Annotated in this window: 83 protein-coding genes and 1 tRNA gene (1 of these 84 only partly in view); 42 read left to right on the top strand and 42 right to left on the bottom strand. The window is 38.0% G+C overall.

What is annotated here, in order from left to right:
• The 4 genes from coaBC to gyrB form a co-directional block, all read right to left on the bottom strand.
• Positions 1–1,295: the 5' portion of a bifunctional phosphopantothenoylcysteine decarboxylase/phosphopantothenate--cysteine ligase CoaBC gene (gene coaBC, locus ACFIJL_RS00560; protein ID WP_375622028.1), read on the bottom strand. The gene continues 127 nt to the left of window position 1, outside the view; the window shows 1,295 of its 1,422 coding nt (coding positions 1–1,295); its start codon is at positions 1,293–1,295; its stop codon lies off the left edge, out of view.
• A 69-nt stretch (positions 1,296–1,364) separates the two neighbouring features.
• Entirely contained in the window at positions 1,365–2,951 is a 1,587-nt protein-coding gene (gene ubiB, locus ACFIJL_RS00555) for a 2-polyprenylphenol 6-hydroxylase (protein ID WP_375622027.1), read from the bottom strand.
• A 2-nt stretch (positions 2,952–2,953) separates the two neighbouring features.
• A complete protein-coding gene (ubiE, locus tag ACFIJL_RS00550) occupies positions 2,954–3,736 on the bottom strand; it encodes a bifunctional demethylmenaquinone methyltransferase/2-methoxy-6-polyprenyl-1,4-benzoquinol methylase UbiE (protein WP_375622026.1) in 783 nt (260 codons plus the stop codon).
• Between the two features lie 118 nt (positions 3,737–3,854).
• Positions 3,855–6,287 carry a DNA topoisomerase (ATP-hydrolyzing) subunit B gene (gyrB, locus tag ACFIJL_RS00545; protein ID WP_375622025.1) on the bottom strand — a complete coding sequence of 811 codons (2,433 nt, stop codon included), beginning with the start codon at positions 6,285–6,287 and terminating at the stop codon, positions 3,855–3,857.
• Positions 6,288–7,185: 898 nt separating this feature from the next.
• Between gyrB and ACFIJL_RS00540 the strand changes: the two genes are divergently transcribed.
• Positions 7,186–8,103, top strand: coding sequence for a transporter substrate-binding domain-containing protein (locus tag ACFIJL_RS00540; protein WP_375622024.1), 918 nt, complete (start codon positions 7,186–7,188; stop codon positions 8,101–8,103).
• Between the two features lie 11 nt (positions 8,104–8,114).
• Here ACFIJL_RS00540 and ACFIJL_RS00535 read toward each other — a convergent pair whose 3' ends face one another.
• Entirely contained in the window at positions 8,115–9,647 is a 1,533-nt protein-coding gene (locus ACFIJL_RS00535; protein WP_375622023.1) for a YifB family Mg chelatase-like AAA ATPase, read from the bottom strand.
• A gap of 408 nt (positions 9,648–10,055) precedes the next feature.
• Here ACFIJL_RS00535 and ACFIJL_RS00530 point away from each other — a divergent pair, with 408 nt between their 5' ends.
• Both ACFIJL_RS00530 and ACFIJL_RS00525 read left to right on the top strand, forming a co-directional pair.
• Entirely contained in the window at positions 10,056–12,020 is a 1,965-nt protein-coding gene (locus ACFIJL_RS00530) for an autotransporter assembly complex family protein (protein ID WP_375622022.1), read from the top strand.
• Complete coding sequence (locus ACFIJL_RS00525) at positions 12,020–16,678, top strand: translocation/assembly module TamB domain-containing protein (RefSeq protein WP_375622021.1); 4,659 nt, start codon at positions 12,020–12,022, stop codon at positions 16,676–16,678. Before ACFIJL_RS00530 ends, ACFIJL_RS00525 begins: the two co-directional genes overlap by 1 nt.
• A gap of 1,325 nt (positions 16,679–18,003) precedes the next feature.
• Here the strand turns inward: ACFIJL_RS00525 and ACFIJL_RS00520 are convergent.
• Together ACFIJL_RS00520 and infC are read right to left on the bottom strand one after the other, a co-directional pair.
• On the bottom strand, positions 18,004–19,770 hold the full coding sequence (locus ACFIJL_RS00520; RefSeq protein WP_375622020.1) for an ABC transporter ATP-binding protein: 1,767 nt from the start codon (positions 19,768–19,770) through the stop codon (positions 18,004–18,006).
• A 592-nt stretch (positions 19,771–20,362) separates the two neighbouring features.
• On the bottom strand, positions 20,363–20,881 hold the full coding sequence (gene infC, locus ACFIJL_RS00515; protein WP_026500140.1) for a translation initiation factor IF-3: 519 nt from the start codon (positions 20,879–20,881) through the stop codon (positions 20,363–20,365).
• Positions 20,882–21,077: 196 nt separating this feature from the next.
• Between infC and ACFIJL_RS00510 the strand changes: the two genes are divergently transcribed.
• The 3 genes from ACFIJL_RS00510 to dapE all read left to right on the top strand — a co-directional run bounded on the left by ACFIJL_RS00510 (position 21,078) and on the right by dapE (position 24,031).
• Positions 21,078–21,857 (top strand): alpha/beta hydrolase, encoded by a 780-nt coding sequence (locus tag ACFIJL_RS00510; RefSeq protein ID WP_375622019.1) that lies wholly within the window; start codon positions 21,078–21,080, stop codon positions 21,855–21,857.
• Positions 21,858–21,888: 31 nt separating this feature from the next.
• A complete protein-coding gene (locus tag ACFIJL_RS00505) occupies positions 21,889–22,635 on the top strand; it encodes a M48 family metallopeptidase (protein ID WP_375622018.1) in 747 nt (248 codons plus the stop codon).
• Between the two features lie 223 nt (positions 22,636–22,858).
• Positions 22,859–24,031 (top strand): succinyl-diaminopimelate desuccinylase, encoded by a 1,173-nt coding sequence (dapE, locus tag ACFIJL_RS00500; protein ID WP_375622017.1) that lies wholly within the window; start codon positions 22,859–22,861, stop codon positions 24,029–24,031.
• Between the two features lie 1,604 nt (positions 24,032–25,635).
• Here dapE and hemW read toward each other — a convergent pair.
• On the bottom strand, positions 25,636–26,835 hold the full coding sequence (gene hemW / locus ACFIJL_RS00495; RefSeq protein WP_375622016.1) for a radical SAM family heme chaperone HemW: 1,200 nt from the start codon (positions 26,833–26,835) through the stop codon (positions 25,636–25,638).
• Positions 26,832–27,479, bottom strand: coding sequence for an RdgB/HAM1 family non-canonical purine NTP pyrophosphatase (rdgB, locus tag ACFIJL_RS00490; RefSeq protein ID WP_375622015.1), 648 nt, complete (start codon positions 27,477–27,479; stop codon positions 26,832–26,834). The genes hemW and rdgB overlap by 4 nt, the downstream gene beginning before the upstream one ends.
• A 507-nt stretch (positions 27,480–27,986) precedes the next feature.
• Between rdgB and hrcA the strand changes: the two genes are divergently transcribed.
• The gene (hrcA, locus tag ACFIJL_RS00485; RefSeq protein ID WP_375622014.1) at positions 27,987–29,057 is read left to right on the top strand and encodes a heat-inducible transcriptional repressor HrcA; all 1,071 of its coding nucleotides are present in this window, start codon (positions 27,987–27,989) and stop codon (positions 29,055–29,057) included.
• Positions 29,058–29,181: 124 nt separating this feature from the next.
• Positions 29,182–29,844, top strand: a complete 663-nt coding sequence (gene grpE / locus ACFIJL_RS00480; RefSeq protein ID WP_375622013.1) for a nucleotide exchange factor GrpE — start codon at positions 29,182–29,184, stop codon at positions 29,842–29,844.
• Between the two features lie 106 nt (positions 29,845–29,950).
• Here the strand turns inward: grpE and thpR are convergent, their stop codons facing one another.
• The 6 genes from thpR to ACFIJL_RS00450 form a co-directional block, all read right to left on the bottom strand.
• The gene (thpR, locus tag ACFIJL_RS00475; RefSeq protein ID WP_375622012.1) at positions 29,951–30,490 is read right to left on the bottom strand and encodes an RNA 2',3'-cyclic phosphodiesterase; all 540 of its coding nucleotides are present in this window, start codon (positions 30,488–30,490) and stop codon (positions 29,951–29,953) included.
• A gap of 625 nt (positions 30,491–31,115) precedes the next feature.
• Positions 31,116–31,409 carry an HPr family phosphocarrier protein gene (locus tag ACFIJL_RS00470; protein WP_375622011.1) on the bottom strand — a complete coding sequence of 98 codons (294 nt, stop codon included), beginning with the start codon at positions 31,407–31,409 and terminating at the stop codon, positions 31,116–31,118.
• A gap of 17 nt (positions 31,410–31,426) precedes the next feature.
• Positions 31,427–31,825 carry a PTS sugar transporter subunit IIA gene (locus tag ACFIJL_RS00465; RefSeq protein ID WP_273722416.1) on the bottom strand — a complete coding sequence of 133 codons (399 nt, stop codon included), beginning with the start codon at positions 31,823–31,825 and terminating at the stop codon, positions 31,427–31,429.
• 136 nt (positions 31,826–31,961) lie between these two features.
• On the bottom strand, positions 31,962–32,426 hold the full coding sequence (locus ACFIJL_RS00460; RefSeq protein WP_273722417.1) for an HPr kinase/phosphatase C-terminal domain-containing protein: 465 nt from the start codon (positions 32,424–32,426) through the stop codon (positions 31,962–31,964).
• 23 nt (positions 32,427–32,449) lie between these two features.
• Positions 32,450–34,234 carry a stimulus-sensing domain-containing protein gene (locus tag ACFIJL_RS00455; RefSeq protein ID WP_375622010.1) on the bottom strand — a complete coding sequence of 595 codons (1,785 nt, stop codon included), beginning with the start codon at positions 34,232–34,234 and terminating at the stop codon, positions 32,450–32,452.
• Positions 34,235–34,273: 39 nt separating this feature from the next.
• Positions 34,274–34,996 carry a response regulator transcription factor gene (locus ACFIJL_RS00450; RefSeq protein ID WP_375622009.1) on the bottom strand — a complete coding sequence of 241 codons (723 nt, stop codon included), beginning with the start codon at positions 34,994–34,996 and terminating at the stop codon, positions 34,274–34,276.
• A 386-nt stretch (positions 34,997–35,382) separates the two neighbouring features.
• Between ACFIJL_RS00450 and lysM the strand changes: the two genes are divergently transcribed.
• Positions 35,383–35,838: a peptidoglycan-binding protein LysM gene (gene lysM / locus ACFIJL_RS00445; protein ID WP_375622008.1), complete on the top strand. Its 456-nt coding sequence runs from the start codon at positions 35,383–35,385 to the stop codon at positions 35,836–35,838.
• A gap of 105 nt (positions 35,839–35,943) precedes the next feature.
• Here the strand turns inward: lysM and ACFIJL_RS00440 are convergent, their stop codons facing one another.
• On the bottom strand, positions 35,944–36,498 hold the full coding sequence (locus ACFIJL_RS00440; protein ID WP_375622134.1) for a copper chaperone PCu(A)C: 555 nt from the start codon (positions 36,496–36,498) through the stop codon (positions 35,944–35,946).
• Positions 36,499–37,467: 969 nt separating this feature from the next.
• Here ACFIJL_RS00440 and dnaK point away from each other — a divergent pair.
• The 5 genes from dnaK to lepA all read left to right on the top strand — a co-directional run bounded on the left by dnaK (position 37,468) and on the right by lepA (position 47,430).
• Positions 37,468–39,360 (top strand): molecular chaperone DnaK, encoded by a 1,893-nt coding sequence (dnaK, locus tag ACFIJL_RS00435; RefSeq protein ID WP_375622007.1) that lies wholly within the window; start codon positions 37,468–37,470, stop codon positions 39,358–39,360.
• A 158-nt stretch (positions 39,361–39,518) separates the two neighbouring features.
• Positions 39,519–40,661 (top strand): molecular chaperone DnaJ, encoded by a 1,143-nt coding sequence (gene dnaJ / locus ACFIJL_RS00430; protein WP_375622006.1) that lies wholly within the window; start codon positions 39,519–39,521, stop codon positions 40,659–40,661.
• Between the two features lie 1,661 nt (positions 40,662–42,322).
• A complete protein-coding gene (argB, locus tag ACFIJL_RS00425; protein WP_375622005.1) occupies positions 42,323–43,228 on the top strand; it encodes an acetylglutamate kinase in 906 nt (301 codons plus the stop codon).
• A 32-nt stretch (positions 43,229–43,260) separates the two neighbouring features.
• On the top strand, positions 43,261–44,175 hold the full coding sequence (locus ACFIJL_RS00420; protein WP_375622004.1) for a DMT family transporter: 915 nt from the start codon (positions 43,261–43,263) through the stop codon (positions 44,173–44,175).
• Between the two features lie 1,449 nt (positions 44,176–45,624).
• Positions 45,625–47,430, top strand: a complete 1,806-nt coding sequence (gene lepA, locus ACFIJL_RS00415; protein ID WP_375622003.1) for a translation elongation factor 4 — start codon at positions 45,625–45,627, stop codon at positions 47,428–47,430.
• A 578-nt stretch (positions 47,431–48,008) separates the two neighbouring features.
• Here lepA and dapD read toward each other — a convergent pair.
• Positions 48,009–48,857, bottom strand: a complete 849-nt coding sequence (gene dapD, locus ACFIJL_RS00410; protein WP_375614320.1) for a 2,3,4,5-tetrahydropyridine-2,6-dicarboxylate N-succinyltransferase — start codon at positions 48,855–48,857, stop codon at positions 48,009–48,011.
• A gap of 106 nt (positions 48,858–48,963) precedes the next feature.
• Here dapD and ACFIJL_RS00405 point away from each other — a divergent pair, with 106 nt between their 5' ends.
• Positions 48,964–49,827 (top strand): LOG family protein, encoded by an 864-nt coding sequence (locus ACFIJL_RS00405; protein ID WP_375622002.1) that lies wholly within the window; start codon positions 48,964–48,966, stop codon positions 49,825–49,827.
• Positions 49,828–49,858: 31 nt separating this feature from the next.
• Here ACFIJL_RS00405 and truA read toward each other — a convergent pair whose 3' ends face one another.
• The 3 genes from truA to def are packed head-to-tail and all read right to left on the bottom strand — an operon-like array spanning position 49,859 to position 52,069.
• Positions 49,859–50,602 (bottom strand): tRNA pseudouridine(38-40) synthase TruA, encoded by a 744-nt coding sequence (gene truA / locus ACFIJL_RS00400; protein ID WP_375622001.1) that lies wholly within the window; start codon positions 50,600–50,602, stop codon positions 49,859–49,861.
• Between the two features lies 1 nt (position 50,603).
• Positions 50,604–51,533, bottom strand: coding sequence for a methionyl-tRNA formyltransferase (gene fmt / locus ACFIJL_RS00395; RefSeq protein ID WP_375622000.1), 930 nt, complete (start codon positions 51,531–51,533; stop codon positions 50,604–50,606).
• On the bottom strand, positions 51,533–52,069 hold the full coding sequence (def, locus tag ACFIJL_RS00390) for a peptide deformylase (RefSeq protein ID WP_375621999.1): 537 nt from the start codon (positions 52,067–52,069) through the stop codon (positions 51,533–51,535). Before def ends, fmt begins: the two co-directional genes overlap by 1 nt.
• A gap of 90 nt (positions 52,070–52,159) precedes the next feature.
• On the opposite strand from def, the gene ACFIJL_RS00385 reads away from it, so the two are divergent.
• Positions 52,160–53,341, top strand: a complete 1,182-nt coding sequence (locus ACFIJL_RS00385; protein WP_375621998.1) for a DNA recombination protein RmuC — start codon at positions 52,160–52,162, stop codon at positions 53,339–53,341.
• Positions 53,342–53,453: 112 nt separating this feature from the next.
• Entirely contained in the window at positions 53,454–54,041 is a 588-nt protein-coding gene (locus ACFIJL_RS00380) for a hypothetical protein (RefSeq protein ID WP_375621997.1), read from the top strand.
• Between the two features lie 1,587 nt (positions 54,042–55,628).
• Here ACFIJL_RS00380 and ACFIJL_RS00375 read toward each other — a convergent pair.
• A tRNA-Ala gene (locus ACFIJL_RS00375) sits at positions 55,629–55,704 on the bottom strand.
• 116 nt (positions 55,705–55,820) lie between these two features.
• Positions 55,821–56,201, bottom strand: a complete 381-nt coding sequence (locus ACFIJL_RS00370) for a TIGR02300 family protein (protein ID WP_375621996.1) — start codon at positions 56,199–56,201, stop codon at positions 55,821–55,823.
• Between the two features lie 187 nt (positions 56,202–56,388).
• Here ACFIJL_RS00370 and aroA point away from each other — a divergent pair, with 187 nt between their 5' ends.
• The 5 genes from aroA to pncB all read left to right on the top strand — a co-directional run bounded on the left by aroA (position 56,389) and on the right by pncB (position 70,428).
• Positions 56,389–57,717 carry a 3-phosphoshikimate 1-carboxyvinyltransferase gene (aroA, locus tag ACFIJL_RS00365; protein ID WP_375621995.1) on the top strand — a complete coding sequence of 443 codons (1,329 nt, stop codon included), beginning with the start codon at positions 56,389–56,391 and terminating at the stop codon, positions 57,715–57,717.
• Positions 57,714–58,361, top strand: coding sequence for a (d)CMP kinase (cmk, locus tag ACFIJL_RS00360; RefSeq protein ID WP_375621994.1), 648 nt, complete (start codon positions 57,714–57,716; stop codon positions 58,359–58,361). The genes aroA and cmk overlap by 4 nt, the downstream gene beginning before the upstream one ends.
• 131 nt (positions 58,362–58,492) lie before the next feature.
• Positions 58,493–60,193 (top strand): 30S ribosomal protein S1, encoded by a 1,701-nt coding sequence (rpsA, locus tag ACFIJL_RS00355; protein WP_026500132.1) that lies wholly within the window; start codon positions 58,493–58,495, stop codon positions 60,191–60,193.
• Positions 60,194–60,419: 226 nt separating this feature from the next.
• Positions 60,420–68,990, top strand: coding sequence for a GH36-type glycosyl hydrolase domain-containing protein (locus tag ACFIJL_RS00350; protein ID WP_375621993.1), 8,571 nt, complete (start codon positions 60,420–60,422; stop codon positions 68,988–68,990).
• A gap of 133 nt (positions 68,991–69,123) precedes the next feature.
• A complete protein-coding gene (gene pncB, locus ACFIJL_RS00345) occupies positions 69,124–70,428 on the top strand; it encodes a nicotinate phosphoribosyltransferase (protein WP_375621992.1) in 1,305 nt (434 codons plus the stop codon).
• A 437-nt stretch (positions 70,429–70,865) separates the two neighbouring features.
• Here pncB and ACFIJL_RS00340 read toward each other — a convergent pair whose 3' ends face one another.
• From ACFIJL_RS00340 to nth, 10 genes are all read right to left on the bottom strand, one after another.
• On the bottom strand, positions 70,866–71,252 hold the full coding sequence (locus ACFIJL_RS00340) for a YbaN family protein (protein WP_375621991.1): 387 nt from the start codon (positions 71,250–71,252) through the stop codon (positions 70,866–70,868).
• 410 nt (positions 71,253–71,662) lie between these two features.
• A complete protein-coding gene (locus ACFIJL_RS00335; RefSeq protein ID WP_375621990.1) occupies positions 71,663–72,568 on the bottom strand; it encodes a metal ABC transporter permease in 906 nt (301 codons plus the stop codon).
• Positions 72,565–73,431, bottom strand: coding sequence for a metal ABC transporter permease (locus tag ACFIJL_RS00330; RefSeq protein WP_375621989.1), 867 nt, complete (start codon positions 73,429–73,431; stop codon positions 72,565–72,567). The genes ACFIJL_RS00335 and ACFIJL_RS00330 overlap by 4 nt, the downstream gene beginning before the upstream one ends.
• Positions 73,428–74,258: a manganese/iron ABC transporter ATP-binding protein gene (locus ACFIJL_RS00325; RefSeq protein WP_375621988.1), complete on the bottom strand. Its 831-nt coding sequence runs from the start codon at positions 74,256–74,258 to the stop codon at positions 73,428–73,430. The genes ACFIJL_RS00330 and ACFIJL_RS00325 overlap by 4 nt, the downstream gene beginning before the upstream one ends.
• Positions 74,255–75,163, bottom strand: a complete 909-nt coding sequence (locus ACFIJL_RS00320; protein ID WP_375621987.1) for a metal ABC transporter substrate-binding protein — start codon at positions 75,161–75,163, stop codon at positions 74,255–74,257. Before ACFIJL_RS00320 ends, ACFIJL_RS00325 begins: the two co-directional genes overlap by 4 nt.
• A 290-nt stretch (positions 75,164–75,453) precedes the next feature.
• On the bottom strand, positions 75,454–77,868 hold the full coding sequence (pheT, locus tag ACFIJL_RS00315; RefSeq protein ID WP_375621986.1) for a phenylalanine--tRNA ligase subunit beta: 2,415 nt from the start codon (positions 77,866–77,868) through the stop codon (positions 75,454–75,456).
• A gap of 32 nt (positions 77,869–77,900) precedes the next feature.
• Entirely contained in the window at positions 77,901–78,983 is a 1,083-nt protein-coding gene (gene pheS, locus ACFIJL_RS00310) for a phenylalanine--tRNA ligase subunit alpha (RefSeq protein ID WP_375621985.1), read from the bottom strand.
• A gap of 94 nt (positions 78,984–79,077) precedes the next feature.
• Positions 79,078–79,479 carry a 50S ribosomal protein L20 gene (gene rplT, locus ACFIJL_RS00305; RefSeq protein WP_012754515.1) on the bottom strand — a complete coding sequence of 134 codons (402 nt, stop codon included), beginning with the start codon at positions 79,477–79,479 and terminating at the stop codon, positions 79,078–79,080.
• A 33-nt stretch (positions 79,480–79,512) separates the two neighbouring features.
• Entirely contained in the window at positions 79,513–79,716 is a 204-nt protein-coding gene (gene rpmI / locus ACFIJL_RS00300; protein ID WP_375621984.1) for a 50S ribosomal protein L35, read from the bottom strand.
• Between the two features lie 154 nt (positions 79,717–79,870).
• Positions 79,871–80,611, bottom strand: a complete 741-nt coding sequence (nth, locus tag ACFIJL_RS00295) for an endonuclease III (RefSeq protein WP_375621983.1) — start codon at positions 80,609–80,611, stop codon at positions 79,871–79,873.
• A gap of 123 nt (positions 80,612–80,734) precedes the next feature.
• On the opposite strand from nth, the gene ACFIJL_RS00290 reads away from it, so the two are divergent.
• From ACFIJL_RS00290 to ilvD, 4 genes are all read left to right on the top strand, one after another.
• Positions 80,735–81,166 carry an Hsp20 family protein gene (locus ACFIJL_RS00290; protein ID WP_375621982.1) on the top strand — a complete coding sequence of 144 codons (432 nt, stop codon included), beginning with the start codon at positions 80,735–80,737 and terminating at the stop codon, positions 81,164–81,166.
• A 26-nt stretch (positions 81,167–81,192) separates the two neighbouring features.
• Positions 81,193–81,444, top strand: a complete 252-nt coding sequence (locus ACFIJL_RS00285) for a DUF1150 family protein (RefSeq protein WP_375606172.1) — start codon at positions 81,193–81,195, stop codon at positions 81,442–81,444.
• A gap of 486 nt (positions 81,445–81,930) precedes the next feature.
• Positions 81,931–82,182 carry a hypothetical protein gene (locus tag ACFIJL_RS00280; protein WP_375621981.1) on the top strand — a complete coding sequence of 84 codons (252 nt, stop codon included), beginning with the start codon at positions 81,931–81,933 and terminating at the stop codon, positions 82,180–82,182.
• Between the two features lie 257 nt (positions 82,183–82,439).
• Positions 82,440–84,278 (top strand): dihydroxy-acid dehydratase, encoded by a 1,839-nt coding sequence (gene ilvD / locus ACFIJL_RS00275; protein WP_375621980.1) that lies wholly within the window; start codon positions 82,440–82,442, stop codon positions 84,276–84,278.
• A 1,025-nt stretch (positions 84,279–85,303) separates the two neighbouring features.
• Here the strand turns inward: ilvD and mutS are convergent.
• The gene (gene mutS / locus ACFIJL_RS00270) at positions 85,304–88,048 is read right to left on the bottom strand and encodes a DNA mismatch repair protein MutS (RefSeq protein WP_375621979.1); all 2,745 of its coding nucleotides are present in this window, start codon (positions 88,046–88,048) and stop codon (positions 85,304–85,306) included.
• A 191-nt stretch (positions 88,049–88,239) separates the two neighbouring features.
• Between mutS and ACFIJL_RS00265 the strand changes: the two genes are divergently transcribed.
• Positions 88,240–90,540 carry an NADP-dependent malic enzyme gene (locus ACFIJL_RS00265; RefSeq protein WP_375621978.1) on the top strand — a complete coding sequence of 767 codons (2,301 nt, stop codon included), beginning with the start codon at positions 88,240–88,242 and terminating at the stop codon, positions 90,538–90,540.
• A gap of 67 nt (positions 90,541–90,607) precedes the next feature.
• On the opposite strand, the gene secB is transcribed toward ACFIJL_RS00265, so the two are convergent.
• Together secB and ACFIJL_RS00255 are read right to left on the bottom strand one after the other, a co-directional pair.
• Positions 90,608–91,084 carry a protein-export chaperone SecB gene (gene secB / locus ACFIJL_RS00260; protein ID WP_375621977.1) on the bottom strand — a complete coding sequence of 159 codons (477 nt, stop codon included), beginning with the start codon at positions 91,082–91,084 and terminating at the stop codon, positions 90,608–90,610.
• A 142-nt stretch (positions 91,085–91,226) separates the two neighbouring features.
• A complete protein-coding gene (locus tag ACFIJL_RS00255; RefSeq protein WP_375621976.1) occupies positions 91,227–91,721 on the bottom strand; it encodes an FxsA family protein in 495 nt (164 codons plus the stop codon).
• Between the two features lie 167 nt (positions 91,722–91,888).
• On the opposite strand from ACFIJL_RS00255, the gene ACFIJL_RS00250 reads away from it, so the two are divergent.
• Positions 91,889–92,581, top strand: coding sequence for a Tim44/TimA family putative adaptor protein (locus ACFIJL_RS00250; RefSeq protein ID WP_375621975.1), 693 nt, complete (start codon positions 91,889–91,891; stop codon positions 92,579–92,581).
• A gap of 52 nt (positions 92,582–92,633) precedes the next feature.
• Positions 92,634–93,224 carry a Smr/MutS family protein gene (locus ACFIJL_RS00245; protein WP_375621974.1) on the top strand — a complete coding sequence of 197 codons (591 nt, stop codon included), beginning with the start codon at positions 92,634–92,636 and terminating at the stop codon, positions 93,222–93,224.
• Positions 93,225–93,440: 216 nt separating this feature from the next.
• Here ACFIJL_RS00245 and ACFIJL_RS00240 read toward each other — a convergent pair whose 3' ends face one another.
• Positions 93,441–93,590: a hypothetical protein gene (locus ACFIJL_RS00240; protein WP_375621973.1), complete on the bottom strand. Its 150-nt coding sequence runs from the start codon at positions 93,588–93,590 to the stop codon at positions 93,441–93,443.
• 542 nt (positions 93,591–94,132) lie between these two features.
• Positions 94,133–94,669, bottom strand: a complete 537-nt coding sequence (locus ACFIJL_RS00235; RefSeq protein ID WP_375621972.1) for a GcrA family cell cycle regulator — start codon at positions 94,667–94,669, stop codon at positions 94,133–94,135.
• A gap of 484 nt (positions 94,670–95,153) precedes the next feature.
• On the opposite strand from ACFIJL_RS00235, the gene ACFIJL_RS00230 reads away from it, so the two are divergent.
• The 3 genes from ACFIJL_RS00230 to ACFIJL_RS00220 are packed head-to-tail and all read left to right on the top strand — an operon-like array spanning position 95,154 to position 98,317.
• Positions 95,154–96,368: an aspartate aminotransferase family protein gene (locus ACFIJL_RS00230; protein WP_375621971.1), complete on the top strand. Its 1,215-nt coding sequence runs from the start codon at positions 95,154–95,156 to the stop codon at positions 96,366–96,368.
• Complete coding sequence (argF, locus tag ACFIJL_RS00225; protein ID WP_375621970.1) at positions 96,365–97,300, top strand: ornithine carbamoyltransferase; 936 nt, start codon at positions 96,365–96,367, stop codon at positions 97,298–97,300. Before ACFIJL_RS00230 ends, argF begins: the two co-directional genes overlap by 4 nt.
• Before the next feature lie 36 nt (positions 97,301–97,336).
• Entirely contained in the window at positions 97,337–98,317 is a 981-nt protein-coding gene (locus tag ACFIJL_RS00220; RefSeq protein ID WP_375621969.1) for an Hsp33 family molecular chaperone, read from the top strand.
• Between the two features lie 230 nt (positions 98,318–98,547).
• Here the strand turns inward: ACFIJL_RS00220 and ACFIJL_RS00215 are convergent, their stop codons facing one another.
• Genes ACFIJL_RS00215 through ccmA form a run of 5 tightly spaced genes read right to left on the bottom strand, consistent with a single transcriptional unit; the run spans position 98,548 to position 101,469 of the window.
• Positions 98,548–99,141, bottom strand: a complete 594-nt coding sequence (locus tag ACFIJL_RS00215; protein WP_375621968.1) for a DsbE family thiol:disulfide interchange protein — start codon at positions 99,139–99,141, stop codon at positions 98,548–98,550.
• Between the two features lies 1 nt (position 99,142).
• The gene (locus tag ACFIJL_RS00210; RefSeq protein WP_375621967.1) at positions 99,143–99,367 is read right to left on the bottom strand and encodes a hypothetical protein; all 225 of its coding nucleotides are present in this window, start codon (positions 99,365–99,367) and stop codon (positions 99,143–99,145) included.
• The gene (locus ACFIJL_RS00205; protein WP_375621966.1) at positions 99,355–100,134 is read right to left on the bottom strand and encodes a heme ABC transporter permease; all 780 of its coding nucleotides are present in this window, start codon (positions 100,132–100,134) and stop codon (positions 99,355–99,357) included. Before ACFIJL_RS00205 ends, ACFIJL_RS00210 begins: the two co-directional genes overlap by 13 nt.
• Before the next feature lie 46 nt (positions 100,135–100,180).
• Positions 100,181–100,846: a heme exporter protein CcmB gene (gene ccmB / locus ACFIJL_RS00200; RefSeq protein WP_375621965.1), complete on the bottom strand. Its 666-nt coding sequence runs from the start codon at positions 100,844–100,846 to the stop codon at positions 100,181–100,183.
• Positions 100,847–100,857: 11 nt separating this feature from the next.
• A complete protein-coding gene (gene ccmA, locus ACFIJL_RS00195) occupies positions 100,858–101,469 on the bottom strand; it encodes a heme ABC exporter ATP-binding protein CcmA (RefSeq protein WP_375621964.1) in 612 nt (203 codons plus the stop codon).
• Between the two features lie 297 nt (positions 101,470–101,766).
• Here ccmA and acnA point away from each other — a divergent pair, with 297 nt between their 5' ends.
• The 10 genes from acnA to cyoD all read left to right on the top strand — a co-directional run bounded on the left by acnA (position 101,767) and on the right by cyoD (position 114,965).
• Positions 101,767–104,454, top strand: coding sequence for an aconitate hydratase AcnA (gene acnA / locus ACFIJL_RS00190; protein WP_375621963.1), 2,688 nt, complete (start codon positions 101,767–101,769; stop codon positions 104,452–104,454).
• 236 nt (positions 104,455–104,690) lie between these two features.
• Positions 104,691–104,957: a 30S ribosomal protein S20 gene (gene rpsT, locus ACFIJL_RS00185; RefSeq protein WP_273790272.1), complete on the top strand. Its 267-nt coding sequence runs from the start codon at positions 104,691–104,693 to the stop codon at positions 104,955–104,957.
• A gap of 701 nt (positions 104,958–105,658) precedes the next feature.
• On the top strand, positions 105,659–107,230 hold the full coding sequence (gene dnaA / locus ACFIJL_RS00180; protein ID WP_375621962.1) for a chromosomal replication initiator protein DnaA: 1,572 nt from the start codon (positions 105,659–105,661) through the stop codon (positions 107,228–107,230).
• Between the two features lie 187 nt (positions 107,231–107,417).
• Positions 107,418–108,539 carry a DNA polymerase III subunit beta gene (gene dnaN / locus ACFIJL_RS00175; RefSeq protein ID WP_375621961.1) on the top strand — a complete coding sequence of 374 codons (1,122 nt, stop codon included), beginning with the start codon at positions 107,418–107,420 and terminating at the stop codon, positions 108,537–108,539.
• 20 nt (positions 108,540–108,559) lie between these two features.
• Complete coding sequence (gene recF, locus ACFIJL_RS00170; RefSeq protein ID WP_375621960.1) at positions 108,560–109,690, top strand: DNA replication/repair protein RecF; 1,131 nt, start codon at positions 108,560–108,562, stop codon at positions 109,688–109,690.
• A gap of 53 nt (positions 109,691–109,743) precedes the next feature.
• Complete coding sequence (gene aroQ / locus ACFIJL_RS00165) at positions 109,744–110,196, top strand: type II 3-dehydroquinate dehydratase (RefSeq protein ID WP_375621959.1); 453 nt, start codon at positions 109,744–109,746, stop codon at positions 110,194–110,196.
• Positions 110,197–110,326: 130 nt separating this feature from the next.
• Positions 110,327–111,298 carry a ubiquinol oxidase subunit II gene (gene cyoA, locus ACFIJL_RS00160; protein WP_273790277.1) on the top strand — a complete coding sequence of 324 codons (972 nt, stop codon included), beginning with the start codon at positions 110,327–110,329 and terminating at the stop codon, positions 111,296–111,298.
• Between the two features lie 75 nt (positions 111,299–111,373).
• Positions 111,374–113,392 (top strand): cytochrome o ubiquinol oxidase subunit I, encoded by a 2,019-nt coding sequence (gene cyoB / locus ACFIJL_RS00155; protein ID WP_375621958.1) that lies wholly within the window; start codon positions 111,374–111,376, stop codon positions 113,390–113,392.
• Positions 113,389–114,057 (top strand): cytochrome (ubi)quinol oxidase subunit III, encoded by a 669-nt coding sequence (locus tag ACFIJL_RS00150; protein WP_375621957.1) that lies wholly within the window; start codon positions 113,389–113,391, stop codon positions 114,055–114,057. Before cyoB ends, ACFIJL_RS00150 begins: the two co-directional genes overlap by 4 nt.
• Entirely contained in the window at positions 114,057–114,965 is a 909-nt protein-coding gene (gene cyoD / locus ACFIJL_RS00145) for a cytochrome o ubiquinol oxidase subunit IV (RefSeq protein ID WP_375621956.1), read from the top strand. The genes ACFIJL_RS00150 and cyoD overlap by 1 nt, the downstream gene beginning before the upstream one ends.
• Positions 114,966–115,343 lie beyond the last annotated feature (378 nt).

The raw sequence follows: 115,343 nt of genomic DNA, 5'->3' as shown, positions 1-115,343 counted from the left end.
TCTCTACTCACGAGATAAACTTGATTTGTATCAGAACCCATGACACTTGTACCATCTAGTTGAAGAGAAATATCATTAGCAAGAATGAAATCAGCTCCTTTTTCAACACATTTCTTTTGCGCATTAGCAATGATATCACATGTTTCAGCAGCAAAACCAATGACCAATGAAGGACGGTTTGGAGCGTGTCCAATCGTTGCTAAAATGTCAGGATTTTCAACCATATGAAGGGATGGTGGTGTTTTATGAGCATCCTTTTTAATTTTGTGTAAAGACTGCGTTTGACTGCGCCAGTCACAAACAGCGGCAACAAAAATGGCACCATCAGCAGGCAATGCGGTTTGAACGGCTTTTAACATCTGTTGTGCTGTTTCAACATGAATGGTTTTTACTTCTTGTGGGTCTGCAAGATTAACAGGTCCACAAATAAGTGTTACTTTTGCACCCAAATGTGCAAGAGCGGTTGCGATGGCATGACCTTGTTTACCTGAAGACCGATTAGCAATATAACGCACTGGATCAATAGGTTCATGGGTAGGGCCAGAGGTAACGATGAAATGGCGGTCAGAGAGAGGTTTTTCATGCCCATTCAAAAGATTCTCTATGGCAGCGACAATGGTTAAAGGTTCGCTCATACGTCCATATCCTATCTCGTCACGTTCAGCCATATTTCCGATTTCTGGTCCAATGATATGAACGCCATCTGCATGCAATTGTGCAACATTACGAATAGTTGCTGGATGCACCCACATGGCTGGATTCATGGCGGGTGCAATCAAGAGTGGGCAGCGTGCTGCTAAAAGAATGCAATCAGCCAGATCATCTCCTATGCCATTGGCTATTTTTGCAATACGGTTGGCTGTAGCAGGAGCTAAAATAATCAGGTCAGCATCACGTGCTAATCGGATATGTCCGATATCGTGTTCTTCTTCGCGTGAAAATAAATCAGTATATACAGTACCACCGCTTAAAGCTTCAGCGGCTAAAGGCGTAATAAATTTTTGCGCTGCTTTTGTCATCACGACTTTTAAGTGTGCTCCACGTTCTTGTAAGCGGCGAATCAAATCAAGTGCTTTATAGGATGCAATACTTCCACCAATAATAAGAAGAAGTGATTTTGATTTCAATGATTGCGATTCAACAGCGCTAGCATAAAGGGGTTGTATGGTGAGAGGAGTGGGGTTGCTTAAAAGGCGTCGGACTTCTTCTTCCATAGAAATACCATTTTGCGCGGCGCGTACGCGTAAAGCTTCTTTGGTCTCAGGAGACAGGTTACGAATGGTAATACTGGCCATAAAATACCTCCAAGAAATAAAAATGATTGCAATGATTTCATTGTTGATATTTTTAACATATCAAGGAGATTAGAAAAGATGAAAAAAGTAAAAAGTAAGAAAAGCGCAACAAAGTGCAATGATGAAAAGACTATAACGACCATAACGGTTTCTACGACTTTGTTCCACAGCAAGTTGTTTTAGGGTAGCAGGAGAAAGATTAAAACCTGTTTTTCTCATTTGATTGAAATCTTCTTCTATCCGTTGGAAATTTTGAACCAATTGTGGTGTTTTGCGTGCCAGAGAAAGGAGAGCTTGTGCTCCTTCACTAAAGTCTTTTGCAACGCCTACGGGTCCTAAATTTTTACTAATCCATTCTTTGACAACGGGTTCAGAAGCTTTCCACATATTAAAAGTGGGGTCTAATGTGCGGGCAACACCTTCCACGACAACCATCGTTTTTTGCAGCAATAAAAGTTCAGGTCGCGTTTGCATGTCAAACAATTCAGTGACTTCAAACAATAAAGTGAGCAATTTAGCCATGGAAATGCTTTGCGCTGATTGTCCGTGAATTGGTTCGCCAATAGCGCGGTTGGCTTGTGCAAAGCTTTCAATATTATGGTGTGAAGGAACATAACCTGCCTCAAAATGGGCACGTGCAACCCGATGGTAATCGCGGGTAATAAAGCCGTAAAGAATTTCAGCAAGGAAATGCTTTTCTTTTTTGCCAAGCCTTCCTGTAATGCCTAGATCAACAGCAACAATACATCCTTTTTCATCTACAAATAAATTACCAGGATGCATATCGGCGTGAAAAAAACCATCGCGCAGTGTATGGCGAAGAAAAGATTGAATAAGCGTAATAGCGAGCGCTTTCAAATCAAATCCAGCTTCTTTAAGTTTGGAAATTTCGGATATTCTTATACCATCAATCCATTCCATTGTAAGGACATTACGTCCTGTCCGTTCCCAGTCAATACGTGGAACCCGAAAGCCTGTATCATGTTGAATATTTTCAGCCATTTCAGATATAGCTGCTGCTTCTAGGCGTAAATCCATTTCAAGCCGTGTTGTTTGTGCTAAGGTATCCACCACACAAACAGGACGAAGCCTTCGAGAGGCAGGGATATAGCGCTCTTGTAAATGAGCAATGAGATAGAATCCTCTAAGATCTTTAGAAAAACGTGCTCTGATATTGGGACGAATAACTTTTACAGCACATTTTTTCTTATGGCCAGTTTCATCACTGTATTCAGCTGGATGAACTTGAGCAATAGAAGCGGCGGCAATAGGGGGATAAAAGTTTATGAATAAATCATCAATAGAACGACCAAGAGAACTTTCAATTTGAGCAATAGCGGCGGTGCAAGAAAATGTTTGGACGCGATCTTGTAGTTGTGATAAATCTTCCGCAATATCACGGCCGACAATATCAGGCCTTGTTGCAAGAAATTGACCAAGTTTTATGTAAGAGGGTCCAAGCTTATTAATGGCATACGAAATATTTTCAGATCGCTGTTTCTTTTTTGTTTTGCGTCGTGCTAATGCACTCGCTATACGATGACATAGCGCTGGAAATCCTTGAAGATCATCATGAGGAAGAGCACTTAAAACACCTTCACGCGTTAAAACCCATCCTGCACGCATCAATTGAAAGTAAGGGGAAATTTGCACCATTTTTAAATTTTCCAACCTGAATGCAGCGCTGCAATCGCACCGGTGAGATTGCGGTATGATATCCGCGAAAACCCCGCATGCTTGATCATATGGGCAAAATCATCTTGCTTAGGAAATTTGCGGATAGATTCAACCAAATAACGATAAGCATCGCCATCATTTGCAATAAATTGACCAAGCTTAGGGATAGCATGGAAAGACCAAAGATCATAAATTTTATCCAACAGAGGCATTTCGACATTTGAAAATTCTAAACATAAGAAACGTCCACCGGGCTTTAAAACACGAAAAGCTTCTCTAAGAGCTTGATCAATATGAGGAACATTGCGAATTCCAAAAGCAATCGTGTAAGCATCAAAGCTTTGATCTTCAAAGGGGAGATTTTCTGCATTGGCTTCAACAAAATCAATCAGAGGGGCAAGACCATTTTTTTGTGCGCGTTTTTTGCCAACGCTGAGCATTGAGCCATTAATATCAAGCACTGTAGCATGGGCTTTTTGGCGTGAAGCATTAAGAATACGAAAAGCAATATCACCTGTACCGCCAGCGACATCAAGAACTTTCCAATGAGAAAGTGCTGGTGGGGAAAGCCAAGCAATCATGGAGTTTTTCCACACACGGTGTAGCCCTAAGGATAAGATATCATTCATCTTGTCATAATTTTCAGCGACAGAATGAAACACACCATCCACCATGGATTGTTTTTGTGTTTCATCTACTCTTGTAAAACCAAAAGAGTGCTCCATACCACCCTTAGTTCCTACACGTTCTGTTTCAATTGCCATGTATATGATCTTCCTTATTTTTCTTTTATCGTAAATGAAATAGAGAGGGAATGTTCAACTACGAAAAAACAACGTATAAAACTACGACATTTACACAGCCAAAAACAGAAGAGTACCTTTAGATATCAAGATTGGCAACGCTTAAGGCATTGTCTTGAATAAAAATACGTCTAGGTTCAACTTCATCACCCATGAGACGAGAAAAGAGTGAATCTGCATCGGTTGCATCATTAATTTTTACTTGTAAAAGAGAACGTGCATTGGGATCAAGCGTTGTTTCCCAAAGTTGTTCAGCATTCATTTCCCCAAGACCTTTATAACGTTGAAGAGTAACACCTTTTTTACCGTTTGTAAAAATGCTCTCTAAAAGGCTCATAGGACCAAAAATATGCTCTGTTTTATCTTTGCGACGTAAAAGAACAGGAGGATGATATATGTCGAGAAAATTTTGGGAAATGCGATCAATTTGACGTGCGTCAGTTGAATTTATAAGTCCCACATCAAGCGTAACAACATCTTTAACACCACGCAAAATACGCTCAAAACATAAACTTCCATCTTCTGTATATCGTCCACTCCAACCTTGTTCCATATCATCAGCAATCAGATTAAGGCGGTGTGCTACAGTATCTGCTATTTTTTGCGCTTTTTCTTGTGTTGCAAAGACTTCAAGATTAAAAGCACCAACAATTGCTGCTTGCTCAACAATATTGCGGTCATAACGGGTATGAAGACCATTTAAAAGCTGACGTAATATACGAGCATCTTTCGCGAGTTGATACAAATCAGCCCCTGCACGAACTTCTCCCGTTGAAAGCTCAAGCGCTGTTTCTTCTAATCCAGTATCGATCAAGAATTCTTCAAACGCTGCTTCATTTTTAATATATTGGGAAGATTTTCCACGCGATACTTTATAAAGAGGAGGCTGAGCAATATAAAGATGTCCACGTTCAATCAATTCAGGCATTTGTCTAAAAAAGAAAGTGAGTAGAAGAGTACGAATATGGGCTCCATCAACGTCCGCATCTGTCATGATAATAATCTTATGATAACGTAATTTATCCGGTGAAAATTCATCTTTACCGATAGACGTTCCAAGAGCTGTAATAAGTGTTCCGATCATATCAGATGAGAGCATGCGGTCGAAACGTGCTCGTTCTACATTGAGGATTTTACCACGGAGGGGTAAAATTGCTTGATTTTGACGAGAACGCCCACTTTTTGCTGACCCCCCAGCTGAATCCCCCTCAACAATAAAGATTTCTGATTTTGCAGGATCACGTTCTTGGCAATCGGCAAGCTTTCCTGGTAGAGAAGTGATATCAAGCGCTCCTTTTCGCCTTGTGAGTTCACGTGCTTTGCGTGCTGCTTCACGTGCTGTTGCAGCTTCCACCACTTTACTAATGAGAAGCTTTGCTTCATTAGGATGTTCTTCCAGCCATATCGAAAGCCCTTCATTGACCAAATTTTCAACAATAGGGCGCACTTCAGAAGAAACCAATTTGTCCTTTGTTTGTGAAGAAAATTTCGGATCAGGAACTTTGACAGAAAGAATAGCTGTTAATCCTTCACGGCAGTCATCACCGGTTAAGTTCACTTTTTCTTTTTTGGCAATACCTGAAGATTCAGCATAGCCATTAATTTGGCGTGTAAGAGCACTTCTAAAACCTATCAAATGAGTTCCACCATCACGCTGAGGAATATTATTGGTAAAACACAAAACCTTTTCATGATAGGAATCGTTCCACCATAGGGCAACATCAACGCTCATACCATCCTTTTCACTTGCAATATAAATGGGATTATCAAGGAGAGCTTTTTTTGATTGGTCAATATATTTGACAAACTCCGTTAATCCACCTTCATAATGCAATTCAACTGATTGAATATCAGCATGACGCTCGTCAACAAGAAGAATATGAACCCCAGAATTTAGAAAGGCCAATTCCCGTAAACGGCGCTCCAAAGTTTCGAAATCAAATTCAACCATAGTAAAGGTTTCAGAGCTTGGTAAAAATCTGATTTCTGTTCCACTTTCTTGATCGCAATCGCCAACAACTTTTAATGGAGCATCAGCCACCCCGTGGGTAAATGATATTGCATGAACTTTACCATTGCGTTTGATTTGCAATTTAAGCCAAACGGATAATGCATTCACAACAGAAACACCAACACCGTGCAATCCACCTGAAACTTTATAAGAGTTTTGATCAAATTTTCCGCCGGCATGAAGCTGTGTCATAATAACTTCAGCGGCAGAAATACCTTCTGTTGGATGAATATCTGTCGGAATTCCACGTCCATTATCACGAACAGAACAAGAACCATCAGCATGGAGTGTGACGTTTACAAGAGTAGCATGACCTGCTAAAGCTTCATCGATAGCATTGTCTACAACTTCATAGACCATATGGTGTAAACCCGATCCATCATCAGTATCACCGATATACATACCAGGACGTTTGCGTACAGCATCAAGACCTTTGAGAACTTTGATAGACGCGGCATCATAGTCATTGCTTTGTGCTGGTGAGGTTATTTCATCACTCATAAGTTAGTCCATTCCTGTGTTCAATTTACAATATTTTATCCGCTTTTTTTAAAGCTCAATGTTCTGATCAGTTATTTATGGAATAACCACATTAAACATTTACCGTATATCAGATCTAGATTCAATATCTGTCGATATATAATGGAAAGAATGATGAAATGATATAACACCATTATACAGTAAAATATCGTCATTTAGGGTGATAATATAAGACAATTAAGCAACTGTTTGATATATTTAAGTATTTTTACAGTGCGTGGTAAATATTCAGGGCAGGGCTTGAAAGCCTTTAGTTAAGTGAATTACAATGGGAAGACTAAAGAAATTAAAAGCGTAATTTATCGAGAGAAGCTGACTGTTTACAGAACAACGTTGGTACGAATCCTTTTCCTTTAAAATTTCAGGATGAGGTCAATTACGCTTTACGTAAACTTTAAACGTAAATTTTAAAATTATGTGAAGAGTGATATTATTGTTTATTTTTGCATATGCATAATATTTCAAAATTAGTTGTGCATCTTTATGTTACACTAACGAAGCTTTTACTTTCTTACTTATAAATCAATCTTCAATCTTAATGAAGTTAATATTACGCGTTCTCTAAGTTTTTTAACTTTTTGTATGTTAAATTGAGGTGAGAATATTGTGTATATTTGTTTGCATTATTCCTGTCCATGGAGGTTACATTTCTTATTCAAAATAAAACACCATTGTGCGGCTTATTCACGCACTTTTTTAAGAAGCATTTTCAATGTATTTTAAAAAAATATATGAAAATTTTTAACAGTTTTAGAAAAGTGCAAGAATTTTATTGATTAAGCGCCAGATATTTTGGTGAAGTGCATTAGATAATAACTGAGAAGAGTTACATCTTAGCTTTGAAAATGGGGGAGAGATTTTGAAAATAAGAAAACCTATATATGTAAAACAACTTCTTCAATTGCGTTTACGGTACTTTTTACTCAATAATTTATACAATATTTTTATTCGTATTTTATTTGTAGCAGGGGGTTTTCTATTTTTCTCTTATGCAGAAGCTAAAATAGTTGGAAACTTACCTTCTTTTTTTGATTCGCATGAACATTTGGTACAACCTGATACAACGGATATTGTTCGTTTGCGTTTTGTAACAACTTTTGATTTTCCTCCTTTTAATTTTCTTGATCAAACGGGGCATCTTGCAGGTTATAATATCGATTTATTGCGTGCTATTTGCTCAAAATTAAAATTAGAGAAACTTTGTGAGGTAGAAGTTGTTCCTTGGAAAGAGCTCGTGGAGCATGTGAAAAATGGTGGTGCAGAAGTTATTATTGCGGGTTTAAAAGAAACAAATGAAACTCAGCAAGATCTTGTTTTTACAAAGTCATATTTGCGCTTTCCAGCGCGATTTGTTGCTTCTCGACTTTTAAATCTTGATGAGCCAATAAGCGATCAATTAATACATTTAACCAGTGGTGTTTTGTCAAAAAGTGTTCACGAACAGCTCTTTCATTATTATTTTCCTGAAGCCAAATGGCAAGGATTTAAAAAGAGAGAAGAGCTTTATAAAGCATTACAAGAGCGTAAAATTGACCTTATTTTTGATGATGGATTTGCTTTATCGTTATGGTTCAAAAAACAAAAATCTGTTGATTGTTGCCATTTTGTTGGGGGGGCATATATGGCACCACAGTTATTGGGACAAGGAATGCAGCTTGCTGTTGCAAAAAAAAATGAAAAATTGGTTGATATACTCAATTATGCGCTGAAATCACTAGAAGAAGATGGTAAACTTACAGAACTTTATTTGCGTTATTTTCCAATAAGTTTTTATTGATGAATAGTTTTTTAATTAAGGGCTGTTAATCTTTCTGCGCCTAGTCGATAGGAAATAGCTTCTGCGAGATGATAGCGTGAAAGAGTATCTGATCCGTCAAGGTCAGCAATTGTGCGTGCAACTTTGAGAATGCGATGATAAGCGCGTGCAGAGAGGTGCATTTTTTCACTCACATCTCGTAAGAGTATGGTCGCACTTTTATCAGGAATGGCAATCTGTTCTATAATTTTGGCAGGGCAATCGCCATTGGTACGAATATGATCAAACCCCATTGTTGAAAAACGTTTAGCTTGAATGGTACGGCACCGTGCGACGCGTTTGGCAACATCGCAGCTTTTTTCTGATTTTTCTGGTTGCATAAGGTCCATAGCCGTCAAAGCAGGGACATCAATCCGTAAATCAATTCGGTCAAGCAGAGGACCAGAAATACGGGACTGATAATCGATTTGACAGCGTATTCCTTTAGCGCAAACATGGTCTTTTTCGCCTGCCATACCACAACGGCAAGGATTCATTGCGGCAATGAGTTGGAAGCGGGCAGGATAGCTAATATGGTGATTAGCGCGGGCGATAACTGACTCCCCACTTTCTAAAGGTTGACGAAGAGAATCAAGAACCTGTGGAGAAAATTCAGGCAATTCATCAAGGAATAACACACCATTATGAGCAAGGGAGACCTCTCCTGGTCGTCCTTTAAGTCCTCCACCAATCATTGCGGCCATGGAAGCAGAATGATGTGGGGAACGAAAGGGGCAATGAAGTGAAATGGTATTATGAACCGTTTCTCCTGTAATAGAAGCAATCAGAGAGACATCTAAAAGCTCACGGCTATCAAGAGGTGGCAAAATGGAAGGTAAGCGTTGCGCTAGCATAGATTTTCCAGCACCAGGGGGACCTACAAACAAAAGGTTATGGCGTCCAGCAGCACAAACTTCTAAGGCACGTTTAGCTGTTTTTTGTCCTTTGATTTCGCAAAGATCTGGAAGTTCAGTTTCGATAGTATATTGGCGCGGTTGTGGACGTTTTTGAATTTGGGTTCCTTTGAAATGGTTGACTATAGTGAGCAGAGTCTCTGGGGCAAGAATATTTATTTCTGCATTTGCCCAAGCAGCTTCAGGTCCACATTGGAAGGGACAAATCAGTCCTTTATCGAGTGATAAAGCTGTCATGGCAGCTGGTAAAACACCATTAACAGCGGCAAGTGAACCATCCAGCGATAATTCCCCTAAAATGATATAGTCTTGTGCTACTTCGGGAGGGAGAATTCCCATAGCAAGCATTAAGCCTACGGCGATTGGCAAATCGTAATGCGATCCCTCTTTAGGCAAATCAGCTGGTGCAAGATTAATCGTAATTCGTTTAGTAGGCATAGAAAGTCCACAAGCGTGGAGGGCTGCTTGTACACGTTCACGGCTTTCTGCGACTGCCTTATCGGCTAATCCAACAATAGCCATTCCTATTTTACCAGACGAAATCATAACCTGTACATCGACAGGAATGGCTTCTAGACCGCGAAAAGCAACAGTTGTAATACGTGCGATCATTTATTTATTTTCCCCCTTTAGACTTGGTAGAGACAATCATATCTATTTATAAAAATCAAGAAGCATCTCTATAGCTTTTTTTATAGAGAGAACTATATACGTGGGCAGTTTTTTAGCATTCCCATAGAAAGTCATTTGTACAAATTTAACCATGATGATATGGAACGCAATAAAACATTTATAATAAGCTAAATAAATATGTTAAGAAAAAAAGAATGAGGCTGTTCGTGTTATACAACAGTACAGAATTTTATGAAAATATAAGGGGAGGATAACGTTATGTATCGCAGAGTGTTATTTGATGTGATAAAACGTGTAAAATGTGCAAAGTAATTATATTTACCTTTCTTATTTTTATATTATTTAAAGCGTAGTAGATGCAAAGTGTATTATAAGGTATCTGATTTTATGGTATACCAGACAAGAATTTTGTTAAAATCAGGGACTGTGCGCTGTGTATTTATAGGTTTGTGTTTTACTTTTACTTTTCCACAGCCACTTGCTGCATTTGATTTTTTCGGCATCCCTCTTTTTGGTCAAAAGAAAACAAATTCTTCTTCACATTATGCCAAAAGTACAGAGAAATTTTATAAAGTTGATGTTGTTGCACCGCCAGGTGCACCATTAGAAGGTATAAAAATAGTTAAATCTGTTTCTTCTCTTGTTGCTGATAAAGAGAAAGCATCTGCCAGTTCTTCTGGTTTGCTAGCGAAGGCGCGTTCAGATTATCGAGCAATTCTTTCAGCTCTTTATGCTGATGGACGCTATGGTGGTGTTATTAGTATTAAAATTAATGGCTTAGAAGTCGCTGATTTAAGTCCGGTAACTCAACTTCCAGCACAATCCAATATTGTTATTACAATTAATGCTGGTCCACAATATGTTTTTAGTATTGCCAATATTGATAAAGTAGCTCCGTTTGAAAAACGTAAAGCGCATAAAATGCCCACAATTGAAGAATTGGGCTATAAAGTTGGGGCTATTGCTAAATCTGAAACCATTTTGAAAGCAGAAAAATGGGCGATAGAAGGATGGCGTCAACAAGGTTATGCTAAAGCTGAAATTATGAAGAGTGAAGTCGTGGCTGACCATGCTGCGTTGCGTGTTGAAGGACGGATTGTTGTTAGTCCTGGACAAAAGGCTTATTATGGTCCTTTAAGCGTGCGTAATATAAGTAAGAAACCACGTGTAGATTCAGCTTATATCGCGTGGATGACCGGATTAAAACCAGGACAGATATACGATTCCGATGCATTAGCTAAGGCAAATGAACGTCTTGCGCGCCTTGGTGTTTTTCGTGCTATCAATATACGTGAGGCTGATACTATTAATCTAGATGGACGTTTACCGCTTACGCTTGTTGTACAAGAACGTAAACCGCGTCGTTTTGGTGTAGGCGGTAGCTATTCAACTTTAGACGGTGCTGGTTTTGAGACTTATTGGATGCATAACAATCTTTTTGGTCATGCAGAGACTCTTAAAATTGAAACAAAAATAAGTGGTGTTGGTAGCAATAAAAAGCAATCATATAATTTTAAAAATTTTGATTATCTTTTCGGTGGCACATTTGTAAAGCCCGGTGTACTCACGCCAGATACGGATCTCAGGTCAGAATTAAAAATACAACAAGATGTTTTAGAAAATTATACGACAAAAGCCATCAAAGGAAAATTAGGTATTACGCATATTTTCAATGGTAATCTATCGGGACAGGCTGCTGTAGAAGTTTCAAATGGTTATTCACGTGATATCTATTTTGGGAGCCGTAATTTTACAACAATAGGTTTCCCTAGCGGTTTGATTTACGATAGTCGTAATAGTAAGTTTAATGCAACAAAAGGTTTATATGGTGAAGTTTTCATTGAGCCTTTTTATGAGATGCGTTTTAGCAACTTTGTTGCAAAAGTAACAGCAGAAGGTCGTTCTTATTGGGCGTTGGATGAAGGGGGTCGTTTTGTTGTTGCTGCACGGGCGAAGCTTGGTACAATTCTTGGGAATGATACAGCACAAGTTCCCGCAAGTACGCTTTTTTTTGCTGGTGGTGGGGGCTCTGTTCGTGGTTATGCTTACCGTAATATTGGTATCAAAACAGAAGATGATGCGGTTGTTGGTGGACGGTCGCTTATTGAGGGGGCAGCAGAATTGCGTGTTTCTTTAAATGATAAAATAGGGTTTGTCGGTTTTCTTGATGGAGGTTTAGTAGGGGAAAAGGCGAATTTTGATTTTTCTCAAAAAATTAAATGGGGAGCCGGTATAGGAGGTCGTTATATGACGGGTCTTGGTCCTTTACGCGTTGATTTAGCCTTTCCTTTAAAGAGAGAGAAGGGTGACCCTCGCATTGGTTTTTATGTGGGTATAGGGCAAGCATTTTAATGAAAAAAGGTGTACGTTTATCAGCTTTCTTCTTTGTATTTTTGTTTTTTGGGGTGGGTGGTTTTGTTTTTGCGCAAAGAGGAGACATTCTTCCCTCTAGCGAAATGAAAACAGATGATCGCTCATGGTTTGTTTCTTTAATTGAACGAAAGCTTTCAGCGCCTAATCGTCAAGTTCGTTTACACAATATGCAAGGGATACTGTCTTCTCAAACATCAATTGATACTATTACTGTCAGTGATAAAAAAGGGGTTTGGCTTAAAATTACCAATGCTAAAATGGATTGGAATCGTCTAGCGTTGCTGAGAGGGCGGATGGATATTAACCAGCTTTCGGCAGAACAGGTTACATTTTTACGCAAACCGCAAGGCAATTCTTCTTTTGTTTCTTCCCTTGAGACGGGTAAGTTCTCTTTACCAAAATTGCCACTTGCTCTTTCTATCAATACACTTACAGCTCAACATGTGACATTTGAACAGAATCTTTTTGGTTTTTCTGCTGATATGTCCTTAAAAGGCAAATTCACTTTGGCTAGTGGTAATTTTGATATCGATATAGCGGCGCATCGTTTAGATACACTGGGTTCTTTTTCTGTTCTCACCAAGATATCTGATAGTAATCGTACAGCTAAAATTGATATTTCTGCTAACGAACCACAAAATGGTATTTTGGCGAATATTTTTAACATTGAACAACGTCCAGCATTAAGTCTCGTCGTGAAAGGTGATGGTACTTTTGATGATTTGGTTATCAAACTTTCTTTAGAATCCGATCATCATTCTATTTTAGATGGTAATGTTATTCTTGCAAGCGTTCCAGAAGGACAGAGTTTTTCTACGAAATTAGAGGGAACACTGAGCCCTTTAATACCTGTTCAATATCGTAGTCTCTTCGAATCTGATATAACATTAAAAGCAAAGGCAAGAAGAACAAAAGAAGGTGTGACACACCTTGATCAGATGGTTATTCAGAACAAAGCAATGAATGTTATAGCCAATGCTGAAATAGCCGCCGATGGATTCTTGCGACGGCTTTTTGTTGATGGCAAAATGGCTCTTGATAACGAAAAGGAGTCTATTCATTTACCTATATCAGAAGTGCCAAAACCTGCGAATACTCTTGCTTTGAACATTGACTATGGTCGCGAAGGGCAACAATCTTGGAATGGGCGGTTGGTTGTAGGTCATTTAAGCAATAAAAATATTTATATTCGTGATGCAATTTTTGATATGGGAGGAGTAAGCGAAAATCTTGATAATGCAGCTTCTCGTCATGTTGGTGTTCAGGTTAAAGGGACGCTTCAAGGGGTTAAAAAGATTAAGGGAGCGTTAGTAGAAAATTTAAGCCAAGCGGTTCATGTGCATTTAGATACGGATATTGTTTCGAACAAACCAATTTTGATTCATGATCTGAGTGTTACGGCTCAGGGTTTTTCTTCTTGGTTAAAAGGGACAATGGAGAATTTTGTTTTTAAAGGCGATCTCGGTTTAAAAGCTCAAACATTAACTCCTTTGGAAGTGTTCAGTAAACAATCACTTTCTGGTAGTGCAGATATTAAAGCCAAAGGAACGATCAGTTTATTGAGTGGCATTTTTGATCTCCAATTATCAGGAATGGCTGACGATATGAAAATAGGCATGCAGTTTTTTGATCGTTTATTCAAAGGAAATACTACTCTTTCAGGTGGAGCTGCTCGAAATACAAAGGGCTTCACTTTACGTCATTGGAATTTGAAAAATCAATATACAAACATAAAGGCTAATGGTTATTTTTCAGATGAAAGCGCTAAAATGGAATTATCTGCTCAAATATCTGATTTGTCCAAATTAGATCCGAAGATAAGTGGTGCACTTACAATTCAAAGTACGGCGAGAGGGCGCAATCGCCATATAAGACTCAATACACGTGCTAATGTGGCTGAAGCGTTTTTCATGGGGAAGAAACTTCAAAACACAACATTTAACATAGATGCATTTGTAGATAATACGGCATCAGTTACTTCTTTAACGGGGGTGGTAAAGGGTGAAGGGATTTTTGCTAAGAAACCTTTGCATTTATCGGCCTCTTTTGAAGATTCTCATAAAATTCGAAAACTTGAAAATATCGATATTAGGGGGGGAAGTGCAAAAATAACGGGTGATCTTTCTCAACAACTTGGCGGTTTTTTGAAAGGAGCGCTGCATATTGATGCCGATGATATTTCCGTACTTTCAGCGTTATTTTTGCAGGATGGTAGTGGAAAAGTAAAAGGAGATTTTATTTTTGATGAACAAAATGGCAGACAAAAAACCAATGTGAAGGCGCATGTTAACCATTTGAATTTTTCCAAGAATAAAATAAAAAAATTGGCAATAGATGCTGACATATTCGATCCTTTTGGCATGACTCAGTTTGAAGGAGTTATCAATGCAGAACATATTCAAACACCTTTGGTAATGGTCAATCGTTTAAATGCTCACGCTGATAGGAATAATGGACAAACGGTTTTTACTGTCCAGGCGATGTTGCATGATACTCTCAATGCACGGCTTTCTGGTCGTTTAATGGTTGAGGAACTTCCAGAAAGTATAAAACGAGAAGTGCAAATTGAAGCTGTGGACTTAAAACAACATACTTTTCATGCAACATTGCCGAAGCCATCTATAATCTCTTTTGATAAAGATGGAATGACAATCAATGAATTAGGAATTGCAATAAATGGGGGCAACATCATCTTAGCAGGAAATATTCAAGATACCCTGAATTTACAACTTACAATGAATGCCCTTCCTGCTACTTTAGTCAATTTGTGGAAATCCGATCTTGGTGCAGCAGGGAGTGTAACAGGGCAGGTTATGATTCGTGGTCATTTAAAAAAACCTGATATAACTTACGATATAAAAGGTGAGGGACTGACAACCGTTGCTTTTCAAGATAAAAAAATTATGCCTTTTTCTCTTTCTGCTACGGGAAACACTGTAGATCAAAATCTTACTTTGAATGCAAATTTAACAGGAGAAGGAGTACAAGCACAAGCTCAGGGGCGTGTATCTCTAGAGAAAAATGCGCTTGATCTTCATATTAATTTGCAAAATTTATCTGCACGTTTGGCGAATGGTTTTATTGCAGGACAAGCGCTTGATGGGACAGTGATAGGTAAAGTTGATATTGGCGGAACAATGAAGGATCCATCTGCTCATTTTGAGCTTTCTAGTCAAAATTTAACCGCTATGACGCATAAAGGACCGATGTCAATCAATATAAATGCTCGTGGTTCTTATAAAAAATCGACATTTCATATTGAAAATATGATAGCTACTGGAGATAAAGGATTAGATCTTTCCATCCATGGGCCTGTATCTCTTAATGGTTCAGAGGCAAAATTAAACGTTAAAGGGATAATGCCTCTTGATTTTGTTAATCTCTTATTAGCTAAGCGTGGTGCACATATAACGGGTACAGCAAGAATTGATACAGCTCTTAATGGGTCATTATCAAAGCCACAATTGATAGGAAATATTTCTATAGGCGACGGTAGCTTTTTTGATTCACAAACAAATGTAGGATTAAATAATATAACAATTGAAGGCAAATTGAAAGGTGATCATATCCTTATAGAAAAAGCTTCAGCTTCTTCGTTTGAGGGGGGAGGAATTTCTGCTTCAGGTCGTATCTCTAATGGTCTAGAGACAGATTTGCTATTTCATCTTGATAATGCCAATTATAATGATGGTTCTATGATTCTGGCAACATTATCAGGTGAGATGACAATGACAGGCCATTTTTTAAATAGTCTTGTTCTTGGTGGTGATATCATCGTTGAAAAAGCTGAAGTTTTTGTTCCTGATCATTTTAAAAGTGCAAAATTTCTTGATGTTAGAAATAAGAATTTAACTAAATCGATTCAAACAACACTTGAACGTGCTGATGTTAAGAACACGAACAAAAGCAAAAGCCGTATAGTTACACAAGAATCTTCATCTGTCGTGCTATCAAATATGCGTATTACAGCACGCAATCAATTTTTTGTACGCGGAAAAGGCTTAGATGCAGAACTGGGAGGACGCATTAATCTAGCAGGTCCATTGAATGATGTGCATCCAGTTGGTGAATTTAGAATGATTCGTGGACGTTTTGATATCCTGTCGCAACGTCTTAATTTTGATCAAGGACAAGCGAGTTTTAGTGGTAATCTTAATCCTACGGTTTATTTTGTAACCAACAATAACAGTGGTGATATTCGCGTCACTGTAACTGTAAGTGGGACGGTTGATAATCTTGATATTAATTTTTCATCACAACCAAATTTGCCTCAGGATGAGATTTTGGCGCGTTTGATTTTTAAACGCTCTCTTAATGAATTATCACCATTTCAGATTGCTCAACTTGCAGCAGCAGCGGCTGATCTTGCAGGTAGTTCTAGTACATCTTTGTTGAATACTTTACGAACTAAAATTGGACTTGATGATCTTGATGTTATCGTTAATGAGAAGGGGAATACAGGCTTACGTATTGGACGCTACATACACAATAATATTTATTTGGGCTTTGAAGCAGGGTCTGATGGAACGACGAAAGGGACAATTAATTTAGATATTTCGCGTCATCTCAAAGCTAAAGGTGCCATAGGAAATGAACAAAATTCTAGTATAGGTCTCTTTTATGAAAGAGATTATTAAAGATTGAATTTTAAAAAAACAATTTCTTCGTTTTTTGTCTCTCATTTCTAAATCTGAGGAAGGAGGCATAGACTAGAAATCCTGTAAAAGAAGAAGCTTTTTGTTGAGGCGTGAAGAGAACTATCTGAAATATTCGATTTTTTGTTTATGCGATTCTCTAAAGGGACAAAATCTTCACGAAAGATAGTATGTTATTTTGCTGCTATATATTTATTTTAGAGAAATACCTCATTCTCAATTCCATTTCATGCTGTTGTCTGAAGAGTATAATGTAGAATTCATAGGGTATAGATTTTATTTTCAAAAGCAGTTGAAGCAATATTTTTATAATAATGAAAATGACCTATTATTTCACATTTTTGTTTATTGTATTCTTGAATGAGATCACTTTTCTTATGACGAAAGCCCTCAAAGCAGAACACCATTGTGTTGCAAATTCACGCGCTTATTTTAAAGAAATATTTCTCATTGCTTCCAAGCTCATTTCACGCTGTCGCTCGTGAATGGTATAACGCTAACTCCATTTGCTCCCTCCATCTTTACGCTTATGGTGGCACATCGTTATATTTTCCAACTCGTTGGTAGTTGCTATAGCCTCTGCATTAAGATGATACATTAGAGGCATTTTTAGTCCTTTCTTGTACAGTTTTTATCCATACATTCATCCTGCTTGTTATGTGCAAGCAAGTGGTTTTGATTGATTCAATATAAACAGGTTGGGAATAAGAGGATCTTACGTTATTCTAGACTCTCATTCAACATGCAAAAATGAATTATTTTTATAAATCAATATATTGCCATTGAAAGCGCGAGGTGAATATTTAGAATAGGGTTTGTTCGTTGAGCCTTGTATAAGTAAATCACATAAGTCGTTATCAGGTAGAACAAATTCGATAAGAATTTGGGCTGTTTACAGATCAGATGGGATAAGAAACTTTGTCCTTTAAGATGTGTGGAGAAAAAATTATCAATACAGAAAAAAGTGATATCGATCCAGATTCATTATCATAATCCACAGCAATTTTTTTTAAACTTGATGCTATCCTTCTTTTAGGATTCACAATATTTACGAATATTTTATAATTTGTGTAAGTAAAGGATAAAGGTTTTTGTTCTCAAGTTTCATTATTAAAATCAATGGCATTCATAAAATAAGCGGGTGAAGTTTTCATCTAAATTCAAAAAGTTTATATCTTAATAAGCCGTAAATTTTTTGCCAATCCTTGATTGAAGTAACACTTTTCCTTGGTAACATTTCTGTTCCACAAATGGGGTGTTACCTTCTATCCATTTTTTATTTCAAATCTTATTTAAGGATCTAGAAATTAGGGGGTATGTTTTTTGAACTGGATATTATGAAGTTTTTTATAAAACCCATGTTCTTTTGCGAGCAATTCTTTTTGAGTACCTTGTTCAATCAGTTGTCCATTTTGTATGACCACAATTTTATGAGCACGAGCAATCGTTGAAAGGCGATGAGCAATAATGATCGTTGTGCGTCCTTTAGTAAGGTGGTGAATGGCTTCATTAATTTGTGCTTCGGTGTGTGAATCAAGCGCACTTGTTGCTTCATCAAGAATCAGAATTTCACTATCGTGAATCATTGCTCTAGCGATAGCGAGTCGTTGTTTTTGCCCCCCTGAAAGATTACAGCCATTATCACCTATCTGTGTATCATAACCATTTGGCAAACGCATAATAAAGTCATGAGCATTTGCTGCTTTTGCTGCTTCGATAATTTCGTCATCACTAGCCCCTTCTTTTCCAAGCCCGATATTATATTTAACAGTTCCTTGAAAGAGAAAAGTATCCTGTCCTACATAGGCCATCAGGTTTCTCAGAGAGCGAAATGTTGTGTAGCGGATGTCTTGATCATTAATTAATATGCGTCCTTTTGTGGGATCATAGAGTCGCATAATAAGGTTAATAAAGGTAGACTTTCCCGAACCTGATGGTCCCACCAATGCTGTCATTTTTCCAGCTTCTATTTCTAGGTTGATGTCTTTCAATACCATTTTGTTCTCAGTGTATGCAAAAGAAACGTGTTCGAAGCGAATAGCTCCTTGCGTTTTATTCAGATCTTTAGCTTCTTTATGTTCTATAACTGTAAGAGGATGGTCGAGTATTTCAAACATCGTGCGGATATTGACCAATCCAGATTCAATTTTTACACGTACATTTGCTAGTCTTTTTGCGGGCTCATAAGCTAAAAGTAAGGCAACAATAAAAGACATAAATTCACCTTGAACACCTGCGCGTTGGGTTGCAAGGTAACCGGAAAAACAGATAATACCAGCAATGGCAACACCTGTGAGTGTTTCCATAATCGGATTTGTAATAGCTTCGAGTGTTGCAATATTATTTGTTTGTTTTTCAACATCACAAATAGCTTTATCCATTCTTTTCTTCATGACTTCTTCTAGTGAAAAAGCCTTAATGACTCGAATGCCAACAGCAGTTTCCTGTACGATTTTTATAATTTCACCAAGTGAAAGGAGCTCTTTTTCCATAAGGCGGCGAACGCGTTTTAAAGCCATTCGAACGCCTAAAAAAGCTAGTGGTCCTATGATTAAAGTAATGGAAACTAATATAAAGTTTTGAATAAACATGACAAGCAACAAACCACTAACGGAAAGCAAATCACGTACAAAAGTTGTGATAATAGTATCAATGATATTACGTACAGCTGTAGCATTGTGGGTTACGCGAACAAGAAGATCAGATGAAGTGTTATTATGATAAAAAGAGACTCCTTGTTCCATAAGTCGGGCAAAAATTTTGCGTTGTTGTTCAGCAATGATACTATTTCCGGCTTTGTTTAGAAAATAAGTTTGGGAAAAAGTTGCAACTCCTTTGAGAATAAAGATAAAAGCAATGATGCTAGAAATTAAAACGATCATAGGAAAATTTTGCGCATCAATAATCTGATTAACAACATCACGCATCATCCATGCACTCGTTGCAGTTGTACCAGAAATGATGATCATTGAGAAAATAGCCGCACTGTACCAACGCGCATGTTTATGAAAATTTTCTCGCAAAAGACGGATAATAAGATGTTTATCAAAAGAGGAAATTTGTTTTTTGTCCATAAAGTGCTTCTATATTTTCTTGTTGTTTTATGCAAGATTGATGCACTCTTAATTAAAAAAATCCATTAATCTTTTGTACAAAAATAGCCTTTTCTTTCAAGGTTCATCCATCAATTTCACGACGGCGAGCGTAAAGAAATACAGTGCAAAATCTCTGTGAAAGGTAGAACGAAAAGGTGTTGTTTATCACTATCTTTAGTTAAATAAAAAGTACGGGCGAGTCCCATCATTATTATTTACTAATTTCCATATTGTAATAGCCTTTGGCACTTGAAATGGTTCACAAAAGGCATTTCTGCTTTTTTTAATAATTTTATGTATGCATTATCTCTGTTTGTGATGTGCAAACAGAATTATTTTGTTGGATTCATATAGAAAGAGCTTGAAACGAGAAGATCTTAAGATGTTTGGGTTCTCTCATTTAATATATAAAATAACGAATTCTCCTTATAAATCGAGAAAGCACTATTAAAAGGATTTATACACGCTTATAAAACCCCTAAAAGCACCACAACAAATTCCATGTGGTGCTTCTAAATTTAGCTATACGCTCATTTGATGAATTGCATGCGAATATTATTCCAATGCAAAACTATTTAGGTGCTATCACCATCATCATTTGCCGGCCTTCAAGCTTTGGCTCCAATTCGATTTTGGCAATTTCACTTGTATCTTCTTTCACACGTTGAAGAAGCTTTAATCCAAGATCTTGGTGAGCCATCTCACGACCACGAAAACGCAAAGTAATCTTTACTTTATCACCATGATCAATAAAGCGATGAACAGCCTTGAGTTTGACTCCATAATCATGGACATCAACATTTGGGCGCATCTTAATCTCTTTGATTTCGATGACTTTTTGCTTCTTACGTGTTTCAGCAGCTTTTTTTTGGGTTTGATATTTTAATTTTCCCAAATCGATGATTTTACATACAGGTGGCTCCGCATTTGGTACAATTTCAACCAAATCAAGTCCCGCATCTGCAGCCATAGCAAGAGCTTCTTGTATCGCAACAACCCCCTGATGTTGTCCCTCATCATTGATAAGCTGAACATGAGGTACCCGAATATCCTGATTTGAACGTGGTCCGTCTTTTTGGGTAGGTGTCATTTTAAACGGTTTACGAATGGTTTATGCTCCTTAAATTTTGATTCAACTACAGTTAATTTAATATACAATTATGCACCTAAAAACAACTATAATTCGTGTTATTTTCATTATTTGATTTATTACTTTTTGGAATGATTTAGATTATAAAAGTTTTTCTCTTAATTTACAGAAATTGTTTTATGGAGGATAAAGAATCATGGATCAAAATATTCCTTGTCAGTTTTTTTCGTTTGAGAACACCGCACTTGCAGTACGCTATCGCAAGGGGCGCCAATCTCCAGGTTTGGTTTGGCTTACTGGCTATCAATCCGATATGTTAGGAAGTAAGGCAACGTTGGTTGATCAGTTTGCTCAGAAGAATGATTTGTCTTGTTTACGTTTTGATTATTCTGGACATGGAGAATCTGAAGGTGATTTTTTTCAAGGAACAATTTCGCGTTGGGTTAAGGAAAGTTTAGCGACTTTTGAAACCTATTGTGAGGGTCCACAAATTTTGATTGGTTCCTCTATGGGGGGGTGGATTGCGCTAAGGCTTGCTATGATGCTAGCACAGAAAAATAAGAAGCTTGCTGGCATGATATTGATTGCTCCAGCGCCTGATTTTACACAAACATTGGTGGAACCAAAATTAGGACCAGAAGAATGGAAGATTTTGGAGGAAAAAGGCTATATTGAACGACCTGCAGTTGATGATACAGAGCCAATGCCCTTTACAAAAACATTAATTGAAGATGGGCGCGAAAATTGTGTTATGAAAGGATGCATTGATGTTGGGTGTCCAGTCCATATTCTACAAGGGATGGAAGATGAAGATATTCCCTATCAGCATACATTGACTTTACTTGATCATTTACCTCTCCATGATGTAACATTGACACTTGTTCGTGATGCAGATCATCGCTTTTCTCGTCCACAAGATTTAGATTGCCTTGAAACAGTATTGAGATCTTTGATTAATCAGATTAATGCAAAATAAGGGGTACATTTATTGATGAAGATAAAAATATATGAGCATTTCTAAACAGCATTTTATTTTTTCTGATCGCTCTGTACCTGTACGGGTGCGGGAAAATAAGTATGCGCGCCGTCTTACCTTACGTATTGATGCCAGAAGTCAGGAGATTTGTGTAACAACACCACCAGCAATAAATCTCTATGCGGTTGAAAATTTTATTGAAAAACATCGGTCTTGGATTGAGGCACGTCTTGCTCATGTACAAATCTCTCATAAAAATGCTTATCTCAAAGTGGGGGCGACAATTCCCTTATTGGGTGTTTCTCATACCATCAAGCATAGAGAGGGACGTGGGGTAACAGAAATTGTTACAGCAGATGCGGAGCAAGGGCCTGAAATTATTGTTTATGGTCAATTAGAATACCTCCCAAGACGCATTGCTGACGTTTTGAAAAAACAAGCAGCACTTATTATAACGCCTTTGGTGGCACATTATGCTCATCAGGTAGAGCGTAAAGTCAAATCCATTTGTTATAAAGATACGAGAAGTCGTTGGGGCTCTTGTTCAATCGATAAGCGTCTTTCTTTTTCTTGGCGCCTTATTATGGCACCAAAAGAAGTTGTTGAGTATGTTGTTGCCCATGAAGTTGCTCATCTTGTCGAAATGAATCACGGACCAAGATTTTGGGATCTTTGTGAAGAGCTATGTCCTGATAGTAAAACATATCGTGCTTGGTTGAAAGAAAATGCTCCTAGACTGCATGCCATTAATTTTGATTCATATAATTTAGAGGCGTAAAAAACTTTCAAATGAAGGCAATATTTAACGGAACTTTTTGTTGAGTGTTTTGTTGAGTGTGTGCTTGCTCAATGCATAATGAGGAAGCCATTGAAGCTCTCAGCACGATTGTTTTCCCCTGCTTGGTTTGCTGAGTGTCTTCAATGTTTTGCTTTATCTTTTTTGTAATTCAGCGTAATAACCCTAAGTTCCGATGACTTATAAAAAATGGGAAGGTTTTTTTATGTCTGTTCTTACAGATCCACTTCAGCTATTACAGGCACTTATTCGTTGTCCTTCTGTTACACCTCATGAAGCAGGGGCTTTATCAACTTTGGAACAATTTTTGAAAAAAATGGGATTTCACGTCGAGCGCCCTATTTTTACGGATAAAAATACAGATAATGTTGAAAATCTTTATGCAAAAATGGGAAATGAAGGACCCCATCTTATGTTTGCGGGTCATACGGATGTTGTACCGCCAGGCGCATTGGAAGATTGGACTTATCCACCTTTTGAAGCTGTCATAGATCAGGGAAAATTATATGGGCGGGGTGCTGTTGATATGAAGGGTGGAATCGCTTGTTTTATTGCGGCTCTAGCGCGAGTTCTTGAGAAACGACCCATTAAAGGAAGGGTAAGCCTTTTAATTACTGGTGATGAAGAGGGGCCTGCTGTTAATGGTACGGTAAAACTTCTCAAATGGGCAGAAAAAAAAGGCGAAAAATGGACTGCGGCTCTTGTGGGAGAACCAACAAGCGTAAAGACTGTTGGTGATATTATCAAAATTGGTCGCCGCGGATCGATTTCTGGTGTCATTACCGTGAAGGGTCGCCAAGGTCATGTTGCTTTTCCAGAGCGGGCTGCCAATCCCTTACCTTTGGCAAGTAAGCTTATTCAAGCATTGACACAAACTGCTTTAGATAAAGGGACAGAGAATTTTCAACCCAGTAATTTAGAGCTCACAACCATCGATACTGGTAATTTGGCAGTCAATATTATTCCAGCGCAGACAACAGTTCGTTTTAATATACGTTACAATGATCTTTGGACAAAAGAAACACTGATGAAGGAAATTGAAAAGCGTCTTGCTTTGGTGCAATCAAAAAACAAGAGCGATCAATATCCCTCTTATCAGCTTGAATGGATTCCAAGTTTAGGAGATGTTTTTTTGACTAAAAATGATAAACTCATTCAAATTTTATCTAATGCTATTAAAAGTGTAACAGGGAGTGTACCAGAATGTTCCACTTCTGGTGGTACTTCAGATGCGCGATTTATTAAGGATTATTGCCCAGTGGTCGAATTTGGCTTACCAGGGCAAACGATGCATATGGTAGATGAGTGTGTTGCCCTTGATGCAGTGGAAACTCTTACTACTATTTATGAGCGTTTTATTATTGAATTTTTTGCATAAAGAAAAGGTTGCTGGTTCAAAAATACCTTTATCTTGTTGTGCTATAAGATATTGCCATTTAAGGTGTGGTGATACGAGACTCGTAAAACTTAATATATTAAGTAGTCTTAGAGTAAGTGATGAATATTCTTAAGTTGGGATTCTTGCCTGTAGAGTCTTTAGTTAAGTGAATTACATAATTGAAAAGGCAAAAGAGACCTGCTTGAAGAAGCAGAATTGTTTAGACCATATTGGATTGAAAATATTCGTTCTTTAAAGTGTAGAAAGGAAGTCACACGCAATCATATATGGAAAACAATGAATATTATATCATCATTGTGTGGTGACAGGTTGAAGCTATAAAGACGCACAAAAACATGCTACTATTGTAAAAAGTTCGTACAACATAAATGCACTCATTCACAGCTCATGTTTTAATATGGTTTCTGCGCTCTCACAAAAGGTACCTCTTATTTCAATTAGATTCTCTTAGAATAAAGACTATAGGAAAAGCGCTTTAAGTTTGTTTTATTTCATATATTTACCTTGCTTTTTTTGTCCCCAAGAACTTCCGTTGCAAAATCATTACGAGATAGAAGGTGAGCTTATTTAATCAGCTTTAATCTTGGCTATGATAAAGATACACAGAGTTTTTTGTAGCAGCACGTTGATTTCTTTAATCAAAGACTGTCCTAGTATTATTCTCAATTTTTTAATAAAACAACCTTAAAGGACGCGTATAGACACTCATAAGCATGTACGCATACAAGTAAGATCATATGGGATTAATGACGTTTCGCTCGCTAACAAAGCAATCTCGATTCATATCTGGTATATTTGCCATTTGAGTGCATTATTTGTTTAATAAAACTCATGATTTTACTGTGGCCTATAAACCAATACCGATCATACAGCCGCGTATCTCAAATAAATATTGGTTCAGTATTTTTTGCGATAACAGCTTTTATATAACAGAATAGGATAAAAGCATTGTGTATATCTATTTTTGTAATCTCTGAAACAGACATACAACCACAACCTGATTGAGGGAAAATATAAAGGTATAAAGGTGAAAATCAGCGTGCTTTTTTACTTTCTTTTTTATTCAGCTTTACGGTTTTCAAAATTATCTAGAGTAATATCTTTTTAAATAATCAGAAATTGATGCATGGTTTCATGCTTATTTCTCTGGTTCTTTAAATGGTGCCACGATTTCATAAAAAACAATACATTGTCGTATTATGCATTCACGTACTTGTTTTAGAGAAATTTTCTCAAGGTTTGTCACATTTGTGCTACTACGGTGCTTATGAATGTTGTAATATAAAATCTATAATGCCTCCCCATCTTTATGTTTATGAAAAATAAAGTTAGAGCACCATACACTTTCTAGCTCAAAATATTGCAATAGCTTTTAGCACTTAAGGGTGTTCATAAGAGGCCTTTTTACTCCTTTTTTATAGTTTTTATCCACATGCTTCTCTATTTTTAAGGTGTAAGCAAATGATTGTAATTAATTGCCTATAAACAGATTTAAAATAAGGGAATCTTACGATATTTCAGTCTCGCTTTTGCTATAAAAAATGATAATTATGGCATAAAATCAATATGTTGTTATGGAAAATTTAGTTTGCGAGTTGGCTAATGATGTGATCAAGAACAATACGTCCTTTGGCTGTTGCTTTTAAGCGTTGGTTATCGACCATTTCTATCAATTCTTGGTGTTGTAACTCGATCAGTTTTTCCATAGGGATGCGTTTGGGACTTAAGGTTTCATAGCGTATAAGTTCTAAGCCTTCGCATAGGCGTAACCCCATAAGGAGCATTTCATTTGCCTGTTGCTCAGGGGTTAATTGTTCTGTTTCAATACAGCCATGTCCTGTTGTTTCTACCAAATTAAGCCACTGTTCGGGATGCTTTTCATTTATTGTGACATAACGTTCACGGTTTTTAAGGTGTGATAATGATGTTTTTGAACAGGCAGAGGAATGATTTGGTGCGTTCTCAATGAAACGTCCATGTGCTCCTGGACCAAAGCCTGCATATTGGTGATAACGCCAATAAAGAAGATTATGTGCTGATTCAGCACCGGGCATGGCATGATTTGAAATTTCATAGGCAGGAAGTCCACGCAGTGCTGTTATTTCCTGGGTAAGATGATATAGATCTGCGGCTAGCTCTGATGGGGGAAGGATAAGTCTTCCTGCATCATGAAGCCGTTTAAAGGCGGTTCCTTCTTCGATCGTCAATTGATAAAGAGAAAGATGGTCCGCTGCTAAATCAATTGCTTGTACAAGTTCAGATTTCCATTGTTCAAGGGTTTGTTCGGGGCGGGCATAAATGAGATCAAAGGATAAACGTGGAAAAATTTGCCGTGCTAAAGCAATGGCACAAAGAGCTTGTTCCACATTATGGAGTCGGCCAAGTTTGCGCAATGCTTTATCATTGAGCGCTTGTATCCCTAGAGATAAGCGATTAACGCCTGCCGCACGGTATCCACGAAAGCGCTCTGCTTCCACACTGGATGGATTAGCTTCTAATGTAATTTCAACTTTATCATCGACTACCCATTTTTTTGCAAGTGCTTGCAATAGGGCATCGACAGTTTGCGGCTCCATAAGGGAAGGGGTTCCTCCACCAATAAAAATACTTGTAATATGGCGTGGGCCTATTTTGTGGTATTGCGTTTCTATTTCGCGCTTAAAGGCGGTGACAAAACGTGGTTGATCAACACCATGGATGCGAACATGCGAATTAAAGTCACAATAAGGACATTTAGCTGCACAAAAGGGCCAATGAATGTAAATGCCAAAAGGTTCATTCATGAGAATGCTAAAAGGTTTTCTGCCAAAAGTTTGAAAGCACGTGCGCGATGTGAAAGAGGGGGAATATCATTACGTTTCCAGTTGTGTTTTTGCTCTGTTGACATTTCTCCAAAGGTATTTTCACATCCATCGGGTAAAAAAATAGGATCAAAACCAAAGCCTTTATCTCCCCGTGGAGGCCAAATGAACGTTCCTTCAACGCATCCGCGGAAGTAATCTGCATGAGCATCAGGCCATGCAATGCAAATGACGGATATAAAACGGCATTTTCGTTGGCTTTTTTCTCGTGCTCCGACTTTTTGGAGTTCATTTTCTATTTTTTTCATAGCTTTTGGAAAATTACGTGTACCATCGGCTTGAATTGCCCAATCAGCGGTATAAACGCCTGGCGCACCCTCCAATGCATCTACTTCTAAGCCTGAATCATCAGAGAGGGCAGGAAGTCCTGTTTTTTTTGCTGCTGAAAAAGCTTTAATATAAGCATTTTCTTCAAATGTTTTTCCCGTTTCTTTTGGTTCTGGCAAGCCCAGTTCTTTTGCCGATTGTATTATTAAACCGAAAGGTGTAATTAAAGTAGTGATTTCATGCAATTTTCCGGTGTTATGTGTAGCAATGACAAGTTTTGTATCTGCTATGCTTCTCATATAGATTTCTCCAAAAATGAAAGGGGAATTATTTTTGTGCTAAAAACCGACTTAAATGCTCATATACACATTCTGCTTGATTTTACATGATATGATTATTTTACACGTTTTATGATATTTTATTCCAATAAAATTTTTATCTTGTATGAAGATAACCTTGCAAAGATATGAAAGACACCTCTTTATTTATAATAGCATTTTATGATAAATTTCCAATTTTCTGCTTGCTCTAAAGGGTGAATTTTCTATTCACAGCGGTTTTTAATCAATCGAGATTCTCTTGACAAGTCCCTACAGCAGACCACTTTACAGATCAACTCTTATCTTATATTTCTCACACACTCTAACAAAAAATATCCCTGCGTAATTTATCAAGCATCACTTTGAAAGGTAGCATTTTACAGCTCAATAGGATAATATGTTTTTATACTACTTTAGACTATTTGACCAAACCTTGGCAAAACTTATATAAGAGATGAGGATTTTAAAAGTAGTGAAACAATTGTGATGAAGCACAAAACTATTGATAATGAACTAAAATATCTTGATGAACGTTCGCGTGATATTTTTCGCCATATTGTTGAAGCTTATCTTAATGATGGTGAACCTGTAGGGTCACGTAATCTTTCGCGGCTTTTACAACAGACATTATCGCCTGCGACGATTCGCAATGTGATGAGTGATCTTGAACATCTCGGTTTGATTTATGCACCACATGTTTCTGCGGGTCGAATGCCAACACAATCAGGTTTACGCTTTTTTGTTGATGCATTTATGGAAGCGGGTGATTTGCCAAACGAAGAGCGAGAAAATATTGAAATGCAAGTCAAAGAGTCTGGTCATGCACAATCGGTTGAACATTTTCTTGTTCAAGCAAGTCGAGTTCTTTCAGATCTTTCACGTGGGGCAGGGCTTGTTTTAGCAACAAAACAAGAAGGAACATTGAAACATATTGAATTTGTGCGCCTTGATAGGGAGCACGCTCTTGCCGTTTTGGTGACTCAACAAGGTGAAGTTGAAAATCGTATTGTTCATTTGCCAGAAGGGGTTACCCATGCACAATTGACGGAAGCAACGAATTTTCTCAATGCCCATATCCAAGGGCGCACATTGAATGAAGCTAAAGAGGAAATTACCCGCTTGTGCGCAGAAACACGGGCTGCGCTTGATGATTTATCGCATCATCTTGTTGAAACGGGATTAGCTCTCTGGGGAGGAGAAGGTGCTGATCATAAAATACACCTCATTGTTCGTGGGCGTAGCAATTTACTTGAAGATGTGAAAGCAGAAGAAGATTTAGAACGATTACGCCATTTGTTTGATGATCTTGAAACGCGTGAGAGTATGGCACAGCTTCTCGATTTAACGGATGAAGGTTCTGGGGTTAGAATTTTTATTGGTTCAGAAAATAAGTTATTTTCTCTTTCTGGTTCTTCTTTAGTTGTAGCACCTTATCGAGATTCACAACAAAGAGTCATTGGTGCTTTAGGTGTTATTGGTCCTACACGGCTTAATTATGCAAGGATTGTGCCCATGGTTGATTATACAGCTCAACTTGTGTCACAGTTATTGCGTTAAAACGATGCAAGTAAGTATTTGTACTATAAAAGCTCATTGTATTATATACATCGCTACCCCTTGATTTTTGTCTGTAGAATTTCGATATCGAGAATAACGAATCTTATGAAGGAATAAAATTTTTATGTCTGATGAAAAAAACAAATTTACTGACGCTTCATTTGAAAATTGTAATTTAAAAAATCCAGCTGATCGTAATACACTTAAACAGGCAGCCGATGAATTTTTAAAAACGCATAAAACAGAGGAACACGAAGCCGTTGAAACAGAAAACAATGAGATCAGTGATCCTTTAGCATCTTTGCAGGATGAAAATAAAGAACTGAAAGATCAGCTTTTACGTCTTGCTGCAGATATGGAAAATCTTCGACGTCGTACTGCGCGAGATGTGGCGGATGCAAGAGCTTATTCCATTGCTAATTTTGCACGGGATATGTTATCGGTTTCTGACAATCTCAATCGTGCTTTGGAAGCGATTCCAGAAGGTGCACGGGAGAGTGATGCTGGTTTGAAATCATTGGCAGAAGGCGTTGAAATGACTGAACGTGCCATGATGGCAGCATTGGAACGTCATGGGGTGCAAAAAATTCATCCAGAGGGGCAAAAATTTGATCCTCACTTTCATCAAGCGATGTTTGAAATTCCCAATGCTGATGTTCCAGATAATACTGTTCAACAAGTGGTTCAGGCAGGTTATATTATCGGGGAAAGGGTGCTACGTCCAGCTATAGTGGGTGTAGCTAAAGGAGGAGCAAAAGAAGCTTCTGTTGAAGCTGATTCGGCTTAAAATACTTCAATAATAAATCTCCAACATAAAATGCAGCATTCCCTGCAATTACACATATATGAAGTCTTTTCTTAAAGGGTTTTTAAAGGGTGTTATAAACACCCTTTTATCTTTGAAGCGCCCAACTTCCTTTTACAATATAGGGAGTCTTATTTAAGGGAGAGGCCGATAACAATAAAACAAAATGATCAACTTCAAAAGGAGGGAGCGAAAAATCATCTCGAGAAGATAGATAAGAAGAAAGATCTTTAAGATTAATATCAAATATTCGTGCAAGAGTGATATGCGGAATAAATAGTCTTTCATCAGGCTTTAACTCTAATTTATTCCGGATATATTGCATCTTTTCATGTAAAAGAGTAAGCTTTTCACAAGGTTCAATGCGAACCACAAGAGAATGGGGAGCATTTTCTGAACTAAAAACTTCAAAGCCCTTTATCTGTAGCGTAAAAGAAGGAAGTTCTATAGTGTTAAAGGTATGCATAATTTCATCTTCTAGGGAGCTTTCAACTTCGCCAAAAAAAGATAAGGTTACATGAAAATTTTGCGGGTTGATCCATTGTGCTTTTGGTAAGCCATTTTGCAATGATACGAGGGCTTTTGTTGTTTGTTGAGGAATCTGAAGAGCACTAAATAGACGACCCATGATATTATCTCCTTATAATGAAAGATGCTATCCCAAGCGCAATATAGATAATAAGGGCGGGGCACGTACCACAGAAAACAAGGCAATAGTATAGAAAAAGAATGTCTAAAAAATGCTTACTATAATTATGAGCGTACAAAGCTTATACGTTTTAAGAAAATGGTTATGACATTGATAAGAATTGCGTTTTCATGATCTATATCACAATGATGTGCAATGGAAGATTACTTGTGTATTATAAAGGCTACAAAGTGAGCAGAAAATAAGAAAAATTGATAGATTTTTGATGTGCGAAATTATTTTGACATTTATCTTTAGCCTAAAATAAAGCATATTCTCATACAAAGGTGAAGAGTTCTCTTTTTTGTAAATGTTTAATGATATGATTAAGTTGGGGAATAGCCATAATACGCAAAACTATTCAAATGGGCCAAATAATGTTAGGAAAAGAAAAAAATTCTTGCATAACAAAATTACTATAAGCTTTTACATTTATGATAATTATGTCAATCTATAATGGATATGAATATTGGTATAAAAGCGGGAAGAGAAATTAAAATTCAAAATAATGATAGAAAGTTCCTATTTTCTAAGAATCATCATCCTTGTTTATGATGAAAAAGCACTAGTTGTCCTCTCCAAAGTTGTTATTGATGAGCTTTTCAAGAGCATTAAGAGCATCTGTTGCTTCTGGTCCTGAAACACGAATGGTGAGGTTGCAACCGGATGAAGCCGCTAGCATCATAAGTCCCATAATTGATGATCCGCCAACAATTTTTCCATCCTTTTCAACTTCAACAGTAACATTAAAATTGTCAACAGTTTGTACAAATTTTGCAGAAGCACGTGCATGCAACCCACGTTTATTACAGATATTGAAATGACGACTTATACATGGGAGGGTATCTTTGGAAAACATTGGTATTTTATTATCCGCTATAAAGTCATACTTGGTACATTAATATATTTACGCCCTGCTTCTTGTGCTATTCTTAACGCGTCTGATAATGAAATATCAGGACATTTGCGAATAGAAATCAGTTTAATAAGCATGGGCAAATTAACACCGGCAATCATTTCAACGCGTCCTTTTTCAATAGCAGGAATGGCTATATTTGATGGTGTTCCACCGAACACATCTGTTAATATGATGACGCCATGATCCGTATCTGTATCGGTTACTGCGGCTATAATATCACCTCGGCGCTGATCTATATCGTCATCGGGATAAACGCATATTGTTGCGAACTTTTCTTGTACTCCAACAACATGTTCCACGGCATGTAAAAATTCGACAGCCAGCTCACCGTGCGTTACAAGCACGAGTCCAATCATTTACGCAAACTCCTGTTAACTAATAAGACCCAACCATAGTTGGTGGGAAAGACATTGTACAAGGCTTTATCTTGCTGCCAAGAAAAATTTGCAAAAAAAAGGCAAAAATTGTGATTTTTTTATCTTTAGAAAAAAATTAGACAGATTTTTGCCATATTTTTCTAAACAAAAATGCTTCAATAGCTTGACAAATAGCTGTACAATCGGCTTCACGAAGAGAGGGAAGTTTTAAAAGAGGAATGTGCAAATTTTCAAATTGAAAAGTTTTATTTGTGGAAAAACGTTCATATTCCGGACCGAGAAAAATAACGCAATCGATAGTTGTGTGCTTTTCAAATTCTATCATATAGAGACCAACGCCACGAATCTCGATGCCGCCCTCTAAATTATCAGGAGTGTATCCGTGAAGCTTTCCATTTTCCGCACGCAACATTGTATAATCATCACTGATAAGCTTCGCTTCACGTTTTGACCACTCAGCGCGGTCAAGCAAAGAAAGGGTGAGGGTTGATTTTCCTGATCCCGATGGACCTATAATTAATAGCCCCTTGCCGCCTAGTTGAAGGCAATTTGCGTGGAGTATTTCACATTTTGTTTTCATGTCTTTTACTTTGGATAAAAGATTTATTTAGCAAGCGGAAGCATAATAGTAAAACGTGCACCAGTTTTACACTTCCCAAGTGTAGGATCAATAATATTTTCGGCTGTAATTGTCCCATTATGAGCTTCGATGATTTGCCGACTAATAGAAAGGCCAAGTCCAGAGTTTTGCCCAAAAGCATCTTCATTTGGTCGATCTGTGTAAAAACGTTCAAAAATGCGTTCAATATTTTCTGAACGAATACCTGGGCCATTATCTTCAATGGTTAAAATAAGGGTTGAAGCATGACTTTTCATAGTAATGCAAATTTTGCCACGATTCCAAGGAATAAAAGAGCGCGCATTTTCAAGAAGATTTGAAATCACTTGCCCTAAACGGAGTTCATGTCCCAATACAAGATAGGCTTTTCCATGAGGACGTGGGACAATATTAAGGCTTATATCAATGGTTTGCGTATTACGATACACTTCCTGAACAGCATGAACAAGACTTTCCAAAAGCGGTGTCATATCAACAATCTCTGCGGTTTCTCGTGCAAGCTCTGCATCGAGCCGCGATGCATCAGAAATATCTGTAATCAACCGATCAAGGCGGCGCACATCATGTTGAATGATTTCCAGCAATTTCTCTTGTGCTTCTTCATTTTTAGCCAGAGGGAGCGTTTCAACAGCACTGCGTAGAGAGGTGAGAGGATTTTTTAATTCGTGGCTTACATCCGCAGCAAAGCGTTCAATGGCTTCAATACGCATATAAAGGGCATTAGTCATATCACGAATAGAAGTTGAAAGGTGACCAATTTCATCTTCACGCATTGAAAAATCAGGAATTTCTACACGCTGATTATTGCCATTACGCACTCGATTAGCCGAGGCAGATAATTTACTTAATGGATGGGCAATCGTATGGGCCAAAAAGAGAGAAAGAACCAAAAGTACGCTACCTACAACGGCAAAAACTTTAAAGATAACCAGTCTTTCTCCCTTTACAATGTTATCAATATCGGAACCCGTGGTTGAAAGAAGAAGAGCTCCAACCACTGCGCGATAGCGTTGAACAGGAACGGCAACAGAAACAATTAATTGCCCTTGTCTGTTGCGTCTTTTAGCCGTAGCAAGAGATCCGTTTAATGCGCGGTACACTTCTGGATAAGCAATACCACTGGTTTTTGTTTGTTCTCTGTCAAGAGCAATACCTTTGCCATAAAATGCGCTTGAATACCATGAAGTAAGGCGATCCCACATGTTTTGTTCTGTTTTAAGAGGGGGTAAATCATAACTAAAAACTTCTCCACTAGAATAAAGAACGCGCGAATCAAGAAGGAGAGTAGCATCACGATCATAGATACGTGCTCTTGTTGTTTTAGGTGTAATAAGACGCCGTAAAAGAGGGGCAACTTGCTCAGGGTTAATAGGAAAATCCCAAGAATCGGTTGATTGAGGGGCGGGTGTAACGCTTTCACCAGTCTGTAACTCTAAGAGTTTTTGGGGGTCAATGAGGATAGAATTTGTATCTACTGTTGCAGAAGCAGCAATAGCCCCAGCAATAATTTTTCCTTGGGTACATAAACTTTTAATTTTTGCTTCAATTAAACCATCGCGAAATTGGTTAAGGTATAAAATTCCTGTAACTAAAACGGCAAGAGCAGCAATGTTTAATATAACAATGCGACGTGTAAGGCTGGAAAAAAGCAATTGTCTAAAGAGACGTTGTGTTCGAAGATGCAAACGAGCAAACATAAGAAATGGCGTTGAGGATGTACCATTAACGGTTGTTTTTTGTAAAGTTTCCAGTTGAGAATTGTCTGTCATCGATTTGATTGCCGTTCAAATTTTTGCGACAAAATAGTTTTATACCTCGTGGAAACGATAACCTACACCATAAAGTGTTTCAATCATTGCAAAATCATCATCCACTTGTTTAAACTTTTTACGCAGACGTTTAATGTGACTATCAATGGTGCGATCATCTACGTAGACTTGATCACTATAAGCAGCATCCATTAAAGCATCACGACTTTTTACAACTCCTGGTCTTTGTGCTAAGGTTTGCAGAATCAAAAATTCCGTAACGGTTAAAATAACAGGTTTATCTTTCCATGTACAGGTGTGGCGTTCTTGATCCATCACAAGATCTCCACGTTTGAGAGAAGAGGTGGAAGAAGTTCCTGTAGCAAGCGGTTGGTTACGTGCATTAGAACGGCGTAAAATAGCTTTCACGCGTTCAATAAGAAGACGTTGGGAGAAAGGTTTCGTAATAAAATCATCAGCTCCCATTTTGAGACCAAATAATTCATCAATTTCATCATCTTTAGAGGTAAGAAAAATAACTGGAAGATCAGATTTTTGACGCAAACGACGCAAGAGTTCCATCCCATCCATTCGGGGCATTTTAATATCAAAAATAGCTAAGTGTGGAGGGTGAAGTGTGAGACCCTTGAGTGCAGATGCTCCATCTGTATAGCTTTCAACCCGATATCCTTCTGTCTCAAGCGCAAAAGACAAAGATGTCAAAATATTGCGATCATCATCAACAAGTACAATCGTTTGCGTGATTGTTGGTGTATCTTTCATGGTTTCTTAGACCTTTCTATTGCTGTGGTAGCAAATTACCCACACTTATTTATATGGGAGTTCATATTTTTTTTGCAAAACAAATATGATACAAATTGTAGCAAAGTAAAAAACCTTTTGTCATTACTGTAAAATCTTGTTTTGCTTTCATAATTTATAATGTTTCTACGTCGATTAAGATCCCTTCATTTGAGAGAAAATTTTCATAAAGGCTTTTTTTATCAAGGTTTATTACAAAGTTTATTATTGTCCTTGTTCCATAATTGAACAGGTATAGTTTTGATTGTTGAAGTTTAGAAAATCTGCCTATGTGTTTTAAGAGCAAAGAAAAGAATGTGGCAATATATGCACAAAAATTTGTTTCTGCTACACGAAAGGAGGTCGTAATGGGATTTTTTAATTTTATTAAAACTGTAGGGGAAAAGTTAGGTATTGGGGACCATGAACCAAAAGAAAAGGATTTTAAAAGAGCATTTGATCATTTTCAACTCGGTACAGAAAAAGTAAATATTCAAGTTGAAGACGGTAAAGCTATTTTAAGCGGTGAAGTTCCAGACAGGGAAACACTTGAAAAAGCACTGCTGGTTGTTGGCAATACACAAGGTATCTCTTCTGTAGATGTTGATCAATTAAAGGTCATAGATACAACGCCTAGAAAAACTTCTCGCTTTTATGAGGTTAAATCGGGTGATAATCTTTGGAAGATTGCTGAAGAGGTTTATGGAAAAGGGCAAGGTAATAAAAACACATTTATTTTTGAAGCCAATAAGCCAATGCTAAAATCTCCCGATAAAATTTATCCTGGACAAGTTTTACGTATTCCTGAAATTGACCATAGTTAATTCATCAAAGGGGATAATTTTTTACTGATGGCATTAAACAAAAAATAAAGAAGCGTAAAAAAAATTCACGCTTCTTATAAAGTGTGTATTTATAATAAAAGGAGCTTAGTGAACAAGAGAGGATTTAGAAGGTGATGGTGCTTTCATAGCGTTTACAGAGAAATCAACATCAATGGTTCCTGCTTTCTCAAATGTCAATTTTGCGCTAATTTTATCACCTAACTTGAATGGTTTTGAAATCCCCATAAACATAATATGATCACCGCCAGGCTTAAGCGTGATTTCTCCATTTCCAGGAATTTCAATGCCATTGTGCATTTTTTCCATTTTCATAATATCATTAACGACAGCCATAGAGTGTATCTCTGTTGTTTTTACTCCGTTTGTGGAAATAGCAACCAAACGGTCTGGGGTATTACTGTGATTAATAATGTAGAGATAACCGCTACCAACTCTTATACCTCTAGGTGTTTCGCGTGTCCAAGGATTGAGAATTTCTATGTCGCCAAGTTTATATTGCTGAGCACTTGCAGGCAGGGTTATACCAGCAAAGAGAAGAGCACACACGATATTTATGATAACCTTATTGTATGGATATTGTGTATGTATTATATTCTTAAAGATGAGATTTGTTATTTTCTTAATAATAGATATCATCATTGATTTACCCTCCTTCATAAGATTCACACTTTGAATATTTTTTATTTTAGCAGAGCTTTTGTTTAAAATAAAAGAAAGAAATGCTAAAATGAAATTGATTTGAATATGAGAATAAAAATCATAGAATTCTTGGATTTTAAAAGAAGACAGTAAGGTTTACAATGACAACACACCTCTCAATGCTTCCGTGTTCATCTCATAAATAGTATTTGTAAATGGTATAAAATCTATGATGCATCACTATTTTACTTAATGAAGATATAATACAAAACAATCATCAACCACTTTACCAATTTTAATATTATGACAGCTTTTGGCGTTTTAAAGCGTTTATACAGAGGCGTTTTTATATATTTTTAAAGTTCAAAATTATACAGTTAAGAAAAAACGCTTTAGGTGAGTTTAAAGCACAGCTTTCAAATAGCCGCAAACAATGAGACCGTTAGAAAGAGAATTTTTGAAAGGAGATCGATAGATAATGCCTTTACGGATGTGAGCATTAGATATGATGACTATGTTAGTCCAAGGAAAATTTATAATATTCGTGATATAAATTATTCGCCTTTTAAAAAGCTTTTATGGAAGTATGATTTTATCAATGATGAGAAGATCAAGAGCGAGAGTGCAATCACTCTTTTTATTTTTTTAATTTTTATAGAAAAATATATTTGTTGAGAATTGCAAGAAAAATATATTATGATCTCAAGTCTCTCATAAATATGGTATTTATGGGTCATTAGAGTGCCTATTTTAAAATAAATTTTTTATTTTGGAGATGTTTCTCTCATTATTCTCTTGTAGCAATAAAAGCCTGTTCTTATATACGAGGCAGCAAGGCTTGTTGCGACTTGCAGTTTATTATTTATTTATGTTGCTTGAAGCAATATACGGGCTTTAGGTGTTATGAGGAGCTATCTTAAAAAGATGCTTTATGAAGGTTGAGGTAGCTTGCTGAATGGAGATTATAATATGGCAAAAGTAATTGGTATTGATTTGGGGACAACGAACTCTTGTGTGGCTGTTATGGATGGCAAAAACGCAAAAGTTATTGAAAACTCAGAAGGAGCGCGAACAACACCTTCGGTTGTTGCCTTTACTGATGGGGGGGAGCGGCTTGTTGGGCAGCCTGCTAAACGGCAGGCGGTGACAAATCCTGAAGGGACAGTTTTTGCAGTTAAACGTTTGATAGGGCGCCGTTTTGATGACCCTATGGTTGAAAAAGATAAAGCACTTGTTCCTTATAAAATTGTTAAAGGTGACAATGGTGATGCATGGGTTGAAGAAGCGGGTAAGAAATATTCTCCATCACAAATTTCAGCTATGATTTTGCAAAAGATGAAGGAAACAGCAGAATCTTATCTTGGTGAAAAAGTTGAACAAGCGGTTATTACGGTTCCTGCTTATTTTAATGATGCACAACGTCAAGCTACGAAAGACGCGGGTAAAATTGCTGGACTTGAAGTTTTAAGGATTATTAATGAGCCAACTGCTGCTGCTTTAGCTTATGGTTTGGACAAAAAAGACGGAAAGACAATAGCTGTTTACGACCTTGGGGGTGGTACATTTGATATTTCAGTCCTTGAAATTGGAGATGGCGTTTTTGAAGTTAAATCAACCAATGGGGATACGTTTTTAGGGGGTGAAGACTTTGATATGCGCCTAGTTGGTTATTTTGCAGATGAATTCAAAAAAGAGCAAGGAATTGATCTGAAAAATGATAAACTCGCTTTACAGCGCTTAAAAGAAGCGGCAGAAAAAGCAAAGATTGAGCTTTCTTCGTCACAGCAAACAGAAATCAATTTACCATTTATCACGGCAGATCAATCCGGTCCCAAGCACTTAACAATGAAATTGACTCGGGCAAAATTTGAATCTCTGGTTGATGATTTAGTGCAGCGTACCATCGAGCCTTGTAAAGCTGCGTTGAAAGATGCTGGATTAAAGGCTGGTGAAATTGACGAAGTTGTTTTAGTGGGTGGTATGACACGTATGCCCAAGATTCAGCAAGTTGTGCAGAGCTTTTTTGGCAAGGATCCCCACAAAGGCGTTAATCCTGATGAAGTGGTCGCAATGGGTGCTGCCATCCAAGGCGGTGTATTGCAAGGCGATGTCAAAGACGTTTTGTTGTTAGATGTAACGCCTTTATCTTTGGGCATTGAAACCTTGGGTGGGGTTTTCACACGCCTTATTGAGCGCAATACCACTATCCCAACAAAAAAATCGCAAGTTTTTTCAACCGCTGATGATAACCAGAATGCTGTAACGATTCGCGTTTTCCAAGGTGAACGGGAAATGGCAAGTGATAATAAGTTATTGGCTCAATTTGATCTTGTTGGTATTCCTCCAGCACCACGTGGTATACCTCAAATTGAAGTTACTTTTGATATCGATGCGAATGGTATTGTTAATGTTTCGGCCAAAGATAAGGGAACAGGGAAAGAGCATCAAATTCGTATTCAGGCATCAGGTGGTTTAAGTGATGCTGATATTGAAAAAATGGTAAAGGATGCAGAAGAGCATGCGGCTGAGGATAAAAAACGCCGTGAAGGTGTTGAAGCTAGAAATCAAGCGGAGGCTCTTATTCATTCAACTGAAAAATCGCTCAATGAATATGGCGATAAAGTATCAGCTGAAGAAAAGGGACAGATTGAAACAGCAATATCTGATTTGAAATCTGCGCTTGAAGGAAGTGATACGGAAGAAGTAACAACAAAGATGCAAAAATTAGCAGAAGTCAGTATGAAGCTTGGACAGGCTATGTACGAAGCCTCACAAGCAGCGAGCGCTGATACTGAAACAGAGACAAAGAATGATGATGTTGTCGATGCTGATTTTGAAGAAGTTAATGATAAGAAGAAATAGTGTCAGCATATGTGTTGATTAATTTATAAACCCGGCCTTTGAAATATAAGGCTGGGCTTTATTATTTGAGATAAGTTGCAACTTTGTTGCTAAAAATATAAATTAAAAGCAATATTATCCATAAAGATGGATGACAGAAAAACTATCAGGAATACATGATGAAGGTTGACTATTATGAAATTCTTGGCGTGACTCGTGAATGCGATGATAAAAAGTTGAAATCTGCTTTTCGTAAGTTGGCAATGCAATATCATCCTGATCGAAACGCGGGGGATAAAGAGGCAGAGCGAAAATTCAAAGAAATTGGCGAAGCCTATGAAGTTCTTAAAGACCCCCAGAAGCGTGCTGCTTATGACCGGTTTGGCCATGCGGCCTTTGAAAATAGTGGTGGTCAAGGGGGAGCAAATCCCTTTAGCGGTTTTGCTGCTGGTGGTGGATTTGCGGATATTTTCGAAGACTTTTTTGGTGAGATTATGGGAGGGACACACCGTAAGCGTGGTGATAGTCGCGAACGTGGTGCAGATTTGAGTTATAATATGGAAGTGACTTTAGAAGAGGCATTTTCAGGAAAAACTGCAGAAATTAATATTCCCAGTTCCGTCACGTGTGATGTTTGTGAAGGATCAGGGGCGAGAAAAGGCTCTAAGCCGCAAGTTTGTGGAACATGTCATGGCTCTGGTCGTGTGCGTGCAGCACAAGGTTTCTTTTCTATTGAGCGAACATGTCCTTCATGTCATGGACGTGGTGAAACTATTACGGATCCATGCCCCAAGTGTCAGGGAACACGGCGTATAGAGAAAAAACGTTCATTGAGCGTAAATGTTCCAGCTGGTATTGAAGATGGAACGCGTATTCGCCTTTCTGGTGAGGGTGATGCTGGTCTTCGTGGTGGTCCCAATGGTGATCTTTATATTTTCCTTTCCATTAAACCGCATGAGTTTTTTCAGCGAGAAGGAGCAGATCTTCACTGTCGCGTTCCTATTTCAATGGTAACAGCTGCTTTAGGAGGAGAGTTTGAAGTTTCTGACCTTGATGGTGTTAAAGCACGCGTTAAGATTCCAGAAGGGACACAAAATGGATGTCAATTCCGCCTTAAAGGCAAAGGTATGCCCATGTTGCGCCGTCAGCAAGCAAGGGGTGATCTTTACATCCATATCACGATTGAGACACCGCAGAAATTAACGCAAGAACAACGTGAATTGTTGCAAAAATTTGAAAAGCTCTCAAATCATGAGAATTCACCGCAATCACATGGTTTTTTTTCACGTATGAAAGAATTTTTTGAAAATCTTTCTGGTTAAAATATGTGAATATTCTCAAAATAATTAGAGAGAACTGTGGGAAAGTTATTTTCATTAAGCTTTCTATTGTCTCATAATCTTTAAAAAGAAAAGAGAGAGACAGCTAATTTAGGATAAACTCCTGTTGCTGATAGTTTTTATATTTCATGTGTTTTATGGATAAGTCTTATTTTTGAATGTCTATGACATTTTAAAAAGGGCTTATCCATATAAGAACGCAATTGAGTGATTGATAATAAATATTGCTAGTGTCATGATAAACGCCTTTATGCATTCAGTATTTTTTGTATTTATTTTTTTACTCAAAATTTCTTTTTAAAGGCCCTATAACAAAACTGTAAAATAGGTAGAAGCTTGCCAAGAAACGCTAAATAAGCTGTTAGGCAAACCATCTTATTTCAAATAAAGTATCAACTTCTTATAACCGATTTTATTTTTGGCATTTTTCATAGTTTTAATCACTGCTTCCTTTAAAATAAGGGTTATTTTATTCGGAATAGCTTTTACATGCCTCATCTCAGCTTTTAGCAGTAATCATGTCTTTTTAAATGCGGATTTAGTTTTGTATTTCTGATGTCAAAAATACTTCTTTCAGATAATAAAAAAACGCTATAATCAGATTTATTTTGTTCCAAAGAAATTATGAAATAGGATAATGCATGTTGAATACTAAAGAAGACATAACAAAATATGTCTTGAGATGCTTGATGCATCTCTCTTTTGGAGAAACAGATTTCATGGGATTCACCTAGTTGAATTTATTGGCATGATAAAAATTTGGTGGTGAGAAAGGGGGAGGTACTTTAGAAAAGAAAAAATAAATACAATAAAAATAGCACAATATGCTTAGAAAATAGCACGATATATTATTGAAATTGATGAGTGATATTTCATAAAATAATACAATTAAAACAATACATTAATAGAATTAAAAAATTCTAAAAAACATTGAATAATTCAAGTATGTATCGCTATGCAGAAAGAAAAAATTATTGACAGATCATGAAAATGAGAAATTTTATCAAATCTTACGAAGAGAGTAATCTAAACAATTAAATGCTTTTACAAAGATGCTTCTGAAGAGCTATCGCAATAAAATCACAATATATGATAATTTTGCAAAGCCTTTTTTCGATTTTACGATATAAAAAGATAAATTATTATGATTCTTCATAAGGAGCGTTCAGTTGATATTTTTTCATGTTTAATGATTGAAAAAAGTCAAATTTTTAAAACCAAAGTTATAGTTTATTGAGATAAACTATAAAGTGGTTGATCGATTTCTTAGCTTGGTAATATGTTAATTTTATTATTATAAGAAACTTTATTTTTATCTTACAAAATCAATGGTTGTATATATTCTTATTCATTGTTAAGTATCCATAGGGATAAACTAATGAGTTAAATATACAGCGTAGCTTAAAAAATTTGCTTTTCAATTTTATATATAAGATCATAAAATAATGACGTTTTTTTACGCCTATTTTGTTTAATTTTTTGCTGTCAATTTTTAAAGGACGTTTTTTGTGTTTCATCTTCGTAAATTAAAAGAAAATTGACGATTTTCAGGGGGATGGATAGAGTAAAGCTTGGTTTTATTGTTTTCACTTTTCCTAAATTTCATTAAGAGATGGTAAAAAGTGATGAGGAGGGCTCTATTGATGGATGATGCTAAAAACGATGATGTAGATGTTTTGGAAAAACAAGCAGCATTTTTATCGTCTGCTTTACCTTATATGCAAAAATATGAAAATGAAACGGTCGTGGTAAAATATGGCGGCCATGCTATGGGTGATCCTGCTTTGGGACGAGCATTTGCGCGTGATATTGCTCTATTAAAGCAATCGGGGATTAATCCTGTTGTTGTTCATGGTGGTGGGCCTCAAATTGCTAAAATTTTAATGAAAATGGGGATTGAATCACGATTTGAAAACGGATTACGGGTAACCGATGAGCGGATCGTTGAAGTGGTTGAAATGGTTTTAGCGGGTTCCATAAATAAAGAAATTGTTGCTCTCATCAATGCTGAGGGTGAATGGGCAATAGGATTATGCGGCAAGGATGGCAATATGGTTTTTGCCGAAAAGGCTTATAAAACTGTTATTGATCCTGATTCGCATATTGAACGTGTTTTAGATTTGGGGTTTGTTGGTGAGCCTGTTGAAGTTGACCGCACATTGCTAGATCTTTTAGCATGTTCTGAAATGATACCGGTTCTTGCTCCTGTAGCTCCAGGACGCGATGGTAAAACTTATAATATTAATGCTGATATTTTTGCTGGAGCTATTGCTGGTGCATTAGAGGCTAAACGCCTTTTATTTCTCACTGATGTTCCTGGTGTTTTGGATAAACAGGGTAAACTTTTAAAAGAATTGACAGTTTCTGAAGCTGAGAAATTTATTAAAAATGGGACAATTTCAGGAGGGATGATTCCAAAAGTAGAGACTTGTATAAAAGCCCTTCAAAATGGCGTGGAAGGTGTTGTCATTTTAAATGGTAAAACTCCTCATTCTGTTTTACTAGAGCTGTTTACCGAACAGGGAGTTGGAACGCTTATTGTTTCATAAATTGTGAGGAAAATTGGAAGAGAAAGTTTTTCATGGTGAGTCTAAAACAGTTTAAATATCCTTTATTAAGTAAGCCAGAATTGGCAATATTTACTGCGACAATATTGTGGGGCATTACATTTTTAGTCATTCACATTGCGGTACGCTATAGCGGTCCTCTGTTTTTTGTTGGATTTCGTTTTATTGTTGCATCTCTTATATGTGGGGTAGTTTTTTGGCGCTCTATAAAAGGGATAACTGTTTATGAAGTTTTCGCTGGGATGGCGATTGGTTTAGCCATGTTTTTGGGTTATGCTTTTCAAGCAGCTGGACTTCAAACGATTATTAGTAGTCAGTCGGCTTTTATCACAGCGCTTTATGTACCTATGGTTCCAATTTTGCAATGGATTGCTTTTAAAAAACCTCCCCGTTTAGCTTGTTGGATTGGCATTATTTTCGCTTTTATTGGGCTTGTATTTATTTCAGGACAAAAGCCGGGAAATTTTGATTTTTCAAAAGGCGAAATTTTAACTTTGTTAGGCGCTTTAGCGATTGCAGCAGAAGTTATACTCATCGGAATTTTTGCGAACAAGGTTGATAGTCGGCGTGTGACCATTATTCAGTTATTTTTTAGTGGTTTTTTTTCATTTGCTTGTATGCCTTTGATGGGAGAAAGCATTCCTGAATTTTCGTGGGTTTGGTTTAATATTGGTATAGGATTGGCATTAATGAGTGCCATCATTCAATTAGCTATGAATTGGGCACAAAAGTCTATTTCCCCTACGCGTGCGACACTCATTTACGCAGGTGAACCGGTATGGGCTGGTATTGTTGGGCGTTTGGCTGGAGAACATTTATCTCCCTTAGCTTTATTGGGCGGTTTGCTTATTCTGATTGGAATCATTGTGGCTGAATTACAACCTTCACAATGGCGTAAAAAAAATAAAGCAATTAAAAAAATTGATTAGCTATACATTTTTTTATTGTGATTTTATTGCATGAGCTTTTTGCTTATAGAGTTTTCATTTTTGGAGCTTTTTTAATATTCAGATGATTAAGAAGTTCTATAAGTTATTCCAGCTTTTGCATACCAAATTGGAGAAATAGTATGCTTCTATCTGTTTGTCTGATTTCTGAACCGAGCAGACAACCTTCATTGAGCCAAAGCATGAGGTGATATAAAGGTAAAAATTAACGCTCATCTTTAAATTCGGCTTTAACAACTTTCAAAAACATCTACGGTAATGTTTTTGAATAATGAAAATTACGCACTGTCGCACGTTATTTCTTTTGTCCTTTAATAGAGTTACGCTTCTCACGCAAAATAGAACGCCCAAAGTATCCCCATAACGTTGTACATTAAAGCGTTTTTTTAAAGATAATTTTCTCAATATACATTATATTCATTGACGGTTTGCATGAAGTATAGAAAAACCACAGAGCATCATCATTTTACTTAAAATAAAAGGCACGAGCATTTTCTTTATCTGTTCTCAATATTACGATAGCTTTTGGCATTTTGAAAGAGAGAGGTATTTTTACTCATTTCTTAAACGTTTTTATCCATACACTAGCTCTGTTTTATAATGGGGGAGCAAAAAATTTATTGATTCATTATGAGAAGATTTAAAATGAGAGAAGCTCGCGATATTCAGAGCTTTAATTTAAATTGCAAAACAATAAACGATCATTATAAATCAATGCGTTATCCAATGAATCGAAGAGGATTGGTGTGTTTTATATTGAATGGAGGAAGGAAGGAGTTGTATAAAAAGTATATAAAACATCACTCAATAGAGCATATTTCTAAAGTTTTAAAAATTGAGAAGAAACTCTCTCGATATTCATGTTATTTTATATAAGATTGCTAAAAAAGCAGATTATTGCGTACAAATAAAAAAGCATTTCTTACGAATTTTATTGCAATCCTAAGTGATATATACGCCTATCATATAAATATGATAATACATTGATTTATAATGATAATATAGCATTATTTACATTGAATTAGAACCTTGAATACTGTAAAACTTTCTCACGTCAAATCATTTTCATGTTAAATCAATCCAAATCACTTGCTTACACGTCACAAGTGAATGAGTGGGGGGCATGTGGGTAAAGACTGTGCAAGAAAAGTATATCTCTGATAAACTTTTTCAAGTGTAAAGGATCGTCGCAATATTGGAGATTAGCAAAGTATGTGATGGTACTGGCTTATTACAGCATATGAGTCATCAAACAAGATGTGAAAAGATCATTTTAGGACCTTTTGTATTTAATTTCGCAAACAAAAGCCTTATTGTTTAGGCTATGAGAAGTTGTGTTTTGAGAAGCTTTTTTGGTTTATATTCTTTTGTAAGGAGCTAGAGCATAATTGGTCTTTGCGTTTTGTATTATTCTTTGCTAAATCGCCTTATATGACAGTAAATCGTAATTATATTCGTAATTTTTCCATCGTGGCGCATATTGATCACGGCAAATCCACTTTAGCTGATCGTTTGATTCAAATAACAGGTGGGCTTGATACACGTGAGATGAAAGAACAAGTACTCGATTCCATGGATATTGAGCGTGAACGTGGAATTACTATTAAAGCACAAACGGTACGTTTACGCTATAAAGCCAAGAATGGTGAGACCTATATTTTAAATCTTATGGATACACCTGGTCATGTGGATTTTGCTTATGAGGTTTCGCGTTCACTGGCAGCTTGTGAAGGCTCTCTTTTGGTGGTGGATGCAAGCCAGGGTGTAGAGGCGCAGACGTTAGCAAATGTTTATCAAGCCATTGATAATTCCCATGAGTTGGTTGTTGTTCTCAATAAGGTTGATCTTCCAGCAGCAGAACCTGAGCGAGTTAAAGAACAAATTGAAGATGTGATAGGCATTGATACATCTCAAGCAGTAGAAATATCAGCAAAAACAGGTTTGGGTGTTCCTGATGTTTTGGAGGCAATTGTTGCACAATTACCACCTCCACGTACAGGCGATGTTGCAAATCCCTTGAAAGCAATGCTGGTTGATAGCTGGTATGATGCATATCTTGGTGTCATTGTTTTGGTACGGGTGATAGATGGTATTTTAAAAAAAGGCCAAACCATTCGTATGATGGGTACAGGTGCAAAATATCCAGTTGAGCGCGTTGGGGTTTTTACACCTAAAATGGTACAGGTTGATGAGTTAGGACCAGGCGAGATTGGTTTTATCACTGCTTCTATCAAAGAGGTAGCAGATACACGGGTTGGGGATACGATTACTGAAGAGCGCCGTCCTTGTGAAAATGCTTTACCTGGTTTTAAGCCTGCGCAACCGGTTGTTTTTTGTGGGCTTTTTCCAATTGATGCTGCTGATTTTGATGATTTGCGTGCAGCCATGGGCAAATTACGCTTAAATGATGCGAGTTTTTCTTTTGAAATGGAAACATCTGCGGCTTTGGGGTTTGGTTTTCGCTGTGGCTTTTTAGGACTTCTGCATCTTGAAATTATTCAAGAGCGATTAGAGCGTGAGTTTAATTTGGATTTAATTGCGACAGCACCTTCAGTTGTTTATCGCATGAATATGAATGATGGTTCTGTTAAAGAGTTACATAATCCAGCGGATATGCCTGATGTGGTTAAAATTTCTTCCATAGAAGAACCATGGATTCGGGCGACAATCATGACTCCTGATAATTATCTTGGGTCAATTTTAGAGCTATGCCAAGAGCGGCGCGGGGTACAGGTTGGGTTATCCTATGTTGGAACCCGTGCTATGGTAACGTATGATTTACCACTGAATGAAGTTGTTTTTGATTTTTATGATCGGCTAAAATCAATCTCCAAGGGTTATGCTTCTTTTGATTATCAAATGACAGATTATGCAGAAGGTGATTTAGTTAAAATGTCTATTTTGGTGAATGGAGAGCCTATTGATGCATTATCGATGCTTGTTCACCGCACGATTGCAGAAAAGCGCGGGCGTTCAATGTGCGAAAAACTGAAAGATCTTATTCCTCAGCATATGTTTCAGATTCCAGTTCAAGCGGCTATTGGTGGTAAAGTTATAGCGCGCGAAACGATTCGTGCTTTGCGTAAAGATGTAACAGCGAAATGTTACGGGGGTGATGTTACGCGTAAGCGCAAACTTTTGGAAAAGCAAAAAGAAGGCAAAAAGCGGATGCGCCAATTTGGAAAAGTAGAAATTCCACAATCGGCATTTATTCAAGCGCTCAAAATGAACAAATAATGAAAAAAGGAGTATTTTCCTTCATTGATTGTGTTTTGCTTTTGTCGGTTGGTTCCGTTGTTCAAGAGTGCTTTTTAATGGAAATTGCGCAATATTCACACTTTTGGGTATAGTGTTTTTCATTGTGTCATGTTGCTCACGTAAAACAGAATGCTTTAAACAAAATACGTTTGTGTTGCATATTTGTGCACTTGTTTCAAAGAAACATTTCTCAATACATCAAACTCCATTTCACAACGGGGACTGTAACAAAATATAATGTAAAATACACTGTGAATGATATAAAATCCATTTGGCATTACCGCCTTTACGCGTCAGAAAGGCGCAAAGCGCACCCATTATACTCTTTTTCAGCTCAAAATATTATGACAGTCCTTATCACTTGAGAGAATTCATTAAAGGTATTTACTCTATTTCTTAAAGTATTTTTTGCCCACACACCAACTGTGTTTGTAACGAGCAAGGAAATGATAGTGATTGATTCACTATGAAAGGATTTAAAATGAGAGAATCCTTGTATTCGAGGTTATTATTCAAGTTAAAAAACGAAGCAATATTATTATGCATTAATCTTGTGTCTAAGAACGTAAAAGATCATTAATAGATGTTTTTTCTCGTGTTTTTTGATCAACGCGTTTTACAATAACAGCACAATAAAGGTTTGGGCCTGCTTCACCATTTGGTAAAGGTTTTCCGGGGAGAGAACCTGGTACAACCACTGAATAGGCTGGTACTTCACCAATAAAAATTTCACCTGTTGTACGATCAATAATCTTTGTTGATTTTCCAATAAAGACTCCCATTCCCAAAACAGCACCTTCACGGATAATACAGCCTTCAACAATTTCAGAGCGCGCACCGATAAAGCAATGATCTTCAATGATGGTTGGATTTGCTTGCAATGGTTCTAAAACACCTCCAATACCAACACCGCCAGAAAGATGGACATGTTTACCAATTTGTGCACAAGAACCAACGGTGGTCCATGTATCAACCATTGTGCCCTCATCAATAAAAGCACCAAGATTGACAAAGGATGGCATCAATATAACGTTTGGTGCAATGTAAGCAGAATGGCGCACAATGGCTCCAGGAACGGAACGGAAATTAGCACTTTTAAAATCTGCTTCTTGCCAACCAGAGAATTTTGAAGGAACTTTATCCCACCAATGTGTTCCATTTACACCACCGGCAATAATTTGCATAGGGTTAAGCCGAAAAGAGAGCAAAACAGCTTTTTTCAACCATTGATGAACATGCCATTGTCCGTTTTTTTGTCGTTCTGCGACGCGAATTGCACCTTTATCGAGAAGATTCAATGCGTGTTCGACACTCTCACGAATTTCACCTTTTGTGGTAGTATCAATAGAATCACGATCATCAAATGCTTTTTCGATAATGATTTCAAGTTGTGTGAGATTGATCATGAACATAGTTCCGTTAAACAAGTTGAAAGCTTCAAGATTTATTCTCTATGACTTACGCGAAGAAATGTTTTCAGTCAATAAAACGATGAGGAAGTAGGACGGGTGCATGAAAAAAGGCTGTAAAGAAAAAAGAAAAAGGGAGCAAGAAAACTGGACACCACTTCTCCATGCGAAGGATACGCTACAACAAATCCATAAAGTCTCTAATTCAGTACAGGTGCGTTCGTCTACTTATCGTTTAGCCTATATCGATCAAGAGTTTATGATGCGTCCAGAGTTGCGCTCACAACGTATTAGTCTTGAATTTTTAAAGCCGGAAATAACCCTTAAAGAATATAATATTCAATCAACAGTTGTTTTGTTTGGTGGTGCGCGTATTCCTGAACCTGGGCAAGCAGCGTGGGCTGCAAAGAATGAAACACAAAAGAAAAATTTGCGTGCTATGTCATATTATTACGATGAAGCAAGAGAGTTTGCACGTTTGTGCTCACTCTATTCTGCTACGACACAATATCGTGAATTTGTAGTTATTACAGGGGGCGGACCAGGGATCATGGAGGCGGGAAATCGTGGTGCTTGTGATGTTGGTGCTCCAACAATTGGCTTGAATATTATTTTACCACATGAGCAAGAGCCTAATTCGTATGTTTCGCCGCATTTGTGTTTTAATTTTCACTATTTGGGGATACGAAAAATGCATTTTTTATTACGGGCGAAAGCATTAGCCATTTTTCCTGGAGGATTTGGGACTCTGGATGAACTGTTTGAAACGTTAACTTTAATACAGACGGAGCGTATGAAACAGGTACCAATTTTATTGTTTGGCAAAGAATTTTGGAGCAATGCTATCAACTTTGAGTATTTGTCTGCACAAGGTACGATCTCTCCCAGTGATGTTAATTTTATGAAATTTGTCAATACAGCAGCAGAAGCGTTTGAAGAAATTCGTTCTTTTTATAAGCTGCCTTAACAGTTTTGAGGCGTTAACTCTTGAAGGATAATTAATATTCCACTTTGGTTAAATAAAGTCCTGAAGGGGGGGCAACAACACCACAACGTTTACGATCTTTAGCGTGAAGAGCTGCTTCAAGATCTTGAGCTGTCCAACGTCCAATACCCACTTCCATGAGGCTTCCTGCAAATGAACGGATTTGATGATGAAGAAAAGAACGAGCTTGTGCATAAAGAAAAATTTCTTCACCTTCTCTTTGAATATCGAGACGTTCAAGGGTGCGAATAGGGCTTTGGGCTTGGCAATGTGCTGAACGGAAAGTGGTAAAATCATGTTGTCCGACAAGTTTTTGCGCAGCTTCATGCATGGCTTCAGCATTAAGAAGCTTTGGTATCCACCATACGCGTTTGGCATTTAGAGCTGGTGGAGAGCGACGATTGAGAATTTTAAAAAGATAATGGCGCTTTACAGCGGAAAATCGTGCATCAAAGTCATCAGGGACATTTTGTACGTTTAAGATTGAAATCGCTTCTCCCTGTTTACGTAAAAGAGCATTGAGCGCGTCACGCACAGTATGAGGGGGCCAGTTTTTTATGAAATCAACATGGGCAACTTGTCCCGTAGCATGTACTCCTGCATCCGTTCGTCCTGCTGTTGTTATGGTTAATTGTTGTCCACTGAAGCAAAAAATCGCTTGTTCAAGAGCTCCTTGTATCGTGTGAAGTTCTGCTTGACGCTGCCAACCAGCATAATTTGAACCATCATATTCAAGAGTGAGTTTAAAACGTGGCATCTTAAAAAACAGCAGAAATATGAGCGCCTCGCAAAAATGTTGCGCACTCAAGAATTTTACCGCCAGATCTTTGTAGAGAGGTTATTTCTATCCGTCCTTGCCCACAATGGATAATCAAAGAATCTGGTTCTATCCGTCCAATTTCAAGAGAAGGACCTGTTGTTAAGCGACTTTCAAGAATTTTTACACGTTCTTCTCGTCCACCGATATTCATATTGCACCAGCAACTAGGAGAGGGAGAGAGCGCGCGAATATGCCTATGAATAAACTCTGCAGGTTTTGTCCAATCAATGCGGGTCTCTTCTTTTCTAATTTTGGCCGCATAGGTAATGCCTTCCTCTGATTGTGGGGTCAGTTTAAGTTGTCCTTTTTCAAGAGTTGATAAAGTCTCTACCATAAGTTCTGCGCCAATATGTGAAAGTCTGTTTGAAAGCTCAGCAGTGGTGGTGTTATCAGTAATGGGGATGGAGCGAGAAAGAGCGATAGGCCCCGTATCAAGTCCTTCATCCATTTTCATGATCATGATACCTGTTTCTTTATCACCAGCCATAATTGCTCGTTGAATAGGCGCAGCACCACGCCAACGTGGTAAGAGTGAAGCGTGGGCATTAAAACAACCAAAACGCGGTGCTTCGAGAATAGCTTTAGGTAAAAGGAGTCCATAAGCCACCACAATAGCAGCATCAACAGAAAGTGCTGCAAATTTCTCTTGTTGTTCGGCTGTTTTAAGTGTTTGAGGCGTAAAGATAGGAATAGATTTTTCTTCTGCTGCGGTGTGAACAGCTGAGGGGATTAATTTCAGCCCCCGACGTCCTGCTGGACGAGGAGGTTGACTATAAACAGCAACAACATCATGACCAGCATCCAATAAAGCATGCAAAATGGGAACAGAAAAATCTGGTGTTCCCATAAAACTTAACCGTAATGCCATTACAAAACTGCTTCCTGCATGTTTTTTTCTTTTGCGCGTTTTTTAAATTTTCGTATCACCATATCGCGTTTGATCTTTGAAATGTAATCAATAAAAAGGCGCCCATCTAAATGATCAATTTCATGCTGCAAGCAAGTCGCCAAGAGATCATCTGCTTCAATTTCTATCTGCTTTCCTTCACGATCTTGATAGCGAACACAAAGGCGTTTAGGACGTTCCACTTCTGCAAAATAGTCAGGAATAGAAAGACAACCTTCTTTATAAATATTGCGCTCATCTGAAAGCCATAAAATCTCAGGGTTGATAATAACAAGCGGTTTTTTCTGCTCATCTTCAGAATTTCCAGAGACATCTATAACCAACATACGTAGTGGTATACCAATTTGAATAGCCGCAAGACCAACGCCCTTAGCATTATACATGGTCTCCAACATATCATCCGCAAGTTTTTGGAGAGCTGAATCAACCCGCTCAACGGGTTTGGACACTTCCCGTAAAATCGGATCAGGTAAAGTAACTAAAGATCTCATTGGCATAAGTAGAGATTAATCAATGGTTTTTTATTGGTCAATATTGAATAACGGATTCTTGCATTTTTTTATCATAAGAGCGTTATATTACTCTTTATGTTTGATTCGTTTTTTTCTATATTCGCTGGTGAGTTTTTTTCTAAATTAATCGTTTTACTTTTATTTACACTTGTCTGTTTGGCATTTTTTATGCTGATACATTTTCATAGAAAAAAAGCATTTTTAGAAAAAGAAATTGCTGAACGTGCGCGTGAGGCACAAATGCAGATGGCTACTTTGCTGAAGACACAAGCTGAAATGCAAGGGCGAATGCAAACGATGGCGGAAATTTTTGGTCAACGGCAAGCTGAACTGAATAAATCACTCAGTGAGCAACTCAATGGAATGACAACAAGCTTAGGTCAAACACTTCAGGTACAAACTAAATCCACTTATGAAAATTTGAATCGTTTGCAAGAGCGTTTAGCAGTGATTGATGCGGCACAAAATAATATTCAATCGCTTACGGGACAAGTTGTTCAGTTGCAGTCCATTTTAAGCAATAAGCAGACGCGTGGTACTTTCGGTCAAGGGCGGATGGAAGCAATTATTGCTGATGCCTTACCAGCAAATGCCTATGCTTTTCAGGCTGTTCTTTCCAACGGAAAGCGCCCAGATTGTCTGATTCATATGCCCAATAAAGCACCTTCTCTTGTTGTTGATGCTAAATTCCCTCTGGAAGCTTGGAATGCTATGCGTAAAGCCGCATCAACGCAAGAGCGTCAAGAGGCAGAACGCCAATTTCGTACCGATCTGGAAGTTCATATCCGTGATATTGCACAAAAATATTTGATTCCTGGAGAAACCCATGACACGGCTTTTCTTTTTGTGCCATCGGAATCGATTTTTGCAACAATTTATGAAGATTTTGAGCCATTGGTACAAAAAGCCAATAGATCCCATATAATTATTGTTTCACCGTCTTTGTTGATGCTCTCTGTCCAAGTGGTACAAACCATTATGAAAGATGCGCGGATGCGTGAACAAGCGCATTTAATTCAATCAGAAGTAGCAAAATTGATGGAAGATTTTGGACGAATGGATATGCGTGTTCGTGCATTACAGAAGCACTTTTACAAAGCAGGTGAAGATATAGAGGGTATTTTGATATCGTCTTCCAAAATTATGAAACGGGCAAATCGCATTGAAACTTTCGAATTAAAAGAAAATTACTCTGAGCCAACAAAAATGACAACATCCGCTCAGTCACAAACATTGCGTTTGGTTGATGAGGAATAACGCAAAACAATCTTCTTAAATATCACAAGTTAGATCACGCTCTTTATTGATTGGTAATCATTTTTTAGTATCTCTATCTTGTTTTATTTCTTAAACGAGAGGAATAGAGAATATGCGACACCTTTTGTTTTTAGGGGCATTGGTGTTTCTGCTAGAGGGCTGTGCAACAACCACTCCCACCCACACAAATAATGCTTGTGCTATTTTAGCACAAAAAAATGGTTTTTTTGATAATTGGGGAAGGGCGTCTCAAAGAGCAGAAATGCGTTATGGGATTCCTATGCCTATTATTCTTGCAACCATTAAGATGGAATCGAGCTTTCGTCACAATGCACGTCCTCCACGCAAAAAACTACTTGGTTTTATTCCATGGAAGCGTCGATCAACAGCCTATGGTTATTCTCAAGCGCTTGACAGTACATGGGCAATGTATCTTCGCTCTACAGGCAAATCTTTTGCATGGCGTACGAATTTTGCAGATTCTGCTGATTTTATTGCTTGGTACCATCGCCAAAGTGTTCAACGCAATGGTGTGAGATTTGATGATGCATATAGCCTTTATTTAAATTATCATATGGGGCATAGTGCTTATGCGCGTAGTGGGGGGCGTGTCACTGTTGCACTGTCACAGGCAGCACAGCGCATGGCGAGAATATCGAAGCTCTATGAACGGCAATTAAAGAGATGTGGGTGGCGTTAGGGAAGATTTTTGAAAATATCAATTAGGGAATTGATGTGGTAAAATCATTTGAGCGCAAAATTTCTTATGGTGCGATAAGGCTGTCTTGTTTTTCCGGTTTTCGAATAAAATAAATTGTTATTGAATAGAGTAAACTCAAGCGACAGAAAATTTTTACAATACACAATACATTTGTGCACACTCTCGATATTGTTATCCTCTTTGTTCAAAGAATTTACAATGGAAACAATCTTCCATTTAGCGCTGGGCTAAATACCACAGATTGTTGACAGAAATTTTTTAAAGATAATCTCTTTTTTATTTTTATTAAGCGTTTAAAATAGCAATCAAAAAAATGCGATTTCAGCATTATAAAGAGGTAAAAAATTCAATATAAAAAACGAAAAATGCATTAAACGAAAGAGCATCGTTTCATAAAAACTTTGCTTTGTATAAAAGGGGGTACAGCCTTCCAAAAGATTAATAGTATGAAGTATATCCATTCATTTTGCCTGTCCAGCTTAATTGAAAAAGTTATCTTTCCATGTTGTAAAACACTGTCATTTATAGGATGATAAGGTATATACAACTTTACACATAAAAATATTCAAGACAGGAATTGTCTATAGCATCTGTGAAGTAACAAACAAGCCTTCAGTGTTGTGATAGCGCTTGCATTTGAGGATATTTATGAAAAGCATTTTTATTCTTTTCTTAAACGGTTTTTTACTACAAATCATTATTTTATAACAATAATATTTCTTTATTCATATTGAATTAAGAGTTTTAAATAGCTTAGGATTCTATCATTTTAAATCTCTTGATGTTTAATCAAGAAAAACCATTGGCTTGTACATAAAGTGCAATTGGCATGTGGATAAAAACATCAAGAAAGGACTAAAAATGCCTCTTATAAAAATTTTTGCAACATGAGAGATTGAAAATATAATGATGGTACCGCTTTTCTCCTACACCTTCAACCTCGTTTGAGACGTGTAAGGAAACAAAGTTTATTAATTCAATATGTATGTGAAGGCTTATGATGAGAGAAGTTTACTCTGTTCGGAGTTATTATTTAATATATTAATAATTTATCATGATAAATCAATATGTTATTTAATAATTAACATACTTCAGTATTGAGCAGATGAACGCTATTCAATGGAGTATTTTTTAAAATTGGTAAGACATTTGATAAGACTAAAAATATTCAACAAGAGTCCTGATTCGCAATAATTGGAAAATATATCTTAATCTTCTATTCCCAAATCTCTGTTTAGGTACTTCTTACCTTTAAAAGGATATCGATAATCAACAGATTATGATTTTGTGGTGAAGAAGGATTTAAATATTGTCCTTTAAAATATAAGGTGTCAGTTAAACAGCCCCTTTTTTATTTCTGTGTAAAGCATAAAAAATGATCTCTTTTCATTGTTATGTAAAGTAAAACTTTACAATCCAACAAATGATTAAAAACGCATAATGGTAGCATTAAAGCAAGGAACATGCTACTGGAACAATGGTTACAGAGCATATAAACCTTTTAAATTGATTCACATTCTCGTTATAACTGATTCTCTTGATAAAAGAGCTGATCACTGATCCTTTTGGTGGAGCTAAGCGGGATCGAACCGCTGACCTCTTGCATGCCATGCAAGCGCTCTCCCAGCTGAGCTATAGCCCCTATAAAAACAAATTTTCCCAAAAGAACAATATACAATTCCAACTTTTTAAAGCGAGAAAAATTGAAGATCAAGAAGAATTTGTATTTAATGGAAAAGATACTTTCTGTTATTTTTCTTAAGCATCATCATCATTAGAAACACCGCCTCCGAGAATATCAGTAACGTCATCATCCTCATCGTCATCATCATGAGATAAAAATGTATCATCGTCATCACCGAGGTCTACATCACCATCTTCCAAATCAGGAAGATCGTCATCTTTAGAATCATCATCAACTTCTTCAAGAAGCATAAAAGCAGATTTTTCAAGTGCTGTATCAAGCTCTTCAGTATCAACTTCTTCTTCGTTGTTTGCTTCAGCTGCCGCAACCTCAAAATAAGAACGTGGATAAGAAATTCCTGTATAAGGTGACACAATAGGATCGCGATTTAGATCGTAAAATTTTTTTCCTGTTTCTGGATCAACACGTTTAGTTCCGAGTTCTTGTTTTGCCATAAGCCGTGCCTCTTTGATTAACTATTATTCCATTAAAAGATGAATTTTATGGTGCTTAATCGAAAAATAATGCCTTTGTCAAAGATAAATACATTGCTCCGCATAGATTTTCTCATGACGTCCTTTAAAGCATGTGCTAAAGGATGCATAATTTCATAAAAGTTAGATAGAATTAAATAGAATTTCCATGCAAAAAGCAATCCCTATAACGGCCTATAAGTCGAGTAATCTCTCTGGAAAAATTCAAATACCAGGAGATAAATCAATCTCCCATCGTTCTCTTATATTGGGAGGATTAGCAAGTGGTGAGACATATATCCACGGATTACTTGAAAGCGCTGATGTACTCAATACAGCTGCTGCTATGCAAGCTATGGGCGCCTGTATTATTAAAAAAGATGACGTTTGGATCATACGAGGAACAGGGAATGGTTGCCTCTTATCTGCACAAAAACCTTTAGACTTTGGAAACGCTGGAACAGGTGCTCGTTTGGTTATGGGAATGGTTGGCCCCTATCATATGAAAACAACCTTTATTGGTGATGCATCTCTCTCTAAACGTCCAATGGGGCGTATTCTTGATCCTCTGCGTCTCATGGGGGTTGAAATTGAGGCAACGCACGACGATCATCTTCCTTTAACACTTTATGGACCGAAAATGGCTAATCCGATTCGCTACCGTGTTCCAATAGCTTCCTCCCAAATTAAATCAGCAGTCCTGCTTGCTGGACTCAATACCGCCGGCATTACAACTGTTATTGAACCGGTTCTGACACGAGATCATACGGAAAAAATGTTAAAAGCATTCGGTGCGCAACTTGAAATAGAAAAAGATAACGAAGGTGCGCGTTTGATTCATCTTAATGGTCAACCCCATCTTACTGGGCAAACGATTCATATTCCGGGGGATCCTTCTTCTTCTGCTTTTCCAATTATCGCAGCCCTTCTTGTAGAAGACTCTGATATCACCATTGAAAATGTTTTGATAAATAACTCTCGAATAGGACTTATCGAAACATTGTGGGAAATGGGTGCTCAAATTGAATTTTTGAACCAACGCCAAACAGGTGGAGAAGATGTTGCCGATCTACGGATAAAATCATCGGTTCTTAAAGGTGTTACGGTGCCCAAAGAACGTGCTCCATCGATGATTGATGAATATCCTGCTTTGGCAGTAGCAGCAGCCTTTGCAGAAGGTAAAACAGTTATGCTAGGAATTGAAGAATTGCGTGTAAAAGAATCAGATCGATTGTCTGCTGTTGCTCAAGGATTAAAAATTAATTGCGTAGACTGTGAAGAAGGTCAAGATTTTCTTGTTGTTTATGGGAACGGTTCTACCAAAGGTTTGGGCGGTGGACATGTCTGCACACATCTTGATCATCGAATTGCTATGTGTTTTCTCATTTTTGGGCTTGTGTCAGAAAAACCTGTTACCATTGATGATAAACGAATGATCGCTACGAGCTTTCCAGAATTTATTCCTTTTATAAAACAACTTGGGGGAAAAATCGTTTGAAGCCTTTTGTTATCGCCATTGATGGACCTGCAGCTTCAGGCAAGGGAACCTTAGCACGCAAAATTGCTGCGCATTATCGCCTTCGCCATCTCGATACTGGTCTTACTTATCGTGGAGTTGCTCATGCGCTTTTACAACAAAATTTAGCTCTTGATGATGAAAATAATGCTCTTATTTACGCTAAAGAACTTGATTTTAATACTTTAAATCCTTCTCTTCTTTCTTCTCATGAACTTGGTGAAGCGGCTTCAAAAATAGCAATTAACCCTGCTGTACGCAAAGTTCTTGTCGAAAAACAACGCGACTTTGCTAAAGTTTTGCCTGGCTGTGTGCTTGATGGGCGTGATATCGGAACGATTGTTTGTCCTGATGCCGATATCAAGTTTTATATTCTAGCCAATGTTCAAACACGCGCCAAACGCCGCTACCAAGAGATTTTAAAAAAAGGTGTTCAAGCAAATTATCATGAAATCCTAGCTCAACTTGAACAGCGCGACAGTCGCGATATAACGCGCAAACAAAGTCCACTAAAACCAGCAAAAAACGCCCACTTGCTTGATACGTCAGAATTGAGTATAGAAGCAACATTTGAAATTGCATGCAGTTTTGTTGATCCAATCATAAAAATGCATATAATTGGATAAATTCGTTAAGGTAACTTCCAGCCTAGCGCTAACTTCTTTCCTTTATTCAAGGAAAAGGCTAGGGAGTTACTTATGTTAACACTAACCTAGCGCTCATACCTTATAATACAAGGTATATATTAGGAGTTCTTATGTCACAATACAATCCCACAACAGCGGATTTTGAAGCCCTTTTAACAGAATCTTTTCAAACTAATGATCTTAATGAAGGATCTGTTGTTAAAGGTCGTGTTATTGCAATCGAAAAAGACATGGCCATTATTGATGCTGGTCTTAAAGTCGAAGGACGTATTCCTCTCAAAGAATTTGGAGCTAAAGCAAAAGATGGTTCTTTGCAAGTTGGCGATGAAGTTGAGGTTTACATTGAACGCATTGAAAATGCGATGGGTGAAGCTGTTTTATCGCGTGAAAAAGCACGGCGCGAAGAAAGTTGGGTCCGTTTGGAGGAAAAATTCAATGCTGGTGCGCGCGTTGATGGGGTAATCTTTAGCCAAGTAAAAGGTGGTTTTACAGTCGATCTTGATGGTGCCGTTGCTTTCTTGCCTCGCAGCCAAGTTGATATTCGTCCCATTCGTGATGTTTCACCCCTCATGCATAATTCACAGTCCTTTGAAATTTTGAAGATGGATCGTCGTCGTGGCAATATTGTGGTCTCACGCCGCACTGTTTTAGAAGAAAGTCGCGCTGAGCAACGTTCAGAAATCGTACAAAATCTTGAAGAAAACCAAATCGTTGAAGGTGTGGTGAAAAATATTACAGATTATGGTGCCTTTGTTGATCTTGGTGGGATTGATGGTCTCTTGCACGTTACAGATATGGCATGGCGGCGTGTTAATCACCCATCTGAAGTGCTCACAATTGGCCAAACGATTAAAGTTCAGATTATTCGCATTAATCAAGATACGCACCGTATTTCTCTTGGAATGAAGCAGCTTGAAAGTGATCCTTGGGAAAGCATCAGTGTCCGGTATCCGATTGGTAAAAAAATTACGGGTGCTGTTACCAACATTACTGATTACGGTGGTTTTGTTGAAATTGAACCAGGAATCGAAGGGCTGATCCATGTTTCTGAAATGAGCTGGACAAAGAAAAATGTTCATCCTGGAAAAATTCTGTCTACATCACAAGAAGTAGAAGTGGTTGTTCTTGAGATTGATCCTTCTAAACGGCGTATTTCTCTTGGCTTAAAACAAACATTTGAAAATCCATGGGAAGCTTTTGCCAATAAATTTCCTGTCAATTCGCAAATTGAAGGAGAGGTTAAAAATAAAACAGAATTTGGTCTGTTTATTGGGCTTGAAGGCGATGTTGACGGTATGGTTCATTTGTCTGATCTTGATTGGAACCGTCCTGGTGAACAAGTTATTGATACTTATAATAAAGGCGATATCGTTAAAGCTGTGGTCCTTGATGTTGACATTGAAAAAGAGCGCATTTCTCTTGGAATTAAGCAGCTTTCCAGCGATAAAGTTGGAGAAGCCGCTGCTTCCGGCGAATTGCGAAAAGGTGCAGTTGTAACATGCGAAGTGATTGCTGTTAACGACAATGACATTGGTGTGAAATTGATTGACCACAACCTTGAGACAACCATTCGGCGTGCTGATCTTGCGCGTGATCGTGATGAGCAACGTCCTGAGCGTTTCGCAATTGGGCAAAAGGTTGATGCTCGCATCACAGCATTTGATAAAAAAACACGTAAAATTTCAGTATCGATTAAAGCTTTAGAAATTGCAGAGGAAAAAGAAGCTGTTGCACAATATGGTTCTACAGATTCAGGTGCTTCTCTTGGTGATATTCTGGGTGCAGCTTTGAAAAAACAAGAACAAGATTAATCATCAATCATTAAAGTTGGTGTTATTATTAAGGTCACTCATTAGGAGTGACCTTTTTATTTTCTAAAAAAATTGTCTGCTTATTTTTAAATTATTGAAACAAAAATTATAAATGCTTGCAAATAAAAACAAAAAGTTTGTTTTTTGTCTAACAACGGTTCACTATTCAGATAAAATGCTTAAAATTTAAATAAAAAACAATGTAATTGAATAACAATGGAACACTATGACGTGCATAATACCTTTCATAAAGTGCTTTTTTTCTCAAAAAGAGAAAAAAGATCATTTTATTAATACGGATTTTCCTCTTCGTGCAATTTATAAGGTACAGGAAGATCTTTATAACTTAGGGCATGATATAGCTTCTGGTAAAGAAATTTTACTCCCTGAATATGAAGGAGTAGGAGATTTTCGCAAGAGATTGAATGAAAATGCTAAAGTTATTCTTCATGCTTTTCATACCAGTGATTTTGCTGCCCGAAATGATGAAACCATCGCACCGTCTGCTCAATGGCTCATTGATAATCATTACACCATTGATAAAACCATACAAAAGCTGCGTCGTAATCTACCCAAGTCCTTCATAAAGCAACTGCCTCTTTCTACACATAAAGCCGGAATACCACGAATTTTTGCTTTAACTTGGCTTTATATTGCGCATACCGATAGCAGCTTTTCACAAGAGACACTCACTGCTATGACCAACGGATTTCAAGAAGTTTGTGCGCTCACAATTGGTGAATTGTGGGCTCTTCCTTCTGTTATGCAAATGCTGCTCATTGAAAATGTCCGTCGTCTTTCAGTACGTATCGAAAAAGCGCGACATATGCGCCATCTTGCTAGTCAAGTAGCTGATAAAATTTCTCTTGTAGAAAATAAAACAAATCTACACTCTCTTTTTACGCAGTATAAACCATTTACTGTTGATTCAACTTTTTCAGCACATTTATTCTATCGCCTGCGCAGTGCATCTGTCGATTCAACCGTAGCATTAACTTGGCTTGAAAAGCAATTGAAAAGCCAAGGCAGTAGCTTAGAGATTGCAACAGCCGATGAACATACCCGACAAGCAGCAGATGGTGTGACCATGGGTAATATTATCCGTGCTCTTAAAGCTATAGATGATGTTGATTGGACAGCATGGTTTGAAACAGTGAGTTGTGTCGATTCTATTTTGCGTAAAAATAGTGATTTTTCTGAAATTGATGCTCACTCACGCAATATTTATCGACAAGTCATTGAAAAAGTTTCTCGCTTTTCGCCTCTTAGTGAACTGGAAGTTGCACATAAAGTTGTAGAAATGGCAAATTCCACTTCTAAAGATATGCCTCATCATTCTTATGTGGGGTGGTACCTTGTTGATGATGGTCGTGGCATATTTGAAAAGGCTTGTGGATATAGCCCGCCTTTTTTCATAAAATGGACACGCACTTCTTGTTGCTCAAAATTGAGAGTTATTGCTGTGCCTGTCTCTTTTCTGACGCTCACTCTTTTGCTGGTAATTTACGCCCTTTTACAGCTATCTGGCATGACACAATGGATGTCTTTTTGCTTTACTGGATTGGCGCTTTTTCCTGCTATCGATGCTGCTTTTGCTTTATTTAATACTGTTGTTTCGTGGTTTGTCCCATCAAGACAGCTCATTGGTTATGAATATAAAGAAGGTATTCCCGAACATGCACGGACAATGGTTGTTGTGCCTACTTTAATGACATCACACGATGATATTGATGAGCAAGTGCACAATCTTGAAGTGCACTATCTTTCTAATCCTAAAGGAGCCATTCATTTTGCACTCATTACAGATTGGGTGGATGCTCCATTAAAAGAAACACAAGATGATCTTGATTTATTACACTATGCGCAAAAGAATATTGATAAACTCAATAATCGTTATCATCGTGATGAACTTCCTCTTTTTTTCCTTTTACATCGCCGACGCCTTTATAATACAAGCGAAAAATGTTGGATGGGATGGGAACGAAAGCGGGGAAAACTTCATGAACTCAATCGGCTTTTAAGAGGCGATAAAAATACAAGCTTTTATCCTCCCAATCCACATCTTCCTATGGATTGCCGTTTTGTTATGACGCTGGATTGTGATACACGTCTTACTCCAGAGAGCGTCACAAAACTTGTTGGAAAGCTTAACTATCCACTCAATCATCCCGTTTTTGATCCGCAAAGTGGAAAGGTTGTAAAAGGCTATAGCATTTTGCAACCGCGCATTATTCCTTCGCTTACAACAGGAAAAAAAACATCAATTCTCCAACGGGTTTTTTCTACCAACCGTGGCATTGATCCTTATGTTTTTGCTGTTTCTGATACTTATCAAGATCTTTTAGGAGAAGGTACCTTTATTGGTAAAGGTCTTTATAATATTGATGCATTTGAACAAGCACTTGATGGCAAAATTAAAGAAAATACTATTCTTAGTCATGATCTCTTAGAAGGGGGATATGCTCGTACTGCTCTAGTAAGTAGCATAGAAGTCATTGAAGACTATCCAACCACTTATAATATTGATGTTATGCGTTATCATCGTTGGATCCGCGGTGATTGGCAGCTCTTGCCTTATCTTTTTTCCCACCGTCAAATAAGTTCCGTGACGCGTTGGAAAATGCAGGATAATTTACGTCGTTCTCTTACGCCACTTATGTGGTTAATCGCAGCATTTGTAGGATGGACTCTTTTGCCATTAAAGAGTGCAATCGTCTGGCAATTATTCTTGTTGTTTAGCGCTTTCATTTCACCCATTCTATGTGTATTAAAAACGCTTGTCTCATCCAATATAGATCATGCTTTGCGTGGACATTTTCAATTAATTTGGAACAAAATTGCTCTTACAAGCGCTGATATATTTCTTAAAACGACGTTTCTTGCTCATTCGGCGTATTTTATGACCGATGCGATTATTCGTACACTCTATCGTATGACGATTTCAAAACAGCATCTTCTTGAATGGAAAACTTCTGCTGCAACAAAATCAATGCCCAATAGTTTGCGTTTCTATGTTTTTACAATGGCACCAGCATCACTTATTGGTATTCTTACTATAGCACTCCCTCTTTTTTCTGATAGTTTTGCAAGCTTGGTTGCTTTACCTTTTGGGATAGCATGGTTTTTTTCACCCTTCATTGCTTGGATTGTGAGTCAACCTTCAACTTTTCAAGATAGCCTTTATCTTTCTTCAAAAGATGAAAAAAAACTCCGTTCTATTGCACGGCGGACATGGCTTTATTATGCAACCTTTGTCAACGAACAAAACAACTATTTGCCTCCCGATAATTTTCAAGAAGATCCTGAACCTCTTGTTGCTCAACGTACATCGCCTACGAATATTGGGGTTTATCTCCTTTCTATAATTGCTGCACGTGATTTTGGTTGGATTGGTTTTGAAGAGACCATTACCCGTATTGAATGTACATTACGCTCTCTTGCAAAAATGGAAAAGTTCCGCGGTCATCTCTATAATTGGTATGAAACGGATACACTCAGGCCTCTTTTGCCTACTTATGTATCAACCGTTGATTCAGGAAATCTTGCCGGTCATTTGGTAACACTCTCTTCTGCCTTAAGTGAATGGGCTGAAAAACCGCCTCTTTTTTTTCAAAGTGATCGAGAAGGCTTATCGGATGTTCTTGCTATTCTTGAAGAAACTGTCAGAGAAATTCCAGATCATCAACCCAGTTTACGCTCTTTACGCCAAAAAATCGAAGAAAACATCACTCGTTTTCATGATTCTATCTTCACTTTTATAGAACAAGAAAATACGATTCCTTCTCACATCATGGATCTTTCACTTGCAGCCCATGATATTGTGCACTTAGTCGGTGAACTTGACCACAAAATTCAAACGATAGAATCTGCTCGTGCGCTTTCTTGGGCTAAATGCCTTATCGACACCTGTAACGCTTATCATCATGATGCGACTGCTCATTGTGATACTGAAAAATTATGTAAAAAACTAAACAGGTTGGCTATAGCGGCACGGCAAATAGCCTTTGATATGAAATTTGACTTTTTAGAACAGCCTAAACGGCACCTTTTATCCATTGGATATCGTGTGCAAGAAAACAAACTCGATGAAAATTGTTATGACCTACTTGCTTCAGAAGCACGTCTTGCAAGCTTTTTTGCCATCGCAAAAGGAGATATAAAACTTAAACATTGGTTTCGTCTTGGTCGACTTCTCATCCCCATAGGTGGGAAAGGTGCACTCCTATCATGGTCTGGATCAATGTTCGAATATCTTATGCCATCTCTCGTAATGCATGAACCTTTAGGGTCTCTCTTAGATCAAACAAATCGATTGATTATTCGTTGTCAAATACAATATGCCCATAAACGGGAATTGCCATGGGGTATTTCAGAAGCCGCATTTAATGCTCGCGATCATTTAATGAATTACCAATACGCTCATTTTGGTGTTCCAAACCTCGGACTCCAACGTGGTCTTTCACGCAATGCTGTCATTGCTCCCTATGCCAGCCTTCTAGCGGCACAATATGCTCCTGCTTGCGCTGTCGCTAATTTAAAACGACTCCGTGATCTTGGAGCTTTAGGAACATATGGTTATTATGACTCTGTTGATTTTACTCCAACACGTGTGAAAACAGGGGAAAAATACGCCATTGTACGCAATTATTATGCGCACCATCATGGCATGTCTATCCTTGCTCTTAACAATGTTATTTTTCAAGGGCGAATGCGTGATCGTTTTCACCGTGATCCCGTTATTGAAGCAACACAATTACTCTTACAGGAAAGAGCGCCTCATCTCATTCCTATTATTCATACCAAAGCTGTTAATCGTATGCGCAATAAGTCTCAAGAATTTGACGCAGCCCCTTTGCGCATTATTACAAACCCGTTACTCAAACCACGAGCAACTTTACTTTTGTCTAATGGCTTTTATTCTACCATGTTAACAGCGAATGGTTCTGGTTACAGCCGTTGGCACGATTATGCGATTACGCGCTTTATTCCTGATGCAACAGAAGATCAACAAGGTACTTTATTCTTCTTACGTGATACGCATAGTGGACGGTGGTGGTCTGTTACTGGTGAGCCAACACGTGTTATTGAAGAAGACGCTGTCAGCATTTTTACAGATGAAAAGGCTGAATATACAAAAATGGTTGATGGTATTAAATCAACACTTGAATGTCTTATTACATCTGAAGGATGTGGCGAAGGTAGACGTATTCAACTGATGAATACGACAAATAAAGACCGACTCATTGAAGTGACTTCTTATGGTGAATTAGCACTTGCCACAATGGATACAGATCAAGTTCATCCTGTTTTTTCCCGTATGTTTATAGAGACAGAAATTACTGAAGAAGGTAAAACAATTTTTGTCAAAAGGCGCAAACGCTCGCCTAGTGATCCTGAAATCTATGTTGCCCATTTTGTTTCTAGTACAACAGATATTCTCCAAGAGACAGAAGCTGAAACAGATCGCTCTCTGTTTATTGGGCGGGGGCGATCTATTCATCGTCCTGCTGCATTTGACCAAAATGCTCGTTTCAATAACAGTCAAGGTTGTGTTCTAGATCCTATTATGTCATTGCGATGCCGTATAAAAATTCCAGCCTATGGCAAAGCAGAACTTATTTTTTGGACTTTTGCTGCACATACAAAAGAAGCGTTAAATAATCATATTAAACATTATCGACAACCTGATATGTTTCAAAAAGAACTTTCAATGGCATGGACGCGCTCACAAGTCGCACTGTATCAGAGTGGAACCCAGCTTAAAGAAGCTATTATCTATCAAAAATATGCAACACCGCTTATCTATCCAGAACGAACGTGGCGTCTTCCTTCTGAAATATTAGCAAAAACGCTAGGAAAACAGTCTGATCTTTGGCCCATGTCTATCTCAGGAGACAATCCACTCTGTCTTCTTAGGTTAAATAACGAGGGAAATATAGCTGTACTGCGCGAACTCCTTAAAGCACACGAATATTGGTATATGCGTGGACTCATTGTTGATTTAGTCATTCTTAATGAACAAACATTTTCCTATATACAAAGTACACAACGCGCTCTTGAGTGGGTCTGTGAATCTTATTATCACCACACGCAAAAAGCAGATGAACGCCAACATATTTTCATGCTTCGACGCGATCAAATGAGTGAACAGAGTTTTAAAACGCTTCTTGCATCAGCGCGTATCGTTCTTGATGCCCAAAATGGTTCTTTATCTGAACAACTTAAACGACTTGATAAGAATGATTTTAATCTCACAATTCGTAAAAATTATCAAGAATCTTATAATCAATTAGACTTGCCGAGATATAACGAAGGAAAGCAATTTACAACACAAACTGAACAGAATCTTTTTTCTTCTATTGGTCTTATTAGCCAACAAAAACCCTCCTCTTTTCTCCCAAATGGAGAAGATCTCAGATATTGGAATAGTTATGGTGGTTTTAATCAGCATAATCATTATGTAATACGTCTTCGTGGACGTACCACCACACCGCATCCGTGGATTAATGTTATTGCTAATCACAGATTTGGTTTTCATGTCTCTGCTGAAGGTGCAATTTTTACTTGGGCTAACAATAGCCGCGATTATCAACTAACTCCTTGGGCGAATGATCCAACGTCTAACCGACCAGGAGAAGCACTTTATCTGGTTGATCGCCAGTCTTTAAAACGTTTTTCACCTGTTTCTACTGTTGAATGTGATGAAAATATTGTCTATGAGGCTTGTCATGGGTTTGGATTCTCAACTTTTAAATCGACACATTCAGAAATCGCATTGGAGCTGACCCATACACTTGATCCCGAAAAGCCTATTCGCTTTTCACGTCTTATTCTTACGAATGAAGGGAAAAAACCACGCAGTTTACGCCTTTATAATTATGTTGAATGGGTTTTAGGAAATGTCCGTACAAAATATGCCCCCTTTATTGTTTCCTCTTATGAGGCCAGATGGGGTGCATATTTTATTCAAAATCCCTATCACATCGAGAAATCTCAACAAGTTACATTTTTATCAGCATCCGAAATGCCAACCAGCACGACGACCAATCGCGCTGAATTTATTGGTGCAACGGGAACCGTAACACGTCCAAATGCAATCCGTAAAGCCGGTGCTCTTTCAAATACCATTGAAGCAGGATGTGATCCTTGTTCAGCATTTGCCTATGATATTGATCTTCAACCAGGGCAAACAAAAGAAATCATCTTCTATCTTGGCAGTGCTGCAAATAGGCAAGAAGCTGAAAAATTACTCAATCAAGCACGTGCAAGTGATTTTGAAATTCTGCTCACAAAACAAAAACAACAATGGAGTGATTTTGTTTCTCCTTTTCAAGTCAAAACACCTGACTCTTCTTTTAATCTTATGGTCAATCATTGGCTTCCCTATCAAATCTATGCATGCCGCATCATGGCACGTGCGGGCTTTTATCAAGCGAGTGGTGCATTTGGCTTTCGTGACCAGTTACAAGATAGCTTGTCTTTGTTATTGTTGAAACCACAGTTAGCACATGAGCAATTGTTAAATGCTGCAGCGCACCAGTTTCTTGAAGGGGATGTGCAACATTGGTGGTTGCCTGACACAAATGCTGGTGTTCGCACATACATTTCTGATGATATCGTTTGGCTTGCATATGCAACAGCTCTTTATGTCAATACCACTGGCGATAATGCCTTTCTTGATACGATCATTCCTTTTATTGAAGGTGATGTTCTCAAAAGTGGGCAACAGGATGCTTATTTTCAACCTATCCAATCCTCAAAGGTTGCAACAGTTTATGAACATTGTGCTTTAGCTTTAGACCTTGCCATTAAACGCTGCGGACCACATGGTCTCCCTCTTATTTTAGGTGGGGATTGGAATGATGGCATGAATTTGGTAGGTGTGGAAGGAAAAGGTGAAAGCATTTGGTTAGGATGGTTTCTTGGGTACACATTACAAGCATTTATCCCTTTAGCCAAAAAACGTGGTGATAACAGCCATATGCAAATATGGAGTACACACCTTGAACATTTAACAAAATCCCTAGAGGAAAACGGTTGGGATGGTGCTTGGTATCGACGTGGTTATTTTGATGATGGAACACCTCTTGGCTCTAAAATCAATGATGAATGCCAAATTGATACCATTGCTCAATCTTGGGCTGTCATTTCTCAAATGTCATCGCCTGAACGTCAAAAACAAGCAATGACATCAATGCTGGAACAGCTCTATGATAAAAAAAGCGGACTCATTCGCCTTTTTTGGCCGCCTTTTGATAAAAGTACGCTCGAGCCTGGTTATATAAAAGGTTATCCTCCAGGCATTCGAGAAAATGGTGGTCAATACACGCATGGTGCCATTTGGAGTATTTTTGCGTTGGCTGAAATGGAACAAAACGATAAAGCTTATGCTTTATTTTCTATGATAAACCCAATTACCCATGGACAAGATCCTGAAATTTATCGTGTTGAACCTTATGTGATGGCCGCAGATATTTATGCTGTTGAACCACGATGTGGTCAAGGCGGTTGGACTTGGTATACAGGTTCAGCCGGTTGGTTTTATCGCGCCGCAACACAAGCTATTCTTGGAATACAGCGTCAGGGAGACCTATTATTTTTGCAGCCACATTTACCCTCTATTTGGCCAAAATATGAAGCAACAATGAAGTTTTATGATGCCGTTTATAGCATTAAAGTAAAATGGGGACCTAAAAATATGCTCTATGTTAATAGCAAAGAATATACCGAAGTTCATACAGGGATAAAGTTACAAAAAACAGGTCAGCATGAAATTATACGTATTGTCAAATCTTAAAGATGAAAGACGAAAAAAGAGAGCAAACTTTTTTATTCTTTCCCAAAACTGTGGAGTTGTTATATTGCACCGCCTATATTAGCCGTGTTGGTGCATAATATTTTAGATTTTATGAAACTGAAAGAAAAAGGTTATGAATCATCCGGATATTGCTAGACGTGTTTACAATCACACTTGGAAACTTGATCCCATTATTCGTTCACTTCTCGATACGGATTTTTATAAACTTCTAATGGTGCAGATGATTTGGGGGTTATATCCTAATGTTAATGTTACTTTTTCCCTCATAAATCGCTCTAAAACAATACGTCTTGCCGATGATATTGATGAGAGTGAATTACGTTCTCAACTTGATCATGCTCTTAGTTTGCGCTTTACAAAAAAAGAAATGATTTGGCTTGCTGGTAATACATTTTATGGACGCAAACAAATTTTTGAACCGGATTTTCTTCAGTGGCTTGAGAATTTTCAACTCCCAGAATATGAACTAACCCGTAAAGATGGCCAGTATATTCTTCATTTTTATGGTTCGTGGGCTCATAGTTCTATGTGGGAAATTCCAGCCCTTGCTATTATAAGTGAATTACGTTCACGTGCTGCTCTCAGAAAACTAGATCGTTTTGCTCTTGATGTACTTTATGCGCGTGCTAAAGCAAAAATGTGGAGTAAAGTTGAACGTCTCAAAAAATTGCCTGATATTAAAATATCTGACTTTGGGACAAGGCGCCGCCATTCTTTTTTATGGCAGCGCTGGTGTGTGGAAGCATTAAAAGAAGGGATTGGTAATTCTTTTACTGGAACTTCTAATGTTCTTCTTGCCATGGATACGGATTTAGAAGCTCTTGGAACCAATGCACACGAATTGCCCATGGTTATTGCGGCTCTCAGCAACAATGATGATGAATTACGCAGAGCTCCGTATCAAGTCTTGCAGGATTGGAACCGTTATTATGGTGGAAATCTTCTCATTGTTTTACCTGATACCTTTGGTACAGAAGCATTTTTACGCAATGCACCAGATTGGGTAGCTGATTGGACAGGTTTCAGACCCGATAGTGCTCCCCCTATTGAAGGTGGCGAACGTATTATTCAATGGTGGAAAGAAAAAGGAAAAGATCCATGCAAAAAACTTTTAATTTTTTCTGATGCTCTTGATGTCAATACAATTGAAAAAACCTATCATCATTTCCATGGTAGAGTACGCATGAGTTTTGGATGGGGCACGGATCTTACCAATGACTTTACAGGCTGTGCACCTCAGGAAATCGAAACTCTTGATGCTCTTTCCCTTGTTTGTAAGGTGACCTATGCCAATGGTCGACCAGCTGTAAAACTTTCAGATAATCCTGAAAAAACGATCGGTGATTCAAAAGAAGTACAACGTTATCTCAATTTTTTCGGTAATAAAAACCGAGTTTCTAGACCTATAAAGATATAGTTTCCAGCTTTTTAAAACGGATATATTGACTCATCATATTTTTTATAAAGTTGATCTCTCTAAGGATGAGGGTTTTTAGCCCTTGCTGGTTTGTAAAAAGTTTGACTGCTTGTCTAACCGATTCCGCTTGACTTTCCACACATGCGATTTACTGACGTAAGACTCGACAGATAGGATTTCAAAATATTCACTACGCATTAAAATATTTAACATGCCAAGGAGGTTTATATGCCTTATATCTTTGTCATAAATAATTTTGTTTATGGCATGGCTACTATGATTTTGCATGTTAAATGAAAGCGCACGAACATTTTGTTTCATATGCATCTTGGATATGGAGAGGTTATATTTAAAACTTGAAAGAAAATTCCTTCTCTCAATAGTTCTTATAAATAAGTTAAAGTTTAAAAGAGTATCTCATAACGCCTTTTCTATCCCTATGAAGATGGACGCGTTACAATGTAAATAGCAATCAACAATAATATAACTGTAACGAGTAAAGAAATCCATAAAGGAGGATGTATCATCACAAAAAAGGATAAAAATCCCCCGGTCATACTCATCACTGCAAAAATTTTAACAAATGGAGAGATAGCTTTTTTCTCTTCCCATCGTTTAATAGGGGGACCAAAAATACGATGATTATTCAACCATTGATGAAAACGTGGAGAAGAACGCGTAAAACACCATGAGGCAACCAATAAAAAAGGCACAGTTGGCATAATAGGTAATACGATACCGATAATACCTAATATAACCATTGCCCACCCTGCTATATAATAGCAGATACGCAAAGGGTGCGATATCTTGAAATCTTTTTTCATTCTCTCGTACTATTTTCCTCTACGCAAAACCCTATACAAAAACATTGTATCTGTTTTTTTCTGTTTACATGTCTGAGTGCACAATTACGCTCTACTCCTTCATGCGTAAGCGTCTTTTCTGTTATAAGTTCCTTGAAAATACCGAATAGCTTACACAATATTATAATCATTTTAAATGATTTCAAGAAAAGAGGAGAGATTTTAGAAAAACAAAAAAATAAAAAGGCTGCAGAAAAAATCAATGCAGCCTCTTAATTAAGAATGCAGTCTTGGGGGGGGGAGAAAATTTACTGCATTCACCTGCTAGATATTAGGAGGAAAAATAACCTAGCACCCCAGACTCTAATTAAAATAAAAGTGAGAAACAATATATAAAAATGCATGGCTGATATGCATGAAATTTAACACTTTCAAGTCTCTTGAACTGTGCTTCGACGAAAAAAAATCATCATGAAAATAGCCATAAAAATCAACGTCAAGATCAACACAATTGTGGAAGCAGAATCAGAGCCGATAAATAAGCTGAGATAAATCCCTAAAAAACCAGAAAAAGCTGCAACAAGTATCGCGATCATTAACATAAAAGAAAACCGCTTTGTGACAAGATAGGCAATTGCTCCTGGTGCTATCAGTAAAGAAATAACGAGCACGATACCTACAGCTTTCAAAGCTGCAACAATTGTAAGAGAAATCATCGTTAGAAGAGTATAGTGGAGTAGAGATATTGGTAACCCCATTGCACGTCCTTGAACTGTGTCAAAAATATACAGCATAAAGTCGCGCCATTTTGCTGCTAAAATAAAAGTGACAATAGCAGAAATAATCGCGGTCTGCGTTATATCAAGCCAGTTAACACCCAAGAGATTACCAAATAGAATATGATTCAAATCTAAGTTACTATAAATAGACGTGGCTAAAACAAGCCCCAAACCAAACATTGAAGAAAAGACCACACCCATCACTGTATCCTGTTTGATACGGCTATTGCTCCCTAAAAAACCTGTTAATAATGCACACACCATTCCTGCAACAAAAGCACCGCAAGTAATCAAAGTCATTGTAATATTCTCTGGACGCATATGCTGAAACCAAGCAAATGGCAAAGAAGTTAAAAATGCGATTACCCATGGTGTTGTCATATAACCAACAACAACACCAGGAAAAACTGCATGAGAAATAGCATCGCCTAACAGCGCCCATCCTTTCAAAATAAGAAAACAGGAAAGCATCGCCATGGGAATAGAAAGAATCATGACAATAAGCATACCCTTAAGCATAAAAGAAAACTGAAACGGAAGCAGTAATTGATCAATCATGATAATATTACACCCTTTTTTGCCGCATTTATGCGTAAGCGCGCAGCAATAAACCCATGTTTAGGAGCAAAAATAAAAGCCAAAACAAATAAAGATGCTTGAAAAAGCACTACAACCCCCCCTGTTTGTGCATTCAAAAAGTAACTTACATAAACACCCAAGACACTTGTGAATGTTCCAATTACAACTGCAATAATCAAGACATTTACGAAACGATCACTTAAAAGATAGGCTGTTGCTCCAGGCGTTACGACAAGACAAATGACTAAGAACGCTCCAACGGTTTGCATCGCAGCAACGGTACAAGCGGCAAGCAATGTGAAAAAGAGAATCTTTAAAAATTTTACGTTTAATCCAATGGCATGCGCATGCGTTTCATCAAATAACGAAACAAGAAGATCTTTCCATTTCAAAAGCAATATAAGCAATGAAACAAAGCCGATAAAAGCCAATTGTAGAATATCTGTTGAACTAACTGCTAAAATATTTCCCAAAACAATCGTATCAATATTAACAGCCATTGGTTTTAATGATTTGAGAAACAACCCAAAGGCAAAAAAGGAAGAAAAAATGAGCCCAATAATGGTATCTTCTTTAAGCTTTGTCCGGTGGTTAAAAAAGAGCATTGCTGCTGCTGCAAGACCACCAGAAAAAAAAGCGCCGAGTGAAAAAGGTAACCCTAAAAGGTAAGCTCCTGCTACACCAGGAACAATCGAATGGGAAAGTGCATCACCAATCAATGACCAACCTTTTAACATCAAAAAAGCCGAAAGAAAGGCACAAACACACCCAACTAACCCAGAAACCCACATTGCATTCACCATATATTGATAGCTCAGTGGCTCAAGCAACCAAGAAGTCATGCAACGTGCTCCACTCTTTCAATATCTTCACAAACTGCAGACTGCTTTCTTCCCATGAAAACATCATTTTTTTTTGTGCTTTGAAGATCAAAAATATGGTGGTGCAAAGACCCTCCAAAAGTTTTCTCCAGATTTTCCTTTGTAAAGATTTTTTCTGTTAACCCAGAAGCTAAAACAGTTCCTTTTATTAAAACTGTATGATCACAAAATTCGCGAACAGAACCCAAATTGTGAGTTGAAACCAAGATCACTGCTCCTTCTTTACGAAGATCTTGTAACAAAGCAATGATTTTATCTTCTGTTGTAACGTCAACCCCTGTAAATGGCTCATCTAATAAAATAGCTTTTGCTTTCTGCGCAAGAGCGCGCGCTAGGAAAACACGCTTTTTCTGTCCACCAGAAAGTTCTCCAATTTGGCGCTTGGCAAAAGCCAGCATATCAACGCGTTCTAAGGCAATACGAACGGCTTCATAATCTTGTGTACGGGCATAGCGAAAGAAATTCATATGACCGTACCGCCCCATCAATACAACATCTTCAACCAAGACAGGAAAATTCCAATCAACATCTTCACTTTGAGGAACATAAGCAATAAGATTTTTTTTCAAAGCCACATCAACGGGCAAATCAAACATACGAATTTTTCCCTTTGAGGGGCGTACAAACCCCATAATCGCTTTAAATAACGTTGACTTACCGGATCCATTAACACCAACCAATGCCGTAATAGAACCCTTTGGACTTTCAAAATTCACTTCGCGTAAAGCTGTATGTCCATTACGATAAGTTACCGTTACCCCTTGGGCAAATATTCCACATTCCGTCATTGGCTTTTTACTCCCTCTACTAAAGCATTGCTAATACGCCCACTCGTGACACGTAATAAATCAATATAAGTGGGGACCTCACCATTTTTCTCACTTAAAGAATCAACATAAAGAACACCGCCGTATTTAGCCCCTGTTTCTCTGGCAACCTGCTTAGCAGGCGCAGGGGAAATAGTGCTTTCAGAAAAAACTGCATGAATATTGTATTTGCGAACCATATCAATAACATGCTTGACTTGCTGTGGTGTTCCTTGTTGGTCAGCATTGATGGGCCATAAATAAAGTTCTTTTAGATCAAAATCACGTGCCAAATAGCTAAAAGCCCCCTCACTGGTCACAAGCCAACGCTTATCTTGCGGTACGGCTTCTAATTCAGCCCTAATTGGATCAATCGTTGCACGAATTTTCTGTTTATAAACTTCAGCATTTTGTTTATAAATTTCAGCATGTTCAGGATCATATTTTACAAAAGCATCGCGAATATTATCAACGTAAATCAAAGCAGAGGTCGGTGACATCCACGCATGAGGATTGGGTTTACCACTAAAGGGGCCCTCACCAATTTTAATGGGGACAATACCTTTTGAAACAACAACACTTGGAACATCCTTGATATTTTGAAAAAACTTTTCAAACCAAAGCTCTAACTCTAAACCATTCCACAATACAAGGTTAGCTCCCTGAGCACGCATAAGATCGCGTGGGGTGGGTTGGTATTCATGAATTTCCGCACCTGGTTTTGTAATGGATTCAACATCAGCGGCATCACCTGCTACATTGCGTGCCATATCAGCAATGATAGTGAATGTCGTAACAGCTTTAAATTTACCAGCACACAAAGCAAAATTGGGTGTAAAAAAAATAACACTTCCAAAAACTATGGTGAAAAACGTTCTTACGTTCATTGATTCTCTCTTTCCTTTATATGCCTTCTTTTTATTGCAAATAATTTGCATTATCATTTAGCAATAGCAGTTATCTTTTACATTTGCAATGAAGGATTAAGAGAAAAAATAACTTTTCAAAATGTTTAAAAACAATTTTTTCATATTGAAAAAATTGATGATTTAAGCAGCTTGTTTTGGTAAGGAGGTCCCCTTTCAAGAAGCTCTATAGCTCTTGAATGCCAAACAAAAAGGGAGCACGCAAAAATGCTCCTACTTCATGTAAAATATCTCATAAAAAATGAGAATACTCAGTAGCGTAAATATGCACCTGTCATTTTGGTAACATTATCCACGATCTTTGAGGCAAGCTTTTCTAAATCTTCATCTGTTAGAGTCCGTTCTATGGGCTGAATAGTTACTTCAATTGCAACAGATTTTTTATCTTCACCAAAGCTTAAATCTTCAAAAATATCAAAAACCTGCACTGAATGAATAAGTTTTTTATCGGCTCCACTTGCCGCCCGAATAATAAGAGAAGAGGCAACAGTTTTATCCGCTATAAAGGCAAAATCACGTCGTACCATTTGAAAAGGTGAGAGTTTCAAAGGAGGACGGCTTTTGGTCGTTTTTTTCTTTGGTTCTGGAATTCGATCTAGAAAAATTTCAAAGCCGCATAAAGGGCCACTGACATCTAACGTTTCTAATGTAGCAGGATGAAGAACACCAAAAAAACCAAGAATAATCTTTGATCCAAGTTTTATGACACCTGAACGACCAGGATGATACCAATCCGGTGCTCCAACTTCAATCTGCACTTTCCCAATATCCATATCACATGCTTCTAAGACAGTTAAAGCATCTGCTTTAGCATCAAAAACATCAACTGCGGTTGCATTTCCATTCCAAAAACGCCCAGCCCCTTTAAATTGCTCTGTTCCGCGACGAATTCCGCTAACAACACGCTGTTGTTTATCAGGGGTATCGCCTTCATAAATGTTAGAAACTTCAAACAAAGCAAGATCAGAAAAACCACGATCAGCATTTCTCTGTGCTGCCATAATCAAACCAGGTAAAAGCGAAGGACGCATTACTGACATATCAGCAGCAATAGGATTAACTAATTTAAGCTCTTCTTGACCTCCTCCAAAAGCAAGAGCTTGATTTTCAGAAATAAAAGACCATGTTACCGCTTCTTTCATACCACGTTGCACTAGAGCCAAACGTGTAGCACGTGAACGAATTTGTGCGCATGTTAAAATTTGATCTTTTCTTTCTGCAAAGTTTTCCAAAGGAATAGGTTTAATTTTATCTAACCCATAAATTCTCATAACCTCTTCCACCAAATCGGCTTTACCCATAATATCAGGGCGCCATGATGGTACTTTTACCGTAACGACATCTCCTTTTCCTTCAACGAAAAATCCAAGTTTTGTTAAAATAGAGATGACTTTTTCAGGCTCTATTTCCAAATTTGTTAAACGTTTAATTTCAGCAAAAGGAAAAGCGATCTGTTTGATTTCTTGTTGCTGATAGCCAACGATCCTCTTTTTAGATACTTCACCACCACAAAGACGTAAGACCAATTCTGTTGCAATCTCAAGTCCTGTTTCTATAAAAGCCGGATCAACACCTCGTTCAAATCGATAACGTGCATCACTGATAAGACCTAATGTTCGCCCTGTTTGTGCAATGCTTTGCGCATCCCAAAGCGCCGATTCAATAATAACGCGATGTGTTTTTTCATCACAACTTGTTCTTTCACCGCCCATGATACCGGCAATCGAAACAACCCCCTCGTCATCTGCAATGACACAATTCTGAACGCCCAGATGATAGATTTTTCCGTTCAGTGCTTGAAGCTGCTCTCCCTCATGCGCGCAACGTACACACAAATTACCTTTAATTTTATCTGCATCAAAAACATGGAGTGGACGACCAAGGTCAAAACTGATGTAATTGGTCATGTCAACAAGCGCATTAATCGGTCTCAAACCAATTGCATTCAAACGTTGTTGCATCCACTGTGGTGATGCACCATTTTGAACATTGCGCACTTCACGCCAAGCAAAACCTAAACATAATGATGAATCTTGCGAAAAATCTAATGAAACATCGAGAGGCATTTCAAAAGCAGTATCAAATTTTGGTAAAGACAATTCTTTTAATTGTCCGATTCCTGTAGCGGCAAGATCACGTGCAATACCACGAACACCTGTGCAATCGGAACGATTAGGGGTCAAACCAATATCAATGACCGGATCATCTAAACCAGCATAAGCTGCAAATGAACCTCCAATAGGACTATCTTCTGGAAGTTCAATAATCCCATCATGCTCATTTGATAATTCAAGCTCTGCTTGTGAACACATCATCCCAAAACTTTCAACACCTCGGATTTTTCCTACAGATAATGTTACATCAAGTCCTGGAATATAAGTGCCTGGTAGTGCTAGAACACCAACAAGACCTGCTCGTGCATTTGGTGCTCCACAGACAACTTGAACAGGTGTAGCAGTTCCTGTATCCACTGATAAAATTTGAAGTTTATCTGCATCAGGATGCTTTATTGCTGTTAAAACTTTTGCAATCACAAAACCTTTTAAAAAAGACCGATCATCAACGTGATCAACCTCAAGACCGATAGCGGTTAATTTTTCACAAATTTCATTCAAAGATGCATTTGTTTCTAAGTGATCTTTTAACCACGACAATGTAAACTTCATTTTAAAACCTCACATGAAAGCGATGACTAAGATCACACATTTTTATTAGGAAAAAAAGCAGGCATATCAAAGCAACGAAAGCCATAGTGGTCTAACCAACGCAGATCAGCATCAAAAAAAGCCCGCAAATCAGGCATACCGTATTTCAACATGGCAATACGATCAATGCCCATTCCCCATGCAAAGCCTTGATATTCATCGGGATCTAAGCCAACATTTTTCAACACATGAGGGTGCACCATTCCGCATCCTAAAATTTCCAACCAATCCTGCCCTTCTCCGAACTTTACGTCTGAACCAGAACGATCACATTGAATATCCACTTCCATAGATGGCTCGGTAAAAGGGAAAAAAGAGGGACGAAAACGCATTTTTACAGAGGGAACTTCAAAAAATTCTTTACAAAAAGTTTCATGTAGCCACATCATATGAGCAATGGTGGAGGTTTTATCAATGACAAGACCCTCGACCTGATGGAACATGGGTGAATGTGTTGCATCCGAATCCATACGGTAAGTTTTTCCAGGAATAATGATCCGTATCGGTGCTTGTTGTTTTTCCAGTGTGCGAATTTGCACGGGTGATGTATGAGTCCGCAATAATTTTCGCTTCCCTGTATTATCAACATTAAAAAAGAAGGTATCATGCATTTCACGCGCTGGATGCCCTTCAGGAAAATTCAATGCCGTAAAATTATAATAGTCTGTTTCAATATCTGGTCCTTCTGCAAGAGAAAAACCCAACGTTGTATAAATGGCAATGATTTCCTCAATCACCTGTGAAATAGGATGAATACGCCCCCGTTCTATAGGAGAAGAACGAACAGGCAAGGTAACATCGACCGTTTCACGAGAAAGACGAGCATCCATTGCTTGTCTTTTCAGAAGATCACGCTTTTGCGCCCATAATTCTAAAATACGATTTTTTAATCCATTAAGAACTGGTCCAACTTTATGGCGTTCGCCAGCATCCATTTTTCCTAATTCTTTTAATTTTTCAGAGATACTACCTTTTTTACCCAATGCTGCAATACGCACTTCTTCAAGTGCTTGTTCATCACCTGCTGCCTCTAAGGCTAAACAAATTTCTTGTTCCAGACGCTCAATATCATTCATATTTTTGCCTATTTTTTAATAAAGAAAAACCCGTACTCGCAATAGCCAGCACGGGACCTCGAATAAATGAATGCTTTAAGAGAACACGACTGGCTTATTTGACAGCGCCTTCGAAAGCATTAGGTGTCGTATCTTTTAAATATTCTAAAGCTTTTTTTGCCGAAGCAACTAAAGCAGAAAATGCTTCTGCCTCATGGATTGCTATATCTGAAAGAACCTTACGATCAACCTCAATACCGGCTTTTGATAAGCCATCAATAAAACGTCCATAAGTCAAACCTTCTGCACGAACAGCTGCATTAATTCTCTGAATCCACAAAGCACGGAAAGTACGTTTCCTATTTTTGCGATCACGATAAGCGTATTGCTTTGAACGATCAACCGCTGCTTTAGCTGCACGAATGGTATTTTTACGACGACCGTAAAAACCTTCAGCCTGTTTAAGAACTTTTTTGTGCTTAGCGTGTGCTGTCACACCTCTTTTCACACGAGCCATATTATAATCTCCTCAAAATCAAAAGCGTAAGGTTTAAATACCATTCGGCAAATAATGCTGAATGACTTTTTTAGCATCTTTTTCACACAAAACCATTGTTCCACGTGCATCGCGAATAAATTTATTCGAACGCTTAATCATGCCATGGCGCTTACCAGCAGCTGCTACTTTAATTTTGCCTGACGCAGTGATTTTAAACCGCTTTTTAGCGGATGATTTGGTCTTCATCTTGGGCATTTTGCTACTCCATACATTAATTGATTCAATCAAACATTTTATTCACTCAAGCGGACCAACGCTTGAACAAGCATTTAAACAGCCACGGCATGCCCTGCCGGGCGGTTTCAGAAATGTTTTCATAAGCTAGTATACACAAAATAGCAAGACCGTATTACAAAAAAATGGGCGCTCCATTGCCTTGAAGCTCAACCAAAGGTGCCGGAATAGCATTTGTTTTGCTGGCTGCTTTACATAAATCGGCAATAATGCATTGCGTACATTGTGGTTTACGGGCTTGACAAATATAGCGACCATGTAAAATCAGCCAATGATGCGCATGGCGAATATAATGAACCGGTATAATCTTTAATAATTTTTTCTCAACAATTTCTGGCGTTTTTCCAGGCGCCAAACCAAGACGATTGCTTAAACGAAAAATATGTGTATCTATTGCCAATGTAGGCTGACCAAAAGCAACATTCAAGACCACATTAGCCGTTTTGCGCCCCACTCCAGGAAGGGCCATGAGTGCTTCACGCGTATCGGGTACTTGACCGCCATATTGATTAATTAAACAGTTGCAAAGCGCATAAACATTACGTGCTTTTGCTCGCCAAAGACCAATTGAACGGATATGATTTGCTATTTCTTCTTCCCCTAATGCAACCATTTTTTCTGGTTGATCAGCAAGGCGAAATAATTCTTTTGTCGCTTTATTAACGCTTACATCTGTTGCTTGAGCCGAAAGTACAACGGCAACCAAAAGCGTAAAAATATTTGTATAGATAAGATCACTCTTAGGCGTAGGGCGTTGCACAGAAAAACGGCGAAATATTTCTGCAATTTCATCTTTGTTATATAATATACCAGATAAATTTCGCGCTTTTGATAATTTTATGGTACGTTGAGTCATTGAACTCTCTTAAATCTTCTCTCTTGAAGTTATCATTCACGCTCGCCATATGAGAGGAATGCAGCGAACATTTTATATAGAGTTTGGTCAAGTAACGCCGCTTTTCAAAGAGGATACTCATGAATGACACATGTGACGCCTTTCTCCAATCCCTTTCTTTTAGGGTTTGAAACCGTAGAAAAAATATTGCAACGTATCGGTAAAGCTGATGAGGCTTACCCAGCCTATAATATTGAACGTTTGCATAAAAATGATGATGCAAATCATATCCGGATAACTTTGGCTGTTGCTGGATTTAAGATTAATCATCTTAATATTTTGCTCGATGATAATCAATTGGTTATTCATGGTAAACAAACAGACAACCAAAATCATCAATATTTATATCGCGGTATAGCTGCGCGACAATTCCAGCGAACCTTTGTTCTCGCGGAAGGAATGCATGTTACAAATGCCGAGTTGAAAAATGGTCTTTTATCAATTAATCTGTATCAACCAAAGTTAAAAAAAGAAATAAAACAGATTCCAATTAAAGTCAGTAGTGTTGAGTCATAAAAGTTAAGGCGTAAAGGAATAGTGAAATGGGAGAACATAAACAAAACTTATCGTTTCAGAACACAGCCTACTCTGATGCGGGACAGATTGCCTATTTAAAAAAAGTTTGTACTGATGATTTGGCTAAAAACTTTCCAGATCTTCCACCAATGACTCCAGGCATTACCATATGGGCTCTCTTTGGTGAAACAGGTTATCCTATTATTTTATCCGATGAACGCTCTATCGCTCTTGCTGGAGCCAATGAGCATGAACTACAAATTGTAACTTTGCACTAGATGCCCTTACGAGAAAAACGGACTCCTTTATAAATTCTATCCGTTGTTCTCATAAAGGGTATAATATGAGTTATAGTTATAATGAGATATGATTTATATTCATAATTAAGCTTTTACAATGGGAGATAGTCCCGAATATCTTAAAATTCTCTCATTTTAAATCCTCTTATATTAAAACAGTTAAAATCACTTGTTTGTATGTCATAAGCAAGGAGAGTCATGTGGATAAAAACACTTGAAGAAAGGAATAAAAATGCTTTTTGTGAATTGTCTTAATTGCCAATGACTTTGTAATATTGGGGATGGGTAAAATGCATGATGGTGTCTGTTTGCTTCTTCATAAGTGATGAAGATGCTGCCTTTAAATTTATATGATTCACAGGGTTTGTTATACTATTCATGGACGCTGTTGTGAAATGGATCCGAGCGCACTGAAAAATGTTTCTTTAAAATGAATGCGTGAATTAGTAATACAAGTATATTTGTTTGGGGCGTTCTGTTCTTCCTGAAGGGACTAACTCCATTGAAGAGTGTGAAAAACAAAAACATGAGACAATGCCTCATCATTATTTAAAAGATATTTCTATGAATGCGTTTGAAAGGTGTAAAGCTAAATTGTCAGGAGATGATAGGTTTTTACCATTACGCCTTTATGTTCTTTCCAAATTACACTGTCTTCTTGTTCCAGAAATTACGCAAACAGATAGATGTAATATACCCACAAAATCTGGTATATAAAAATCTGGAACAGTTCGTGCCACACTGAAGCATTTTTGATATTTGTCTCAAACGTGGACTTGCACAGGGATTAGATGTTGATTAACAGGTAAGAAAAAAACAAAGGCTTTATGAAAAAGTTTATGCAAAGCTTTTAATTTTGTGCTTCAAATGCCTCAGTCCAAGGTATTTTTCTCTTTTGAATATTAAAGCTCTTGTTTTTATAATGAAGTTACAGCACAACAAGCAAAATGGAATTATTTGAGGGGAAAAAAATAATGCCTTCTTACCGTTCAAGAATATCGACTCACGGGCGTAATATGGCTGGAGCTCGCGGTCTTTGGCGTGCAACAGGGATGAAAGATGCAGATTTTGGTAAACCCATTATTGCGATTGCGAATTCTTTTACACAATTTGTACCAGGGCATGTTCATTTAAAAGATCTTGGGCAATTGGTTGCACAACAAATAGCCGTTGCCGGTGGTGTTGCGAAAGAGTTTAACACCATTGCTGTAGATGATGGAATTGCGATGGGGCACGATGGAATGCTCTATTCTTTGCCTTCACGTGAAATTATTGCTGATTCTGTAGAGTATATGGTTAACGCCCATTGTGCGGATGCACTTGTTTGTATTTCTAATTGTGACAAAATTACGCCTGGTATGTTAATGGCTGCTTTACGGTTGAATATTCCGACAATCTTTGTTTCAGGTGGTCCTATGGAAGCAGGTAAGATTAAATGGAAGGATCAAGATTTAACGGTTGATTTGGTTGATGCCATGGTTGCAGCAGCTTCAGAACAAAATTCAGAAGAAGAAGTTGCTAAAATGGAGCGCGCAGCTTGTCCTACATGTGGTTCTTGTTCTGGAATGTTTACAGCCAACTCTATGAATTGTTTAACGGAAGCATTGGGGCTTTCGCTTCCCGGAAATGGATCAATGCTAGCAACACATGCAGATCGACGAATGCTTTTTGAAGAAGCTGGAAAACAGATTGTTGCATTGGTTAAACGTTATTATGAAGAAGATGATGAAACAGTTTTGCCGCGTTCTATTGCTTCACGCAAGGCTTTTGAAAATGCAATGACCGTTGATATTGCCATGGGGGGATCAACCAATACAGTACTGCATCTTTTAGCGGCGGCACAAGAAGGTGAGGTGGATTTTACCATGACGGATATTGATCATCTTTCGCGTTGTGTTCCGGTTTTATGCAAAGTTGCTCCTGCTGTTGCGAATGTACATATGGAAGATGTTCATCGCGCTGGTGGTATTATGGGGCTTTTAGGCGAATTGGATGCGGCGGGACTCATTGATACGTCAACTCATACGGTTCACGCAAAAACGATGAAAGAAGCTCTTTACCATTGGGATGTAAAGCAAACTAATGAGCCAACAGTTCGTGCATTTTATCGTGCTGCTCCAGGTGGTATTCCAACACAGACAGCTTTTAGCCAATCTAGTCGCTATGAGACCCTTGATCTTGATCGTGAAAAAGGTGTGATTCGCGATAGAGAACATGCCTATTCACAAGATGGAGGATTGGCAGTTCTTTATGGAAATCTTGCAAAAGATGGCTGTATTGTAAAAACAGCAGGCGTTGATCAATCAATTTTAACCTTTAAAGGTCCGGCAAGAATTTTTGAAAGCCAAGATTCAGCTGTTTCAGCTATATTAACGGATAAGATTAAAACAGGTGAAATTGTTTTAATCCGTTATGAAGGTCCACGTGGAGGACCTGGAATGCAAGAAATGCTTTATCCGACGAGTTATCTCAAATCTAAAGGGTTGGGCAAGGTTTGTGCACTTGTTACGGATGGACGTTTTTCAGGGGGAAGCTCAGGGCTCTCAATAGGACATATTTCGCCAGAAGCTGCTGAAGGAGGAGAAATTGCGTTGGTGGAAGAGGGGGATATCATAGAAATTGATATTCCAAATCGTAGCATTCATATGTTGGTGGATGACGTTGAGATGAAGCAGCGCCGTGCTAAGATGGAAGCAAAAGGAAAAGGCGCTTGGCAACCAATTGAGAAGCGTCAGCGTAAAGTTTCAAAGGCTCTCAAAGCCTATGCAGCGATGACTACATCTGCTTCAAAAGGTGCAGTACGTAATATTTGATGAGTTGAATAGAGACAGTACTCTGATTTTTTGCATCTTGTGCACGATATTCTAAGCTAATTATTTTATGAGTTTATGAACTTATCAGAATATTTCGAGTCATGATAAGTATGATTTAAAAAATTATCAATACAACTAAAAACTGCGGTAGATTGCTTATTTTAGCAGCTATGTAAGACAGATACAGTATCATTACTTTTCATATCATATTCCAATTTTATACGAAATTACGATTTCTTATTACTCATATTTATGAAAGATATTTATTGTACTGGTGGCATTATCTTGTTGTACCGTAAAACACTGTCATTTAGGACTGTGATATACGGCATTTTGCTTAAATATTAAGTGTGTTTTTAGTGCGTGGTGAATATTCTTAGACTTGTTTGTAAAGCTTTGAGTTTAAGAGAATCACATGACTAGAAAGTCAAGGGAAGTCCGTTAGAATCTGGACTATTTGCAGACTTGATTCGAATGAAAATCTTTATCCATTGAGAGGCGGGAAGGAGTTCAAGGATGTTTATGAAAATAACGTACTGCTATGATATATCTAATTATATGTTTCATATGAAAACAGTAAAAGAGCTCTTTATAATTTAAAATGTGAAGAAAATACGAGATCCATTATTCATGAATTTATTATGCAAAGGATGGTATTCCAACACTGACAGTTTTAAACTAAAAATATTACTATGATAACAATAATATTGATCGTGAAAAAGCATAATTCATTAAATATGGCGTATTTGCAAGGTGCAGGAGTTTCATGACAATCTTTACAAAAAAAGACAATCTTGTAAAAATAGTCGATGTTGAGCAATTTTTGTATAAGAGCCAATATTAATCTAAGGCAATATGAAATATAATGCATAGGGTTTTGCCTATAGGCAATTACACTTATCAAAATAGATTATGTAGAAAAGCAATGGGAATACGGTAAATAACTGTTTGTGCTGTGGCATAGCAAAAAAGGTTACGTTATCTCCTATTAAGAGAGCTTTTTAATAAAAAATAGCATTTGTTTTCTATAGGGGGGTACTCTTTTCAAGCTGTTTGAGGTGGTAAATTGCTTCTAAAGCTTGTTTAGGAGAGAGTTCATCGGGATGGATATTTTTTAAAGCTTCGTGAAGTACACAATGTTTGTTTTTTGCTTCATTGACGGGAGATGTTGCTTTAAGAGAAAAGAGTGGTAAATCATCAATGAGTTTATGTCCTTTTCCAGCCATTTCGCCTTGTTCTAATTGATGGAGTACATCTGTTGCTCGTGTAATAACGGCTGGGGGAAGTCCAGCAAGCTTTGCCACTTGTACACCATAGGAACGGTCAGCCGCTCCTGGTGTGATTTCATGAAGAAAAACTACATCACCATCCCAGTTTTTGACTTTCATGGTTACATTATGCAGTCTGTCAAGTTTTTCGGTAAGTGCAGTCATTTCATGAAAATGGGTAGCAAGAATAGCACGACAATGGTTAATTTCATGGAGATATTCAACAGCAGCCCAAGCAATAGAAAGTCCATCAAAGGTTGATGTTCCACGTCCTATTTCATCAAGAATAACAAGGGAATGGTGGCTAGCATGATTGAGAATCGTTGCTGTTTCAACCATTTCCATCATAAAGGTTGAGCGCCCCCTTGCAAGATCATCGGAAGCCCCAACGCGACTAAATAGGCGATCAACGACACCAATATGTGCTGAAGTTGCTGGAACGAAGGATCCCATTTGCGCCATAATAGCAATAAGAGCATTTTGCCGCAAAAAAGTTGATTTCCCTCCCATATTAGGCCCTGTCAAAAGCCAGATTGCTGCATATTGCTGATTTTCTTTCACAGAGAGATCACAATTATTGGCAATAAAAGGTTCTGCGGCTTGTTTACGGAGTGCTTGCTCGACGACAGGATGGCGTCCTGCTGTAATATGAAAGGTCAGTGAATGATCAATTTTAGGGCGGCAATATCCTTGTTCTTCAGCAAGATGCGCTAGAGCGACAGAGACATCTAAAATGGCAAGTGCTTCAGAGGCTTTACGAATAAAATCAACTTGTTCGGTAATTTCTTGAACAAGAATATCAAAGATCTCTAATTCAAGTGTCAATGCGTGGTTGGCAGCATGGGCAATGCGGCTTTCAAGGTCAGCAAGCTCTGTTGTCGTAAAACGCATAGCGTTTGCCATTGTTTGCCGATGAATAAAACGTGCTTTAGCTTGTGGATTATTTGTAAGGGAAGATGCTTGTGTGCTGGTTACTTCAATGAAATAACCTAGAATATTATTATGCTTTATTTTAAGCGTCTTAATATCTGTTTCTTGGGCATATTGCGCTTGAAGTTCAGCAATGATACGGCGAGATTCATCACGTAAAGCACGCATTTCATCGAGCTCTTTATGATAATTGGAACGAATAAATCCTCCATCACGTTTAAGGAGTGGGAGATCATCAGCTAATGCTTGTTCTAAATGAAAGTATAAAGCAGTGGGTAAGTTTGAAAATACCTGTTGTACACCACTTATTTCTTGAGGCAGAAGCTCATTATCAAGAAGTTGATGCAATTCACGAATGATTTCAAAGCCACGCTGGATTGTCGCCATATCACGGGGACCTCCTCGTCCAAGAGCCAAACGTGAAACGGCGCGGGGCATATCTGGTCCCCCCTTTAAAATAAGCTTTATCGCTTCTGCAAGAGAAGGATTACGTAGAAAAAAATCGATAGAATCCAAACGCGTATCAATCGCTGAAGGAGTGGTGAGGGGAGCAATAAGGCGATCAATAAGAAGGCGTGATCCTCCTCCTGTTACAGTGCGATCAATAGCTTTTAATAAACTTCCATCCCGTTGACCTGATGTCGTACGAATAAGTTCAAGGCTTAGTCTGGTTGCAGCATCAATAAAAAGAGTCGCACTTTCATTTTGGCGCTCAGGTTGCATGAGAGGAGGACGATGTGTGATTTGTGTTTTTTCGATATAACGAATAGCCGCTACAATTGCAGAGAGTTCACAGCGTGAATAATCGGCAATCCCCTCAAGAGTTGAGAGCTTAAAATAATTGCAAATATCGCGTTCAGCGGTGAGTGCATCAAAGAGACAAGCAGGTTGAGGTGAAACAATACGGTCAAGAACATTAAAAAGCGATTTGTGAGATTTATCATGGAAAAAGGAATCAGCAACAATGATTTCTTTTGGATCCACACGCATAATATCTGCCAAAAGTTTTTCTTGGCGGCTTTCTGTTACACGAAATATGCCTGTTGAGATATCAATCCAAGAAAGAGCAAACTCCTCTCCATCACTGGTTTTTATACGGGAAAGTGTCATCAAATAATTTGCGCGTGTTGGATCAAGGAGTTTTTCTTCTGTTATTGTTCCAGGTGTTACAAGACGAACAACATCACGCCGAACAACAGATTTTGAGCCACGTTTTTTCGCTTCAGCAGGATCTTCTGTTTGTTCACAAACAGCAACGCGATAACCACAAGCAATGAGTTTTTGCAAATAATCATCTGCCGCATGAACGGGAACACCACACATAGGAATATCTTGTCCTAAATGTTTTCCACGTGCTGTGAGTGTGATTCCTAAAGCTTGAGCAGCTTCAATTGCATCATTAAAAAATAATTCATAGAAATCACCCATTCGGTAAAAGAGAAGGGAATCATGATTGACGGCTTTGATTTCTATATACTGCTCCATCATAGGAGTAAGACGTTCTTGAGGGAGAGCAGATGAGGAGCCAGACTGTGGAATTAAATTATTTTTATAGTTGTTTTTTTTATCCATTTGTACGTAGCCTGTTCCCTTTAAGTAAAAATTTTACTCTTTTATTTATTTATCTCTAAATTGAAACGCATCATTAGATTTGCTAAGGCAAGAATAGCGATTTTTGATATATGAATCAAATTTTAAAAATTGGATGATTATACGCATTAACAATGCAAAATTGACACTGTTTTTGGAGAAGATAGAGTGAGATGAAAAAGAGCGAGCAGGATCAGAAAATATCTCAAACGGTTTACAGTGCGAGCGAAAGAGAAGCTCTAGATTTTCATAGTCGTGGTCGACCAGGAAAGCTTGAGATTGTTCCAACAAAGTCTATGGCAACACAGCATGATTTAGCACTTGCTTATTCACCAGGTGTTGCGGTTCCAGTTAAGGCAATTGCTCAAAATCCAGCGCTAGCTTATGATTATACAGCAAAAGGCAATCTTGTTGCTGTTATTTCAAATGGTACAGCTATTTTAGGGTTAGGCAATTTAGGTGCACTTGCCTCTAAGCCGGTCATGGAAGGCAAAGCAGTGTTGTTTAAGCGTTTTGCGGATATTGATTCCATTGATTTAGAAATTGATATAAACGATACGGAAAGTTTTATCAATTTAGTGCGTCATTTAGAACCTTCTTTTGGTGGAATCAATCTTGAAGACATTAAGGCGCCAGAGTGCTTTATGATTGAAAGCCGCCTACGCGAGGTGATGAATATTCCTGTTTTTCACGACGATCAACACGGTACAGCAATTATTGTAGCTGCTGGTGTTCTCAATGCTTTGACTTTAACAGGGCGCGATATGCAAAATACGCGGTTAGTCTGTAATGGTGCTGGTTCTGCAGGGATTGCTTGTATTGAACTGATTAAAGCGATGGGTTTTCGTTCCGAAAATATCATATTATGTGATACAAAGGGTGTGGTCTATAAAGGTCGCAAAGAGGGAATGAATCAGTGGAAATCTGCGCATGCTATTCAAACAGATAAACGTACGCTTATGGAAGCAATGGAAGGTGCAGATATATTTTTTGGGGTTTCTGCTAAAGGTGCTCTTACTCCTGAAATGGTAAAATCCATGGCCCCCCAGCCCATCATTTTTGCTATGGCTAATCCCGATCCAGAAATTACGCCGGAAGAGGTTATGCAAGTGCGTCATGATGCCATTGTCGCAACAGGACGTTCCGATTATCCAAATCAGATTAATAATGTTCTCTGTTTTCCTTATATATTTCGTGGTGCGCTTGATGTGCGTGCAAGAGTTATTAATGAAGACATGAAGATTGCTGCGGCAAAGGCTCTTGCTAATTTAGCGCATGAAGAAGTGCCTGACAGCGTTGCAGAAGCTTATCATGGAAAGCGATTAAAATTTGGTCCTAATTATATCATCCCTGTTCCTTTTGATCCGCGTTTATTTACGGTTGTTTCAATAGCGGTAGCAAAAGCAGCAATGGAAAGCGGTGTTGCGCAAAAGAACATAGATGATTTAGAGGCCTATGAGCGCGATTTGAATGCGAGACGTGATCCTACTTCCTCTATAATGCGTGAGGTTTATAACCATGTTCGTCAAGTGCCAAAACAAATTGTCTTTGCAGAAGGTGAAGAAGAGCAAGTTATGCGGGCAGCTGTTTCCTATGTTCATCAAAAATTAGGACAAGCGATTTTGGTTGGTCGTGAAGATCAAGTAAGAGAAGCGGCTGTTATCGCTGGAATTGATCTGGAGCGTGAAGGTATTTCTATTATGAATGCTAAGCTTTCTTGCCGTACAGATGCTTATGCGAATTATCTTTATAAAAAGATGCAGCGTCAAGGCTGGCTGTTGCGTGATTGTCATCATCGTATCAATAATGATCGCAATTATTTTGCTGCGTGTATGGTGGCACTAGGAGATGCTGATGCAATGGTTACAGGGGTGACATGCAATTATGAAACAGCGTTGATCGATATACGTCGTGCAATTGATGAAAAACCAAAAGAACGATTGATTGGTATTTCAATGGCTATTTGCCGTGGACGAACTGTGTTTATTACGGATACAGCTGTTTATGAAAATCCTAATGCTGAAGAACTTGCGGATATAGCTGAACAAGCAGCTTCTTTTGTGCGAGGATTTGGATATCAACCACGGGTAGCATTTTTAGCATTTTCTACATTTGGTTATATGAACGGGCAGATGACACAGCAAGTTCAGGATGCGATTAATATCTTGCATGAACGCAAAGTTGATTTTGAGTTTGATGGAGAAATGAGTGCTGATGTGGCACTCAATCCCAAATTGATGCAGCAATATCCATTTATGGGATTAACGGAGCCCGCTAACATTTTGGTTATGCCTGGATATCATGCGTCTTCCATTGCAAGCAAAATGTTACAAGAACTTGGTGAAGCAACCATCATTGGTCCTATTTTAATTGGATTGGAAAAATCTGTCCAAATTGTACCGTTTAGTGGAAGCGATACAGATGTTGTCAATATTGCAATGCTTGCGGCTTATCATGCCGCAAAAGTCGTCTAAAGGAAAAAAACCCCTAATATACCAATAATATATCAAGGGGCTTTTTGATAACAAAAGAATAAATTTTTTAAGAAGGCTGTATTTGATTGTCTTTTTGTTCTTCAGAAAGACGCTTTTGGAAGAGTGCTGCAAAATCAATAGGATCAATCCACAAAGGTGGAAAGCCACCATTTTGAGTAGCATCAGATATAATTTGGCGAGCAAATGGAAATAAAAGACGGGGACATTCAATAAAGACCAGAGGCATAACATGTTCTTGTGGAATGTTTTTAAGGTGAAAAACACCACCGTAAATCAGTTCTACATGAAATAAGGTTTCAGTTTCATCATTGGCTTTGACGGAGAGAGACAAAACGACATCATAATTATCATCACCAATTGGGTTAGCATTGACGTTAATATTGATATCAATTTGTGGTGATTTTTCACGTGCACGCAATGAACGAGGAGCCCCTGGGTTTTCGAATGATAAATCTTTTAAATATTGAGTTAATACAGCAAAAACCGGCTCTCCACTACTGTTATTCATTTCACCTTCGGCCATACGACGAACCTCTCTCATTATAATATGTATATTTATTTTAGATCTAAAGACTAGATTGGTTATCACGCCTTGCAAAAGGTTGCAAGAAATGCGCTCTTTATCTTGAATATTTTTTTAGTTTGTTACAGATTTTTTAGGCATTTCAATGGTTATCATCATTTTTGCGCCATGGAGATTCTGTAGTATCATGAATTGTGTAATCTTCTGCTTTAAGATCAATTATTTTTTCAGAGTCATTTTTTCTTTTAGCATTGGGATTCATTTTGTTTTTTAATGATGCAAAGAAATGCCAAACAACAGAGCGAATTGGTTTAATAAGAAGTAATATTCCCAAGAGATCACTTACAAAGCCGGGAAGAATAAGTAAAATTGCACTAAACAGGATGAAAGCATCATTAATAATATTATTCTCTAATGTGCGTCCTTGAATAAGTTCATTTTGTATGTTTTTTAAAAGGCTAATCCCTTGAATTCGCAATAAAACAACCCCAACTATGGTTGTGAGAATAACCAAACTCAAAGTTGCCAAAATACCAATTTCTTGACCAACAAAGATAAAACCAGCAATCTCGATTAAAAGAATGCAAAGAAAGATAACAACAAAAAAACGAGGATTTATAGAATAAAGTTTTATCACATGAAAGTTTCCTTCTGGATGAGTAGGGGGAGAAATTCTTAAGAGCACTCCGTTTAAATCTATAAAAATATTTGAATGATAAGATTCCTTATTTTACATATTTATTGATAAATGGTATTGACTGCAATGTTTATTAGAGACTTAAGCTTTGGAGATTGATAGCGCCTATGGAATTTGACGTTATACTTGTCATAGCTCTTGTTGTTATGGTTGTTATTTTTGTGCAACTCCGTAATGTATTAGGGAAACGAATTGGGTTTGAAAAGCCACCCTTTGATCCTTATTCACGTCGTTCTAAAAAACAAGTTGAAGCAGAAACGGCTGATAATATTGTTTCGTTCCCTCATCAGAAAAATTCACAAAAAGACGACTTTAGTGAAATTGATAAAATTTCACCACAGGGAAGTATTTTGAATAAAAATTTGCGGGAATTGCATAGAATTGATCCTCATTTTTCTCCTCAATTTTTTATAAAAGGTGCACAAATTGCTTATGAAATGATTGTAACAGCTTTTGCCAAAGGTGATCGCAATCAACTTAAAAGCTTGCTTTGTCAGGATGTTTTTGAGAGTTTTTGTACGGCTATTGAGCAACGAGAAAAAAATAAAGAAAGAATAGAGTTCACTTTCGTTGGAATTAATAAGATCGAGTTTGTCGCGGCGGCAATACAAGAAAAGGATGAACTTTTAACGATACGTATCGTCAGTGAGATGATTTCTGTTACTTATAATGAACAGGGCGAGCGTATAGATGGTGATCCTGATGCTATTGTAGAAATTAGGGATATTTGGACTTTTGTTCGCAATAGCTTATCGTCAGATCCAAACTGGAAGCTTTTTGCTACAGAAGATGAAAATTAAAGTACTTTTGGTGTTTTTTCCATAAGCACTCAATGATTTATGAGAAATGAAAATGTCCTCAAATGAATGGAGACAAAAAAGAGGTTTATTGGCTTCACAAGATCGCCTTTTATGGGAGATGGTTTGTCGTACGACAACACCGCTTCATGGTAAGATATCCTCTTCTGTTTCAGAAAATATTGCAAATATTAATGATAAAAAACAGCGCGTAACTCAAAATCCTCCAGTGTCTCGTGAAAATCAACAACACTCCACAATGATTAAAAGAGAAAAGAAGGGTGTTACACAAGCGCATAAGATTCATTTCTTTGATCATGTTGCACATCATAAAATTTCTCAAGGTCGTTATCCTCTTGAGGCGCGTCTTGATCTCCATGGTTATATGCAGGAAGAAGCTTATTTTTTCTTAAAAAAATTTCTACAATTTTCTCAGCAGAGAGGATTGCGTTATGTCCTTGTGATTACAGGAAAAGGCCGATCAGTTGGGAGCGATGGAGCTTTGTATAGATTTGTTCCGTATTGGTTATCAACACCAGCTTTTCGATATTATGTCCATGCGTTTGAGCAAGCAGCGCGTCAGCATGGCGGAGAAGGTGCGCTTTATGTTTGGTTGCGCCGTTTTGTGTCGGAAGAAGGAAATTGATGTTATTGTGGTCGTTCTAGGTTTAATATTTATTCATACTTATAATTTATTGTTTTCGTATATTTCGTAAGAGCCTTGAATACAATATTCTCTTCTTTATAATTTTTTATAAAAAATTATAAAGATATTATTTTATATTCTACGTATTACTTCACGCTTTTGTTTATCGCGTTCTTTAATGGGGACACATCCCTCACGCAAAACAGAACGACATTGTCATTGCATATATTCACAGGCTTGTTTTAAAGAAACATCTTTCAACACTCCCAATCCTATTTTGCGACGGCATTCGTGAAGGGTATAATGATAAATCCATGAAGCACGCCTATCTTTATGCTTAATAAAAGAGCAAGCTGGCATCATCATACACTTTTCCATATCTCCCAATGTTGCGACAATTCTTTAAGCCCTTGGCACTTGAAAGCATTTATAAAGGCATGCTTTTCTTTAAGTGTTTTTACTCTACACGGCTCTCATCTTGTTTGTGATGTGCAAACGAAAAAATTTGATTAATTCAATATAAGAAGACTTAGAATGAGAGAGATATAGATGAACCTCATTCAGGTTGCAAAGCGATAAATTATTTTTATAAACCATAGCATGACTCTATTAAATACACGAAGAATAAAAACATGAGAAATTGAGAAACTGTCTTATTCAAAAGATATTGCTATGGATAGTGTTAACAGCAGTACAACTAAATTAAAGAGAATCGTGAAAATGAACAGAAATATAACTTTACAACACATAGCTGCGCAGTAGCACCAAAAGATACAGTTTCGTTGAATAGTTTATGAAGAAATATTAAAAGCCCCGTTTTCATAAATTTCTTTCTCATACTAATCCGATAGTCGGAAATTTAATAACGAAGCGCAGAAGGCGTAGAATATGAGATTCTACCGTGGGTATTATACTCTTATCCGACGTCTTTCAGATATTGGTTGAAATGCTAGCTTAGCATGAAAGGCACAATAGGGGCTATTTTCATCAGAATCGGCACCACAAAAATGAAAATCTGCTGATAATGGATCGCCAACCGGCCATCTACATGTATTTTCACTCAATTGTAGAAGATTAAGTTGACGTGATATAGGCACAACGACATTGGATTTTGTGGATATATCAACTTCTTTTACATCTTCCACTATAAATTCTGTCTTTAAAGCTGTTTCTTCAATACTTACAGATGATGTGTTTATTGGCGATACCGTGGATGTGTTGCGACGCACACGTGGAGATGACGGGCTGCTGCTTCCTACGGGAGTTTTTTGCACACGTGTGCTTCCTTGTGCTGTCTTACCACGTCCTGGTAACTTTAATCGATGTACTTTGCCGATGACTGCATTTCTGCTGACCCCCCCTAATTGAGCAGCAATTTGACTTGCACTTAACCCTTCACTCCAAAGCTTTTTAAGAAGCTCAACGCGTTCACATGTCCAACCCATACCAGTACTCCATTCCGATTACGTCACTAAGATGCTCTCCCCCGTTGCATCTTCAAATGTTTAAATAATGTTTTCATTACGCTGAATGAAAGAACTTTACACTCTAAGCGAGCATAAGAAAATCACCCAACCTGTGGACTTACAAATCAAAACACATCATCTTGCTTATTATATTGTAAATTACAATATGCACTCACTCTATGACAAGAGTCTTTAACTCTTGAAGAGTTTATTTAGAATGTTTTCCCCAACTTGCAAATCAATTATAGGCTAAACTTTTACTTTTGTTTAAGGCTTTTTCTCAAAATGCTTATTTGTAGAAGCTTTATTGACTTTTTTTCAATTGGTGTAATGATCTATTCCATAGGTCTAATCATTAATCGTAATGAAATGTTGAAAGCACCGTAACGAAATGTACCATGCTGTTTCATTTGTAGTATTGCTTTGTATATATTGAAAAGGTTAAAATATAAAGGAAATTATGATGGATGCTGTCTCTATACAACCACTTTATGAATGCTTCGCAAGACGAAATTTGCATTTTGAACAGGGGCATGGTGTATGGCTTATTTCCGATAAAGGAGACCATTATCTTGATTTCACATCTGGCATTGCTGTTAATGCATTAGGATATTCACATCCAAAATTGGTTGATACGCTCAAGATACAAGCTGAAAAACTTTGGCATGTTTCTAATATTTTTCAATCTCCTGAACAAGCATCTTTTGCCACGCGGCTTTGTGCAAATAGTTTTGCGGATAAGGTTTTTTTCTGCAATTCAGGCACTGAAGCATTGGAGTGCGCATTCAAAACGGCACGTCATTATTACTATGCTACTGGTCATTCAGCACGCATTGAAATAATTACTTTTGAAGGGGCATTTCATGGACGTACACTTGCAGCACTTGCTGCGACTGGGCATGAAAAGTATCTTGAAGGCTTTGGACCTAAAGCTGGTGGATTTATTCAAGTACCTTTTTGTGATGAAGTCGCTTTGCGTAACGCTATTAATAAAAATACCGCCGCTATTCTTATTGAACCTATTCAAGGAGAAGGAGGAATACGAACGGTTTCTCATGAATATTTAAGATTTTTGCGTAAAATATGCGATGATAATGGTCTGTTGTTGATTTTGGATGAAGTGCAAACGGGCATGGGACGAACAGGAAAGCTTTTTGCTTATGAATGGAGTGATGTCACGCCTGATATTCTTACCCTCGCAAAAGGACTAGGAGGTGGATTTCCATTGGGCGCTTGCCTTGCAACGGATAAAGTTGCAAAAAGTATGATACCTGGAACGCATGGATCAACCTTTGGAGGAAATTTGCTTGGAATGGCTGTAGGAAATAGTATTCTTGATATTTTGTTAGAGCCAAGTTTTCTCATCCATGTTCAGCGCATGGGTGATAAACTAAAAAGTGGGCTTTTGCACATTCTCAATATCTATCCTGATATTATCTGCGCAGTTCAGGGGATGGGGCTTATGTTGGGTATTCAATGTGTTGTGCCTTCAAATCTTGTCGTTAATGCTTTGGAAAATGAATATCTCTTAAGCGTTGCAGCCAACAACAATGTTGTGCGCTTATTGCCTCCTCTTATCATTAGGGAAGAAGAAATAGATGAAAGTTTGCATCGTATTGAAAAAGCAATTTCCTATCTTTCGCAAATAAATAAAGAAAGACAAATATCACACATATGACAAATGCTCTTCGTCATTTCACGGATTTATCCATTTTAACGCCAGCAATGGCACGTGCACTGATTGATTATGCAAAAATTCTTAAAGCATCTTTTAAGGCAGGAAAAGGTTCAAAACCTTTTATAGGTAAAACACTCGCGATGATTTTTGAAAAACCATCCACACGAACCCGTATTTCATTCGATATCAGTATGCGCCAGATGGGGGGAAATACGATCATGCTCACGGGTTCAGAGATGCAACTTGGTCATAGTGAAACCATAGCTGATACGGCGCGCGTTTTATCCCGTTTTGTGGATATTGTGATATTGCGAACAACGAAACACCAACGTATGCTCGAATTGGCACAATATGCACAAATTCCTGTCATTAATGCCCTTACAGATGATACACATCCTTGCCAAATTCTAGCAGATATCTTAACCTATGAGGAGCATCGGGGGCCAATTGCTGGCAAAATATTTGCGTGGATGGGGGATGGTAATAATGTGCTCCATTCCTTAATTGAAGCCGCAGCTCTTTTTGGTTTTCATTTGCGTATTGCTACTCCAAAGGGCAGTGAACCACAGGAAAAATTTATACATTGGGCACGTGAGCGGGGAGCACATCTTATGCTAACCCATGATCCCCAAAAAGCAGCTCAAGATGCTGATTGTATTATGACCGACACATGGGTCTCCATGGGACAAGAATTTCGTGCTCGCAGTCGTTCTATTTTTCAGCCTTATCAAGTCAATGAATCTCTCATGAAATTAGCAAAACCTGATGCTCTTTTTATGCATTGTCTTCCTGCTCATCGTGGTGAAGAAGTGGTTGATTCTGTGATTGATGGACCGCACTCTGTTGTTTTCGATGAGGCGGAAAATCGTCTTCATGCTCAAAAAGCAATTCTTTCTTGGTGTTTACAAGATGCGTTTTTCTCTACAAAATAGCCACCCTACAACAAATTATATAAAAAAGGCAAAGCTATGAGTAAACACGCTAAAGATGAAGCCTCTCTCAACAACACTTTCTTGCATGAAGATGATAATGTTATTCCCTTTCAAGTCGAAGAACTTGATATCCGTGGACGTACCGTACAACTTGGGGAAACTTTAAATTCTATTCTTAACAGACATCAATATCCTGAACCGGTTTCTTATCTTCTGGCAGAAGCTTTACTTTTAACGGTTCTGCTTGGAACTTCTCTAAAGCTTACGGGAAAATTTATTCTACAAACCCATTCCGATGGACCGGTTAATATGTTGGTGTGCGATTTTTCGCCTCCTTCCAGTTTACGTGGATACGCTCGTTTTGATAAAGAACAGCTGAAACAAGCAATAGACAGTGATCAAACCTCTTCAGAAACACTTTTAGGAAAAGGCACTTTAGCTTTTACGATTGATCAAGGTCCCCATATGCAACCCTATCAAGGGATAGTTGCATTAGATGGATCAAATTTACAAGAAGCTTCTCGCACTTATTTTGATCAATCAGAGCAAATTCCTACCGATATCCGTTTGGCTGTTGCTATATTAATTAATCGTGATCAACAAGGAAAACCGCAGAAAAGATGGCGCGCTGGAGGTATTTTGACCCAACTTTTGCCCCAAGCATCGTCTCATTACAAGCGAGAAGAAACAAAAAACCACACCCAATTGGATAACCAATGGCAAGAAGCCAAAATGCTCATGAAAACGATTGAAAGTGCAGAATTAACGGATCCTCAAGTTGGTAGTAAACAGTTATTGTTTCGTCTTTTTCATGAACAAGGTGTTAGAGTTTTTAATTCTTTTTCTCTTGTTGATCAATGTTCTTGTTCACGCGAAAAAATTAAAGGAATCCTAGAAGGCTTTCCTATTGATGAACGCAATAAAATGGTTCAAAATAAATATATTTCAGTTACATGTGAATTTTGCTCAAAAACGTATCGTTTTATAGCGCAAGAATTTTTGGAAGAAAAAACATAATCAAACATTTTTCATTAAGTAATGATGATTGCAATAAAAGCTTATTTTATTCACGTCATAAAAGTTTAAGCATAGCTAATATGAATCTCTAGAATATTTCTTTCTTTAGCCTTTTCTTAAACATTTTTTTAATTCAACATAAAGAAATTTAAAAAAATCTCATAGTATTCGATGTTTTCATTTAATAGATAAAAATGGTAAAAATTATTTAAAATCAATATGTCGATATTTTATTTGTCTTCTGTTACGATCGCTTGTTCAATTTTAGGGAGAATTTTTTTTTGATAAATTTGCCATGTTAAGGGACCAACATGTTTGGCAATAATAATACTCTCTTTATTCAAGAGAAAGGTTTCTGGTGGTCCATACACCCCCCAGTCAATAGCTGTATATCCTGAATCATCAAAGCCAATAAATTTAAAAGGATTACCAAAACTGTTTAAAAAGCGCAGGGCGTTTGCTTTGTTATCTTTATAATTAATGCCAATTAGATCAAAACGTTTATCTTGTGCAATTTTCATAAGAAGAGGATGCTCTTCGCGACAGGGTAAACACCAAGAACCCCAAAAATTGACCAATGTGACACGTCCTTTAAACTGTTTTGAATTGAGATAACTTTCCTTATCAAGGAGGGGAAGATAAGTATTGGGGGCAGGTTTTTCAGCCAATGCATTTGGGAGGAGAGAAGGATCTTGAGGGTGTTTTTTACCCATAAAATTGAAAAAAAACACCATGAGCAGAAGAAAAAGCACAAATGGTCCAAAAAGAACAAACAAAACAGGCAAAGATATATTTTTTTTAAGTTTTAGAGAGATGTTTTTCATTCTATTTTTCTTTTTGAGACAGCTCTTTTTGGTTTAGCTGTTTGAGAATTTTTTTTTGGCATAGAGCTTTGTAAAGAATATATCCAATGAGACATAAGAGGGATATTGCAGAGAGCGTATAGCTTAAAACAACAATTTGCTCGTGTTTAAGGGTTCCAAGGAAAAAATCAATTTTCAAAGATAGATTTCCTAAAAGTCCGCTTTGGATGCCATTTAGGTCGAGCATGATGAAGAGTCCTGTTGTTGTGCACGACGGGATTTTTTCATCTGAAGTATTTGGATATAACGATGATTGATTTCATTTCGCATAGCCATCAAATAGAGCGTAATAAACATAAATATGAAACAAAAGAGCATTGTTATGAGGGGCCATAACATAGCATTGTCGATTGTTGGTCCTCCAGCGCGTAACAATGATGCTGGTTGATGCAATGTATTCCACCAATTAACGGAAAATTTAATAATAGGGATATTAACAAATCCAACAAGTGTAAGAATTGCAGTAGCGCGCGCGGCTTTTATTGGGTTATCGAAAGCTCGTCCAAGCAGGATAATGGAAAGATAGATAAAAAGCAGAATTAAAACTGATGTTAATCGTGCATCCCAGACCCACCATGTTCCCCATGTAGGTCGCCCCCAAAGTGCTCCTGTCATGAGAGCTAAGGCGGTAAAAATTGCCCCAATAGGCGCTCCACACTTAAGTGCCACATCAGCAAGATGATATTTCCAAATCAGATTTCCTAATGCCGCTGCACTCATCGTTACATAGCAGAATGTAGACAACCACGCAAAGGGAACATGAAGGTACATAATCTTAACAGTAATGCCTTGTTGATAGTCATCAGGGGAATGCATCACAAGAATAAGCCCTAAGATAAGGACACACAATGTTATGCTGGCTAACCAAGGCAAAATCATTTTGCTTATTTTCATGAAACGGGTAAAACTTATAGGGAGTGACCTGATTTTATATGTGCGCATTATTTCATTCATAAAATTCATAATAGGCAGAGTTTTGCTATGCGGCAATCATCTTTTATTATTCTGATAAAAGTTTAAGCGTTATCGCAGCAACAAAAGAGCTAAAAAGACTCAAAAGAAGTGAAAAAGCGCCAAGAAGAGCTAGGGATGTGAGAAAAGAGGCATTTGGGTTTGTTGGAGCTGTAGCAGCTGAAACACCAAAAATCATAATTGGAATGATCCATGGCAAGATAATGATGAAAATAAGAAGGGTACTTTGCAACAATGAGGTTGCCAGTGCTGCTCCTATAGCGCCAATAAAAATAATGGCTGGTGTTCCGCATAAAAGGGTAAGTATTGTTGTAAAAGTTATTACTACATCTAAATGGAGCATGAGGGCTAAAATAGGTGTAGCAAAAATAAGAGGAAGCATTGTTCCTACCCAATGGGCAAGACATTTGGTAAAGACAATTAGTGTAAAACTTTGTCTTTGTCCTGAAAGGATAAATTGGTCGAGATTACCATCATCGCGATCGATTTGGAAAAGTTTGTTCAGATTGAGGAGCCCTGCAAGAAGGGCTCCAAACCACAATATACCTGGTCCTATTTGTGCAAGAGTTTTGGGATCTGGTCCAATGGCAAAGGGGGTTATGATAACAACAGCGATGAAAAACAATAGTCCTGTTAGTGGAGAGGCTTGTGGTGCTAATAATAGTTTAAGATCACGCCAGAACAGTGCTTTCATTTTATTCTTTCTTAAAGAGGTAAAAATTTTTCCAAAGCGATTTTATGGTTTTCTGGAATACCTAGGGAACTATGAGTCGCGGCGATAATCATACCACCTTGATTGAGATGACGCTGGAAAATACGAGCAAGGAGTTTTTGAGCATGGTTATCAAGCCCAGATATTGGTTCATCTAAAATCCAAATAGGACGATAGGAGAGCAAAAGGCGAGCAATAGCTGCGCGTCTTTGTTGTCCAGTTGACAGAGCGTTAAAAGGTAAATGTTCAAGGTTAGAAAGACCAATATCGGCAAGAGCGTCATGCGCAAAATGTAAATGTTGACCGTAAAAATCTGCCCAAAATTGCAAATTATCAATGACAGATAAGAGAGGTTTCATAGCATTTTGAGGACCAAGATAATGACAGGCAGTTGCAACAGGGTATATTTGATCATGGTCTTTAAGGATTATATGACCTTCAGCAGCTTCAAGAAGACCGACAATGATTCGGAGTAATGTAGACTTTCCGATACCATTAGGACCGGTGATTGTCATAAGTTGCTGTGAAAATAAACAAAAAGAAAGACCTTGAAACAGAATTTCCTCGTTTCTGTGAGCGGCTAGATTTTTGCCTGATAACACCATGTGATTGCCTATTTTGTTTTTATTTTCATATTCTTTAGTGCATTATAGAATAAAAAACACATTTTTTATGCAATTGTACCTAGAATAGTTCTAGAAATAGTTCTATAAGGGGTGCCTTACATCAATATCTGGTGTAAAATGGTTTCTGGCGCTGATTTCCGCATTTGCCTATGAGCGGGTGGAGGGGGAAATGGATAGCGGAGGTAATTGCGTCTGCGCTCAAGCTGCGACCTTGACTCGTAGTTTGTGTTGTTCATTCCTGGAAATTGGGTGATTATAGTATGAGGGTGGACAGTCATGACTCAAATTGATAGCTTTAATTGTCGCAGAGTATTAAATGTTGGTGACAAAGAATATACTTATTATAGCTTGATCGAAGCGGAGAAGAACGGACTTGAAGGTGTTTCTCGTTTGCCGTTTTCGATGAAAGTTATTCTCGAAAATTTATTGCGATTTGAAGATGGTCGCACAGTTAAAAAAGAGGATATCCTCAATGTTGCTAAGTGGTTAAACGACAAAGGGAGCGCTGGGGCAGAAATTGCTTACCGTCCTGCACGTGTTCTTATGCAGGATTTTACAGGTGTTCCAGCAGTTGTTGATCTTTCTGCAATGCGTGATGCTATGGTTAAACTTGGCGGTAACGCTGAAAAAATCAATCCTCTGATTCCCGTTGATCTCGTCATTGATCACTCAGTTATTGTTGATGCTTTTGGCAATTCCATGGCTTTTAAGGAAAACGTTGAACATGAATATGAACGCAATGGTGAGCGCTATCGTTTTCTTAAATGGGGGCAGCAAGCTTTTCAAAATTTTCGTGTTGTTCCTCCAGGAACAGGGATTTGTCATCAGGTTAACTTAGAATATTTAGCACAATGCGTGTGGACGAAGAAGGAAGAGGGGTGTGAGACGGTTTATCCTGACACCTGTGTGGGAACTGATTCGCATACGACTATGGTGAATGGTTTGGGTGTTTTAGGTTGGGGTGTTGGTGGTATTGAAGCAGAAGCGGCAATGTTAGGCCAACCTGTTTCTATGTTGTTACCTGAAGTGATTGGTTTTCGTCTAACAGGGAAACTTAAAGAAGGTGTAACCGCCACCGATCTTGTATTAACGGTGACCCAAGTGTTACGCCAAAAAGGTGTTGTCGGTAAATTTGTTGAGTTTTTTGGTCCTGGTTTAGAGCATATGACGCTTGCTGATCGGGCAACGATTGGAAATATGGCCCCTGAATATGGAGCAACGTGTGGTTTTTTCCCAATTGATAAGGAGACAGTGCGTTATCTCAATATGACAGGGCGTGATGAAGATCGGATTGCCTTAGTGGAAGCTTTTACCAAAGCACAAGGGATGTGGCATGATGAAATGGTGGCTCATCCCATTTTTAGTGATACAATTGAATTAGATATGGGAACCGTTGTCTCTTCTATGGCTGGTCCTAAACGTCCTGAAGGACGTATTGCATTGGAAAATGTTGGGCAGGGTTTTGAGAAGGCATTGGTCGAAGACTATAAGAAGACTTCTGGACAAGATAAACGTTATCAGGTCGAGGGTGAAGAATATACGCTTGGTCACGGTGATGTGGTGATCGCTGCGATTACGTCGTGTACGAATACATCGAATCCAAGTGTTCTTATTGCAGCGGGTCTTTTGGCACGAAATGCTGTGACAAAGGGTCTCAAGAGCAAACCATGGGTAAAAACTTCTCTTGCACCCGGTTCACAAGTCGTTGAAGCTTATCTTCAAAATTCGGGTCTGCAAAAAGATTTAGATGCATTAGGATTTAACTTAGTAGGATTTGGATGCACAACATGTATTGGGAATTCTGGTCCTTTGCATCCAGCTATTTCCAAAACGATTAATGACAATGGTATAATTGCATCTGCGGTTCTTTCAGGAAATCGTAATTTTGAAGGGCGTGTTTCCCCTGATGTGCAAGCGAATTATTTAGCTTCACCACCGTTAGTTGTTGCACATGCGCTCATTGGGACAGTGTGTAAAGATTTAACCAAGGAACCTCTTGGTGAAGATTCAGATGGTCAACCGATTTACTTAAGAGATATTTGGCCAACTTCTCAAGAAATACAGGAGTTTATCGAAAAAAATGTCACGCGTAAGGTTTTTGCCGAAAAGTATGCAGATGTCTTTAAGGGAGATGAAAATTGGCAAAAAGTTCGGATTCCTACGGGTTCTACCTATTCTTGGGATGAGCAATCCACCTATGTACGCAATCCACCTTATTTCGATGCTATGCAGAAAACACCTGATATCTTACCAGATATTAGAGATGCACGGATTTTAGGTTTATTTGGTGATAAAATCACGACGGATCATATTTCTCCTGCTGGTTCTATTAAAGCAGCTTCTCCTGCCGGAAAATATTTAATGGATCATGGTGTTAAAGTAGCTGATTTTAATCAGTATGGAACGCGTCGTGGGAATCATGAAGTTATGGTGCGTGGGACCTTTGCCAATATTCGCATTCGTAATTTCATGTTAGGGGAAAATGGTCGAGAAGGAGGTTATACGGTCCATTATCCGTCAGCGGTAGAACAAACCATTTACGATGCAGCAATGGCGTATAAACAAGAAGGTGTTCCGCTCGTTGTTTTTGCTGGTATTGAATATGGCAATGGATCATCACGCGATTGGGCTGCCAAGGGGACCAATCTTCTTGGTGTCAAAGCGGTGATTGTGCAATCTTTTGAAAGGATACATCGCTCTAATCTTGTTGGTATGGGTATTGTCCCTTTTGTCTTTGAAGAGGGGCTAAGTTGGAAATCTTTAGGCTTAAAGGGAGATGAAAAGGTAACAATTGAAGGGATTCATAACTTGAAACCTCGTCAAAAGACTGTAGCGAAAATTACTTTTTCTGATGGTAAGGTAAAAACCGTTCCATTATTGTGCCGTGTTGATACTGAAGATGAGCTAGATTATTTGCATCATGGTGGAATTTTGCAATATGTCTTACGTAAGTTAGCCGTTTAAATTCTTTTGTTTGTTAAGAAATATCTATTATTAAGCTATACAGTTGCGGATCAAAGAGTTTGGCTTCGTTTTTTATGACTATCTTTGAAAATCTAATTGACGTTAGCTTTGGGATTGCGCTATAAACCACACAGTTATAGGCAGCTTTATAGTTTTGCTTGGGTTGGATTTATTTATATTGGTAGAGTTGTTATTGAGACTCATTTTACCAAGGTGTTGAAAGAGAGATTATATTTATGGCGAATACACCTTCTGCTCGAAAAGCGGTGCGCAAGGTTGCGGCGCGCACACAGGTTAATAAGGCCCGCCGTTCACGCGTTCGTACTTTTATACGTAAGTTTGATGATGCTTTAGCGGGTGGCGATAAGGCGTCTGCAGAGATTGCATTTAAGAATTTTGAGCCTGAAATTATGCGTGCAGTTTCTAAAGGGGTTTTTCATAAAAATGCTGCTGCGAGGAAAGTATCGCGTTTAGCTAAACGTTTGAAGGCTCTCAGCGTTTAAGCTTTTTTTCCTTTATTGATAAAAAAGCCAGTATCCTTATGGATGCTGGCTTTTTGTTTATTGTTTCAAAAAGTTTCTATTGAAAATAAGAATCGATAATGATTCTCCCCTTGAAAAAGGAGAGAAAGTTTATAGGGGGGGAGTATGGTTATCCACAAGCTTTGTGGATTTTTACAGAGTCTTTTTTGTCAAGCATTTTATTTTTTTTTTTAAATCTGATGAGATTCTTTAATTATTGGTAAATTTAGAGAAAAAAAATGAATTGAATCAATATTTTTTTCAGTCTTCATTGATATAAGCATTTTTTTCGGTTTTTTTGATTTTATTTTGACCTCTTGCATTTTACCGCTGCTGTTTTGTATGGTTCTTATGAAGACTAAAAAGCATGAAGGGGTCAATCAGCACATTATTCTGTATTTTGTTGAATACAAGATGTTTTGATTTAGGCTTTTCGAAGTTTTTGTGTTGGAGAGGTTTTCTGACAGTTTTTTAGTTTTCTTAATAGATATGTTTACCATTTTAGAAGGGTAGGTCATATCATGAGTGCAAGTAAATCTTATTGGTCATCTTTGTTAGTGGGGTTGTGATGAGGCTATCCTAGGGGAGGGTGAGTAATCTTATTTGGGGTAGGGCGTTTTGCCTTCGCTAGATTTATTTTAGCTGTTTGGCAGGACAAAATTTTATTTTTATCAGGATGGAAGATGGTGGATAAATTGAACTCTAAAGTTAGTTCCTTTAAAAGGGTTTCGGTAAATATCCTGTCGGCAGAGAACATAATAAAGAATAGGATGACGGAGAGTGATGAGAACGTTTGTAGAAATGCTCCTATAGGGCATTCTATTGTTTCAGAGGAAGAAAGTGCGGCGGCTTTTATACGTGTTATGGCGCAATTGAAGGTGCAGGTTGGTGTTGAGGCTTATACCAGTTGGTTTGGGCGCGTGAAGCTTGCTGAATATAGTCATACTCTTGTAAAGCTTTCTGTTCCTACTGCTTTTTTACGTTCATGGATTAATAATCACTATGGTTCTCTTTTGACTCATTTATGGAAACAAGAGAATTCAGCAATTCTCCGTGTTGAAGTTATTGTTCGTGGTATGGAACGCGTTTCAAGAGATGTCGTTTGTAAAAGAAGTGTTCCTCCTGTTGTGCTAGAGGAGCAGGCGACTTCATCTTTTATTGAAAGTTGCGCAGAGCATTTAGTTAAGAGTTCTCAAACGGGAGTTTTTGGATCTCCGCTTGATTCTCGCTATACTTTTGGAAGTTTTGTTGAGGGGGCTTCTAATCGTGTTGCTTTAGCAGCTGCGCGTTCCATTGCGGAGGGGCATAAAAGTGCTTTACGTTTTAATCCTCTTTTTATTCACGCATCTGTTGGCTTAGGAAAAACACATTTGCTTCAAGCGATTGCTGCTTCTGCATTGAAGCGTTTAACGTCTGCGCGCGTTATTTATTTAACTGCTGAATATTTTATGTGGCGTTTTGCAACAGCTATTCGTGATAATGATGCTCTTTCTTTTAAAGAACAGCTTCGTGATATCGACCTTTTGATTATTGATGATATGCAGTTTTTGCAGGGTAAGTCGATACAACACGAGTTTTGCCATTTGCTTAATATGTTGCTTGATAGTGCAAAACAGGTTGTTGTCGCTGCAGATCGTCCACCAGCAGAATTAGAATCGCTTGATCTTCGCGTTCGCTCTCGTCTTCAGGGAGGGGTAGCTCTTGAAATTGAAGCACCAGATTATGAAATGCGTTTGCAAATGTTGCGCCAGCGGTTGAAGGTGGCACAACAAGATGATGGCATGGTATCAATTTCTGATGATATCTTGGAATATATTGCGAAAACGGTTTTAGGGTCTGGGCGTGATATTGAAGGTGCATTTAATCAGCTCTTGTTTCGTCAATCTTTTGAGTCTGATTTATCTTTAGAGCGGATTGATGAGTTATTAGGTCATTTGACACGTCCTGGTGAACCTAAGCGCATTCGGATTGAAGAAATTCAGCGTACGGTAGCACGCCATTATAATGTTTCTAAACAGGACTTGTTATCTAATCGTCGAACACGTACGGTTGTGAAACCACGGCAAGTTGCAATGTATTTAGCAAAAGTATTAACTCCTCGCTCATTGCCAGAAATTGGGCGTCGTTTTGGTGGGCGTGATCATACGACAGTTTTACACGCTGTGCGTAAAATTGAAGATTTGGTTTGTGGTGATCAGACCTTGGCTAAGGAACTTGAATTGCTTAAGCGGTTGATTGGAGAACAGGCTGTATAGTGTTTATCGTTTCTTTCTTTGGAGAGACTTTAAAGAATTTAATGAAAAGATTTATTTTTTCTTATGCAGGAGTGACTTGCCATTTTAAGAGAGGTTTAATAGACTTTAACAGGCGATTCTTTAAAGAGGGTCTATTCTTTAATTCTAAAGAATTCTTATAGTTTTTAGTAAATCATACGGGGCTTTTATGCGTATTACAGTTGATCGCAGTCAATTTCTCAAGTCTCTTGGTCGGGTTCACCGTGTGGTAGAGCGCCGTAATACTGTTCCTATTTTATCGAATGTGCTGATTGATGCAGAAAATGGCCGTGTGCAGTTAAAAGCAACAGACCTTGATTTAGAGGTTACGGAATCTTTTGCAGTTAATGTTAAACAAGCTGGAGCAACAACTGTTCCAGCACATTTGCTCTATGATATCATTCGAAAACTTCCTGATAGCAATGAGGTTGTGTTGTCCGTCGATGAGAATCAAGCAGGTACAATGTCTGTTGTTTCGGGTTGTGCACATTTTCAGCTTCAATGTCTTCCGAAGGCAGATTTTCCAGAGTCGCTTCCTGGGCAGTTTGGTTGTCGTTTTTCTTTATCGGCGTCAGGCTTAAAACATTTACTTGATTGTACACAGTTTGCTATTTCTACTGAAGAGACCCGTTATTATCTTAATGGTATTTATTTCCATATTATTAATGATGGTGTTTTGAAATTGCGTTTGGTTGCAACTGATGGTCATCGTTTGGCACAAGTTGAGATGGAAGCTCCTTCGGGAGTTGAAGGAATGCCCGGTGTCATTGTTCCCCGTAAAGCTGTAGGAGAATTGCAAAAACTTCTTTCAGAAGAAAATGATAGCGATGTATGTATAGAGCTTTCAGAGACAAAAATTCGTTTTTCTATAGGCTCTGTGATTTTTACATCAAAATTAATTGATGGAACATTTCCAGATTATCAACGTGTTATCCCTCTTGGAAATGATAAAGAATTAATTGTTAATAGGCAGGACTTTTCTTCTGCCGTTGATCGTGTTTCAACGATTTCAAGTGATCGGGGGCGTGCAGTTAAATTAACGATTGAGCATGGACAGTTAAGGCTTGTTGTTAATAGCCCAGATTCGGGCAGTGCAGAAGATCAATTATCAGTAACTTATGCATCTGAACCGCTTGAGATAGGGTTTAATTCACGTTATCTTTTGGATATTGCTGGGCAGCTTTCAAGCGATGAGATGGTTTTTATGTTGGCTGAGGCTGGAGCACCCGCTCTGATTCGTGATAATGATGATGTGGATGTGCTCTATGTACTGATGCCTATTCGCGTTTAGGGGCGGTTGTTTTGCAATGTATGGCCAGTCATGTGCACAAAGTGGCAGTGAGGCAGCTGAAGCTTTTACGTTATCGCAATTATTCTTTTTTCAATATTCATTTTTCTGGTCAGCATGTGGTTTTTACTGGCCATAATGGTGCTGGTAAGACGAATCTTTTAGAGGCATTATCTTTTCTTTCTCCTGGCCGTGGTTTGCGGCGTGCTGTTTATTCTGACGTTAGCTTTGTAGATGGTGGTGGAGGATTTGTTGTATTTGCGCGTCTTGAATGCGCTCTTTATGGTGAAGTAAAGATTGGTACAGCTTTCGAGGTTAGCGATAACAGTCGAAAGGTCCATATTAATGGTGTGAATGAGTCGAGTGATTGCCTAACAGATTATTGTCATATTAGTGTCCTAACACCGTCTATGGATGGTCTTTTTACAGGTCCTTCACTTGAGCGCCGTAGTTTTTTGGATCGTATGGTTTTGGCGATTGATCCCTTGCATAGGCGCCGCATAGCCGATTATGATAGAGCTATGCGCGCACGTAATCGTTTGTTTTTAGATGGAAATGAAGATTGTGCTTGGTTTGATGCTTTAGAAAAGCAGATGGCAGAACTGGCGATAGCTATTTCTGCGGCGCGTGTTGATGTTATTCGTCTTTTAAATGACATGTTTACACAAATGCCATCACAGATACCTTTTCCACGAGCTTTTTTGCAAATTGATGGTTTTTTGGAAACAGCTCTTAGTGAAATATCAGCAACTGAAGTTGAAGAACAATTTTGTGATCGATTACGGCATAATCGCGCAATAGATCGTGCTGCTGGTCGGACGTTAGAAGGACCACATCGTGCAGATTTGCAAATTTTTTATGCTGATAAAAATAGAGCAGCAACATCTTGTTCAACAGGTGAACAAAAAGCGCTGCTGATAGGTTTAATTTTGTGTCATGCACGTCTAACAGGTATGATGTCGGAAAGAGCTCCCATTCTTCTTCTTGATGAAATGGCAGCCCATCTTGATTCGCATCGACGTGCTGCTTTATTTGATATTCTTGATGATTTAGCTGTACAAACATTTATGACAGGTACAGATCGTCTTTTATTTGATGACATAAAAGGACGCGCAGAATTTTTTGAAATTAAGGATGGAGCTTTATTGCCGTAAAAACATGCTAAATATTTTTTTATAAGTGATAGGTCTAAAAGAAAAGGCTTGCTATGTCAGAGATAATAACGATTTTAAATGGTCCTAATTTAAATTTTCTAGGTCAACGTGAGCCAGAAATTTATGGAACTGAAACTCTAGAAGATATTGAAAAATTTTGCAGAGAATGGGCAAAAAAAAATGATATTATAATAAATTTTTATCAAAGTAACTGTGAAGGGCAATTAGTAGCATGGATACAAGAAGCAATAGAGGCAAGTTCTGGATTGATCATTAATCCAGCGGCTTACAGTCATACATCTGTTGCACTTCTTGATGCCCTAAAAATGTTTTCAGGGCCGAAAGTAGAAGTTCATTTATCTCATATTTATCAGCGTGAAGCTTTTCGTCACCATTCTTATACATCTGCAGGTGTAGACGCTGTCATAACTGGGTGTGGAGGTGATGGATATTGGTTTGCACTTGAGTATATTGCAAAACAATTAAGCAAAACAATTAAATTGTGATAGATAAAGAGTAGGCGTTTAATAAGAGTAATATAGGCATTGAATTCTCTTGATAATTATTTTCAAATCTGTACAATGTGAGGTATATATTTATGACAATTTTTAGTGCGTATGACGGGGGTAAATAAAGGTGAAAAGCTTTGTTAGACAATTAGAAATGCTTGTGATTTTAGGGGGAGCACTGCTTTTGTCTGGTTGTAAAATTGATGTTATACAGCCATCAGGTTATGTTGCACGTCAACAGCTCATTTTGATCGTTGTTTGTGTGGTGGTGATGCTTTGTATTGTCATCCCAGTTATGGTGAGTGTGGTATTTTTAGCTATAAAATATCGTGCATCGAATATGAAAGCGGACTATTCTCCTGATTGGGCGCATTCAAATAAAATTGAAGCATTGATGTGGGGTATTCCAGTTGTAATTGTAATGGTTTTAGGTTCATTAACAGCTTATTATACCTATAAGCTTGAACCTACAAATCCTCTTCCAGTGGAAGTTGTGGGTGAAGGAAAGCCATTACAGATTGATGCTGTTGCTCTTGATTGGAAATGGCTTTTTATTTATCCTGAATATGGTGTTGCATCGATTAATGAGATTTATGCGCCTGAAGGACGTCAAGTTTTATTGCAATTAACGTCAGAGAATTCTGTCAATGCTTTTTGGGTTCCCAAATTGGGTACAGTTCTTTACGCTATGCCGCAGATGAATGCTAAGTTGCATTTGGTCGCTGAAGAGCAAGGAGTATTCAAAGGAGCCTCAGCAAATTACAGTGGTGATGGTTTTTCGAGTATGCGGTTTAAGTGGCATTCTGTGTCTTTGCAGGATTTTGAGGATTGGATCGTAAAAGCTCGGGCTAATGGTCGAGTACTTGATCGTGCATCTTATCGTCAACTTTCTATTGCGCCTCGTATGGGTGATATTGCTGCGAAGGAAAAAGATGCTGAAGTTCGTTATTTTGCACCTGTTGAGAAGCGGCTTTATTATCGTGTTGTTAATCGATGTGTCGATGAAAAGACGGTATGTAATGAAGATTTAATGAAACGTGCTGCTGCTCAGACGCTATGGGGTGCACTATGTTCAGTGTTTGATCCTGATGTTATTTAAAGAGTCAATAAAGTAAAGAGCCCTTTTAACAAAGGTTTCTTTTAAACTTGAATTTCATTTGAAATGGGTTGAGAAATGTTTGGAAGACTTACAGATCCTACGGCAGGTGCTTTTCATGCGCTTGCACATGAACCGATCGTTTTGTATACATGTATTGCGATTGTTTTGGTTGGTTTAATTGCTGTTATTGCTTTAACAGCACTTGGGTGGTGGGGGATTCTATGGCGAAATTGGATTACAACGGTTGACCATAAACGCATAGGTATTATGTACATCGTTCTTGGAATTATTATGCTTGTTCGCGGTTTTGCGGACGCACTTATGATGCGAACGCATCAAGCTTTAGCTCTTGGGAGTGAAACAGCAGGTTATTTGCCCCCTGAGCATTTTGATCAAATTTTTTCGGCGCATGGTACGATCATGATTTTTTTCATGGCCACGCCTATTTTATTTGGTCTTTTTAATTATCTTATACCCCTTCAAATTGGTGCGCGTGATGTTGCTTTTCCCTTTGCAAATAATCTAGGTTTTTGGATTACGGCTGCGGGGGCAATATTGATTAACATATCCCTAGGTGTTGGTAATTTTGGTCGTGGTGGTTGGCTGATGTATCCACCTTTTACAGAATTGCAAACGAGTCCAGATACAGGGGTAGATTATTATTTATGGTCCCTTCAGCTTTCTGGTATTGCAACAACAATGGGATCAGTAAATTTTATTGCAACGATGATTAAAATGCGTGCTCCTGGAATGACAATGATGAGAATGCCTGTTTTTTGTTGGAGTGCTTTTGTCAGCAATGTTCTTATTTTAGTCATTTACCCTGTCTTGGCTGTAGCATTTGCACTCTTGGCATGTGATCGTTATTTGAACATGAATTTCTTTTCTAATGTTGGTGGCGGAAATCCGATGGTATGGATTAACTATGTTTGGATTTTTGGTCATCCTGAGGTTTATGTTTTAGTTGTTCCTGCTTTTGGAATTGTTTCCGAGGTTGTATCAACGTTTTCTTCAAAACGCCTCTTTGGTTATACTTCGATGGTATGGGCCATGTTGGTTATTTTGATTCTTTCGCTTCTTGTTTGGGGACATCATTTTTTCACAATGGGTGGCGGTGAAGCTGTGAATACTTTCTTTGGTATTGCGACAATGATCATCGCAGTTCCAACAGGTGTAAAAGTCTTTAATTGGTTGCTTACGATGTATAAAGGTCGAATTCGCTTTGAGCCTCCGATGCTTTGGTGCATGGGCATGATCTTTACATTTGTTGGTGGTGGATTAACTGGTGTTTTATTATCTATTGTCCCTGCTGATTGGCAGTTTCATAATTCGCTTTTTTTGATAGCACATTTCCACCATACAATTATTGGAGGTGTGGTTTTTGCTTATTTAGCGGGGATTGCATTTTGGTTTCCAAAAGTTTTTGGTTATAAACCAAATCGCATACTAGGTATTGCATCTTTTTGGTGTTGGTTTATTGGTTTTTACCTTGCCTTTTTCCCTGTTTATGCGCTTGGTTTAATGGGGGCGACTCGTCGTCTTCAGCATTACATGGAACCTAGTTGGCAGCCGATGTTTATTATTGCTGCATTGGGTGCTTGTATTATCTTACTTGGTATCCTTTGTTTTGTGTTACAGGTTGTTTTGGCGATTTGGTACGGTATTAAGCATAAAGGTCACTTACCGGTAACATTAAATGATTCTTGGGGTGATGCACGTACACTTGAATGGTTTACCTCTTCACCGCCTCCTTCCTATAATTTTGCCCTCCTTCCAAAGATACAGTCTGATGATGCTTATTGGAATATGAAGAAAAGTGGTTATCAACGGCCGACAAGTGGATTTACAAAAATTCATATGCCATCAAATACATCGGCTGGAATTATTGCTGGTTTCTTCTCATTAGTTGTTGGTTTTGCGCTTGTTTGGCATATTTGGTGGCTTGTTGCGGTTGGACTGGTTGGTTTTATTGCAACGCTTGTGTGTCATTCATTAACAGGTGATCATCATGGTTACTATATTCCAGCTGAAGAAGTGCAAAAAACTGAAGATGCCTTTACGGCTGTTCTTAAAGAACAAGGAGTGACAGTATGAGTGCTGTAACAATGAATAACGCGAGTACTATAGATGAACTTCACCACGATAGTAGCTCGGTAATGACGTTTGGTTTTTGGGTCTATATTCTTTCAGACTTAATCTTGTTTTCGACACTATTTTCAAGTTTTGCTGTATTTTCTGCTTCTTATGGCGGTGGTAAAGCGGGCAATGAGTTTATAGATTTAAAGTTTGTTTTGGTTGAGACTGCTTTCTTGTTGTTTTCATCCGTCACTTATGGCTTTGCAATGGTACAAGCACATAAAAATAACATCAGTGGTGTGCGTTTATGGATGGCTATTACCTTTGTATTGGGGTGTTGCTTCATTGGTATGGAACTTTACGAATTTCATGAACTTTTGAATGAGGTCTTTTATTTCGATCCAAATGCTTATGCGGGTATTGATCCTGCAACAGGTTTACAGCTTTTTGGACGGGAAATTCTCTCTGCTTATTGGTCAGCATTTTTTGCTTTGGTTGGCACTCATGGTCTTCACGTAACTGTTGGTCTTCTTTGGATGGTTGTGATGTTTTTTCATCTTCGTCGTAATGGTTTGGATCAGGATAATAAAACACGTTTAGCATGTCTTTCCATTTTTTGGCATTTACTTGATATTGTATGGATTGGTGTTTTCACCATGGTTTATCTATTAGGAGCGTTGTGATGAGCATGCAAAATGAAACACATGGTCCCAGTACTGGTTCCTATTTGGTTGGTTTTATTCTGGCTGTATTTTTCACCTTGGGTTCTTTTATTCCTGTGATGTATGGGATGATGGAAAGTTGGGCAATTAGTACAAAGGTTGCATATCTTATTGGGATGGCGATTATTCAGATTATCGTACAAATTGTTTTCTTTTTACATTTAAGTTCTGGTCCAGATGCCAAGTGGAATTTAAGCGCGTTGTGGTTTGCTGCTATTTGCGTTTTTGTTATTATTGGGGGAACTTGGTGGGCTATTTCTCATTTGAATTATAATATGATGGGTGGTTCAGGGCGTGTTATTGAACCGGAAATATCAAGTAGAGATGATTCTTCAGTGTCTGAGCAGTTATCAAACAAAGATATATCCGTAAGAAAACAGCCAGAAAAGATACAGAGCTCAGAAGTTTCGATGGAGCAAGGTGCAAGTACGCAAACTCCTGTAGATCAAGCACCTGGTTCAGAAATGCCCATGGGGCAAGGTCTAAGTACGCAAACTCCTGTAGATCAAGCACCTGGTTCAGAAATGCCCATGGGGCAGGGTCTAAGTACGCAAACTCCTGTAGATCAAGCACCTGGTTCAGAAATGCCCATGGGGCAGGGTCTAAGTACGCAAACTCCTGTAGATCAAGCACCTGGTTCAGAAATGCCCATGGGGCAGGGTCTAAGTACGCAAACTCCTGTAGATCAAGCACCTGGTTCAGAAATGCCCATGGGGCAAGGTCTAAGTACGCAAACTCCTGTAGATCAAGCACCTGGTTCAGAAATGCCCATGGGGCAGGGTCTAAGTACGCAAACTCCTGTAGATCAAGCACCTGGTTCAGAAATGCCCATGGAGCAAGATCCAAATACGCAGTTTCCTGTGAAGTAGTTGTTAGAAATATCTATGGAGCTGATGCGGTATGTATCAGCTCGTAGAAGAAATTCGTAGGATATAAAAAAGGAGATAAGTACAAGATATCAGTGGAATAAGTATCATGATTTTGAATATACTTTTAGTTTAAAAGAGAAAGTCCGTGGGGTATTTAGTCAAGCTTTAATTTTTGAGACAAATAGCTATTTGTAGAATATACAAAAAGTGATGTTTGTAAAATTTACTACAAAGAAAGAGAATGTGCGAAACAAGTTTTTATATTGTGTGAGATAAAAAAGCTACGAAGCAGTAATATTTTTAGATTTAAAGAATTTATATTAAAGATAGCATTAAAATTATTGTAATAATAATATGCAATTGAAATCAAAAATTTAG

Source organism: Bartonella sp. TT119HLJHH (assembly GCF_042193385.1).
Lineage (GTDB): Bacteria > Pseudomonadota > Alphaproteobacteria > Rhizobiales > Rhizobiaceae > Bartonella.
The sequence above is the reverse complement of the archived record's forward strand: the minus strand, read 5'-3'. Positions and strand labels throughout refer to the sequence as shown.

What these genes read in the sequence shown, in the direction of transcription:
- ubiB (WP_375622027.1), bottom strand. Translation starts at nt 2,951, where the DNA reads ATGGTGCAAATTTCCCCTTACTTTCAATTGATGCGTGCAGGATGGGTT.
- ubiE (WP_375622026.1), bottom strand. Translation starts at nt 3,736, where the DNA reads ATGGCAATTGAAACAGAACGTGTAGGAACTAAGGGTGGTATGGAGCAC.
- gyrB (WP_375622025.1), bottom strand. Translation starts at nt 6,287, where the DNA reads ATGAGTGATGAAATAACCTCACCAGCACAAAGCAATGACTATGATGCC.
- ACFIJL_RS00535 (WP_375622023.1), bottom strand. Translation starts at nt 9,647, where the DNA reads ATGATCGCACGTATTACAACTGTTGCTTTTCGCGGTCTAGAAGCCATT.
- ACFIJL_RS00530 (WP_375622022.1), top strand. Translation starts at nt 10,056, where the DNA reads ATGGTATACCAGACAAGAATTTTGTTAAAATCAGGGACTGTGCGCTGT.
- ACFIJL_RS00525 (WP_375622021.1), top strand. Translation starts at nt 12,020, where the DNA reads ATGAAAAAAGGTGTACGTTTATCAGCTTTCTTCTTTGTATTTTTGTTT.
- ACFIJL_RS00520 (WP_375622020.1), bottom strand. Translation starts at nt 19,770, where the DNA reads ATGGACAAAAAACAAATTTCCTCTTTTGATAAACATCTTATTATCCGT.
- infC (WP_026500140.1), bottom strand. Translation starts at nt 20,881, where the DNA reads ATGACACCTACCCAAAAAGACGGACCACGTTCAAATCAGGATATTCGG.
- ACFIJL_RS00510 (WP_375622019.1), top strand. Translation starts at nt 21,078, where the DNA reads ATGGATCAAAATATTCCTTGTCAGTTTTTTTCGTTTGAGAACACCGCA.
- ACFIJL_RS00505 (WP_375622018.1), top strand. Translation starts at nt 21,889, where the DNA reads ATGAGCATTTCTAAACAGCATTTTATTTTTTCTGATCGCTCTGTACCT.
- dapE (WP_375622017.1), top strand. Translation starts at nt 22,859, where the DNA reads ATGTCTGTTCTTACAGATCCACTTCAGCTATTACAGGCACTTATTCGT.
- hemW (WP_375622016.1), bottom strand. Translation starts at nt 26,835, where the DNA reads ATGAATGAACCTTTTGGCATTTACATTCATTGGCCCTTTTGTGCAGCT.
- rdgB (WP_375622015.1), bottom strand. Translation starts at nt 27,479, where the DNA reads ATGAGAAGCATAGCAGATACAAAACTTGTCATTGCTACACATAACACC.
- hrcA (WP_375622014.1), top strand. Translation starts at nt 27,987, where the DNA reads ATGAAGCACAAAACTATTGATAATGAACTAAAATATCTTGATGAACGT.
- grpE (WP_375622013.1), top strand. Translation starts at nt 29,182, where the DNA reads ATGTCTGATGAAAAAAACAAATTTACTGACGCTTCATTTGAAAATTGT.
- thpR (WP_375622012.1), bottom strand. Translation starts at nt 30,490, where the DNA reads ATGGGTCGTCTATTTAGTGCTCTTCAGATTCCTCAACAAACAACAAAA.
- ACFIJL_RS00470 (WP_375622011.1), bottom strand. Translation starts at nt 31,409, where the DNA reads ATGTTTTCCAAAGATACCCTCCCATGTATAAGTCGTCATTTCAATATC.
- ACFIJL_RS00465 (WP_273722416.1), bottom strand. Translation starts at nt 31,825, where the DNA reads ATGATTGGACTCGTGCTTGTAACGCACGGTGAGCTGGCTGTCGAATTT.
- ACFIJL_RS00460 (WP_273722417.1), bottom strand. Translation starts at nt 32,426, where the DNA reads ATGAAAACAAAATGTGAAATACTCCACGCAAATTGCCTTCAACTAGGC.
- ACFIJL_RS00455 (WP_375622010.1), bottom strand. Translation starts at nt 34,234, where the DNA reads ATGACAGACAATTCTCAACTGGAAACTTTACAAAAAACAACCGTTAAT.
- ACFIJL_RS00450 (WP_375622009.1), bottom strand. Translation starts at nt 34,996, where the DNA reads ATGAAAGATACACCAACAATCACGCAAACGATTGTACTTGTTGATGAT.
- lysM (WP_375622008.1), top strand. Translation starts at nt 35,383, where the DNA reads ATGGGATTTTTTAATTTTATTAAAACTGTAGGGGAAAAGTTAGGTATT.
- ACFIJL_RS00440 (WP_375622134.1), bottom strand. Translation starts at nt 36,498, where the DNA reads ATGATGATATCTATTATTAAGAAAATAACAAATCTCATCTTTAAGAAT.
- dnaK (WP_375622007.1), top strand. Translation starts at nt 37,468, where the DNA reads ATGGCAAAAGTAATTGGTATTGATTTGGGGACAACGAACTCTTGTGTG.
- dnaJ (WP_375622006.1), top strand. Translation starts at nt 39,519, where the DNA reads ATGAAGGTTGACTATTATGAAATTCTTGGCGTGACTCGTGAATGCGAT.
- argB (WP_375622005.1), top strand. Translation starts at nt 42,323, where the DNA reads ATGGATGATGCTAAAAACGATGATGTAGATGTTTTGGAAAAACAAGCA.
- ACFIJL_RS00420 (WP_375622004.1), top strand. Translation starts at nt 43,261, where the DNA reads ATGGTGAGTCTAAAACAGTTTAAATATCCTTTATTAAGTAAGCCAGAA.
- lepA (WP_375622003.1), top strand. Translation starts at nt 45,625, where the DNA reads ATGACAGTAAATCGTAATTATATTCGTAATTTTTCCATCGTGGCGCAT.
- dapD (WP_375614320.1), bottom strand. Translation starts at nt 48,857, where the DNA reads ATGATCAATCTCACACAACTTGAAATCATTATCGAAAAAGCATTTGAT.
- ACFIJL_RS00405 (WP_375622002.1), top strand. Translation starts at nt 48,964, where the DNA reads ATGAAAAAAGGCTGTAAAGAAAAAAGAAAAAGGGAGCAAGAAAACTGG.
- truA (WP_375622001.1), bottom strand. Translation starts at nt 50,602, where the DNA reads ATGCCACGTTTTAAACTCACTCTTGAATATGATGGTTCAAATTATGCT.
- fmt (WP_375622000.1), bottom strand. Translation starts at nt 51,533, where the DNA reads ATGGCATTACGGTTAAGTTTTATGGGAACACCAGATTTTTCTGTTCCC.
- def (WP_375621999.1), bottom strand. Translation starts at nt 52,069, where the DNA reads ATGCCAATGAGATCTTTAGTTACTTTACCTGATCCGATTTTACGGGAA.
- ACFIJL_RS00385 (WP_375621998.1), top strand. Translation starts at nt 52,160, where the DNA reads ATGTTTGATTCGTTTTTTTCTATATTCGCTGGTGAGTTTTTTTCTAAA.
- ACFIJL_RS00380 (WP_375621997.1), top strand. Translation starts at nt 53,454, where the DNA reads ATGCGACACCTTTTGTTTTTAGGGGCATTGGTGTTTCTGCTAGAGGGC.
- ACFIJL_RS00370 (WP_375621996.1), bottom strand. Translation starts at nt 56,201, where the DNA reads ATGGCAAAACAAGAACTCGGAACTAAACGTGTTGATCCAGAAACAGGA.
- aroA (WP_375621995.1), top strand. Translation starts at nt 56,389, where the DNA reads ATGCAAAAAGCAATCCCTATAACGGCCTATAAGTCGAGTAATCTCTCT.
- rpsA (WP_026500132.1), top strand. Translation starts at nt 58,493, where the DNA reads ATGTCACAATACAATCCCACAACAGCGGATTTTGAAGCCCTTTTAACA.
- ACFIJL_RS00350 (WP_375621993.1), top strand. Translation starts at nt 60,420, where the DNA reads ATGACGTGCATAATACCTTTCATAAAGTGCTTTTTTTCTCAAAAAGAG.
- pncB (WP_375621992.1), top strand. Translation starts at nt 69,124, where the DNA reads ATGAATCATCCGGATATTGCTAGACGTGTTTACAATCACACTTGGAAA.
- ACFIJL_RS00340 (WP_375621991.1), bottom strand. Translation starts at nt 71,252, where the DNA reads ATGAAAAAAGATTTCAAGATATCGCACCCTTTGCGTATCTGCTATTAT.
- ACFIJL_RS00335 (WP_375621990.1), bottom strand. Translation starts at nt 72,568, where the DNA reads ATGATTGATCAATTACTGCTTCCGTTTCAGTTTTCTTTTATGCTTAAG.
- ACFIJL_RS00330 (WP_375621989.1), bottom strand. Translation starts at nt 73,431, where the DNA reads ATGACTTCTTGGTTGCTTGAGCCACTGAGCTATCAATATATGGTGAAT.
- ACFIJL_RS00325 (WP_375621988.1), bottom strand. Translation starts at nt 74,258, where the DNA reads ATGACGGAATGTGGAATATTTGCCCAAGGGGTAACGGTAACTTATCGT.
- ACFIJL_RS00320 (WP_375621987.1), bottom strand. Translation starts at nt 75,163, where the DNA reads ATGAACGTAAGAACGTTTTTCACCATAGTTTTTGGAAGTGTTATTTTT.
- pheT (WP_375621986.1), bottom strand. Translation starts at nt 77,868, where the DNA reads ATGAAGTTTACATTGTCGTGGTTAAAAGATCACTTAGAAACAAATGCA.
- pheS (WP_375621985.1), bottom strand. Translation starts at nt 78,983, where the DNA reads ATGAATGATATTGAGCGTCTGGAACAAGAAATTTGTTTAGCCTTAGAG.
- rplT (WP_012754515.1), bottom strand. Translation starts at nt 79,479, where the DNA reads ATGGCTCGTGTGAAAAGAGGTGTGACAGCACACGCTAAGCACAAAAAA.
- rpmI (WP_375621984.1), bottom strand. Translation starts at nt 79,716, where the DNA reads ATGCCCAAGATGAAGACCAAATCATCCGCTAAAAAGCGGTTTAAAATC.
- nth (WP_375621983.1), bottom strand. Translation starts at nt 80,611, where the DNA reads ATGACTCAACGTACCATAAAATTATCAAAAGCGCGAAATTTATCTGGT.
- ACFIJL_RS00290 (WP_375621982.1), top strand. Translation starts at nt 80,735, where the DNA reads ATGACACATGTGACGCCTTTCTCCAATCCCTTTCTTTTAGGGTTTGAA.
- ACFIJL_RS00285 (WP_375606172.1), top strand. Translation starts at nt 81,193, where the DNA reads ATGGGAGAACATAAACAAAACTTATCGTTTCAGAACACAGCCTACTCT.
- ilvD (WP_375621980.1), top strand. Translation starts at nt 82,440, where the DNA reads ATGCCTTCTTACCGTTCAAGAATATCGACTCACGGGCGTAATATGGCT.
- mutS (WP_375621979.1), bottom strand. Translation starts at nt 88,048, where the DNA reads ATGGATAAAAAAAACAACTATAAAAATAATTTAATTCCACAGTCTGGC.
- ACFIJL_RS00265 (WP_375621978.1), top strand. Translation starts at nt 88,240, where the DNA reads ATGAAAAAGAGCGAGCAGGATCAGAAAATATCTCAAACGGTTTACAGT.
- secB (WP_375621977.1), bottom strand. Translation starts at nt 91,084, where the DNA reads ATGGCCGAAGGTGAAATGAATAACAGTAGTGGAGAGCCGGTTTTTGCT.
- ACFIJL_RS00250 (WP_375621975.1), top strand. Translation starts at nt 91,889, where the DNA reads ATGGAATTTGACGTTATACTTGTCATAGCTCTTGTTGTTATGGTTGTT.
- ACFIJL_RS00245 (WP_375621974.1), top strand. Translation starts at nt 92,634, where the DNA reads ATGTCCTCAAATGAATGGAGACAAAAAAGAGGTTTATTGGCTTCACAA.
- ACFIJL_RS00240 (WP_375621973.1), bottom strand. Translation starts at nt 93,590, where the DNA reads ATGATGATGCCAGCTTGCTCTTTTATTAAGCATAAAGATAGGCGTGCT.
- ACFIJL_RS00235 (WP_375621972.1), bottom strand. Translation starts at nt 94,669, where the DNA reads ATGGGTTGGACATGTGAACGCGTTGAGCTTCTTAAAAAGCTTTGGAGT.
- ACFIJL_RS00230 (WP_375621971.1), top strand. Translation starts at nt 95,154, where the DNA reads ATGGATGCTGTCTCTATACAACCACTTTATGAATGCTTCGCAAGACGA.
- argF (WP_375621970.1), top strand. Translation starts at nt 96,365, where the DNA reads ATGACAAATGCTCTTCGTCATTTCACGGATTTATCCATTTTAACGCCA.
- ACFIJL_RS00220 (WP_375621969.1), top strand. Translation starts at nt 97,337, where the DNA reads ATGAGTAAACACGCTAAAGATGAAGCCTCTCTCAACAACACTTTCTTG.
- ACFIJL_RS00215 (WP_375621968.1), bottom strand. Translation starts at nt 99,141, where the DNA reads ATGAAAAACATCTCTCTAAAACTTAAAAAAAATATATCTTTGCCTGTT.
- ACFIJL_RS00210 (WP_375621967.1), bottom strand. Translation starts at nt 99,367, where the DNA reads ATGCTCGACCTAAATGGCATCCAAAGCGGACTTTTAGGAAATCTATCT.
- ACFIJL_RS00205 (WP_375621966.1), bottom strand. Translation starts at nt 100,134, where the DNA reads ATGAATGAAATAATGCGCACATATAAAATCAGGTCACTCCCTATAAGT.
- ccmB (WP_375621965.1), bottom strand. Translation starts at nt 100,846, where the DNA reads ATGAAAGCACTGTTCTGGCGTGATCTTAAACTATTATTAGCACCACAA.
- ccmA (WP_375621964.1), bottom strand. Translation starts at nt 101,469, where the DNA reads ATGGTGTTATCAGGCAAAAATCTAGCCGCTCACAGAAACGAGGAAATT.
- acnA (WP_375621963.1), top strand. Translation starts at nt 101,767, where the DNA reads ATGACTCAAATTGATAGCTTTAATTGTCGCAGAGTATTAAATGTTGGT.
- rpsT (WP_273790272.1), top strand. Translation starts at nt 104,691, where the DNA reads ATGGCGAATACACCTTCTGCTCGAAAAGCGGTGCGCAAGGTTGCGGCG.
- dnaA (WP_375621962.1), top strand. Translation starts at nt 105,659, where the DNA reads ATGGTGGATAAATTGAACTCTAAAGTTAGTTCCTTTAAAAGGGTTTCG.
- dnaN (WP_375621961.1), top strand. Translation starts at nt 107,418, where the DNA reads ATGCGTATTACAGTTGATCGCAGTCAATTTCTCAAGTCTCTTGGTCGG.
- recF (WP_375621960.1), top strand. Translation starts at nt 108,560, where the DNA reads ATGGCCAGTCATGTGCACAAAGTGGCAGTGAGGCAGCTGAAGCTTTTA.
- aroQ (WP_375621959.1), top strand. Translation starts at nt 109,744, where the DNA reads ATGTCAGAGATAATAACGATTTTAAATGGTCCTAATTTAAATTTTCTA.
- cyoB (WP_375621958.1), top strand. Translation starts at nt 111,374, where the DNA reads ATGTTTGGAAGACTTACAGATCCTACGGCAGGTGCTTTTCATGCGCTT.
- ACFIJL_RS00150 (WP_375621957.1), top strand. Translation starts at nt 113,389, where the DNA reads ATGAGTGCTGTAACAATGAATAACGCGAGTACTATAGATGAACTTCAC.
- cyoD (WP_375621956.1), top strand. Translation starts at nt 114,057, where the DNA reads ATGAGCATGCAAAATGAAACACATGGTCCCAGTACTGGTTCCTATTTG.